The 115,343-nt window shown below is 65.2% G+C and carries 100 protein-coding genes and 1 tRNA gene (1 of these 101 running past the window's edge); 64 read left to right on the forward strand and 37 right to left on the reverse strand.

Translation table 11 applies throughout. The features are described 5' to 3' along the window. The 15 genes from AC099J_RS03525 to AC099J_RS03595 form a co-directional block, all read left to right on the forward strand. Positions 1-1,479, forward strand: a 1,479-nt coding sequence (locus AC099J_RS03525) for a bacteriophage T4 gp5 trimerisation domain-containing protein (RefSeq protein WP_479613829.1), incomplete at its 5' end; no start/stop codon positions are given. 16 nt (positions 1,480-1,495) lie between these two features. Then, on the forward strand, positions 1,496-3,751 hold the full coding sequence (locus tag AC099J_RS03530; protein ID WP_479613830.1) for a DUF2169 family type VI secretion system accessory protein: 2,256 nt from the start codon (positions 1,496-1,498) through the stop codon (positions 3,749-3,751). After that, positions 3,748-4,875: a pentapeptide repeat-containing protein gene (locus tag AC099J_RS03535; protein ID WP_479613831.1), complete on the forward strand. Its 1,128-nt coding sequence runs from the start codon at positions 3,748-3,750 to the stop codon at positions 4,873-4,875. Before AC099J_RS03530 ends, AC099J_RS03535 begins: the two co-directional genes overlap by 4 nt. Then, positions 4,850-5,473: a DUF3540 domain-containing protein gene (locus tag AC099J_RS03540; protein WP_479613832.1), complete on the forward strand. Its 624-nt coding sequence runs from the start codon at positions 4,850-4,852 to the stop codon at positions 5,471-5,473. Before AC099J_RS03535 ends, AC099J_RS03540 begins: the two co-directional genes overlap by 26 nt. Before the next feature lie 22 nt (positions 5,474-5,495). Next, positions 5,496-5,882, forward strand: a complete 387-nt coding sequence (locus AC099J_RS03545; RefSeq protein ID WP_479613833.1) for a DUF4150 domain-containing protein — start codon at positions 5,496-5,498, stop codon at positions 5,880-5,882. 13 nt (positions 5,883-5,895) lie between these two features. Further along, positions 5,896-6,510: a hypothetical protein gene (locus AC099J_RS03550; RefSeq protein ID WP_479613834.1), complete on the forward strand. Its 615-nt coding sequence runs from the start codon at positions 5,896-5,898 to the stop codon at positions 6,508-6,510. Between the two features lie 63 nt (positions 6,511-6,573). After that, a complete protein-coding gene (gene tssK, locus AC099J_RS03555; protein WP_479613835.1) occupies positions 6,574-7,935 on the forward strand; it encodes a type VI secretion system baseplate subunit TssK in 1,362 nt (453 codons plus the stop codon). Further along, on the forward strand, positions 7,932-9,419 hold the full coding sequence (icmH, locus tag AC099J_RS03560; RefSeq protein WP_479613836.1) for a type IVB secretion system protein IcmH/DotU: 1,488 nt from the start codon (positions 7,932-7,934) through the stop codon (positions 9,417-9,419). Before tssK ends, icmH begins: the two co-directional genes overlap by 4 nt. Then, entirely contained in the window at positions 9,416-12,931 is a 3,516-nt protein-coding gene (gene tssM, locus AC099J_RS03565; protein ID WP_479613837.1) for a type VI secretion system membrane subunit TssM, read from the forward strand. Before icmH ends, tssM begins: the two co-directional genes overlap by 4 nt. A 127-nt stretch (positions 12,932-13,058) precedes the next feature. Further along, positions 13,059-13,412: a DUF6277 family protein gene (locus AC099J_RS03570; RefSeq protein WP_479613838.1), complete on the forward strand. Its 354-nt coding sequence runs from the start codon at positions 13,059-13,061 to the stop codon at positions 13,410-13,412. A 90-nt stretch (positions 13,413-13,502) separates the two neighbouring features. Beyond that, the gene (locus tag AC099J_RS03575; protein ID WP_479613839.1) at positions 13,503-14,258 is read left to right on the forward strand and encodes a SapC family protein; all 756 of its coding nucleotides are present in this window, start codon (positions 13,503-13,505) and stop codon (positions 14,256-14,258) included. Continuing rightward, positions 14,255-15,112, forward strand: a complete 858-nt coding sequence (locus AC099J_RS03580) for a Crp/Fnr family transcriptional regulator (protein WP_479613840.1) — start codon at positions 14,255-14,257, stop codon at positions 15,110-15,112. The genes AC099J_RS03575 and AC099J_RS03580 overlap by 4 nt, the downstream gene beginning before the upstream one ends. Positions 15,113-15,217: 105 nt before the next feature. Beyond that, positions 15,218-16,339 carry an ABC transporter substrate-binding protein gene (locus AC099J_RS03585; RefSeq protein ID WP_479613841.1) on the forward strand — a complete coding sequence of 374 codons (1,122 nt, stop codon included), beginning with the start codon at positions 15,218-15,220 and terminating at the stop codon, positions 16,337-16,339. A gap of 576 nt (positions 16,340-16,915) precedes the next feature. Next, a complete protein-coding gene (locus AC099J_RS03590) occupies positions 16,916-17,308 on the forward strand; it encodes a hypothetical protein (RefSeq protein ID WP_479613842.1) in 393 nt (130 codons plus the stop codon). An 85-nt stretch (positions 17,309-17,393) separates the two neighbouring features. Further along, a complete protein-coding gene (locus tag AC099J_RS03595; RefSeq protein WP_479613843.1) occupies positions 17,394-18,143 on the forward strand; it encodes a Crp/Fnr family transcriptional regulator in 750 nt (249 codons plus the stop codon). Positions 18,144-18,439: 296 nt separating this feature from the next. Here AC099J_RS03595 and AC099J_RS03600 read toward each other — a convergent pair whose 3' ends face one another. After that, positions 18,440-20,005, reverse strand: a complete 1,566-nt coding sequence (locus AC099J_RS03600; protein WP_479613844.1) for a protein adenylyltransferase SelO — start codon at positions 20,003-20,005, stop codon at positions 18,440-18,442. A gap of 34 nt (positions 20,006-20,039) precedes the next feature. Continuing rightward, positions 20,040-20,549 (reverse strand): peptide-methionine (S)-S-oxide reductase MsrA, encoded by a 510-nt coding sequence (msrA, locus tag AC099J_RS03605; RefSeq protein WP_479613845.1) that lies wholly within the window; start codon positions 20,547-20,549, stop codon positions 20,040-20,042. A gap of 152 nt (positions 20,550-20,701) precedes the next feature. Here msrA and AC099J_RS03610 point away from each other — a divergent pair, with 152 nt between their 5' ends. Next, positions 20,702-21,391 (forward strand): substrate-binding domain-containing protein, encoded by a 690-nt coding sequence (locus AC099J_RS03610; RefSeq protein WP_479613846.1) that lies wholly within the window; start codon positions 20,702-20,704, stop codon positions 21,389-21,391. A 317-nt stretch (positions 21,392-21,708) separates the two neighbouring features. Here the strand turns inward: AC099J_RS03610 and AC099J_RS03615 are convergent, their stop codons facing one another. Both AC099J_RS03615 and AC099J_RS03620 read right to left on the reverse strand, forming a co-directional pair. Then, on the reverse strand, positions 21,709-22,767 hold the full coding sequence (locus tag AC099J_RS03615) for a Bug family tripartite tricarboxylate transporter substrate binding protein (RefSeq protein ID WP_479613847.1): 1,059 nt from the start codon (positions 22,765-22,767) through the stop codon (positions 21,709-21,711). After that, positions 22,764-23,810 (reverse strand): LysR family transcriptional regulator, encoded by a 1,047-nt coding sequence (locus AC099J_RS03620; protein ID WP_479613848.1) that lies wholly within the window; start codon positions 23,808-23,810, stop codon positions 22,764-22,766. Before AC099J_RS03620 ends, AC099J_RS03615 begins: the two co-directional genes overlap by 4 nt. A gap of 100 nt (positions 23,811-23,910) precedes the next feature. Between AC099J_RS03620 and AC099J_RS03625 the strand changes: the two genes are divergently transcribed. Beyond that, entirely contained in the window at positions 23,911-25,263 is a 1,353-nt protein-coding gene (locus AC099J_RS03625) for a hypothetical protein (protein ID WP_479613849.1), read from the forward strand. Between the two features lie 143 nt (positions 25,264-25,406). Here AC099J_RS03625 and AC099J_RS03630 read toward each other — a convergent pair whose 3' ends face one another. Then, entirely contained in the window at positions 25,407-26,162 is a 756-nt protein-coding gene (locus AC099J_RS03630; protein ID WP_479613850.1) for a response regulator, read from the reverse strand. 98 nt (positions 26,163-26,260) lie between these two features. On the opposite strand from AC099J_RS03630, the gene AC099J_RS03635 reads away from it, so the two are divergent. From AC099J_RS03635 to AC099J_RS03645, 3 genes are read left to right on the forward strand one after another with little or no spacing between them, the layout of a single operon-like run. Further along, positions 26,261-29,650 (forward strand): PAS domain S-box protein, encoded by a 3,390-nt coding sequence (locus AC099J_RS03635; protein ID WP_479613851.1) that lies wholly within the window; start codon positions 26,261-26,263, stop codon positions 29,648-29,650. Next, the gene (locus tag AC099J_RS03640) at positions 29,651-30,061 is read left to right on the forward strand and encodes a response regulator transcription factor (protein ID WP_479613852.1); all 411 of its coding nucleotides are present in this window, start codon (positions 29,651-29,653) and stop codon (positions 30,059-30,061) included. It begins immediately after the preceding gene. Then, positions 30,061-32,223: a CHASE2 domain-containing protein gene (locus AC099J_RS03645; protein WP_479613853.1), complete on the forward strand. Its 2,163-nt coding sequence runs from the start codon at positions 30,061-30,063 to the stop codon at positions 32,221-32,223. The genes AC099J_RS03640 and AC099J_RS03645 overlap by 1 nt, the downstream gene beginning before the upstream one ends. A gap of 20 nt (positions 32,224-32,243) precedes the next feature. On the opposite strand, the gene AC099J_RS03650 is transcribed toward AC099J_RS03645, so the two are convergent. The 3 genes from AC099J_RS03650 to AC099J_RS03660 all read right to left on the reverse strand — a co-directional run bounded on the left by AC099J_RS03650 (position 32,244) and on the right by AC099J_RS03660 (position 34,211). Then, positions 32,244-32,897, reverse strand: coding sequence for an OmpA family protein (locus AC099J_RS03650; protein WP_479613854.1), 654 nt, complete (start codon positions 32,895-32,897; stop codon positions 32,244-32,246). Then, positions 32,894-33,340, reverse strand: a complete 447-nt coding sequence (locus AC099J_RS03655) for a FecR family protein (protein WP_479613855.1) — start codon at positions 33,338-33,340, stop codon at positions 32,894-32,896. The genes AC099J_RS03650 and AC099J_RS03655 overlap by 4 nt, the downstream gene beginning before the upstream one ends. Positions 33,341-33,467: 127 nt before the next feature. After that, positions 33,468-34,211 (reverse strand): Crp/Fnr family transcriptional regulator, encoded by a 744-nt coding sequence (locus AC099J_RS03660; protein ID WP_479613856.1) that lies wholly within the window; start codon positions 34,209-34,211, stop codon positions 33,468-33,470. 87 nt (positions 34,212-34,298) lie between these two features. On the opposite strand from AC099J_RS03660, the gene AC099J_RS03665 reads away from it, so the two are divergent. From AC099J_RS03665 to AC099J_RS03700, 8 genes are all read left to right on the forward strand, one after another. Further along, a complete protein-coding gene (locus AC099J_RS03665) occupies positions 34,299-36,245 on the forward strand; it encodes an AMP-dependent synthetase/ligase (protein WP_479613857.1) in 1,947 nt (648 codons plus the stop codon). Next, positions 36,245-37,069, forward strand: coding sequence for an ABC transporter ATP-binding protein (locus tag AC099J_RS03670; RefSeq protein WP_479613858.1), 825 nt, complete (start codon positions 36,245-36,247; stop codon positions 37,067-37,069). The genes AC099J_RS03665 and AC099J_RS03670 overlap by 1 nt, the downstream gene beginning before the upstream one ends. A gap of 9 nt (positions 37,070-37,078) precedes the next feature. Next, the gene (locus AC099J_RS03675) at positions 37,079-38,008 is read left to right on the forward strand and encodes a branched-chain amino acid ABC transporter permease (RefSeq protein ID WP_479613859.1); all 930 of its coding nucleotides are present in this window, start codon (positions 37,079-37,081) and stop codon (positions 38,006-38,008) included. Positions 38,009-38,019: 11 nt separating this feature from the next. Next, positions 38,020-39,084 carry a branched-chain amino acid ABC transporter permease gene (locus tag AC099J_RS03680; protein WP_479613860.1) on the forward strand — a complete coding sequence of 355 codons (1,065 nt, stop codon included), beginning with the start codon at positions 38,020-38,022 and terminating at the stop codon, positions 39,082-39,084. Between the two features lie 84 nt (positions 39,085-39,168). Continuing rightward, complete coding sequence (locus AC099J_RS03685) at positions 39,169-40,476, forward strand: ABC transporter substrate-binding protein (protein ID WP_479613861.1); 1,308 nt, start codon at positions 39,169-39,171, stop codon at positions 40,474-40,476. A gap of 12 nt (positions 40,477-40,488) precedes the next feature. Next, positions 40,489-41,316, forward strand: a complete 828-nt coding sequence (locus tag AC099J_RS03690) for an ABC transporter ATP-binding protein (RefSeq protein ID WP_479613862.1) — start codon at positions 40,489-40,491, stop codon at positions 41,314-41,316. Positions 41,317-41,376: 60 nt separating this feature from the next. Next, a complete protein-coding gene (locus AC099J_RS03695) occupies positions 41,377-42,636 on the forward strand; it encodes a phenylacetate--CoA ligase family protein (RefSeq protein WP_479613863.1) in 1,260 nt (419 codons plus the stop codon). A gap of 84 nt (positions 42,637-42,720) precedes the next feature. Further along, positions 42,721-43,698, forward strand: a complete 978-nt coding sequence (locus AC099J_RS03700; RefSeq protein ID WP_479613864.1) for a tripartite tricarboxylate transporter substrate-binding protein — start codon at positions 42,721-42,723, stop codon at positions 43,696-43,698. Positions 43,699-43,761: 63 nt separating this feature from the next. Here AC099J_RS03700 and AC099J_RS03705 read toward each other — a convergent pair whose 3' ends face one another. After that, on the reverse strand, positions 43,762-45,867 hold the full coding sequence (locus tag AC099J_RS03705) for a PQQ-dependent dehydrogenase, methanol/ethanol family (protein WP_479613865.1): 2,106 nt from the start codon (positions 45,865-45,867) through the stop codon (positions 43,762-43,764). Between the two features lie 167 nt (positions 45,868-46,034). Between AC099J_RS03705 and AC099J_RS03710 the strand changes: the two genes are divergently transcribed. The 3 genes from AC099J_RS03710 (at position 46,035) to AC099J_RS03720 (ending at position 49,146) form a co-directional block, all read left to right on the forward strand. Further along, positions 46,035-47,054, forward strand: coding sequence for a thiamine pyrophosphate-dependent dehydrogenase E1 component subunit alpha (locus AC099J_RS03710; RefSeq protein ID WP_479613866.1), 1,020 nt, complete (start codon positions 46,035-46,037; stop codon positions 47,052-47,054). 74 nt (positions 47,055-47,128) lie between these two features. Continuing rightward, entirely contained in the window at positions 47,129-48,094 is a 966-nt protein-coding gene (locus tag AC099J_RS03715) for an alpha-ketoacid dehydrogenase subunit beta (protein WP_479613867.1), read from the forward strand. Positions 48,095-48,120: 26 nt separating this feature from the next. Next, entirely contained in the window at positions 48,121-49,146 is a 1,026-nt protein-coding gene (locus tag AC099J_RS03720; protein ID WP_479613868.1) for a tripartite tricarboxylate transporter substrate binding protein, read from the forward strand. A 65-nt stretch (positions 49,147-49,211) separates the two neighbouring features. Here AC099J_RS03720 and AC099J_RS03725 read toward each other — a convergent pair whose 3' ends face one another. The 6 genes from AC099J_RS03725 to AC099J_RS03750 form a co-directional block, all read right to left on the reverse strand. Then, a complete protein-coding gene (locus AC099J_RS03725; RefSeq protein ID WP_479613869.1) occupies positions 49,212-50,405 on the reverse strand; it encodes a response regulator in 1,194 nt (397 codons plus the stop codon). Then, positions 50,402-51,637, reverse strand: coding sequence for an EAL domain-containing response regulator (locus AC099J_RS03730; RefSeq protein ID WP_479613870.1), 1,236 nt, complete (start codon positions 51,635-51,637; stop codon positions 50,402-50,404). Before AC099J_RS03730 ends, AC099J_RS03725 begins: the two co-directional genes overlap by 4 nt. Before the next feature lie 58 nt (positions 51,638-51,695). Beyond that, positions 51,696-55,820, reverse strand: a complete 4,125-nt coding sequence (locus AC099J_RS03735; protein ID WP_479613871.1) for a response regulator — start codon at positions 55,818-55,820, stop codon at positions 51,696-51,698. After that, on the reverse strand, positions 55,817-56,194 hold the full coding sequence (locus tag AC099J_RS03740; protein WP_479613872.1) for a response regulator: 378 nt from the start codon (positions 56,192-56,194) through the stop codon (positions 55,817-55,819). The genes AC099J_RS03735 and AC099J_RS03740 overlap by 4 nt, the downstream gene beginning before the upstream one ends. Before the next feature lie 4 nt (positions 56,195-56,198). Then, a complete protein-coding gene (locus tag AC099J_RS03745; RefSeq protein WP_479613873.1) occupies positions 56,199-58,619 on the reverse strand; it encodes an ATP-binding protein in 2,421 nt (806 codons plus the stop codon). 85 nt (positions 58,620-58,704) lie between these two features. Then, entirely contained in the window at positions 58,705-60,957 is a 2,253-nt protein-coding gene (locus AC099J_RS03750; protein ID WP_479613874.1) for an ATP-binding protein, read from the reverse strand. A gap of 337 nt (positions 60,958-61,294) precedes the next feature. Between AC099J_RS03750 and AC099J_RS03755 the strand changes: the two genes are divergently transcribed. Continuing rightward, positions 61,295-61,636, forward strand: coding sequence for an Hpt domain-containing protein (locus AC099J_RS03755; protein WP_479613875.1), 342 nt, complete (start codon positions 61,295-61,297; stop codon positions 61,634-61,636). A 107-nt stretch (positions 61,637-61,743) separates the two neighbouring features. Here AC099J_RS03755 and AC099J_RS03760 read toward each other — a convergent pair whose 3' ends face one another. Beyond that, entirely contained in the window at positions 61,744-62,868 is a 1,125-nt protein-coding gene (locus tag AC099J_RS03760; RefSeq protein ID WP_479613876.1) for a sensor histidine kinase, read from the reverse strand. 178 nt (positions 62,869-63,046) lie between these two features. Continuing rightward, a complete protein-coding gene (locus tag AC099J_RS03765) occupies positions 63,047-63,373 on the reverse strand; it encodes a DUF1840 domain-containing protein (RefSeq protein WP_479613877.1) in 327 nt (108 codons plus the stop codon). A 311-nt stretch (positions 63,374-63,684) separates the two neighbouring features. Here AC099J_RS03765 and AC099J_RS03770 point away from each other — a divergent pair, with 311 nt between their 5' ends. From AC099J_RS03770 to AC099J_RS03795, 6 genes are read left to right on the forward strand one after another with little or no spacing between them, the layout of a single operon-like run. Continuing rightward, a complete protein-coding gene (locus AC099J_RS03770) occupies positions 63,685-66,069 on the forward strand; it encodes a bifunctional salicylyl-CoA 5-hydroxylase/oxidoreductase (protein WP_479613878.1) in 2,385 nt (794 codons plus the stop codon). 1 nt (position 66,070) lies between these two features. Further along, on the forward strand, positions 66,071-66,547 hold the full coding sequence (locus AC099J_RS03775) for a MarR family winged helix-turn-helix transcriptional regulator (RefSeq protein WP_479613879.1): 477 nt from the start codon (positions 66,071-66,073) through the stop codon (positions 66,545-66,547). Continuing rightward, entirely contained in the window at positions 66,544-67,398 is an 855-nt protein-coding gene (locus tag AC099J_RS03780; protein ID WP_479613880.1) for an enoyl-CoA hydratase family protein, read from the forward strand. Before AC099J_RS03775 ends, AC099J_RS03780 begins: the two co-directional genes overlap by 4 nt. A gap of 1 nt (position 67,399) precedes the next feature. Continuing rightward, positions 67,400-68,575 (forward strand): acyl-CoA dehydrogenase family protein, encoded by a 1,176-nt coding sequence (locus AC099J_RS03785; protein ID WP_479613881.1) that lies wholly within the window; start codon positions 67,400-67,402, stop codon positions 68,573-68,575. A 5-nt stretch (positions 68,576-68,580) separates the two neighbouring features. Continuing rightward, on the forward strand, positions 68,581-70,221 hold the full coding sequence (locus AC099J_RS03790; protein WP_479613882.1) for an AMP-binding protein: 1,641 nt from the start codon (positions 68,581-68,583) through the stop codon (positions 70,219-70,221). Then, positions 70,218-70,610, forward strand: coding sequence for a RidA family protein (locus AC099J_RS03795; RefSeq protein ID WP_479613883.1), 393 nt, complete (start codon positions 70,218-70,220; stop codon positions 70,608-70,610). The genes AC099J_RS03790 and AC099J_RS03795 overlap by 4 nt, the downstream gene beginning before the upstream one ends. Before the next feature lie 56 nt (positions 70,611-70,666). On the opposite strand, the gene AC099J_RS03800 is transcribed toward AC099J_RS03795, so the two are convergent. After that, positions 70,667-72,130 carry a gamma-glutamyltransferase family protein gene (locus AC099J_RS03800; protein ID WP_479613884.1) on the reverse strand — a complete coding sequence of 488 codons (1,464 nt, stop codon included), beginning with the start codon at positions 72,128-72,130 and terminating at the stop codon, positions 70,667-70,669. Positions 72,131-72,332: 202 nt separating this feature from the next. Here AC099J_RS03800 and AC099J_RS03805 point away from each other — a divergent pair, with 202 nt between their 5' ends. Both AC099J_RS03805 and AC099J_RS03810 read left to right on the forward strand, forming a co-directional pair. Then, a complete protein-coding gene (locus AC099J_RS03805; RefSeq protein ID WP_479613885.1) occupies positions 72,333-73,448 on the forward strand; it encodes an aminopeptidase in 1,116 nt (371 codons plus the stop codon). Beyond that, positions 73,441-73,755 (forward strand): polyhydroxyalkanoic acid system family protein, encoded by a 315-nt coding sequence (locus AC099J_RS03810; protein WP_479613886.1) that lies wholly within the window; start codon positions 73,441-73,443, stop codon positions 73,753-73,755. Before AC099J_RS03805 ends, AC099J_RS03810 begins: the two co-directional genes overlap by 8 nt. Positions 73,756-73,758: 3 nt before the next feature. Here AC099J_RS03810 and AC099J_RS03815 read toward each other — a convergent pair whose 3' ends face one another. The 5 genes from AC099J_RS03815 to AC099J_RS03835 form a co-directional block, all read right to left on the reverse strand. Further along, positions 73,759-74,202 (reverse strand): hemerythrin domain-containing protein, encoded by a 444-nt coding sequence (locus AC099J_RS03815; protein WP_479613887.1) that lies wholly within the window; start codon positions 74,200-74,202, stop codon positions 73,759-73,761. A gap of 117 nt (positions 74,203-74,319) precedes the next feature. Next, entirely contained in the window at positions 74,320-75,096 is a 777-nt protein-coding gene (locus AC099J_RS03820; protein WP_479613888.1) for a tetratricopeptide repeat protein, read from the reverse strand. A gap of 31 nt (positions 75,097-75,127) precedes the next feature. Beyond that, the gene (locus AC099J_RS03825; RefSeq protein WP_479613889.1) at positions 75,128-75,802 is read right to left on the reverse strand and encodes a TetR/AcrR family transcriptional regulator; all 675 of its coding nucleotides are present in this window, start codon (positions 75,800-75,802) and stop codon (positions 75,128-75,130) included. 83 nt (positions 75,803-75,885) lie between these two features. Then, positions 75,886-76,302, reverse strand: a complete 417-nt coding sequence (locus tag AC099J_RS03830; protein ID WP_479613890.1) for a hypothetical protein — start codon at positions 76,300-76,302, stop codon at positions 75,886-75,888. A 15-nt stretch (positions 76,303-76,317) separates the two neighbouring features. Beyond that, positions 76,318-76,848 carry a phasin family protein gene (locus AC099J_RS03835; protein ID WP_479613891.1) on the reverse strand — a complete coding sequence of 177 codons (531 nt, stop codon included), beginning with the start codon at positions 76,846-76,848 and terminating at the stop codon, positions 76,318-76,320. A 139-nt stretch (positions 76,849-76,987) separates the two neighbouring features. Between AC099J_RS03835 and rfbB the strand changes: the two genes are divergently transcribed. From rfbB to rfbC, 13 genes are all read left to right on the forward strand, one after another. Further along, positions 76,988-78,058, forward strand: a complete 1,071-nt coding sequence (gene rfbB / locus AC099J_RS03840) for a dTDP-glucose 4,6-dehydratase (RefSeq protein WP_479613892.1) — start codon at positions 76,988-76,990, stop codon at positions 78,056-78,058. Beyond that, positions 78,055-78,945 (forward strand): dTDP-4-dehydrorhamnose reductase, encoded by an 891-nt coding sequence (gene rfbD / locus AC099J_RS03845; RefSeq protein WP_479613893.1) that lies wholly within the window; start codon positions 78,055-78,057, stop codon positions 78,943-78,945. The genes rfbB and rfbD overlap by 4 nt, the downstream gene beginning before the upstream one ends. Positions 78,946-78,979: 34 nt before the next feature. Continuing rightward, a complete protein-coding gene (locus AC099J_RS03850; RefSeq protein ID WP_479613894.1) occupies positions 78,980-79,210 on the forward strand; it encodes a CopG family transcriptional regulator in 231 nt (76 codons plus the stop codon). A gap of 15 nt (positions 79,211-79,225) precedes the next feature. Then, a complete protein-coding gene (locus AC099J_RS03855; protein ID WP_479613895.1) occupies positions 79,226-79,660 on the forward strand; it encodes a TA system VapC family ribonuclease toxin in 435 nt (144 codons plus the stop codon). Then, positions 79,657-80,541, forward strand: coding sequence for a glucose-1-phosphate thymidylyltransferase RfbA (rfbA, locus tag AC099J_RS03860; protein WP_479613896.1), 885 nt, complete (start codon positions 79,657-79,659; stop codon positions 80,539-80,541). Before AC099J_RS03855 ends, rfbA begins: the two co-directional genes overlap by 4 nt. A 111-nt stretch (positions 80,542-80,652) precedes the next feature. Next, entirely contained in the window at positions 80,653-81,480 is an 828-nt protein-coding gene (locus AC099J_RS03865) for an ABC transporter permease (protein WP_479613897.1), read from the forward strand. Next, positions 81,470-82,798 (forward strand): ABC transporter ATP-binding protein, encoded by a 1,329-nt coding sequence (locus tag AC099J_RS03870; protein WP_479613898.1) that lies wholly within the window; start codon positions 81,470-81,472, stop codon positions 82,796-82,798. Before AC099J_RS03865 ends, AC099J_RS03870 begins: the two co-directional genes overlap by 11 nt. Then, complete coding sequence (locus AC099J_RS03875) at positions 82,786-84,261, forward strand: class I SAM-dependent methyltransferase (protein WP_479613899.1); 1,476 nt, start codon at positions 82,786-82,788, stop codon at positions 84,259-84,261. Before AC099J_RS03870 ends, AC099J_RS03875 begins: the two co-directional genes overlap by 13 nt. Before the next feature lie 5 nt (positions 84,262-84,266). Further along, positions 84,267-86,309 carry a glycosyltransferase gene (locus AC099J_RS03880; RefSeq protein ID WP_479613900.1) on the forward strand — a complete coding sequence of 681 codons (2,043 nt, stop codon included), beginning with the start codon at positions 84,267-84,269 and terminating at the stop codon, positions 86,307-86,309. Positions 86,310-86,319: 10 nt separating this feature from the next. Continuing rightward, entirely contained in the window at positions 86,320-87,606 is a 1,287-nt protein-coding gene (locus AC099J_RS03885) for a hypothetical protein (RefSeq protein ID WP_479613901.1), read from the forward strand. Then, positions 87,599-88,837: a glycosyltransferase gene (locus tag AC099J_RS03890; RefSeq protein ID WP_479613902.1), complete on the forward strand. Its 1,239-nt coding sequence runs from the start codon at positions 87,599-87,601 to the stop codon at positions 88,835-88,837. Before AC099J_RS03885 ends, AC099J_RS03890 begins: the two co-directional genes overlap by 8 nt. Beyond that, positions 88,837-90,876 (forward strand): HAD family hydrolase, encoded by a 2,040-nt coding sequence (locus tag AC099J_RS03895; RefSeq protein WP_479613903.1) that lies wholly within the window; start codon positions 88,837-88,839, stop codon positions 90,874-90,876. Before AC099J_RS03890 ends, AC099J_RS03895 begins: the two co-directional genes overlap by 1 nt. Before the next feature lie 34 nt (positions 90,877-90,910). Continuing rightward, positions 90,911-91,450, forward strand: coding sequence for a dTDP-4-dehydrorhamnose 3,5-epimerase (gene rfbC / locus AC099J_RS03900; RefSeq protein ID WP_479613904.1), 540 nt, complete (start codon positions 90,911-90,913; stop codon positions 91,448-91,450). Between the two features lie 867 nt (positions 91,451-92,317). Here the strand turns inward: rfbC and AC099J_RS03905 are convergent. From AC099J_RS03905 to AC099J_RS03940, 8 genes are all read right to left on the reverse strand, one after another. Beyond that, complete coding sequence (locus tag AC099J_RS03905; protein WP_479613905.1) at positions 92,318-93,658, reverse strand: hypothetical protein; 1,341 nt, start codon at positions 93,656-93,658, stop codon at positions 92,318-92,320. Then, positions 93,655-94,470 (reverse strand): glycosyltransferase family 2 protein, encoded by an 816-nt coding sequence (locus AC099J_RS03910; protein WP_479613906.1) that lies wholly within the window; start codon positions 94,468-94,470, stop codon positions 93,655-93,657. The genes AC099J_RS03905 and AC099J_RS03910 overlap by 4 nt, the downstream gene beginning before the upstream one ends. 4 nt (positions 94,471-94,474) lie before the next feature. Then, entirely contained in the window at positions 94,475-94,831 is a 357-nt protein-coding gene (locus AC099J_RS03915; protein ID WP_479613907.1) for a DMT family transporter, read from the reverse strand. Further along, positions 94,828-95,661: a sugar phosphate isomerase/epimerase family protein gene (locus AC099J_RS03920; RefSeq protein WP_479613908.1), complete on the reverse strand. Its 834-nt coding sequence runs from the start codon at positions 95,659-95,661 to the stop codon at positions 94,828-94,830. Before AC099J_RS03920 ends, AC099J_RS03915 begins: the two co-directional genes overlap by 4 nt. Beyond that, complete coding sequence (locus tag AC099J_RS03925) at positions 95,658-96,461, reverse strand: NAD-dependent epimerase/dehydratase family protein (protein WP_479613909.1); 804 nt, start codon at positions 96,459-96,461, stop codon at positions 95,658-95,660. The genes AC099J_RS03920 and AC099J_RS03925 overlap by 4 nt, the downstream gene beginning before the upstream one ends. A 3-nt stretch (positions 96,462-96,464) precedes the next feature. Then, a complete protein-coding gene (locus AC099J_RS03930; RefSeq protein ID WP_479613910.1) occupies positions 96,465-97,583 on the reverse strand; it encodes an NAD(P)/FAD-dependent oxidoreductase in 1,119 nt (372 codons plus the stop codon). A 14-nt stretch (positions 97,584-97,597) separates the two neighbouring features. After that, positions 97,598-98,626, reverse strand: coding sequence for a glycosyltransferase (locus AC099J_RS03935; RefSeq protein ID WP_479613911.1), 1,029 nt, complete (start codon positions 98,624-98,626; stop codon positions 97,598-97,600). A gap of 63 nt (positions 98,627-98,689) precedes the next feature. Continuing rightward, the gene (locus AC099J_RS03940; protein ID WP_479613912.1) at positions 98,690-99,448 is read right to left on the reverse strand and encodes a glycosyltransferase family 2 protein; all 759 of its coding nucleotides are present in this window, start codon (positions 99,446-99,448) and stop codon (positions 98,690-98,692) included. 41 nt (positions 99,449-99,489) lie between these two features. On the opposite strand from AC099J_RS03940, the gene AC099J_RS03945 reads away from it, so the two are divergent. Genes AC099J_RS03945 through pdeM form a run of 4 tightly spaced genes read left to right on the forward strand, consistent with a single transcriptional unit; the run spans position 99,490 to position 102,976 of the window. Then, positions 99,490-100,593, forward strand: a complete 1,104-nt coding sequence (locus AC099J_RS03945; RefSeq protein ID WP_479613913.1) for a glycosyltransferase family 4 protein — start codon at positions 99,490-99,492, stop codon at positions 100,591-100,593. 53 nt (positions 100,594-100,646) lie between these two features. Then, positions 100,647-101,552: an acetylglutamate kinase gene (gene argB, locus AC099J_RS03950; RefSeq protein WP_479613914.1), complete on the forward strand. Its 906-nt coding sequence runs from the start codon at positions 100,647-100,649 to the stop codon at positions 101,550-101,552. A 15-nt stretch (positions 101,553-101,567) separates the two neighbouring features. Further along, positions 101,568-102,242, forward strand: a complete 675-nt coding sequence (slmA, locus tag AC099J_RS03955) for a nucleoid occlusion factor SlmA (RefSeq protein WP_479613915.1) — start codon at positions 101,568-101,570, stop codon at positions 102,240-102,242. After that, a complete protein-coding gene (gene pdeM / locus AC099J_RS03960) occupies positions 102,239-102,976 on the forward strand; it encodes a ligase-associated DNA damage response endonuclease PdeM (RefSeq protein WP_479613916.1) in 738 nt (245 codons plus the stop codon). The genes slmA and pdeM overlap by 4 nt, the downstream gene beginning before the upstream one ends. On the opposite strand, the gene AC099J_RS03965 is transcribed toward pdeM, so the two are convergent. Together AC099J_RS03965 and AC099J_RS03970 are read right to left on the reverse strand one after the other, a co-directional pair. Next, positions 102,977-104,128, reverse strand: a complete 1,152-nt coding sequence (locus AC099J_RS03965; RefSeq protein ID WP_479613917.1) for an alpha-hydroxy acid oxidase — start codon at positions 104,126-104,128, stop codon at positions 102,977-102,979. It abuts the gene before it with no gap. 191 nt (positions 104,129-104,319) lie between these two features. Next, positions 104,320-104,505: a hypothetical protein gene (locus AC099J_RS03970; RefSeq protein ID WP_479613918.1), complete on the reverse strand. Its 186-nt coding sequence runs from the start codon at positions 104,503-104,505 to the stop codon at positions 104,320-104,322. Between AC099J_RS03970 and AC099J_RS03975 the strand changes: the two genes are divergently transcribed. The 6 genes from AC099J_RS03975 to AC099J_RS04000 all read left to right on the forward strand — a co-directional run bounded on the left by AC099J_RS03975 (position 104,504) and on the right by AC099J_RS04000 (position 109,982). Then, the gene (locus AC099J_RS03975; RefSeq protein ID WP_479613919.1) at positions 104,504-105,805 is read left to right on the forward strand and encodes an ABC transporter substrate-binding protein; all 1,302 of its coding nucleotides are present in this window, start codon (positions 104,504-104,506) and stop codon (positions 105,803-105,805) included. The two genes, AC099J_RS03970 and AC099J_RS03975, sit on opposite strands and share 2 nt — an antisense overlap. A 63-nt stretch (positions 105,806-105,868) precedes the next feature. After that, positions 105,869-106,774 (forward strand): branched-chain amino acid ABC transporter permease, encoded by a 906-nt coding sequence (locus AC099J_RS03980; RefSeq protein WP_479613920.1) that lies wholly within the window; start codon positions 105,869-105,871, stop codon positions 106,772-106,774. A 1-nt stretch (position 106,775) separates the two neighbouring features. Further along, positions 106,776-107,720, forward strand: coding sequence for a branched-chain amino acid ABC transporter permease (locus AC099J_RS03985; protein ID WP_479613921.1), 945 nt, complete (start codon positions 106,776-106,778; stop codon positions 107,718-107,720). Next, a complete protein-coding gene (locus tag AC099J_RS03990; RefSeq protein ID WP_479613922.1) occupies positions 107,717-108,466 on the forward strand; it encodes an ABC transporter ATP-binding protein in 750 nt (249 codons plus the stop codon). Before AC099J_RS03985 ends, AC099J_RS03990 begins: the two co-directional genes overlap by 4 nt. A gap of 1 nt (position 108,467) precedes the next feature. Next, positions 108,468-109,211, forward strand: coding sequence for an ATP-binding cassette domain-containing protein (locus AC099J_RS03995; protein WP_479613923.1), 744 nt, complete (start codon positions 108,468-108,470; stop codon positions 109,209-109,211). A 21-nt stretch (positions 109,212-109,232) separates the two neighbouring features. Continuing rightward, positions 109,233-109,982, forward strand: a complete 750-nt coding sequence (locus AC099J_RS04000; protein WP_479613924.1) for an SDR family oxidoreductase — start codon at positions 109,233-109,235, stop codon at positions 109,980-109,982. A gap of 778 nt (positions 109,983-110,760) precedes the next feature. Here the strand turns inward: AC099J_RS04000 and AC099J_RS04005 are convergent. Both AC099J_RS04005 and AC099J_RS04010 read right to left on the reverse strand, forming a co-directional pair. Further along, complete coding sequence (locus AC099J_RS04005) at positions 110,761-111,423, reverse strand: DUF1007 family protein (RefSeq protein WP_479613925.1); 663 nt, start codon at positions 111,421-111,423, stop codon at positions 110,761-110,763. Continuing rightward, positions 111,423-112,379: a cyclase family protein gene (locus tag AC099J_RS04010; RefSeq protein ID WP_479613926.1), complete on the reverse strand. Its 957-nt coding sequence runs from the start codon at positions 112,377-112,379 to the stop codon at positions 111,423-111,425. The genes AC099J_RS04005 and AC099J_RS04010 overlap by 1 nt, the downstream gene beginning before the upstream one ends. 375 nt (positions 112,380-112,754) lie before the next feature. On the opposite strand from AC099J_RS04010, the gene AC099J_RS04015 reads away from it, so the two are divergent. Further along, positions 112,755-112,831, forward strand: a tRNA-Met gene (locus tag AC099J_RS04015). A gap of 175 nt (positions 112,832-113,006) precedes the next feature. Here the strand turns inward: AC099J_RS04015 and AC099J_RS04020 are convergent. Both AC099J_RS04020 and AC099J_RS04025 read right to left on the reverse strand, forming a co-directional pair. Then, complete coding sequence (locus AC099J_RS04020; RefSeq protein WP_479613927.1) at positions 113,007-113,786, reverse strand: enoyl-CoA hydratase; 780 nt, start codon at positions 113,784-113,786, stop codon at positions 113,007-113,009. Positions 113,787-113,886: 100 nt separating this feature from the next. Continuing rightward, positions 113,887-115,343, reverse strand: the 3' portion of a protein-coding gene (locus AC099J_RS04025; RefSeq protein WP_479613928.1) for an AMP-binding protein. The gene runs 229 nt beyond the window's last position; only the last 1,457 of its 1,686 coding nucleotides appear in the window; its start codon lies off the right edge, out of view — the gene reads right to left on this strand; the stop codon is at positions 113,887-113,889.

Below are 115,343 nucleotides of genomic sequence, written 5' to 3' on the forward strand. Positions count from 1 at the left end.
TTCCTGGCGATGCCCCGTGTGGGCCAGGAGGTGCTGATCAGCTACATCGACGGCGACCTGGACAGGCCGCTGGCGGTGGGCATCGTCTACAACGGCGAGAACCCGGTGCCGTACGACTTGCCCAAGGACATCCGGTACTCGGGGCTGGTGTCGCGTTCGCTCAAGCACGGACAGGTGCAGCACGCGAGCCAGATCACATTCGATGACGATCGCGGCGCCGAGCGCGTGATGTTGCATTCTGAACGGGACATGCAGGACACGGTCGAGCGCAACGCCTCGATCGCGGTTGGCAATCACCACAACATCAGCGTCGGGGGCATCCTGACGATGACGACCGGTTCGCCATCGAGCGGGGGCATGGGTTCATCGGCCACTGGCGAAGCGCCGGCAAGCGCCGCTTCCCCTTCGAACGTCAGCAATTCCAGCACCGGTATCAGCAACTCCACGACAGGTGTCAGCAACTCCGCGACTGGTGTCCGGAACTCTGCAACGGGTGTCCAGAACTCTGCAACGGGTGTCCAGAATTCTGCAACCGGTGTCCGGAACTCTGCAACGGGTGTCCAGAACTCCGCAACCGGAGTCCGGAACTCCGCAACCGGTGTCAGCAATTCCATCACCGGCATCAGCAATTCGGCAACCGGCATCCGAAATTCCGCGACGGGCATCAGCAATTCCGCGACCGGCATACGCAATTCGATCACCGGTGTCAGCACCTCGGCCACCGGGATCAATGCATCGCTGACGGGCATGATCATCAGCCTCACCGGCGTGAGGATTTCCTTTACCGGGATGGCGATCGGCTTCACGGGTATCAGGACTTCCTTCACGGGCGTCAATGCCAGTTTCACCGGCATGAATACGTCGTTCACAGGTGTCAGCACCTCCTTCTCCGGACTAAGCACGTCGTTCACGGGCATGTCGACATCGTTTATCGGCATGCGGACATCGCTGACCGGGACGTCAACGAGCATGACGGGCGTGTCGTCTTCGATGACGGGCACATCCTCTAGCGTCACCGGCACGAGAACGTCGATGACAGGGATGTCTGAATCCATGACCGGCGTGAGCGTCACCATGACCGGCATGTCACGCTCCATGGTCGGCATCTCGTACGCGACCACCGGTCAGCGCACCACCGAAACCGGGATGTCGATCAGTTCCACTGGAATCTCCGACAGCACCACGGGCACTGAGACCAAGACCACGGGCACTGAGACCAAGACCACCGGGACATCGACGCGCACTACGGGAACGGAAACCAAGACCACGGGAACTGAGACCACGACTACGGGCACCTCCACCAAGACCACGGGCAGTGAGACCAAGACCACGGGCAGTGAGACCACGACGACGGGCACCTCCTCGAAGACCATTGGCACCGAGTCCGCTACGACGGGGCGCAAGAACACCAACACCGGCACGAGCATTTCGTACACGGGGGTCAAGCAGTCCCGTGTCGGCCTGGAGATCAAGCAATGAGCGGGCGCGTACTCCAATGAGGTCCCTCAAGCCTCAGCATGCGCTGGTTCAGACGGCGCCAACCCAGTTCGGCCCCGTCGCCATGATGGGCGTGTCGATCGGTTGCGGCTTTCGGCTCAGTGACACCCGGGTGCTGCTGCACGAAGCCAGCGTCTGGCAAGCTTTCACGTCTGCGCCGCTGGTCACGCCCGTTATGGAAATGGCGTTGCCAAAGCACAGCGCCGAATGGCTGCTCGGCGGTCACGCCGTCTGCATGGGTGGAGACAGGGAAGCTAACCGCCTCATCGACTGGGAAGCCAGCGTTGCTCTGGACGGCGTGAAGAAGACCATCCACTGCACCGCGCGCGTGATGCCTTGGGAGGTCGCGCAAGACGGAACCACACAACACCGGGCAATGCTGGCCGTCGACTATCCCCATGCCATGAAGGACATTCGGGGGCGGCAGAACCCTGTCGGGACGAGCGTTCCGGGCGCGTTGCAGCTCATGGGAGGCCTGGGTCCGACCGGGCATCCCTTGGCCGCGATGGGTCCTGTCAGGGCCCAATGGGCGTCGCGTGCTGAACTCGCGCCAAGCCGCTCCAGCATGCTCGATCCCTTCGGTCGCGATGGTTCACACATGGGGTGGCCAGCGCAGATGGATTTGCGATATTTCCAGTTGGCGCCGCATGACCAACACCGACATGGCAAAGGGTGGACCCAGGGGGCCCCTTTCGAGCTGTGTGGGTTCGGACCGCTTGGCCTGGGCTATCGTGGCGATCTGCCTGCCATTCAGGCTCAGGCCATGGTTCGACGGCGCAAGCAGGAGGCGCTCGAGCCTGTGTCGTTGACGCAGCAAACCGTCTGGTTCTTGCCTGACCACGACACAGGCGTGATGTGGTGGCACGGTCTGGTGCCCATCGATGGCGTGCTGTCCGATGACATTGAGCTGGGCGTAGTCGCCTTTCGTGAGCCGGGGCGACTGCTGTCGGCCACCCGACTTGCAGAAATCGTCGCGGCGCGCTCGTCGCTCGACCTGGGCAGTGCCGCATCGCTGAGAGACAGCGACCTGATGCCAGAGCGCTCGCGTGGCTGGACATGGGATCTCATCCTCGGCGCGGAGGACTACCCGAACCTGCGCACCTCGCCTCTTGCTTACGCAGCCTTGCAATTGCGTGTGGACGAGTTCGAAAAAACTCTGGCGGAAATGGATCGGAATCGCGAGAAGGCTAGAGCACTCAGCGTCGAAGTCGCGAGCGCACCTTGGGCACAGGTGCAGGCGCTCCAGGCCATCGCAGCGCCGTCGGATGCCGAGATAGGGGAGGCATTGAGGGCGCCCAAAGATGGCAATTTTTCTCACCGTCGAATCGAGACCGCCACGCTGCGAGGTCTGCACGTCGACAACGTGCGACTGACGCACGTGCAGCTTGTGCGCTGCGATCTCGAAGGCGCCGTGTGGACGAACTGCCATTTTGAGGACGTCGCATTCGAAGACTGCAATCTGATCCGGAGCCGATGGGAAGGCTGCAGCTTCACGCGGTGCAGATTCACAAGAAGCGAGCTGAGCTATTCAACGTTCTCGCATTGCAATCAACGGCATGGGAGCCTGGATTTGTGCAGCGTGCACCACGTCAGCTTCGTCCGTGGGCAATGGACTCAGATGAGTTTGCAACGGTTGAATGGCGGGCAGACGCGGATGGAGGGGATCCATGCAGAGTGTGTCAGCTGGCTCGAATGTCAGCTGCCGAACGCGCGCTGGAGCGATCTCGTCCTTCTCAATTCCAGCCTCGTCGACTGCGCAATGGCTGCGTCGATGATGAGCCAGTGTGTCTTTGAAAGAGTTGGCTTCGTCGGCGCCGACTTGTGCTTCAGCGCCTGGGACACATGCAGCGGCATCTCCCTGAATTTCGCTCAAGGCGCGAATCTCGGAAACGCGCAGTTCAGCGGATGCTCGTTTGAAAACACCAGCTGGATTGCCGTGAAGGCAGAGGGCATTCGCGTGACCGACTGCACGCTCAAGCCGTTGGCTGCACCCAGGCTGCATGCGCCCAAGAGCACTTGGCTGAACTGCGTGCTGACCGATGCCAACCTGATGCATGCCGATCTCTCAGCCTCCACGGTTCGGGCCACGTCACTGAAAGACGCGAATCTCTACGGCGCCGATCTGCGCGAGTCGACGGTCAAGAACTGCAATCTGATTCGTCTGCAGTCGGCCTGGATACACGGAGTCGCGGCACTGAACGGCAGTGGCAATCTGGCGGCCCGCATTCAATCGGTGCCTAGGAGGCCGCGGTGAGCTCATTGCAACACTCGATCGTGGGGATGGAGCAATTGCTTGCGCACGTTCCACGCGCACCTGCCGTGTTCGAAGGACTGTCCTTCACGAATGCCTTGCCGCCGCCCAAGGTTCTCGAGGAAACGGAATTCAGGGGCTGCAGGTTCCAGGCGTTCACATGGCAAGGCGCCATGAGCAAGGTCCGCTTCATCAATTGCATGTTCGAGCGAATCGAATGGCAGGGCGTGACGCTCGCAGATGTGAAATGGGAAGATTGCGAGCTTGCAGAAACGACGTGGACACGCTGCCGGCTGAGCCGCGTTCTGCTCAGTGGCGGCAGGGCTGAACGCGTCAGGTTCGACGAGTGTGAAGTGCATTTCGGCACCATCGCGGGCACTGCCTTGCGCGACGTCCAATTTGCGTCGACTCGTGTGGTGCAGACCGTGGCGTCCAACGCGCAGATCAATGGGCTGCACATCGACAAAGGGGCACTGCAAGACGTTACCTTGGCCGATTGCCAGCTCAATGACGTGCACGCTGAGAGCGTGGACCTGCAGCGGTTCATCTGCGCGCAGAGCACCTGCACCAAGGTCGAGTTTCTCAATTGCGCAGGTCAAAGCATTCGATGGGTTGCCTGCACCCTCCATGACCTTAGCTTCAAGTCCACAGAACTCGTGCAATGCGCATGGTCCCTGAGCCAATGGACCGAGGGCAGATTCGAAGACTGCAACTTGCACCTCCCGGCGTTCGACGGTGCGGTGCTCGAAGAGATTGAATGGGTCCGCTCGTCGGCCACGCGTCCGCTTTTCGACGGCGCAAAGCTGACGAGGTGCAGCTTGTTCCAGCAACGCATGCCTGCGCTGTCGCTTCGAAGTGCAACTCTGGAGTCGGTCGACCTGCGGGAACTGCATGCCCCCGAACTCGACGCGCGTGGCGCCCGGTTGAGTCACGTTGACATGTCCAAAGCGAACTTCACCCACGCGAACCTGATTGGCCAGGGAAGGGCCGCCTGGCTTACGGCCAACGTGGACCGCGCCGTTTTCGAAGAAGCGGTCGATCTTCGCGATGAGCACTGGTGGGCAAAACATTCGCCAGGACCCAAGAACAGAGGACAGGAAGATGAGCCATTCAAATTCGGTCAGTAACCCCGTGCCTCGGGTGAGGCAAAAGTCGCTCGATGAGCATGGCAGCGAGTTGCCGCGGTTGATGCGGCAGCAGGCCAGTGAAAGCGGTGTGCGCGATCGGTGCGCCCCAGCTGAAGTCTTCGTCGCTCGGTTGGGTGATGAAGTCGATAGCCAGTCCTGGCGCCTGGTGGACGCTCGCGGTAGTGCGCTCGTGGCAAGAAAGGCGGCGAGTTGCTTGCTGGTGCCCTCACGCGGAGACCTCGTCCAGGTTCTGGTGGGCGGTTCTTCTTCGTGGGTTGTCGCAGTACTGGAACGCGATGCGGTGGCCGCCTGCACCGCCATTGATCTAGGCGATGCAGACGTGGAGGTGCGCGCAGGAAGCCTCGCATTTCATGCACATCGCGACATCACACATCAGGCGGTCCAACTGTGCAGTACTTCTTCGATGGTCAGGGAAGTCACCGAAGAGAAGAGCTCCCTCGTTCGACAGTGTTCAGTCGTGCAGGTTGGCAGCATGGCGATCAACGTTGACCGGCACCTTGGCGTTCACGCAAAGCTTGCGACGATTTCTGCAGATGCCTTGCTCAAGCTGGATGGCGCTCAGATCCACATGGGCTGATTTAAGAAAGAAAGACCAATCTATGTTTGCTAATTGTCAGGCCGGGGGGAACGACATGGCGCCTGCAGATGTTTGCAGGACGCCTCCTCTCGGGATTCCCATTCCCTATACAAACATCGCCTACGGCAACGAGGCCATACCTAACAACCCGATGATCATCTGGATTGGCGGGCCTGTTCACAACATGAACACGGTGATTCCGATCACCCATGACGATGAGCCGGGGACCATGTTGGGCGTGGTGTCCGGAACTGTGGCCTCGCGTTCAAGGCACATCACGGGCGTCTACCGGATTCTGATCAATGGCTCACCTGTGACGCGGCTGACCAGCGTCAACTCGCCCAACAGTGACAACACGACCGGAACGCGCGTGAATCCGAGCCAAACGAAGATTCTGGTGTTGGGCTGAAGCGTTGTATGGCATGAAAGGCGTGAACCCTGTGCGCTCGCTTGTTGTTCTCCTCTGCATACTGGTGCTGCAGGGATGCGGAGTTCTCAGAAATCCCGTGGATCTCCCCGCCGACGGACTGCGCGCCATTCGCCGCGAGCGAGTGGTCAACGTCACGATCGTGGGCGGCGCGCAACTCAACCCTGGTCGCAACGGCGTGCCGCGCCCGGTGCAGCTCTGTGTCTATCTTGTGGCCGACGAGACGTGGGTGCCGGGATCTTGGCTGGACGACAGCAAGTGCCGCGGCACCAGCCTCGATACGCACGTCATGGCCAGCGAGCGCCGCATCCTTTCTGCCGAGCAGGCACTGCAGGTGACGCTCAAGATGCCTTCGGACAAGGATGGCTGGGTACTGGTCGATCCGGACTTCGGAGCGCAAACCCCAGGGAACGCGACGCCGTTGAGGCTCAGGACGAACTCGGGCGAATTCAGTTTTCATTTCGTTGCCGTCAATGGCACACGTGTATCTGATGGTATGCGCATGAGGAGCCCTCCGCCGCCGCCGCCGCCGCCGCAGGCAGAGGGCGATAGAGCCAGCGTTCCGGCGCCGGAGAAGCGTTTGGGTAGAAAGGGTCGACGTCATGACTGAACAGTGGAATGACCATCGTCAGATGGCCAGCTTTGCGCCGAAGCAAAGCGCTAGGGGGGCATCGTGAGCCAGATCAGCTGCAATCGCGTGGCCTGGACCGAGGGCATGATGATCGAGGTCCAGCACTTCCAACAGATGGAGCGTTCGCTGGAGCATCAGACCGTAATGCGCTCCGCACTCTCCAGCAACCATGAGTGGGGATTTTCCAGAATTGAACTGGACGAGGAATCCCTGGGGCAGCGGCGGCTTGGCGTGCGCGTTGCAAAGGGGATCTTTCCGGATGGAACCGCTTTTTCCATCCCCGATTCCGATGCCTTCCCGGCCTACCTGGATATCGATGGCGCCAGAGCCGGCGAGGTCTTCTGCCTGGCAGTGCCGCGAGCGCATTTGGGAATCGGCCAGGTGGGCTTTGGGCAACATACCCAGGGCACGCGCTACGTCGCGGAGTCTCTGGAGGTTGGCGATGCCAACGTGGGGCTCGACGATGCAGGCGCTCCGCCGCGCATCAGCATGACGAGCTGCAGGCTCAACATGCGCCTGTGCAGTGAATCGCAGCTGCGCTCGGACGAGACCTTCCTGCGCGTTGCTCGACTGAAGGGGCGGCATCATGCCCAGGCGGTCGAACTTGACGCGCGGTTCATCCCGCCGCTTCTGGATGCGCGCGCGCATCCGGCACTGCAGGCCCTGTGCGACGAGTTGCAGAGCGTCCTGCAACTTCGGCTGAACACGCGGGCTGGTCCGCGTTTCCTGTCGGCAGGTTCTGGCGTGGCCGAGTTGCTCGAAATCCTGGTGGTGCAGGGACTGTCGGAGTACAGGCTGCGGCTTAGGCACCTCGACGCCTTCTCCCCCCTGCCGCCCTCGTTGCTCTATATCGAAATGATCGGCTTGCTGGGTCGTCTTTCGATCGTGCCGAGCGTAGAGACCGAGATCGAGCAGGCGAACTGGGGCTACGACCACAACGATCTGCAGGCAAGTTTCGAGGGGGTTTCCCGGGCGCTGCGACGCGCGCTGGCATTGGTCATCGAAACGCCATTGGTGGTGCTGCCGTTTGAGGCGCAGGGAGACGGCTTCTACCGTTGCGTGGTCGACCCGCAGTGGAAGCTGCAGAAGTTGGTCTTTGCATTTACGGCCGACGTGCCCGCAGAAGTCTTGCGGGTCAAGCTGCCGCAGCAGCTCAAGCTGGGGCCCGTCGAAAAGATTCAGAGCCTGGTGGACTTGCAGCTGCCTGGTGCGCGCCTGCAGTCGGTTCCCGTGACGCCTCGGCACGTGCCGTATTACGCGCAAAGCGTGTACTTCGAGGTCGAGTCGGGGGACCCGTATTGGCAACAGACCATGAGTAGCGCTGCCGTCGCGCTGCGCGTGGTCGGAGACTTTCCAAACCTCCGGTTCGAGGCTTGGGGCTTGCGGGAAGGCAAAGTGGCATGAACATACTCAACGATGTTGCAGATGCACTGCGTCGGGTGACCGGCGTCAGCTCGGTTTCGCCTCATGCCGCGCTGCATCGGGTTCCGGGCATATCCACGGCGGTCACCAATGTGGACACCGTGCTCGGAGCGATGGGCATGCAAGGCAATAGCGCCTATGCCGGCCGGTCGATTCCGGACGAGGCCGAGCCGCCTGGCGATGAGTGGGGCAGGGACACGTCGGTGGGCAACGCGCGCCGGGTGGTCGCGATTTCTGATCGGCCCGCGAGGGCCGCAGTGATGCGGCCTGGTCGCAGCGAAGCTCGATGGGAGAACCCCATCGTCGACGCCGTCATGCCGATCCTGCTGCGCCTGGATCATCTGGTGCGTGCAGGAGAACCACACGGCGAGGTGCTGCGTTCGCACCTCGCACTGGAGGTGCGGCTGTTCCGCGACCGCGTGAGCAAAGCCGGCTTTGCGGAAGATGCGGTGGGCGACGCGTCCTATCTTCTGTGCACGTATGTCGATGAACTGGTCAATGACCAGGCGCGCATCACGGGTGCGGCCCCTTACAACGGCGAGCCGTCGCTGCTGGTCCAATTCCATGGAGACGCCTGGGGGGGCGAAGACGCTTTTGCCGATCTGGAGCGCTGGATGGCACGCACGCCGATCGAGCCCGACGTCCTCACGTTCTACGAGTTCATTTTGTCGCTCGGCTGGGAGGGGCGCTACAGAGTCATGGAGCGGGGCAGCGTACTGTTGGGTGACCTGCGCGCCGAGTTGCACTCGCTGATCTGGAACGAGCGCAAGCCTGGCTTGCTGGCGGCTCCGGTGCATGTCGTTGTTCCGGTCGAGCGCAAGCGTTGGCTGACGGCCAGTCGTGCGCTGGGCATCGGCATGTTCGTGATGGCGGCGCTGTACGGTTTTTGGGTCTTCGATCTCGACCGGAAGGGCCGCCCGATCAGAGAGGCCATTGCCGCCTGGGATCCTCCCATGCGAACCATCAATCTGGCTGAGACCCTGCCACCCCCGCTGCCTCGCCTTCTCTCCGAAGGGTGGGTAAGTGCGCGCAAGGGGCCGCACGGGTGGCTGCTGGCCTTCAAGTCGGATAAGGCCTTCGATGTCGGGCAAGCCAATTTTCGCCCCGAGTTCCGTCAGCAGCTCGACCGACTCGGCGCTGCGTTCGCGCCCTGGCCTGGCGATATGGAAGTCGTAGGCCACTCCGACAGCCAGCCCATCAAGACGAAGCAGTTCCCCGACAACCTGGCGCTGTCGCAAGAGCGAGCGCGTGTCGTGACCCAGGAGCTGCTTCAAACGGCTGTCGCCGGAGGGGCTCGCGCACCAGCGGCCGCTCTGCCGAGGGAGATCAATTGGTCAGGCAGGGGCGATACCGATCCTCTCGATCCTGCGAAGACCGCGCTCGCGTACGAGCGAAATCGGCGCGTGGAAATCCTGTGGAAGGTTGCAAACCTCGGTCCGCAAAGTCCTAGGGCGGTAGAAAGATGATCAGGCTCACTGTTCGTATCGTCATTGGCTGCCTGCTTGCAGCGGCCATATGGTGGGTCGGTCCCTTGCTGATGATCGGCGTCTACAGGCCGGTGGGATCGACCCTGCTGCGCCAGACGCTCGTCGCTCTGGTCATGCTGTGGGCGTTGTGGCCTGTGCTGGTTCGCATCTGGGCGCGGCTGTCGATGAGTACCTGGCGAGCCCGGCCCAAGCCGCGCGCTCCGGTCGCTGACAAGCTCGACCCGCTGTCGCGTCGACTCAAGGACCTCGATGCCTATCTGGCGCAGGCCTGGCTCAAGAACAAGTCCGGCTGGAGGAGCCGTTGGAAGCTGCGCAAAATTGCACCCCATCGCTACGTCAATCCATGGTTCCTCGTGATTGGCGCCTCAGGCAGCGGCAAGACCACCATGATCCGGCGCGGTGGCTTGGCGCTCAGGGGCAGCGCAGACCTGCTGGGTCGAAGCGGCGTCGAAGAGGGTCACACGGTCGACTGCAATTTCTGGCGTGCAGGCGATGCGATCTGGTTCGACACGAATGGCCATTGGGTCGAGCCCGGGGGAGGCGGCGCGTCACCAGACCTCACTGAATGGACTGCGTTGCTGTCGGGTCTCAAGCGGACGAAGCGAACGCCAGCCCTTGACGGCGTGGTGCTGTGCGTCGACTGTGACTGGCTCATCCGCGCTTCAGCGGCCAACCGCAAGCGGGCCGCCGATGCCATGCGTGCACGCCTGGCTGAAATGTCCGAGTTGCTAGCACTTCGCTTACCCATCTACTTGGCTGCGACCAATCTGGACAAGGTGCCTGGCGCAGTTTCGTTTATCGGCGGCCTGGATGATGCAACGCTTGCCCATGGGATCGGCTTCGGATTTCCTGCCACCGCCGGCAAAGCTGCGGAAGCGGCACCCGATGCAGCGTTTGTGGCCGCCATGCTCGAACTGGAAAAGCGGATCCAGGAGCAGGTCCTGTACATGGCCCCCAGTGCGACAGATGCGAAGTCCAACGTTGAAAGACTGCACTTTGTCGAGAGCCTGTCGCGCCTTCGCCTCTATCTTGCCGATTTCCTGCAGCGCAGCGTCGTCGACGCGTCGATGTCTTCCGCGTGTCACTTGCGCGGCATTTGGATGGGCTCGTCGGTCGACCTGATCGATGGTGTCGCACCCACCATCCTGGAGATGGACGACGCCGAACTCGCGGAGCATGGCGCGCGTCCGCTCTCCGTGCTGTGGGGCGCGGTGCTGCGTCAGACCATCGGGGAGCGCGGACTTGCGGCGGTGTCCAACCCTGTCACGGCGCGCAACCGTGCCTGGCGGATAGCGCGCTGGACCCTGGGCATTGGCGTGGTCGGTGTCGCCACATCGGCGCTGCTGTTCGGCTACATGTTGGAGCGCAACCACCTTGAGCGGGTATGGGCGCGCTTTACCGAAGGCAAGCGCCTTGCTGAGCGCCAATCCGCAGACTCCAAGCCTGCCGCGGCACTCATCGATGTGATGACGCAAATGCGCTACATCGACGACAACATGCAGAGCGCCAACGAGATCGTCGTGGCGCCGTACTGGGAGCACACCCGGGTGGCCAGTGTGACGCAGGAGACCTACCGCAAGCACCTGCGCAAGACGCTCATGCCCGAGCTCTACAACTACGTGAGCAGCTCGCTGACGGCTCAGTTGAGTGGCGCACCGGGAGACATCTACGAAACGCTCAAGATCTACCTGATGCTGGCGCGGCCCGAGCATCGGGATCCCGAGAAGCTCGTGCTGTGGATGAGCACCGAGTGGCCCAAGCTGGCGTCCGAGGGGCATTCGGACGAAGACCGGCAGGAGTACGAGGCACACCTGCGCGCGGTGTTCACCGTGAAGGGCGTGCCCCACACACCCGAGGACAAAGCGCTGGTGCAGGAAGCCCGGGCCAAGGCGGCTTCGCTGCCGAGCATCGTGCGCGTCATCACACGCATCAAGAGTCAGGGGCTGCCTGCGCGCATCGAAGATGTCTCGCTCGCCACGGCGGGCGGCTACATGGCCGCCACCACGCTGCGGATGCGGGGCGACCTCGCGCCGACGGATGCCGCCATTCCTGGCTGGTACACGCGGGCGGGCTATCAGGACGTTTTCAAGCCTAAGCTTCGCGATGCCGCCAGGGCCGTGCTGACCGAAGAGAGCTGGGTGCTGCGTGACGAACGCCTGACCGGCAACAGCTTCGAGATCGATAAGGCCGTCGAAAAGCTCGCGGACGCTACCCGTTCCCAGTTCCTGCAGGAATACATCAAGCGCTGGCAGACATTCTTGAACGATGTGACGGTGCGTCAGTACTCGGGCATGAGCGATGCCGCGCAGATCGCCTCGTCGTTCATCGATCCACAGTCGCCGCTAGCGCAGCTCATCCGTTTTGCCGGCCGGGAGACAACGCTGGTCGGAAACTACGAAGGCGACGTCGACAGCTGGATCGACAAGCAGAAATACAACATCGAGAAGAGTCGCAGGGCGATCGTCGGGGAGATCAGTGGCGAGCGAGCGCGCTTCAAGCTGCTCCCCGAGCATGTCGTGGAGGATCACTTCGAGGCTATCCGCCGGCTCGGCGTACAGCTCGCCCAGGCTTCATCGACGGGCAATGGCAGCAGTCCTCTTACACGGCTGTTCGAACCGGTTTATCGGCAGCTCAGTCTCGTCAACGGGGCCATGATGGCGGGACAGATTCTTCCGGAGTACGACGCCTTCGCGCGACTGCGTGCCGAAGCAGGGCGTCAGCCCGAGCCCATGCGCGGCATCGTGCTCGATCTCGTGAACAGCGGCAGCAGCGCCGGCGTGAGCGGTTCGCGCGCCATCATCAGCCAGAACGCAGCCGGTGCGTCGCGGGTGTTCTGCAATCAAGGTCTCAGCGCGCGTTACCCGCTCAAGCGCGCGGCCAGCGCCGACGTCGGTGTGCAGGACTACGAGGGCCTTTTTGGTCCACAAGGAAGTCTCGCAACGCACTTCAAGGAGCAGCTGGCTGCCTATGTCGATACCTCCGCTTCGCCCTGGCGTGCCAAGCGGGCGGACGGAGACCAAACCCTGGTGAATCCTGATGTCCTGAGGGCTTACGAGTCGGCCAGCCTGATTCGTGCCGGTACGTTGGATGAGCAGGGACATCTGCGCGTGAGCACCATGTTGAGGGTCGTGGACATGGACCCGCAGATTGGTGAGGTCTTCATCGATCTGGCGGGCACGACCGTGCGCTACGCGCACGGCAGCGTTGCGAACAAGCGGGTGGACTGGACTGCCAAGCCCTCGGCTGGCGGGCAGCTTTCTGTTCGCATCACGACCAAGACCATCGATTCCCGGACGGACACCAAGCAGTTTGACGGGCCGTGGGCGTTGTTCAGGTTTTTCGACTCTGGGCGCCAAGAAGGTTCGGCCCCAGACCGTCGGGAAACGGTCCATCAGACCGCTCTGGGAACTGTCCGCCTCGAGTGGCAGGCACTGACGACGCCGGCGCCACTTTGGTCGAATGTTCTGCAGTCGTTTGCCTGCCCAAGGTAAAAAACGTGCCACTTAATCAAGGAGAGGGAACCGACCAATTAAAACACCTGCGCCACTCCGCTCCATTCTTTTGCAGTCGTGTGCCTGCTCAAGATGAAAACTGTCAGCAAACTGAAAGGGAATCTCAATGATTGATCCGTCCAAGATATTTGAGGCAATTCAAAGTTCACACAGCCTTGGTGTCGATGCCCAAGCCAGCATGTCCAAGCCATTCATGGAGAGAGTCACCACCCGTGATATCTATTCCGGCGAGAACGCGAGTCAAATCACTGACGGCGTCAACAAGGCTTGTGAGCAGATGATGGGCAAAATGGGCTCTGCCAAGGACTCGGTTCTGACGCAACTTTCCGCGATTCAAGACCAACAACGAAGAGAAAAATCCTACGACTTCAAGCCGGCCATGGATGACCTCCGCCCCACGAGTGCACAAGGATGGCCGCGTGAACTCGGCGACGAATTCTTCAAACCATTTTTTGGCTGACAAGAACCTTTCGGATAAATGTAATCAAGCGCAGGAATGACGGCTGCGCTGATTACTCACCCTGTCACCTGCAATCAAATTTAGAATCAGATGCTCAACCCCACTTTGTACAAGGCCCCCGCGCTGTTGGATCGGGAGCGCCACCGGTCGCTTCGATTGCGGCCAGACGTGCCGTCCATACGGAGTGCTGAAGGCATCAATGTTGTTTTTATTACGCTGGCCGAGTTTGAACACGCCTGCAAGTACTACCCGATTCTGTTTGTCCGCGCAGGTGTGGATTTTATTGGACGGCCGCAAGTCGCGCCTGTGGCGGTCATGGGATTTGAAGAGGGAGAGAATCTTTACCTCAAGACAACGAAAACCGGAAAAGCGACATGGTCATGTCGCTATATTCCTGCTTTTTTGCGATATTACCCATTCACCCTAACGCAAGTCGACCAAGGCAGTTGGGGAGTATGTATCGATGAATCGTGGAAGGGCTGGTCGACAAAAAAAGGCGAGGCACTGTTTGACGAGGGCGGGCAGCCTTCTGCACTATCGTCAAAGATGCATGATGCGCTGAAGGTACTGGAGTGGGAGATCGAACAGACCCGCGTCATGGGCGAGCGTCTGATGCATGCAGGCGTCCTTCATGAACGACGGATCACAGCGAAATTGCCTGACGGCAGCAACTTCGCTGTGGAGGGGTTTTTCTCCCTGAATGCGCAGGCAGTTGAAGAGCTTTCAAAAATGCAGCTCAGCGATTTGCATCGTCGTGGCTTTCTTCACTGTCTGAGTCTTCACAAGGCGTCACTAGGAAACCTGGATGAGCTTGTCGAACGTCGTTGGCAAGTGATGTCGAAATGATGGCGCTCGACTTACCTGGCCCGAGTCTGGAGGAAGCCTCCGACTTGCGCGCGCCCTCGACGGATTCAAGATCGCCATCCAACCACGCATCGGAAACTGAGCCGTTACTCATGATGCGCGCCTTTCGATTTAATCCGGCATTCGTGGATTGGCCGGTCGCGGCCCTTGAAAGGTTGGTATCAATTGCTACGATCAAAAGCTACAAAAGAAATACATGGATCTCCCATGAGGAAAATGAGCAATCTAACATATTGATGATTGTCTCGGGATTTATTTTGGTGAGCAGACGTACGCCCGACGGTGATCTTCACTCAGTGGGGCTTGTTGGACCAGGTCGCATCGTGGCGGGGCTGTGCAATCTCATGTGTACTCCTCATGTTGATCTGAAGTATGTGGCTCACGACCACGCCAAGGTGATTCATTTAAATCGAGACCAGTTCTTCTCTCAGTTGAATGCAGCTCCGGTGCTATGGAAGGCTGTGCTCGCGGAAATCTTGCATCAACGTAGTGAACTCGTAGCCACGTTGCTCGAACAGACGGTAGGGAATGTGCCGCAGCGGTTGGCTCGATTGATTTTGCGGTACGCGAAACTCTATGGAATCAAAACGCGCCAGTCGAACAGCACACATGTGCCCATACGCCTTTCGCAAAGTGACCTTGCGGCATTGCTTCAAGTCTCAAGGCAGACGATTGGCGAGGCAGTCAGGTTGTTTCGAGAGGCTGGATGGATCCGACAGGATAAAGCCACGTTCACAGTGCTGGACGAATCTGCGCTGCGGGATTGTGTCCGACGCGCCGGTTCTCGCGCAGATCCAGTCGGATGTCAGTTTGAAGATGAGATGAAAGTTACGTAGCCGTCCCTTAGTCGACCCGATCTGCGGAAAATACCTTTGAAGGTGTTTCCGTTGCTTGGAAATCCGATGCATCGTCATGCATTGCATTGATTCCGCTGATTATCTATGAATCTCCCAAGAATCCAGACTTTGGTCATCAGGATGCTTGCTGCTGTCGTATTTGTTGGTGCCGATGCATTGGCTCAGATCCGCATCGGTCAGACGGTCGATATGAGTGGCCCTACATCGGCCAGCGTTCTCGAATCGCTGGTCGGCGTCAATTTGGTCCTCGACCAAGTAAATGCGGAGGGGGGAATCGGCGGAAAGAGCATAGAGATAATTCGCTTGGACGATGCATTCGATCCTGACCGAACCGTGGAAAATGCCAGCGCCCTCTTGAGAGATCAGAATGTCGTTGCTCTGTTCATGACCCGTGGAACTCCGAACACACTGGCGTTGCTTCCTTTGTTAGAAGAACACCGCACGCCTCTGATCGCGCCTTCAACCGGAGCAATGACTCTGCACAGTCCCATTAGAAAGTACGTTTTTAACGTACGGACGCCGTATCAGCACGAGGTGGGAGCTGTCATAGATCATTTGCATGCAATTGGCATCAATCGAGTGGCTGTGGTACACGCCGATGATTCTTTTGGCGAGGATGTGTTGCGTGGAGTGCAGGCCGGACTGCGGAAGAACGGGATCAAGCCTGTGATCGTTGTTTCAGCTGACCGTATGCCCTCTGAAAATTCAGCCATCGCGGTAAAGATTTCTGCTGCAGCCCCGCAAGCCGTGCTTTGGGCTGGCGCGGCTGCCACGGTTGCGGCCGGCGTCAATGCGCTGCGTGCCACCGGTTCGGCGGCGCAGGTCATTACGTTGTCCAACAATGCTTCGCAAGGATTCATCAAGATGCTTGGAGGCGCCGCGGGCGGTGTGATCGTCACCCAAGTATTCCCTGCCGAATATACGCCGGATATGCCGATTGTCAAAGAGGCAAAATTGCTGGCCACGAAAATCGGAATACCAGTGTTGTCGCCAGCAATGCTGGAAGGGTATGCCTCAGCCAAGGTCTTGGTGGAGGCCATACGCCGCGCTTCTCCCAATCCGACGCGAGAAAAAGTTCGGACTGCACTTGAGTCGATTCGGACTTTCGACTTGGGCGGTTTGTGGTTGAGTTATAGCCCGACCGATCACTCAGGCGTCGAGTACACCGATCTCACGATGGTGGTTGATGGTCAATTCAGACGCTGAGCAATTCGATAAGGGGGTAAACGACCGCATTCAACGAGGGAATTTTGGGGACTGTTGTGTATGGAGAGGCGATGGGATGGCTCATATTTTCCATCTGTGTGCCTTGTTGCGCGAAACGAGCCCGCCGCCTCTGCGGTCCTCCAGAGGCAGGGCTCAATTTAGTGAGATATATCCATGAATCGCTCAGTATTTTCCAGGGGTGTGCTGCTCATCGCGCCACTCCTCTTCGCAGCATGTCAGTCCACGGACATGTCAATAGGCGCAGACGGTACTCGACTATTGCCGCGGGATAGCTCGGTCGCGTCTGCTGACTCGCCCGGTGACGGCATACAACGATGCGCATCGCCAATTGGGACTGTGCGGCTTGACGAAAGTGTTTCCCCAGGAGGCTTGAATAGTGATCTGAAACTCCCGCCTCCGTCGGTATTGCTGCGAACGATCGTAGAACAGTCAAACTGCTTCGTGGTAATTGAACGGCCTGTGGCAGCTTTGGACAGGCTTTCAGATGGGCGGGCGCGTGCGGTCAGTGAGTACGACCGGGGTCGTTTGCCACGATCAGCAGGACGTTCGAACACCATGACGGGTAATTTGCCGGAAGAAAACGCCGATTATGAGTTGATTTCTGAATTCGCCTACAAGAACGAGGGTGATCGGTCTGGTGGCGTTAGAAGCGCGCTCGGTGGTCTTATAAATGGACGCGTTGCTTCCGCGTTAAGCAGTGTAAGCGGGGGGGTGCAGACACGAGAAGCGCAAGTTCAGATGACACTTGTGGACGGCCACACGCGCAGACTGGTGGCGGTCTCCGACAGCAGTTCGTCCAAGACAGGTATTGGAAAGTTTGGCGGAAGTCTCGGCGGGTATGCGGAATCGCCCCATGGGGCCGTGATCTCCACCGCTGCAATCGATGCGTTCAACAAGCTTGTGATTTCTTTGCGTAGCAAGAAGGCAAAGGCGAGCCTCGTCAGGTAGATCTACCAGGGGTGTTCTCAAAGCTTGCGTTTTTATCGTGAGAGTTCAGACAACGGGATTTCTTCCCATTGGGGGCACCACTGCTATGAACGCATTGTTTAAACCGACTGACGATCAGAAGATGATGGAAGCGGCGCTACGGCACAATCTTGCGTTCAAGGATTGGCCTTCTGCGTCATTGGCTGAGTTAATCGCAGCGTCTCGACTTGTCCGATACCGACGCGGGACGCGCATTGTCAGTTCGAAGTCTGAATGTCCCGAAACGTGTTTCATCGTTTCCGGACGGTTGTTGCTCGTCAGGTCCTTCGATGGCCCGCGTGAAGCGATTGTCGGGCTATTGGGCGCGAATATGGTTTTTGGCGGATTGATGCATGGCATTGGCGCTGCGCATTCACTCGATTGTGTTGCCTATGACAAGGCCGTTGTTATTCATATGGAGTGGAGCAAGCTATGTCACATGCTAGACAAAGAGAATCAACGATGGGTAGCCTTTTCGCGGATGTTGCTGGCAGGGGAAACGACATTGCTGCACACCTTGATTGGTCAGTCGACTGGCCGTACTTGCCAACGGGTGGCGCATACTCTTCAGCAGTACACCGCACTTTACGGCGTGCGTGACACCGAGGATCGGCAGGCTAAATTACGAATATCGCAAGATGATATTGGAGCTCTACTGCGCCTCTCAAGGAAAAGTATCTGGAAGGCGCTCAGGCAGCTGGAGGAGCTCAAGCTAATTATGTGTGGTTACAACTCGATTATTGTGCGGGACGTAAATGCACTGAGCATCTTCACTGGTGCTAAGTTTGCGAACTCGCCATCCGCCATTCCGAATTGAAGCAGCGGCCTCAAGTTGAAGTGCGACACGGCGCAACTTGTAAGATGCCCGCAAAATGAGAGCTCACTACTCGCACATCACATCGGCCGAGTGGATGTAGATCCAAGCCTTGCTGCAAGCCAAGCTCAGCGGCGATCGTGGTCGTTGTAAACAATGACTTAGAAGCGCCGACCCAGATTTACTGTAGTGGCAATGTCTATTGTTATGGTGTGGGAAACGGTCAAGTCGTTCGCTCCACTTTCGCCTGACAAACAACCTGTTCAAGGCGTTGCGGTTCTGAGCGGCACTCAGAACTCTCAGGTCCCGCAGAAGGTCCGGTAGCCTGCGGTGAACTGGTCCGGTGCTGGTGCGGCCAGCGCCGCGTCCTGCGCACCGTCGAACGGCCGGCGCACGGCCTGCAGCAAGTGTTCGAAGGGCAGCAGATCCTGCGCGTCGGTGGCCGCTGACAGGGCCGCCTCGACCTGGTGGTTGCGCGGGATCAGCGCGGGGTTGGCGCCGCGCAGCGCAGCGGCATCGGCGCCTGGTGCGCGGCCTTCGGCGGCCAGGCGGCGCTGCCAGCGCTGCAGCCACTCGCCAGCCGCTGCACTGGCGTCGCCGAAGCGGGCCAGCCGGCCCTCGGCCTGCGCCGCCTCGGTGGGCAACAGGCGCCAGCCCAGCGTCCAGTCGACGCGCGCGCGCTCCATCAGGTCCAGCAGTTCTTCGGCCAGCGCGCGGTCGGCGTCATCGTCACCATGCACGCTGCTCAGACCCAGCTTGGCGCGCATGACCCGCAACCACTGGCCGGCGTAGGCGGGCGCGAATGCCTGCAGAGCCCCGGTCGCCAGCGCCACCGAGCGCTCGGCATCTGCGTCGACCAGCGGCAGCAGCGCCTCGGCCAGCCGCGCCAGGTTCCACTGCGCAATGCCGGGCTGGTTGCCATAGGCATAGCGGCCTTGCGTGTCGATGGAGCTGAACACCGTCTGCGGATCGTAGTGCTCCATGAAGGCGCAAGGGCCATAGTCGATGGTCTCGCCCGAGATGGTCATGTTGTCGGTGTTCATGACGCCGTGGATGAAGCCCACGCCCATCCACTGCGCGACCAGCGCCGCCTGTCGCTGCACCACCGATTCCAGCAGCGCCAGCGCGGCGTCGGCCCGGCCCTGCTGGGCCGGCGGCGCGTGCCGTGCCAGTGCATAGGCCACCAGGCGTTCGAGCATGGCGTGGTCCTCGCGCGCGGCGAAGTACTGGAACGTGCCCACGCGCAGGTGGCTGGCGGCCACGCGCACCAGCACCGCGCCGGGCAGCGCCTGCTCGCGCTGCACCATCTCGCCGGTGGCCACGGCCGCCAGCGCGCGCGTGGTGGGAATGCCCAGCGCATGCATGGCCTCGCCCATCAGGAACTCGCGCAGCACCGGCCCCAGCGCGGCGCGGCCATCGCCCCCGCGCGAGAACGGCGTGCGGCCAGAGCCCTTGAGCGCGATGTCGCGCCGCTGACCATGGCGGTCGATCACCTCGCCCAGCAACAGCGCGCGGCCGTCGCCAAGCTGCGGCGAGAAGCCGCCGAACTGGTGGCCGGCGTAGGCCTGGGCCAGCGGCGTGGCCGACGCGGGCAGCGCGTTGCCTGAGAGGAAGGCCAGCCCCGCGGCGCTGCGCAGGCGCTGCGGCGCAAGGTTCAGCTCATCGGCCAGGCCGTCGTTCAACTGCAGCAGGCTGGGTGCCGGCCAGGCGCGCGGTTGGCACGGGGCATAGGCGCCCTGCAGGTCGCGTGCGTAGCTGTTGTCGAAAGCGATCTCGTCCAGCGTCGCGCTCGCGAGTCCAGTGGTGTCGCCCTCGGTGGCCAGCGCAGCGTCGTTGGCTGGAAGGCCTTCTGCGCCGCGTGTCATGCGCGAGCCTCTGCGGCCGGCCGGGCGACGCGCATCACGCAGCGGCCCGGCGCGGCAGCGTCCAGCCCGGGCGCACGTAGTGGCAGGTGTAGCCGTTGGGGTAGTTCTCCAGGTAGTCCTGGTGCTCGGGCTCGGCCTGCCAGAACGGGCCGGCGGGCTCGACCTCGGTCACCACCTTGCCCGGCCACAGACCGCTGGCGTCCACATCGGCGATCGTCTCCAGCGCCGTCTCGCGCTGCGCCGGCGAGGTGAAGTAGAGCGCCGAGCGATACGACATGCCGCGGTCGTTGCCCTGGCGGTTCTTGGTGCTCGGATCGTGGATCTGGAAGAAGAACTCCAGCAGCGTGCGGTAGGAGATGCGGGCCGGGTCGAACACCACCTCGATCGCCTCGGCATGCGTGCCGTGGTTGCGGTAGGTGGCGTTCGGCACGTCGCCGCCGCTGTAGCCCACGCGCGTGCTGACAACGCCGGGCAGCTTGCGGATCAGGTCCTGCATGCCCCAGAAACATCCGCCGGCAAGGATGGCGGTCTCGGTCGAACTCATGGTGTGCTCCTGTCGAATCCGGGCACGATACCGGAAGCCCGACCACCGTGTCGGCCGCAGGGATTCGCACCCCGGCAAGATGAATAATCATCCTCGACTTTCCAGGCCACGGCAGCCCCCGTGGCGCCCATTCACCGCATTTCGGAGACCCCATGGCACAGCCGCTCTCAATCATTTCCTCCATGGCCACGCGCGAGCTGCTGGCCGATCTGGTCGAGGCCTGGCGCGCGTCCACCGGCACCGAGGTGCGGGTCGAATCCGTCGGCGGGGTCGATGCCGCCAGGCGTGTGCAGGCCGGCGAGGCGTTCGATCTCGTGGTGCTGGCCAGCGACGCCATCGACAAGCTGCAGGCTTCGGGCGCAGTGGCGGCCGGCAGCCGGGTGGACATCGTGCATTCCGGTGTCGCCGTGGCGGTGCGCGCCGGCAGCCCGCACCCTGACATCGGCAGCGAAGAGGCGCTGAAGGCGGCCGTGCTGGCCGCGCCCACCATCGGCTACTCCACCGGCCCCAGCGGCGTGCAGCTGATGGCGTTGTTCCAGCGCTGGGGCATTGCCGAACAGCTCGGCGATCGCGTCGTGCAGGCCAAGCCCGGTGTTCCGGTCGGCAGCCTGGTGGCGCAGGGCGAAGCCGCGCTGGGCTTCCAGCAGCTGGCCGAGCTGATCCACGTGCAGGGCATCGACCTGCTCGGCCCCATGCCGGCTGCGGTGCAGATCGACACCATCTTCGCCGGCGGCGTCGCGGCCGCCGCGCCGCAGCCCGAGGCGGCGCGCGCGCTGCTCGACTTCTTGGCCTCGCCGGCCACGGCCGAGGCCAAGCGCCGGCAAGGCATGGAGCCGGCTTGACGCGGGCTCTGCCGGGCGCGCTGCGTGCGCGGACCGGCGGCGGCGCTCTCGTGCGCGATGGGCTGGGCCGATACCGCATGGCCGGCCGCGCCCAGTTCCAGGTGTGCGAAGAAGATGGTCGATTGATCGTGCGGCTGGCCCGGGCAGCCGGCGTTCCCGGTGTTCGTGCGCCCCGGCCTGCGCGACCGCTATGCGTACGAGGTGGTCGAGGCCGAGCTGCTGTCGAGCGTGACGCCAGCGGCAAGGTGGCGGCCCTGGTGCTGCACCAGAACGGCGAGCTCCGCGCCCCGCGCCTCTGATGCTGGCCGCGCTGGCGATCAGCGTGCCGGCGCCTGGGCCTGCAGACGTCGGTGAGAGTCCGCCTCCGACGCGATGCGCTGCGCAAATGCGTCGGTGCTCTCCTGCAGCGGCAGGTTGTTCACCGCCAGCAGCCGCGCGCGCACCTCGGGCCGGGACAGCACGTCATTCACCTCGGTATTGATGCGCACCAGCAGTTCGCGCGGTGTCGCCCCGGGCGCGAACAGGCCGAACAGCGACGACCAGTTGGCCAGCGGATAGCCGGCCTCGGCCAGCGTGGGCACCTGCGGCAGCAGCGGCAGGCGCGCCGGCGCGCCCACGGCCAGGGCGTGCAGCCGGTCGTCCTGCACATGGCGCAGCTGCTGCGCGCCGACGTTGGTCGACAGCAGTTCGAACTGGCCACCCAAGGCATCGTGCAGTTGCTGGCCACCGCCTTTGTAGGGCACGTGCGTGATGGCGGCGCCGCTGTCGCGCCGTACCTGCTCCATCACCAGGTGGCCGGTGGTGCCCACGCCCGAGCTGGCCCAACGCAGCGGGCCGCGCCGGGCCAGCGCCTGCGCCAGGCTGCGCGCGCCCAGGGCTGGCGTGCCCACCACCAGCACCGGCGTGGACATGACCGCAGCCACGGGTGCGATGCCGTGCACCGGGTCGTAGCCGACGCGGCCGAGCAGGGGCAGCAGCGTCAGCGGCGTGACGGCCGAGAAGCACAAGGTGTGGCCGTCCGCCGGGGCGCGCGCCAGCAGCCCCATGGCCAGGCTGCCGCCAGCGCCGGCGCGGTTGTCCACGATGACCGGCACGCCCAACCGTTCACCCAGGTGGCGCGCTAGCAGCCGTGTGATCTCGTCGCTGACGCCGCCCGGCGCGTAGGCCACGATCAGCCGCAGCGTGCGCGCTGGCCATGGCGGCGCGGCGCGGGCACCCAGCAGGGCTGGCGCTGCGCAGCAGCCGAGCAGCCAGGTGCGCCTGCGCCAGGCGGGTGGCGCAACGCCTGCGGCAGCAGGGTGAGCACCTGGGGTGGCTGGCCAGCCGCCTGCGGCAGCAGGGCGAGCACCTGGGGTGGTGGGCCGCCGGTCGCTCACCGGCGGGCCCTCGTGGGGGGCTTCTGATGGGGCGTCTTCGGGCCGGGCGGCTCCGGAACGGATGCGTTCGGGGTGGATGTCTTTGGGGTGGACGTCTTTGAGGTAGACGTCTTCGGGCCGGCCACGCGCGCGGTGGCCTGGCGCTGGTGCGCCTGCGCCAGTGTGCGCACCAGCGCGACGAAGCTGGCCGTCGGCCCGGTGCAATCGGCGGCGCGCCAGGCCAGCGTGAGCGGTGCGTCCAGCGGCACCGACGGGTCGAGCGCGCGGTAGACGATGGCGTGCGCATGGGCGCCGCACATGGAGGCCGGCACGATCGAGATGCCGGCGCCGGCTGCCACCAGGTTCAGGTTGGTCATCATGCGGTCGACCTCGGCCGCCACCTTCACGCGCACCTTGCGCTGCGCGCACAGCGCCAGCAGGTCGGCATACAGGCCCGGCGCGCCGGGGCGCCGCACCAAAATCAGCCGCTCGCCCTGCAACTGCTCCAGCATCAGCCCGGCCGTATCGCCTGCCAGCGCGTGGTCGCGCGGCAGGGCCAGCATGGCCGGCTCGGTCAGCAGCGTCAGCAGTTCGACGCCCGCAGGCCGTGACACCGGCACGCGCAGGAAGCCGCAGTCCAGCCGCGAGGCGGCGATCGCCTCCGTGATGCCGGCCGCGTTGTTCTCGCTCACCGTCAGCGCGATGCCCGGGTAGCGGCTGCGGCATGCGCGCAGCGTCTCGGGCGTGAAGCCGTGCGCTGCGGCCGAGCTGGTGAAGCCGACCGACAGCAGGCCGCGCTTGCCCTCGGCCAGTGACAGCATGCGTTCGCGCATGGCGGCGTAGTCGCCCAGCAGCCGCGCGGCCTCGGCCTGGAACAGGCGGCCTGCGTCCGTCAGGCTGACGCCCTTGGCATGGCGCTGGAACAGCGCAAAGCCCAGGTCGGCCTCCAGTGCCTTGATCTGCTGCGACAGCGGCGGCTGCTGCATGCCCAGCTGCTCGGCCGCGCGCGTGATGTGGCCGGCGCTGGCCACCGCCAGGAAGTAGCGCAGTTGTCGCAAGTCCATACGCAAATCATATCGATCTAAGACTTTGAGCGTGTTTGCCATCTGCAGAGACCGCCCCTAGCATGCGCGCCGGCCCTTTCATTCGCAACGGAGACAACCCATGCCCACGAACCTGATACTGCGCCTGACAGCGCCCGCGCTGGCCGCTTTCGCCCTGGCCGCCTGTGGCGGTGACGGCGACGATTTCAACGAAGCCGCGCCCCTGGCGGCCACCTGCCCGGCCGACGTGCCCACCACGGCCCGCTGCCTGCAGGGCCAGGACTCCAAAGGCGCCTTCTACCTGATCGCCATGCCGCAGAGCTGGAACGGCCACCTGGTGCTGCACGCCCACGGCGGCCCCAGCCTGGGGGCGCCGACGACCGAGCGTGCCGAGGAAGACCTCACGCGCTGGGCGATCGCCGTCAAGGCCGGCTATGCCTGGGCCGGCTCTACCTTCCGCCAGGGCGGCGTCGAGGTGCGTGCTGCGGCCGAAGACACCGAGCGCCTGCGCAAGATCTTCCGCGCCCACGTGGCCCAGCCGCGCCGCACCATCCTGCACGGCCAGTCTTGGGGCGCCGGCGTCGCAGCCAAGGCGGCCGAGATGTTCACGGCGCAGACCGTGGGCACGCAGCCGTACGACGCGGTGCTGCTGACCAGTGGCGTGCTGGGCGGCGGCTCGCGCTCCTACGATTTCCGGCTGGACTTGCGCGCCCTCTACCAGTACCTGTGCAACAACCACCCGCGCCCGACAGAGCCGCAGTACGCGCTGAACATCGGCCTGCCGGCCGACTCGACCATGACGCAGGCCGACCTCAGCAGCCGCACGGCCGAGTGCCTGGGCCTGAACGTGGCGGCCGCGCAGCGCACGCCCGAGCAGCAGGCCCGGGTGCAGACCATCGCCAACGTCATCCGCATTCCGGCCAGTTCGATCCAGGCGCACCTGAACTGGGGCACCTTCCACTTCCAGGACGTGGTGCACAAGCGCACCGGCGGCGCCAGCCCCTTCGGCAACATGGGCGCGGTCTACAGCGGCTCGGCCGACGACGCCGCGCTGAATGCCGGCGTTCAGCGCTACCGCGCCGACCCGGCGGCCGTGCAGCGTTTCGCCGCCGACACCGACCCGGCCGGCCGCATCCCCGTGCCGGTGCTCACCACCAAGTGGATCAGCGACCCCACCGCCTTCGTCGAACTGGATGCGTACTTCAAGACCGTGATGGACAGCGGTGGCAGCGGCGAGCGGCTGGTGCAGACCTTCACGCGCAACGGCACACACAGCTACATCAGCGACCCGACCTACCCCACGCTGCTGGCAGCGCTGCTGCGCTGGGTGGACGCGGGCGTGAAGCCGACGCCCACCACGATCGCACAGGAGTGCACGGGCTTCGAAGCCACCTTTGGCACCGGCTGCAGCTTCGAGCCCGGCTACGTGCCCGCCGCGCTGGACATGCGCGTGGTGCCGCGCGACCGGCTCTGAGAGCTTGAGAGGCAATCGCTTGAGCTCACGCAAGACCCCGGCATGCCCGATTTCGTCAACCAACGGCGGTCGGTGGGGTCTTGCCCGGCGCCTTCGGGCACCGCGTCGCGAGCCCAATCAATGGCCTCTCAAGCTCTGAGTCTTCAATCCCCCGGCACGTACATGTAGCCCACGCCGCGCACCGTCTTCAAGACGGCCGGCGTCTCGGGCTTGGCCTCCAGTTTGCGGCGCAGGCGCATCACGCGCAGGTCGATGGAGCGGTCCAGCACATCCCAGGCGCGGTTGTGGCCATAGGCCATGATCTGGTCGCGGTTCAGCGGCCGGTTGGGATGGCGGGCGAACAGCGCCAGCAGATCGAACTCGGCGGTGGAGACCGGCACCTCGCCGCCGTCGGCGATGCGCATCAGCCGCCGGCCGTCGACGTCGAGTTCGCACAGGCCGAAGCGCGCGCGCTTCACACCGTCGGGCCTGTCCGTGGCTGCCGCGGCGGTGGCCGGCTCGTCATGCACCGGCGCCAGCCGGCGCTGCAGGTTGCGCAGGCGCGCCAGCAACTCGCGCGTCTCGAAGGGCTTGGTCACGTAGTCGTCGGCGCCGACCTCCAGGCCGACGATGCGGTCCACCGAATCGGAGGCGCCGGTCAGCATCACCAAACCGATGCGCGGGTGCGTCTCGCGCAGCCAGCGTGCCAGCGAGAGCCCGCTCTCGCCAGGCATGTTGACGTCGACCAGTACCAGGTCGGGCACGGCGGCGGCGATGAGCGCGCGCGCCTGCACCGCATCGGACGCGGTACGCACGTCGAAATGGTTAAAGCCGAAATACCGGGCCAGGACCTCACGCAGGTCGGCCTCGTCGTCCACCACCAGCAGCCGGGGCCGCGCGGCGGGTTCAAGGGGGTCCATCAACTCACTCCTTGGCGTGGGAAGCGGAGCGCCAAATTGTAGGCCGGGGTCGCCTTGCGCTATGCTGCGCCCGCACTTGCCCGAGGCGCCGCCGCACCATGACCGCCGACACCCCACAGTTCGAGGGACCGATCGGCCGGCCTTCGCCCTGCGTGGACGCCGCCCAACTGCTGGCGCATGCGCGCGACGGGCTGGTCGCCACCGATTCCCAGGGCCTGGTGGTCGCCTGGAACCCGAGTGCCGAGCGCATGCTCGGCTGGTCGCACGCCGAGGCCGTGGGCCAGCCGCTGGCCACGCTGATCGTGCCGGCCGATGTCGATGCGCTGCACGAGAGCGGGCTGGAGCCCTACCTGCGCACCGGCGCCGCGCGCGGGCTGGACGGCCTGGTGGAGATCGAGGTGCTGCGCCGTGACGGCCGGCCCATCACGCTGGAACTGTCGCTGTTCACGCTGCCCGGCCCGGAGGGCGGCGTGGCCGGCATGCTGCTGCGCGATGTCTCCGAGCGCCAATCCACGCAGCGCGCGCTACGTCAGTCCGAGGCGCGCTACCGCTCGCTGGTCGAGCACCTGGGCGAGGGCATGGCGGTGATCCAGGATGGCCGCGTGGCGTTCTGGAATGCGCGTGCGGTTGAGATCGTGCGCGTCGACCCCGCCACCGTGGCCGGGGCCGACTACCTGCAGTGGCTGCATCCGGACGACCGTCCGCTGGCCGCCCGGCGTCAGCGCGAGCGCCAGCGCGGCAGTGAGGTGCCGCGCCGCTACGAGCTGCGGCGCCAGGACGACGACGGCACCGTGCGCTGGCTGGACGTGCACGCCACCGCCGTGCCCTGGGAAGGGCGCCCTGCCACCATGGTGTTCTTCGCCGACATCACGGCGGGCAAGGCCATGACGGAGGCGCTGCGCGTGTCCGAGGAGCGCTACCGCTCGGTCGTCGAGCACCTGTCCGAAGGCATGGTCGTGATCCAGGACGAGAAGGTGGTCTTCGCCAACCCGCGTGCCGCCGAGATCGTGGACATGCCGCTGGTGCAGATGCAGCAGATCGGTTTTTTGACGCGCGTGCACCCCGACGACCAGGCCCTGGTGCTGGAGCGCCAGCGCCGCCGGCTGGCCGGTGGGCACCCACCCTCGCACTACGAGTTGCGCCTGCTGTTGCCGGGCGGCGTGGTGCGCTGGATCGCCATCGGCGTGGCCGTCGTGCCCTGGGGCGGCAAACCGGCGGCGCTGACATTTTTCTCGGACGTCACCGAGCGCAAGAAGATGCTGGAGGAGGTGCGCGTGTCGGAGGAGCGTCTGCGCGCCGTGGTCGAGCACGCGGGCGAGGGCACGCTGGTGGTGATCGAGCTGAACAAGCCGGTGTTCGTGAATGCGCGCGGGCTGGAGATCCTGCGCCTGTCGCGCGAAGAGCTCGACCGGCTCGGCTACCTGCACCTGGTGCACCCGGACGACCTGCAGATGATGCTGGAGCGCCGCCGCCGCCGCCTGGCCGGCGACAAGGTCGTGGGGCGCTACGAGCTGCGGCTGGTGGACCGTGATGGCGGCGTGCGTTGGATCGAGATGGGCACCACCATCGTGCCCTGGTCGGGCCAGCGCGCCACGCTGACGTTCTTCAACGACATCACCGACCGCAAGATCATGCTGGAGGCGATGCACCGCTCCGAGGAACGCTACCGCGCCGTGGTCGAGCACGTCGGCGAGGGCATGGTCGTGGTGCAGAACGGCGTCCTCGTGTTCGTCAACCAGCGTGCGTTGCAGATCGCCCGGCGCAGCCGCGAGCAGACGATCGGCCACAGCTTCCTGGAGCGCGTGCACCCCGACGACCAGGCCATGGTGGCCGAGATGCAGCGCCGCCGGCTGGCCGGCGCGCCGGCCCCCGGCCGCTACGAGACGCGCCTGGTGCACGACGACGGCAGCACCACCTGGATCGAGATCGGCGTGACGCTGGTGCCGTGGGATGGCGGCACTGCCTCGCTCGCCTTCTTCTCCGATGTGAGCCAACGCAAGCTGCTGGAGGCGCGGCTGCAGGGCACGCTGGCCGAGCGCGAAACCATCCTGGAGAACTCGCTGGTCGGCATTGCCTTCCTGACGCAGGAGCGCAGCCTGCGCTGGGCCAATCGCGCGATGGCCCGCCTTTTCGGTGGCGAGGGCGCCAGCGTGGCGCCGACCGACTGGCCGGCCGTGCGGCTGCAGGAGGTTTTCCCCTCGGCCACCGCGTTTCGCGCTGCGAATGCTCAGATCGAGGCCAGCATGCGCACACAGCGCAGTTTCGAGGGTGAGCTGCGCATGCGTCGGCGCGACGGCACGCTGTTCTGGGCCTCGATCACGGGCAAGGCCGTGAACGCGCACGACCCCGCCGAGGGCACCGTGTGGACGGTGATGGATGTCACCGAGCGCAAGGAACTCGAGGTCGCGCTGCAGCGCACCTCGTCCGAGCGAGAGGCCATCTTCGGCAGCGTGCTGGTGGGCATCGCCTTCAACGTGAACCGCCAGATCCGCTGGGTCAACGACAAGTTCGTCGAGATGATGGGCTACAGCCGCGAGGAGCTGACCGGGCAGTCGTCGCGCCAGTTGTACCCCGACGACGACAGCTACGCGCGCGAAGGCGCGGAGACGGCCGAGCACCTGCGGCGCGACGGCCACTTCACCACCGAGCGCCAGATGGTGCGCAAGGACGGCACGCGGATCTGGGTGCAGCTGGCCGGGCGCTGCGTGTTCGGCAGCGACCCCGAGGCCGGCGCGATCTGGACGTTTCTGGACATCACCGACCGCAAGCGGGCCGAGGACGACTTGCGCGCCGCGCTGGCGCGCCAGCAGGAGCTGAACGTGCTGCGTTCACGCTTCGTGTCCATGACCAGCCATGAGTTCCGCACGCCGCTGGCCACCATCCTGTCGTCCGCCGAGCTGCTCGATCACTACGGCGAACGCATGCCCGAGGCCGAGCGGCGCGAGGTGCTGAACGGCATCGTCGCCGGCGTGCAGCGCATGACCGGCATGCTCGACCGCGTGCTGCTGATCGGCCAGGCCGATGCGCAGATGCTGGAATGCCGACCGCAGCCGCTGGACCTGCACGCGCTGTGCCAGCGCTGCATCCACGAGCTGCGCGCCCAGCATCCGCAACGCGCCGCCCACATCGTGCTGGACTACCAGTGCGCTGGCCCCACCGGCAGCTTCGACGAAAAGCTGCTGCGCCACGTGCTGGACAACCTGCTGTCCAACGCTGTGAAGTACTCGCCGGCCGGCGGCGACGTGCGGCTGCGCGTCACCGATGACGGCGGGCGCCGGCGCTTCGAGGTGTCCGACCAGGGCATCGGCATCCCTGCGCATGAGCAGCGCCACCTGTTCGAATCCTTTCACCGCGCCAGCAACGTCGGCAGCATCCCGGGCACGGGGTTGGGCCTGGCCATCGTCAAAAAGGCGGTGGAAGTGCACGGCGGCAGCATTGCGCTGCAGGATGCGCCGGGCGGCGGCTGCTGTTTCACCATCGTGCTGTAAATGACGCTGCTACCCGCCCACATCCTGGTGGCCGAAGACGAGGCCGGCATCCGCGCCAACCTGGGCCGGTTGTTGCGTTTCGAGGGCTTTCGCGTGAGTCTGACCGCCAGCGGTGACGAGGCCCTGGCGCTGATCCACGCCGGCCTGCCGCAGCTGCCCGACCTGGTCCTCAGCGACCTGATGATGCCCGGCCTGGACGGCCACGCGCTGCTGCGCGGCCTGCGGGCCGACCCGCGCACGGCCGCGCTGCCGGTGGTGTTGCTCACCGCGCGGGCCGATGCCGGCGACGTGCAGGCCGGGCTGTCTGCTGGCGCCATGGCCTACGTGGCCAAGCCCTTTCGCCGTGCGGCGCTGCTGGCCTGCATTCGCAGCCTGCTGGCGCCGGGCGCACCGGTGTCGCCGGAGTCCTGATGCGTTGGCGCGATGCACTTTCGTGGCGTGCCGTCGGGCACGGCGCCACCCTGCTGGTGGTGTTGCTGGCGGCCGGGGCGGTGCTGCTGTCGGACCCGCGCTGGTTGCATGCGTTGCGGCACCAGGTTTTCGACCAGTACCAGCGCTGGCAGCCGCGTGAATGGAAGGACACAGCGGTGCGCATCATCGACGTGGACGAGGAGAGCCTGGCGCGCATCGGCCAGTGGCCCTGGCCGCGCACGCGCATGGCCGAACTGGTCGATCTGGCGCGGGCCGGACAGGCGGCGGCCATCGGCTTTGACGTTGCCTTCTCCGAGCCGGACCGCACCTCACCCGGCGCCATGGCGCAGACCTGGCGCCTGCCGCCCATCGAGCGCGCCGCCTTGGAGCACCTGCCGGACCACGACACCGTCTTCGCGCAGGCCCTGGGCACGGGCCGGGCAGTGCTGGGCTTCACGCTGCTTTCGGCCGGGCCTGGTGTGGCCGATGCCGGGGCGCCGGCATTGCCCGGGCGCGCGCGCTTCGTGCTGCAGGGCACGGCGCCTGCCGGCGAGGTGCCGGTGTACGACGACGTGGGGCCGGTGCTGCCGGTGCTGGCCGAAGCCGCAGCCGGCCACGGTGCGATGGCCTTCGTGCCCGACGGCGACGGCGTGATCCGCCGGCTGCCGCTGGTGGCGCGCGTGGCCGACCGGTTGTTGCCCGCCATGGCCGTCGAGATGCTGCGCGTGGGGCAGGGCCAGACCAACGTCTTGCTGCGCGCGCGCGCAGCCGGTGGTGGCCTGGCGGAGGTGCGGGTGGGCCGCGTGGCGCTGCCGGTCACGGCCAGCGGCGAGCTATGGATCCACTACGCCGAGCCGGTGCCGTCGCGCGCCATCCCTGCCTGGAAGTTGCTGGCGGGGCAGGTGCCGCCGGAGGCGCTGCAGGGCCGGTTGCTGTTGGTCGGCAGTTCGGCCCCTGGCTTGATGGACCTGCGGTTCAACCCGCTGGGCGTGATCCCCGGCGTGGAAGTGCATGCGCAGGCGCTGGAGCAGGCGCTGACGCTGGATTTCCTGGTGCGCCCGTCCTGGGCCGTGGCGACGGAGGCGCTGGCGCTGCTGCTCGGCGGCCTGCTGGCCGGCGTGCTGGCGCTGAACGCCGGGCCGGTCTTGTCCGCGCTGGCCGCGCTCGGCCTGGTCACCGGCTACGGGGCGGCCGGCTGGTGGGCGTTCAGCAGTGGGCGCCTGCTGCTCGACCCGCTGACGCCGGCCCTGGGCGTGCTGGTGACCTACGGGTTGCTGAGCCTGCTGCGCCACCACCTGAGCGAACAGCGCCGGCGCTGGGTCTCGCAGGCCTTCTCGCGCTATGTGTCGCCCAATCTGGTCTCGCACATCGTGCGGCACCCCGAGCAGCTGGCGCTGTCGGGCGAGCGGCGCACGTGCAGCTTTATCTTCACCGACCTGGTGGGCTTCACCACACTGATGGAACGCATCGATCCGGCCGAGGCCGTGGGCCTGCTGAACCGTTACCTGGACGGCATGATCGCCATCGTCTTTCGCCACGAGGGCACGCTGGACCGCATCATCGGCGACGCGCTGGCGATCATGTTCTCGGCCCCGATTCCGCAGGCCGACCACCGCCAGCGTGCACTGGACTGCGCGCTGGAAATGCAGCGCTTCGCCCAGGCCTTCACACGGGTGCGCCAGTCACGCGGCGTGGCGCTGGGCCACACACGCATCGGCGTGCACTGCGGCGAAGTGATCATCGGCAACTTTGGCGGCAGCACCATGTTCGACTACCGTGCGCTGGGCGATGCGGTCAACACCGCGTCACGCCTGGAGGGGGCCAACAAGTACCTGGGAACGCGCGTGTGCGTGTCCGAAGATCTGCTCGCCGGCTGCAGCGGCGCGCGCGTGCGCTGCATGGGCCGGCTGGTGCTCAAAGGCAAGTCGCGCGCGCTGCGCGTGTTCCAGCCCTTGCGCGATGGGCTCGACCTGCCGGTCGACGAAGCCGCCGCTGCGGCCTACAACGCCGCCTATGCGCTGATGGAGCAGCAGCGGCCCGAGGCGCTGGCCGCCTTCGAGGCGCTGGCGCTCACCGATCCGGATGACGGGCTGGTGGCCGTGCACCTGCAGCGGCTGCGCAATGGCGAGACCGGTGACTTGATCGTGCTCGACCGCAAGTAGCGCGGTGGCGCGCCGCCGGTTCAGCGCACCGTGATCTCGACGCGGCGGTTGCGCGGCTCGTTGGTCTCGTCCGGCGTCATCACCAGCAGGTTGCGTTCGCCATGCGAGCTGATTTCGGTGGACGCCGCAGAGTCGCGGGCCTCTTTGAGCAACTCGGCCACCTGTTCGGCACGGCGCACCGAAAGCGCTGCGTTTTGCGTCTCATTGGCCTGCGTGTCCGTGTGGCCGATGATGGCCAGGTCGGCACCCGGGCGGCTGCGCACTTCTTCCAGAACCTGGGGCAGCAGCGCCAGCGATTCTGGCGTGATCTGCGTGTCGCCGGGCTCGAAATACACGACGAAGACACGGGGTGGGCGCGGCTGTGCGGAGATCGCCGCCCCGGCGTCGCGCTGCAGCTGCTGCTCGGACACCGTGAACGTCCGCGGCTGGCCCTGCAGCGCTGCGGCCTGGAGCGGCTGGTTCAGTTCCGCGCTGCCCTGGAGGCCGGCGTACACCACCTTGCCGGTGCTGCCGTCCTGGTTGGCCAGGAGCGCCACATACGAGCGCGGCGGTGCCGCGCAGCCGACCAACGCCAGCGCCACCAGCAGGCCGCCGGCATGCGAGGCGAACCTGCGTGGTGAACCAGCCCCGTCGGTTGCGCTGCCGGCCTGTGCGAGAGGGTGGCCGAGGCTCATTGCTCGACCACGACCACGAAGCGCGTGCCACGCACGCCGATGACACCGGTCGGCGTCTTGACTTTGACCGCATCGGGTTTCAGTTTCGCAATGGCGCCCGATACGTAGTGCAGGCTGCCGGCCGTGATGGCGCCACCCAGCAGCAGTTCGCCCTCGGCCGGCGCGAACAGAAATTCCTCCAGTGTGAACGTGGTCGAGGGGCCGAACGACAGCAGCGTGTTGTCGCGCAGCGTCAGGCCCACGCTGCCATTGGCGCCGGTGCGCACCACGTCACCAATGGACAGGGGGCTGCCGGGCAGCGCTGCAGTGGTTGTGCCGCCGCTGGCGATGCTGGCCTCGCCAGACACCGATTTGACGAAGCCCGCGGGTGGTCCGGCCCATGCCTGGGCAATCGTCAAGATTGCAAAGCTGACAAGGCCGCACATGCGGAGAAGTTGTTTCATGACCGTGTGCGTTCGCAGACGCAAAAGTGAGGCGGGTCAGAACCATACACGCTCAAGCCCGCCGCGGCCACCCGCTAGATCACACAACCGCCAGACAGTGCGCTGGCCGGAGGCGGCGTCAGCAGCATCAGCCGGGAAGCGCGGTCTCTGCGGGTGCCAGGCCGCGCAGCGCCGCCAAGTCCAGCACGCGCAGGCCGCCGTACTCGATGCGGATCTGCCCGGTCGATTGCAGCGTGGCCAGCGCCTCGTTCACGCGCTGGCGCGACAGGCCCACCAGATACGCCAGTTCCTGCTGCGTGATGCGCAGCACCTCGCCCACGCCCGGGTACAGCACAGGGTTGAACAACGCCGCCAGGTTGCGCGCCACGCGCACATCGGGGTCGGCCATGCGGTCGATTTCGCGCGCCGCGATGAACTGCGCCAGCCGCTCGTTCAGCTGGTTCATGATGAAGCGGTTGAAGCCGATCGAGTGGTCCAGCAGCCAGTGGAAGCTGTCCACCGGCAGGCCCGCCACCACGCTCTTGCGCAAGGCCTGGATGTTGTAGCGGTAGGGTTCGCGCTTGAGCACCGTGCCCTCGCCGAACCAGCCGCCCGAGGGCAGGCCGGCGAACGTCGTGGTCTGGCCCTGCGCGGTCTCCGAACTCATCTTCAGCAAGCCCTCGATCACGCCGAACCAGTAGGTCACGGGCCGGCCCATGCGGCAGACATGGTCGCCGGGCAGCGCATCGCCGGCCGTGATCTCGGGCAGCACACGCGCGCGCTCGGCCGGCGTCAACGGCGCCAGCCAGGGGATGCCGCCGAGTTCGCGCACCGTTGGCGCACGGCGCCGGTGGTGCAGCAACGATTGGGGTAAGTCCGGGGGAGGGGTCACCCTAGGATTGTCGTCGAGCCGACATCGCGGCGTCAAAGTGGCGCCTAGTATTCGCGCCACGCCACCGCCGGCCATTCGAGGAGTCTTATGGACACGACCTTTCCGAAACTGCTGCTCCAGCATGCAAGCGAGCGCCCCGATGCGCCTGCCATGCGCGAGAAGGAGTTCGGCATCTGGCAGACGCTGACCTGGCGCGCGCTGGCGACGATGGTCGAAGCGACCGCCTGCGGCCTGCATGCGGCCGGCCTGCAGCGTGGCGAGCACCTGGCCGTGGTGGGCTCGAACCGGCCGCGGCTGTACGCCACCATGCTGGCCGCACAGGCGCTGGGCGCGATTCCGGTGCCACTGTACCAGGATGCGGCGGCTGCCGAGTGCGTGTTCCCCCTCGGCAATGCCGAGGTGCGCATGTGCGTGGTCGAAGACCAGGAGCAGGTCGACAAGATGATCGAAGTGCGGGTGCAGCACGCCGCGTTGACCCACATCTGGTATGACGACCCGCGCGGCCTGCGCCACTACACGGACGCGGGCCTGGCCAGCCTCTCGGATCTGCTGGACGACGGCCGCGCGCGCGCTGCGCAGTCGCCGGGCCTTTTCGCGTCGTGGGTTGCCGAAACCCAGCCCACCGATGTGGCCGCGATGTTCTTCACCTCCGGCACCACCGGCAACCCCAAGGGCGTGGTCCACACCCATGCCAGCCTGCTGGACCGCGCACGCGCCGGTGCCGACTTCGACAAGCTCACCTCGGCAGAAGACGTGCTGGCCTACCTGCCACCGGCCTGGATCGGGCAGAACATCTTCAGCTACGCGCAGTGGCTGGCGTGCGGCTACGTCGTCAACTGCCCCGAGTCGGCCGCCACCGTCACCATCGACCTGAAAGAGATCGGCCCGACCTACTACTTCGCGCCGCCGCGCATCTTCGAGGGCCTGCTGACCAGCGTCATGATCCGCATGGAGGACGCGGGCAGCATCAAGCGCGCGATGTTCCACCGCTGCATGGACGTGGCGCGGCGTGTCGGCCCCGCGCGCATGGACGGCCAGACGCTGGGCTTCATGGACCGGCTGAAGTACGCGCTCGGCGACCTGCTGGTCTATGGCCCGCTGCGCAACACGCTGGGGTTCTCGCGCGTGCGCGTTGCCTACACCGCCGGCGAGGCCATCGGCCCCGATCTGTTCGCCTTCTACCGCGCCATCGGCATCAACCTCAAGCAGCTTTACGGCTCGACCGAGACCGCCGTGTTCGTCTGCCTGCAGCCCGACCACGAAGTGCGCGCCGACACCGTGGGCGTGCCGATCCAGGGCGTGGAGATCAAGGTGGCCGACAACGGCGAGATCCTGGTGCGCTCGTCCGGTCTGCTCAAGGGCTACTACAAGAATCAGAAGGCCACCGACGAAGTGCTGACGCCCGACGGCTGGTACCACACCAGCGACGCCGGCTTCATCGATGCGCATGGCCACCTGAAGATCATCGACCGCGTGAAGGACGTCGGCAGGCTGGCTGGCGGCGCCAACGACGGCGCCATGTTCGCGCCCAAGTATGTGGAGAACAAGCTCAAGTTCTTCCCCCACATCAAGGAGGCCGTGGCCTATGGCGACGGGCGGGCTACGGTCAGCGTGATGCTGAACATCGATTTCGATGCCGTGGGCAACTGGGCCGAGCGCCGCAACCTGCCGTATGCCGGCTACACCGACCTGGCGCAAAAGCCCGAGGTCTACGAGCTGATGCGCGAGTGCGTGGAGAAGGTCAACGCCGACCTCGCGCAAGACACCATGCTGGCCGGCAGCCAGGTCAGCCGCTTCCTGGTGCTGCACAAGGAACTGGACGCCGACGACAACGAGCTCACGCGCACCAACAAAGTCCGCCGCGGCTTCATCGCCGAGAAGTACGCCGTGCTGGTCGACGCGCTGTATGGCGGCAAGACCGAACAGTTCATTGAAACCCAGGTCAAGTTCGAGGACGGCCGCACCGGCAGCGTCAGCGCCACGCTGCGCATCGGCGACGCCAAGACCTTCGCCCCCGTGAAGAAGGCCGCGTGATGAATGCCTCGACCATGACTGAAGCCACTGCCCTTACCACCACCGGCCGCCGCATCGGCGAGGTGATCCTGGAAGTGAAGAACATCAGCCTGCGCTTTGGCGGCGTCAAGGCGCTGACCGACATCAGCTTCGACGTGCGCGAGCACGAGGTGCGCGCCATCATCGGCCCCAATGGCGCGGGCAAGAGTTCGATGCTGAACTGCATCAACGGCGTGTACCAGCCGCAGGAGGGCGCCATCACCTTCCGCGGCGAGACCTTCAAGCACATGAACTCGCGCCAGGTGGCCGAGATGGGCGTGGCGCGCACGTTCCAGAACCTGGCGCTGTTCAAGGGCATGAGCGTGTTGGACAACATCATGACCGGCCGCAACCTGCGCATGCACAGCAACATCCTGCTGCAGGCGTTGCGCTGGGGGCCGGCCGAGCGCGAGGAGATCGCCAACCGCGAGAAGGTCGAACGCATCATCGATTTCCTGGAGATCCAGCCCTTTCGCAAGACGCCGGTGGGGCGCCTGCCCTACGGCCTGCAAAAGCGCGTCGACCTGGGCCGGGCGCTGGCCATGGAGCCGCAGGTGCTGCTGCTCGACGAACCCATGGCCGGCATGAACGTCGAAGAGAAGCAGGACATGTGCCGCTTCATCCTCGACGTGAACGACGAGTTCGGCACCACGGTCGTGCTGATCGAGCACGACATGGGCGTGGTGATGGACATCTCGGACCGCGTGGTCGTGCTCGACTACGGCAAGAAGATCGGCGACGGCACGCCCGAGGAAGTGCGCGCCAACGACGACGTGATCTCCGCCTATCTCGGCACGAACCACTGAAAGCGCGCCATGGGATTCTTCCTCGAAACACTGTTCGGCGGCCTCATGGCCGGCATGCTCTACGCGTTGGTGGCGCTCGGCTTCGTGCTGATCTTCAAGGCCTCGGGCGTCTTCAACTTCGCGCAGGGTGCGATGGTGCTGTTCGCCGCGCTGGCCATGGCGCGCTTCTCGGAGTGGTTCCCCAAGTGGTTCGGCTTTGAGAGCCTGGTGCTGGCCAACGTGCTGGCGCTGATCGCGGCCATCGTGGTCATGGCCGTGCTGGCCTGGCTGATCGAGCGGCTGGCCCTGCGCCAGCTGGTCGGGCAGGAACCCATCGCGCTGCTGATGGCCACGCTGGGCATCGCCTATTTCATCGACGGCGCAGGCCAGCTGCTTTTCGGCAGCGCCACCTACAAGATCGACGTCGGCATGCCCAAGGACCCGATGATGGTGCTGGAGGGCACCTTCGAGGGTGGCTTGCTGCTCAGCAAGGAAGACCTGTACGCCGCGCTGATCTCGGCGCTGCTGGTGATCGGCCTCACGCTGTTCTTCCAAAAGACGCCGACCGGCCGCGCGCTGCGTGCCGTGGCCGATGACCACCAGGCCGCGCAGTCCATCGGCATCCCGCTGTCGCGCATCTGGGTCATCGTCTGGACCATCGGCGGCATCGTCGCGCTGGTGGCCGGCATCATCTGGGGCTCCAAGCTCGGCGTGCAGTTTTCCATCTCGCTGGTGGCGCTGAAGGCGCTGCCGGTGGTGATCCTGGGCGGGCTCACCTCTGTGCCCGGCGCCATCGTCGGCGGGCTGATCATCGGCGCCGGCGAGAAGCTGTCGGAGATCTACATCGGCCCCATGCTGGGCGGCGGCATCGAGAACTGGTTCGCCTACGTGCTGGCACTCGGCTTCCTGCTGTTCCGTCCCCAGGGATTGTTCGGCGACAAAATCATTGATCGCGTGTAAGGACCACTGACATGCTTTACCGCGAAAACGGCCAGTTCAAGCAGACCTACCGCGCCGACCTGCAGATCTTCCCGGTGCTGCAGGACCGCATCGCCTTGTACGTGCTGCTGGCGGTGGCCTTTGTCGCCGTGCCGCTGTTGGCCAGCGACTACTTCTTCCGCGCCGTGCTGATCCCGTTCCTGATCCTGTCGCTGGCAGCGCTCGGGCTGAACATCCTGGTCGGCTACTGCGGCCAGATCTCGCTGGGCACGGGCGCTTTCATGGCCATCGGTGCCTATGCGGCCTTCAACCTGCAGGTGCGCTTTGACGGCATGCCGCTGGCCGTCTCGCTGATCGGCGGTGGCCTGGCGGCCACGGTGTTCGGCGTGCTGTTCGGCATCCCCAGTCTGCGCATCCGAGGGCTGTACCTGGCGGTGGCCACGCTGGCGGCGCAGTTCTTCACGGACTGGTTCACCAACCGCGTCAAGTGGGTGACCAACGATTCACCGTCGGGCTCGGTCAGCATCGGGGCGCTGTCGTTCTTCGGCATGCCCATCGAAACGCCGGTGCAGAAGTACCTGCTGTGCCTGGGCATCGTCTGCCTGTTCGCGCTGATGGCCAAGAACCTGGTGCGCGGCGCCATCGGCCGCCAGTGGATGGCGATCCGCGACATGGACGTGGCGGCCGCCGTGATCGGCATCCGCCCGGTGTACGCCAAGCTGTCGGCCTTTGCGGTCAGCTCCTTCATCGTCGGCGTGGCTGGCGCGCTGTGGGGCTTCATCCACCTGGGCTCGTGGGAGCCGGCGGCCTTCAGCATCGACCGCTCGTTCCAGCTGTTGTTCATGGTCATCATCGGCGGGCTGGGTTCGATCTCGGGCGCGCTCTTCGGCGCGGCCTTCATGGTGCTGCTGCCGCTGCTGCTCAACTACGTTCCGCACTGGCTGGGCCTGCCGCTGTCCACGGCCACGGCTTCGCACCTGGAGCACATGATTTTCGGCGCGCTGATCGTGTTCTTCCTGATCGTCGAGCCGCATGGCCTGGCCCGCCTGTGGCTGACCGCGCGCGAGAAGCTGCGGCTGTGGCCCTTCCCACACTGACGCACTGATACCGCCTTGATTGCCCACCGACCCACCTTGATTTCCACCCTGCACACCACCGTGCCTTTTTCCAGGAGACATCCGATGAAGCTGAGATCCCTCGCTGCCCTTGCCGCCGCCAGCCTGTCCTTGATGGCCACGCCGCAGGCCCAGGCCCAGGCCGAACAGTTCGTGCCGCTCCTGGTGTACCGCACCGGCCAGTTCGCGCCGCTGGGCATTCCATGGGCCGATGGCAAGCAGGACTATCTGAAGCTCGTGAACGCGCGCGACGGCGGCGTCAACGGCGTCAAGCTGACGTTCGAGGAATGTGAGACCTCGTACGACGCGGCCAAGGGCGTGGAGTGCTATGAGCGGCTCAAGAACAAAGGCGGCGGCGCCTCCGGCTTCGACACGCAGTCGACCGGCATCACCTTCGCGGTGACCGACAAGGCCTTTGCCGACAAGCGCTCCGTGGTCACCATGGGCTATGGCTTGTCGCAGTCGGTCGATGGCACGGTGTTCGAGTGGAACTTCCCGCTGCTCGGCACCTACTGGACGGCGGCCGACGTGATGGTGCAGGACATCCTCAAGAAGGAGAAGGGCAGCCTCAAGGGCAAGAAGATCGCGCTGGTCTACCACGATTCGCCCTATGGCAAGGAGCCGATCCCGCTGCTGCAAAAGCGCGCTGCCAAAGACGGCTTCGAGCTCTCGCTGTTCCCGGTCACGCCTCCCGGCGTCGAGCAGAAATCCGTGTGGCTGCAGATTCGCCAGCAGCGGCCCGACTACGTGCTGCTGTGGTCCGCTGGCGTGATGACGCCAGCCGCCGTGCGCGAGGCGCAGGCCACCGGCTTTGCCCGCGAGAAGATCTACGCCATCTGGTGGGCTGGCTCGGACCATGACGTGAAAGACATCGGCACCGGCGCCAAGGGCTACAACGCCATCACCATCCACAACAGCGCGGCCAAGGACAAGGTCCACACCGACTTGAAGACCCATGTCTACGACAAGGGCCAGGGCACGGCCGGCAGCGTGGCCGACGCGAGCTCGATGGCGCACACGCGCGGCATGATGATCTCCATGCTGCAGGTCGAGGCGATCCGCGCCGCGCAGGAGAAGTACGGCAAGGGCAAGGTCATGACGCCCGAGCAGGTCAAGTGGGGCATGGAGAACCTGGACCTCACGGCCGACAAGCTCAAGGCGCTGGGCTTCGGCGAGATCATGCGGCCGGTCAAGACCACCTGCGCCGACCACATGGGCACCGACTGGGCGCGCATCGTGCAGTGGGATGGCGGCAAGTGGAACGTTACGTCCGACTGGTACCAATCCGACAAGAGCCTGATCGACCCCATGGTCAAGGAGCTGTCGGCCAAGTACGCCAAGGACAAGAGCATCACCCCGCGTTCGTGCTCCTGAGAGCCTGACGCCATGTCTGCTGCCGCCCCGGCCGAGCGCCGCGAGTTCCTCGATGTCAACGGCATCGAGGTCATCTACAACCATGTGATTCTGGTGTTGAAGGGTGTCTCGCTGCGCGTGGACGAAGGCAGCATCGTGGCCCTGCTGGGCGCCAACGGGGCGGGCAAGACCACCACGCTCAGGGCGGTGTCCAACCTGCTGCACGCCGAGCGTGGGGCGGTGACCAAGGGCTCGGTCTCGCTGCGTGGCGAGCGCATCGAGAACCTGACGCCGGCCCAGCTCGTCGATCGCGGTGTGATCCAGGTCATGGAGGGCCGGCACTGCTTTGCCCACCTGAGCATCGAGGACAACCTGATGACTGGCGCCTACACGCGCAAGGACGGCAAGGCCGCGGTCGAGCAGACGTTGGAGAAGGTCTACAACTACTTTCCGCGCCTCAAGACCCGGCGCACCAGCCAGGCGGCCTACACCTCCGGCGGCGAGCAGCAGATGTGCGCCATCGGCCGTGCGTTGATGGCCAACCCGAAGATGGTGCTGCTGGACGAGCCCTCCATGGGCCTGGCGCCGCAGATCGTCGAGGAGGTGTTCGAGATCGTGAAAGACCTGAACACCAAGGAGGGCGTGACCTTCCTTTTGGCCGAGCAGAACACCAACATGGCGCTGCGCTACGCCGACACGGGCTACATCCTGGAGAGCGGCCGCGTCGTCATGGACGGCGCCGCCAGCGCACTGCGCGAGAACGAGGATGTCAAGGAGTTCTACCTGGGCACCGGCGGCGAAGGCCGCAAGAGCTTTCGCGACGTCAAGAGCTACAAGCGCCGCAAGCGCTGGTTGGCTTGAGTCAACACCTCTCACCCGCTGTTCATCCACCCACCAAGCCGCCTGCGGGCGCAACGCTGCATGCAAGCTGCCACCCTCGATGCGCGCGAAACGCGCGACCCCGCTGAGCGCGAAGCCGCGCTGATGGCGGCCTTGCCGGCGCTCGTGGCACAGGCCAAGGCCGGCAGCCCGGCCCAGGCCGTGCGGCTGGCGCAGGTGGACGCGGCCGCCATCGGCAACCGCGCCGCGCTGGCGCAACTGCCGGTGCTGCGCAAACACGATCTGCTCGCGCAGCAGCAGGCCGCGCGCGCTGCCGGCGGCGACCCGTTCGGCGGCTTTGCGGCGGCCGGCTGGAACGGGCTGAAGTTGCCGCGCGCAGCACGCCGCGTGTTCCAGTCGCCTGGCCCGCTGTATGAGCCGCAGGGGCAGGAAGCAGACGCTTGGCGCATGTCGCGCGCGCTGTACGCGGCCGGCTTTCGGCGCGGCGACCTGGTGCACAACTGCTTCAGCTACCACCTGACGCCTGCGGGCGCCATGATGGAAGAGGGCGCGCTGGCGCTGGGTTGCACGGTGTTCCCCGGTGGTGTGGGCAACACCGAGATGCAGTTGCAGGCCATGGCCGATCTGCGCCCGCACGGTTACTGCGGCACCCCCAGCTTCTTGAAGATTGCGCTGGAGAAGGCGGCCGGGCAGTCGCTGTCGCTGTCCAAGGCGCTGGTCAGCGGCGAGGCTTGCCCACCCTCGCTGCGCGACTGGTTCGCCGCACGCGGGGTGGCCGCCTACCAGTGCTACGCCACGGCAGACATCGGTCTCATCGCCTACGAAACGCAAGCGCGCGAGGGCCTGGTGCTGGACGAGCAGGTCATCGTCGAGATCGTCGGCCCCGATGGCCTGCCGGTGGACGAAGGCGAGGTCGGCGAGGTGGTCGTGACCAGCTTCGACGCGGACTATCCGCTGGTGCGCTTCGGCACCGGTGACCTGTCAGCCGTGCTGCCGGGCCACTGCCCCACCGGTCGCACCCACACGCGCATACGCGGCTGGATGGGCCGGGCCGACCAGACCACCAAGGTGCGCGGCATGTTCGTGCACCCCAGCCAGGTGCAGGAGATCGTGCGGCGCTTTCCCGAACTCGGCCGCGTGCGGCTGGTTGTCAGCGGCGCGATGGCCAGCGATCAGATGGCGCTGCAAGCCGAATGCGCGGCGCCGGACGAAGCCCTGGCCGCGCGCGTGGCCGAGGCCATCCGCGAAGTGACCAAGCTGCGCGGCGAGGTGCAGTGGTGCGCGCCCGGCAGCCTGGCCGACGACGGCAAACTGATCGACGATCAACGCAGTTACGAATAGTCCCACACTGGTATTTGTCATCATTCTCCTGGGGCGTGCTTGGGCTACCATGCGCGCCTCGTTACTTTGGCTTCAGGAGATGGAATGAACAAGCTTTGCACCGTAGCTGTACTGTCGTTGGCTGCGCTGGGCGCCCAGGCACAGGATTTCCCGGGCGGCAAGCCCATCACCATGATCGTGCCCTTCGCCGCCGGCGGCCCGACCGACCGTGTGGCCCGTGACCTGGCTGAAGCGATGCAGCGTCAGATGGGCAACAACCCCGTCATCATCGAGAACCTGGGCGGCGCCGGCAGCACCATCGGCACCACCAAGGCCGCGCGCGCCAAGAACGACGGCTTCACGCTGCTCGTCACGCACGTCGGCATGGCCACCACGCCGTTGCTGTACCGCAAGCTGTCGTACAACTACGAGACCGACTTTGAGTACTTGGGCATCGTCAACGACGTGCCCATGACGTTGATCGGCAAGCCTGGCCTGGAGGCCAAGAACTTCGCCGAACTGCGCACCTGGATCGCCGCCAACGCTGGCAAGGTGAACCTGGGCAACGCCGGGCTGGGCTCGGCCTCGCACCTGTGCGGCCTCATGTTCCAAAGTGAGTTGAAGGCCGACATGGTCACCGTGCCGTACAAGGGCACGGCGCCTGCCATTGCCGATCTGCTGGGCGGCCAGATCGACTTGCTGTGCGACCAGACCACCAACACCACGGCGCAGATCGAATCCAAAAAGGTCAAGGCCTTTGCAGTGACCACCGGCAAGCGCTTGACGACGCCGGCGCTGAAGGATTTGCCTACGCTGGACGAAGCCGGGATGAAGGGCTTCCAGGTCACGATCTGGCACGGCCTGTATGCCCCCAAGGGCACGCCCGCACCGGTGCTGGCCAAGCTGAACACGGCGCTGAAGGGCGCGCTGAAGGACCCGGAATTCATCAAGAAGCAAGAGGGCCTGGGCGCCGTGGTCGCCAATGACAAGCGCACCGACCCGGCCGAGCACAAGAAGTTCGTGCAAGCCGAGGTGACCCGCTTCGGCCCCGTCATCAAGGCCGCTGGCGCATACGCCGACTGATCGCAGCCTGATCCCTCACACAAAGCCGCCGGGCACACACCCGGCGGTTTTTTTATGGGCTGCTCACTTCGGCCGCACCGCGTCGGCCGTGCCCTGGATGAACGCCTTGATCGCTTCCACATCGGCCATGCTCAGCTTGCCGGTGAAGTCCGGCATGCCACGCGCCATGGCCGGGCCCTTGAACAAAAATTTGTCCAGGTTCTCGATGAAGGCCGCATCCATGTAGCCCAGGTTGGGGATGTTGCCGCCCCGGTCCACGCCCGGCACGCCGTGGCAAAAGACACAGTTGCTCACATACAGCCCGGTGCCGGCCTCGACCTTGGCCGGGTCGTACTTCACGCCCTGCAGCAGCTTGGACATGCGGTACTGCACGAAGTCCGGCATCTTCGCCGTGCCGCCTACGGCAAAGGTGTAGACCGTGCCCGGCCCCTGGCGCTCGGTTGCGCGCGCGGCCAGGCCGTAGACGCCACCCCAGCCCACAGCGACGGACACGTATTGCTTGCCATCCACCAGGTAGGTGGCGGGGGCCGCCACCACGCCGGTGCCGGTGGGCGTCTCCCACAGCTTGGCGCCGGTCTTGGCGTTGTAGGCCACCATGCGCCCGTCGGCCGTGCCCTGGAACACCAAGTTTCCGGCCGTGGTCAGCGTGCCGCCGTTCCAGGGCGATGCGTGCTCCACGCCCCAGGCCTCTTTCTGCGCCACCGGGTCCCAGGCCACCAGCCGCCCCATGGGCTTGCTCTGCGGCGGCTCGGCGTTGATGTACATGCCGGTGTTCCAGCCTTGCGCGGCGTGTGGGCGCAGAGGCGCGGCCTCGTTGAACTTCCAGTCCTTGTCTTCCATCAACGTCAGCGGAATGTGCTGGGCCGGCAGGTAGACCAGGCCGGTCGAAGGGTTGAACGACATCGGGTGCCAGTTGTGCGCGCCGAACGGGCCGGGGATGCTCTCGCCCGGCTTCTCGTTCTGGCGCGCGGCGGCGATCTCGATCGGCCGGCCCTTGGCGTCATAGCCGCTGGCCCAGTTCACGTCCACGAAGTTCCTGGCCGAGATGAATTGGCCGTTGGTGCGGTCGATCACGAAGAAGAAGCCGTTCTTGGGCGCGTGCAGGATCACCTTGCGCTTCTTGCCCTGGATCGCCAGGTCCGCCAGGATCATCGGCTGCGTCGAGGTGTAGTCCCAGTTGTCGCCCGGCGTCTCCTGGTAGTGCCACTTGTAAGCGCCGGTGTCCGGGTCCAGCGCGACGATGGAGGCCAGGTACAGGTTGTCGCCCCCCTTGGGGCTGCGCTTGCTCTGCGCCCAGGGTGAGCCGTTGCCGGTGCCGATGTACATCAGGTTCAGCGCCGGGTCGAAGGCCATGGTGTCCCAAACGGTGCCGCCGCCGCCAGCCTCCCAGTACTTGGCCGACGGGTCCCAGGTCTTGGCAGCGCGCGCCATCGAGGCGTCTTCGAATGGCTTGGCCGGGTCGCCCGGCACTGTGAACCAGCGCCATTTCTGCTCACCGGTGGTGGCGTCGTAAGCCGTGATGTAGCCGCGCACGCCGTACTCGGCGCCGCCGTTGCCGATGATCACCTTGCCCTTGAACACGCGCGGCGCGCCGGTGATGGTGTAGGAGCGCGCATGGTCGATCAGCGTGTCCTTCTCCCACAGCACGCGGCCGCTGCCGGCGTCCAGCGCGATCAGGCGGCCGTCGTAGGCCGCCACGTAGACCTTGCCCTGCCACAGCGCCACGCCGCGGTTGACGACGTCGCAGCAGCCGCGAAAGCCGCGTGCGCGGTCGACCTGGGGGTCGTAGCTCCAGATGCGCTGGCCGGTGCGCACGTCGACCGCGTGCACCACGCTCCACGAGGCGGTGACGTACATCACGCCGTCGACCACCAGCGGCGTCGCCTCGACCCCGCGCGTGCTCTGCAGGTCGTAGGACCAGACCAGGCCCAGCTGCTGCACGTTCGTGGCGTTGATCTGGTCGAGGCGGCTGTAGCGCGTCTCTGCGTAGTCCAGTCCGTAGCTCGGCCAGTCGGGCGTCTTGGCGGCGTTGGCCTGGATGAAGGCGCCATCGACCTTCTTCACGGCCGCCGCCGCGCGCGCGGCCGGGTCGGGGGATTGCGCCTGCGCCGCAGCGCCAAGCACCACGAGGGCGCCGAGCGCAAGCCCGGCCAGCGTGCGAAAGTTCATGGAAATACCTCCTATTTTTGTCTTGGGCGAATCGCATCCTGCGGCGGGCGCTGTTCCGGCGGTACGGGGTTTCCCCAGGGTTGCCTGCCGGGTTAGCCCGCTCACTTTGATCAGCGCACGCTGCCACCATTCGCGCGTCGTGCGGACATCTCCGCGCCGGAGAGCCGATGCCTTTGCCTGTTCCCCTGTCTACACAGGAAGCGCTGTACCGCACGATGCTGCGCATCCGCGCCTTCGAGAACGCCGCCGAGATCGCCAGCCAGGGCGGTGTCAGCGCCTATGGACAGCAGGCCGCCGGCAGCGTCCATGTACGCGGCCCGCTGCACCTGTCCACCGGGCAGGAGGCCGTGCCCGCCGGCGTCTGTGCCCATCTACGCGCAGACGATTACCTCACCTCCACCCACCGCGGCCACGGCCACACGCTGGCCAAGGGCGCTGATCTGGCCCGCACCATGGCCGAGCTGTTCGGCAAGGCCACGGGCTTCAACGGCGGCAAGGGGGGCTCCATGCACATCGCCGATTTTTCGGTCGGCATGCTGGGCGCCAACGGCGTGGTCGCTGCCGGCCTGCCGATCGCCGTGGGCGCCGCCCACGCGCAGAAGCTGCAGCGCCGGGGCGGCATCACCGTGTGCTTCTTCGGCGACGGCGCCATCAACCGCGGCCCCTTCCTCGAAGCGCTGAACTGGGCCCGCGTGTACGGCCTGCCGGTGCTGTTCGTGTGCGAGGACAACCGCTGGAGCGCCACCACGCCCAGTGCCCCGATGACGGCCGGCGAAGGCGCCTCGGCGCGCGCGTTGAGCATGGACATCCCAGCCACGCCGGTCGACGGCAACGACGTGACCGCCGTCTATGCCGCAGCCCAGACGCTGGTGGCCCAGGTGCGCGCGGGCGCCGGCCCCTGCCTGCTGCACGCGCTGACGTACCGTGTGAAGGGCCATGTGTCCGTCGACCTGGCGGCCTACCGCGACCCGCACGAGCTGGCGGCCGCGTTGCAGACCGACCCGATCGCCCGCGCCCGCGGCGGCTACCTGGCGCAAGGTGGCCGGCCCTCGGTGCTGGATTGCATCGAGGAAGAGGCGCGGCAGGAAGTCGACCAGGCCCTGGCCGCCGCCGACGCTGCGCCCTGGCCGCAGGCCAGCGCCGCCTTCACCGACGTACAGACCACCGGAGCCGGCCAATGGACGTGACCCCCAGGCCTCGGCCAGCCGAGGCCGCCCCCCGGGGGGACGCGGAAAGCCTTGGGGCGGCCCGGCGGCTTTCCTTGAGTTACGCCCAGGCCGGCATGCTGGCCCTGCAGCAGGAGATGGAATCCGATGCGCGCGTGGTCGTGCTCGGCGAAGACGTCGGCCGTGGCGGCATCTTCGGCCAGTACAAGGGCCTGCAAGAGCAGTTCGGCATCGACCGCGTGATCGACACGCCGATCAGCGAGGCCGCCATCCTGGGCGCCGGTGTCGGCATGGCGTTGGCCGGCCTGCGCCCCGTGGTCGAGATGCGCGTGGTCGACTTCGCGCTGTGCGCCATGGACGAGATCGTCAACCAGGCCGCCAAGAACCGCTTCATGTTCGGTGGCCAGGGCCGCGTGCCGCTGGTCGTGCGCATGCCCGGCGGCATCTGGGACGCCTCGGCCGCACAGCATTCGCAATCGCTGGAAGCCTGGTTCGCGCACGTGCCGGGGCTGGTCGTGGTCTGCCCGTCCACGCCGCAAGACAACTACAGCCTGCTGCGCGCCGCGCTCGCCTGCGGCGACCCGGTGGTCTACATCGAGCACAAGACGCTGTGGGGCGCGCAGGGCGAGGTCGACCCGGCGCTGGCCGTCCCCCTCGGCCAAGCCGCGCTGCGCCGCCGCGGCAACGACCTCACGCTGGTCAGCTGGAGCCGCCAGGCCAGCCTGTGCGAGCAGGCGGCCGACGCGCTGGCGCAGCAAGGCATCGGCGTGGACTGCATCGACCTGCGCAGCATCTGGCCCTGGGACCGCGAGGCCGTGCTGGCCTCCTGCGGCCGCACCGGCCGCCTGCTGGTCGTGCACGAGGCCGTGCAGGTGGCCGGCTTCGGCGCTGAGATCGCTGCCACAGCCGCCGAGGCCACCGGCTGCCGAGTCGCCCGGCTGGGCGCGCCGCGCATTCCGGTCGGCTACGCGCCGGTGCTGGAGGCGCAGTCGCGCATCGGCGTGGATGCCATCGTCGCCAAAGGGCTTCGCCTGCTGGCCGACTCCGCGCCACTACAGTAGCCGCCTTGAACATTCACGGAGACAGCATGTCCTTTTCGCGTCCCTTCACCTCCACTGGCCGTCGTCGACTGGTGCTGGCCGCCACGCTGCTTGCCGCTGGCGCCGCCCTGCCGGCGGCCGCCCAACAGGCCGCCTGGCCCACCAAGCCCGTGCGCCTGGTGGTCCCGTTCGCCCCCGGCGGCACCACCGACATCCTGGCCCGCGCCATGTCCGTCGAGTTGACCAAGGCCCTGGGCCAGCCCTTCGTGGTGGACAACCGGGCCGGTGCCGGCGGCAACATCGGGGCCGACATCGTGGCCAAGTCCGCACCGGACGGCTACACCATCCTGATGGGCACCGTCGGCACGCACGCCATCAACAAATGGCTGTACGACAAGATGCCCTTCGACCCGGTCAAGGACTTCGCGCCCATCAGCCTGGTGGCCGGCGTGCCCAACATCATGGTGGTCAATGCAGAGAAGGCGCGCGCGCTGAAGATCGCCACCGTGCAGGACTTCATCCGTTACGCCAAGGCCAACCCCGGCAAGCTGAACATGGCCTCCAGTGGCAACGGCACCTCCATCCACATGGCGGGCGAGCTGTTCAAGACCATGACCGGCGCCTACATGGTGCACTTCCCCTACCGCGGTTCCGGCCCGGCGCTGATGGACATGGTGGCCGGCACCATGGACGTGATGTTCGACAACCTGCCGTCCGCCATGCAGCAGATCAAGGGCGGCAAGCTGACGGCACTGGCCGTCACCAGTGCCCAGCGCTCGGCCGCACTGCCCGACGTGCCCACGGTCGAGCAGGCCGGCGGCCCGGCGCTCAAGGGCTTCGAGGCCAGCTCGTGGTTCGGCTTGCTCGCGCCGGCCGGCACGCCGCCAGAGATCGTCAACCGCATCCAGCAGGAAGTCGCCAAGGCCATCAAGACGGCCGATGTCAGCGAGAAGCTGCTGGCGCAGGGCGCCATCCCCAGCGGCAACACGCCGCAGCAGTTTGCGGCGCTGATCGATGCCGAGCTGAAGAAGTGGGCGCCCGTCGTGAAGGCCTCCGGCGCAAAGGTGGACTGACGGCCTTGCGGTGCGGGTGGGCCGCTCAGACTTGAGGGCCCGACCGCACCGCCCCCGTCACAGCGTCAGAGCGTCGCAGCGCCAGGACGCTTGCGCAGCGCCTTCGTGATCTTGCCGATCAGCGCGAGCCGATCGACCGGCTTGACGACGAACGCCGCTGCTCCGGCGTTCAGGCTGTTGATCACGACATTGCCCTCGCTGTGGCCGGTGATCATGATCACCGGCACCTGGAGAAGGCCTGGCACGGCTTTCAGCCGGCGCGTGGTTTCCAGGCCGTCCAGGCCAGGCATGCCGATGTCCATCAGGATCACATCGGGGCGCACCTTGCGCAGCAGGGCCAGCGCGTCCATGCCGCCGACGGCGAAGAGCAGGTTGAGGTTCTCGCCTTTCAGCATGGTGGCGATCAACTTGCGCTGGACGTCGTCGTCATCGACGATCAACAAGGTCGGCTGCACGCGATCGGCCATCGCCGACATGGACCTGGCGGTCTCCAGATGCGGTTCGAGGTCTGTGCGCAGCTGCTGAACCCACTGGCCCAGGGGCGCCATGGCCTCGCCTGCGGCGCGCAAGGGTTGCGTAATCTCCTCACGCTTGAGGCGGTCGATCTCGCGCTTCAGCGCAGGCATCCCAGGGACTGCCGCGCCATCGGGCAGCACCTGTTCATCCAGACGCCTGGAAAAGTCGTCCAGCGCCGCCTCCACCTTTTCTTCCGCCTGCGACACCACGCGCAGCGTGTTGTGGATGCGCGCGTCGCCCTGCGCCAGGTGCTGTTGCAACGTGGCCTCCATTGCCGCCATGTGCCTCGCCTGGACTGCGAACTCGGCAGCCGTCGGCCCTGCGTCCTGCATGGCTGCCAACTCGCGCAGGGCCAGATGGACAGACATCAGCAGCCTGGGGCTGTCGTGGGTCATCGGCCAGAACTGCATGTAGTCGTCGAACAGGTCGCGGCGACACAGGTCGTAGGCCCGCCGGACCTCTTCCTTGCTGCACAGAATGACGGTGCGGTGGGGCTTCAGATGGATCTTCTGGCTCTGCCGGTACAGGGCGAGATAGAAATGCTCGGACTTGTCCAGTTCATTGAAGGCGAGGATCAGCACCTCGGGATTACGCTTTTCGAAGGCCGCGACGTGTTGGTCCGCCACAGCGGAAACCGCAACATTGTGGAACTCGGTTTCCAGCAGCTTCTTCACCAGATTGGCGTCCCCCGTGTTGTCGGAGACCACCAGAAGCTCGGCGCCGAGGCGAGAGGCTTTGATCATGGTTCCAAGGGCCCGGTCACGGACCTGAGTTCCTCACGCGCGCGGGCATCCCAGGCCGCCAGCAATGCCGGCAGCTGTTCGGCTGGCACGGGGCGGCCGATGAAGTAACCCTGGGCAAGATTGCAGCCGGTCTGGTAGATGAAATCCCAATCGTCCTGGTCTTCCACGCCCTCTGCGACCGCCTCGAACCCCAGTTGCTTGGCCAGGCCCAGGCTGGCGTCGTAGATGGCGCGCACGGTCTTGTCGGCCCATGCCCCATGCACGAACCCTCGGTCGATCTTGATCTGGTCGAACGGGATGTCGCGCAACTGCGCAAGCGAGGAGTGGCCAGTGCCGAAGTCGTCGATCGACAAGTGAAACCCTTTGAGTCGAAGCCGAACCAGCACATCCAGCACACTGCGCATGTCCTTGAGCAGTTGGGTCTCCGTCACCTCCAGCTTGACGCGCCTGGGTACGACATTGGCGGCGCGCGCGCAGGCTGCCAGGGTGTCGGGGAACGACAGCGTCGTCAGGCTCATCATGGACACATTGATGGCCACGCGCAGATGGTTGCCGGCGCGTTCCCATTCGCCCATCTGGGAAAAAACGTCGCGCACGACCGACGTGGTCAGGTCGTCGATCAAGCCGTTTTCTTCCGCCAGCGCGATGAACCGGTCGGGCATGATCAATCCGTCTTCAGGATGGCGCCAGCGCACCAGTGCCTCCACGCCGATGCACTGGCGCGACGCGACGTTCACCACCGGCTGGTAGTAGCTGACCAGCTGCCCCTGGGCGATGGCGCTGCGCAGCTCATCGGCGCCATACGTCTTGGCGGCTTCTCTGGGCACGCGCACGGCCGATGGCAGCCAGCTGTCCAGCAGCGCGCGCAGTCCCGCTGGCGAGACGGGCTTGACCAGCTGGCCCAGCATCGTGAGCCGGTGCTCCTGTGCCAATTTCGAAGCTGTGTACAGCACGCGCTCGTCCTCGCCGCTCATGAGGATCACACTGCCACCGTATTCGTGCGCCACCAACGCGCGCACGAACTCGACGCCATCCATGGTGGGCATGTTGAGGTCGCACAGGATCAAGTCCGGTGGCGGCTGGGTGCTGCGCAGATTCGCGAGGGCTTCACTGCCACTGATGCAGGTGGTCACGTCCTGCACCCCCAGCTTGCGCAACATCTTGTGCAACAGCTTCAGTGTGAAGGCCTCGTCGTCGAGCACCAGGACACGAATTGCATAACTTTCAACCACGGTTCACCTCCGCATTTCGCCTTTGAGTCGTGCCGTGCACGCCTCGCGGCGTGTGGCGCTACCTCGACGCCAAAAAGTGGTCCACTGCCGCGAGTTCCGTCTCGAACTGCCCCAGCAGTTCCGCGAGCCTTGCGGCGTTGCCGCTGTCCGCTGCCCTTTCCATTGCTGCACACATATCACCGAGCGCCAGCGCCCCCACGGCGCGGGCCGACGACTTGAGCCGGTGCGCCAGGTTGCCCAGGTCTCCCAGCCGCCTGCCGGCATAGGCATCGCGCATTTCCATGGCGGTCTTGCGGGCGTTCACCCGGAAGTCCGCGAGCAGCTCTTCGATGTCCTGAGGGTCATCGTTCACCAGCGCCGCCAGGATGCGCACGTCCACAGGCACGGCCGCCGGCATCGCCGCAGTCGGGCCATTGTCCACGCCCGGGATCTGGCTTTGGCCGACAGGGACCCACTTCTCCAGCACCTCGCGCAAGCGCGCCAGTGGCGTGGGCTTGGTGACATAGTCGTCCATGCCCAGGGCGAGGCAGCGCTCCGCCTCGCTTTTCAGCGCATTGGCGGTCGATGCGACGATCGGAATGCGCCGGTGCCCACCTTCCTCCAGGCGGATCGCCGCCGTCAGGTCGAAGCCATCCATCTCCGGCATGCGCAGATCGGTCAGCACCATCACGTAGGTCGCATTGCGCCAGCACTCCAGTGCCTGCGCGCCGGTGCCCACGACATCGGATTCGTACCCCAGCAAGCGCAGCTGCTTGAGGATCACGAACTGGTTCGTCGGGTTGTCTTCCGCCACGAGGATGCGGCCTTCGCCCAGGCGCATGGCCATCTGGGGCTCCGCGGGCGCAGCTTCCTTCACGGCGGCCGGCTGCGCCGGGGCGCTCAATGCGCGGCCGGCCGCCAGCGCGACGGCGTCGATCAGCACGCGGGGATGCAGGACATTGCTGTCCACCCGCACGAGGCGTTCGGACTCCAGGCGCGGGCGCCGCCGGCTGCCGCGCTCGACGGCCACCAGCCGCAGATCGAGCCCAGCGACCTGCGGCAGCGCCTGCAGCGATTGCTCGACCCGGGCGGCCTCCACTTCCGGCGCCAGCACCCAGACCCACGGGCCTGAAGGCAGGGCTTCGATCCGCTTGACGGCGCGCTCGACGTCCTCAACGCGCTCGACCTGGGCGCCGCCGGCCTCCAGGTAGACCGCAAAATCCGCGGCGACGCCATGCGGGTCGCCAACCACCAGGCATGGCAGGCCTGCCACCGGCGACGCGGGCTCCGCAGTCTCGGGTGGCGGCTCGCCCCTGATGAACGGCACGCGGACGATGAACGTCGAACCCTCTCCGGGCGCGCTCTGGACGGTGATTTCGCCCCCCATCAGGTTGACCAGCAGGCGCGAGATGACCAGGCCCAGCCCGGTGCCCCCGAAGCGCCGCGTCGTAGATGCATCGCCCTGGCTGAACGGTCGAAACAGGCGCGTCAAGGTGTCCGCTGCGATGCCGATGCCGTTGTCGGAAACGCGGAACTCGACCACCACGCCTTCGGCGGTTTCTTCGATCAGCGATGCGCGCACCTTCACGCAGCCTTGCCTGCGCAGGTTGGCCGAGAACTTCACGGCGTTGCTCACGAGATTGATGAGCACCTGGCGCAGCCGCATGGTGTCGCCCAGCACCGTGCGGGGCAACGCTGTGTCGATGAAGAACGTCAGGTCGACCTTGTCCCGCTGCGCCATCTGGTCCGAGATGGCGCACACCTTGGTCACCACGTCGTCGATGTGCATCGGCGCATGCTCGAGTTCGAGCTTGCCCGCTTCGATCTTGGAGAAATCGAGGATGTCTTCGATGATCGTCAGCAGCGACATCGCAGAGTCGTGGATCAGGTCGACCATCTCCATCTGCTCGCCATCCATCTGCGTCTTGTGCAGCACCTCCAGCATGCCGATGACGCCGTTCATCGGCGTGCGGATCTCATGGCTCATCGCCGCCAGGAACGACGATTTGGCCTGGTTGGCCGAGTCGGCTTCACTGCGTGCCAGCTCCAGTTCCGCAGTGCGGGCCTCCACCCGCCTTTCCAGATCGATGCTGAGCAGCAGAAGCGCCTCGTCGGCGCGCTTCTTCTCCGTGATATCCAGCTGGTAACCCTGCACTTCGACGACGCTGCCGCTTTCGTCCAGGACGCCCACCAGGTGCTCCAGGACCACCCGCACCTGCCCGTCCTGTCGCATCACATGGCGCTCGTGGTGGTTGTCCGAATAGGGTGACGCCAGGGTGCGGAAAAGCTCGAGCCGCTCGTCCTCGTTCGGAAACAACTGCCGCACAGCACCCAGCGCTTCGTCGGTGGAGCGGTAGCCGTAGGCCATTGCAAAGCCGGCGTTGCACAGCACGATGTTGCCATTGGAGTCGCACACGAAATTGGCCGTCAGGCCCTGGTCGAAGATGCGGCGGTAACGTGCCTCGCTCTGGTGCAGGGCCTCCGCTGCGAGCCTTCGCTCGGTGATGTCCTGCAACGCGCCCTGCACACAGCGCACGACGCCCTTGTCATCGCGCTCCGCCTCGCCGATGGCCCGCACCCAGGCATGCGCGCCGGTCGCCGTGGCGAGTTCCAGCATGAGGTCGAACGGCGTGCCGTCCCGCACGCACGCATCGACGGCTTCACTGATCGCGACCCGGTCTTTCGGCACATAGAAGGCGACCGCTTCGGCCAGCGAGGGCGCATAGTCGTCTGGCTTGCCGTGGATGGCGCACACCTGTTCGGACCAGTTCACGTTCGGGGTGCCCAATTCCACGGACCAGGCGCCGATGCGGGCCAGGCGGCCCGCCATGCGCTGGAGTGCCTCGGTCCTTCGCATCTGTTCTTCGACCTGCTTGCGCTCCGTGATGTCCTGGCAGCTGCCGATGGCACGCGCGGCTCGGCCCTGGTCGTCCAGGAAGATCTGCCACCGCTCATCGACCACCTTGAGCCGGCCGCCGGGCAGCACGATGCGGTGTTCGATGGCGCCGGGCGCGGCGGTCTGCTGCGATAGCTGAAACGCCTCGTCCACGGCCTGGCGCTCATCGGCGTGCACCAGCTCCAGGAACAGATCGTGGGTTGGCTTGAAGGTCGTCGGGTCCGTCTCGAAGATGCGATGCGTCTCCTCCGACCAGACGACGACCCCAGTGTCCATGTCGGTCTCCCAGCTGCCGATGTGCGCAACCGATTGGGCTTGCGCCAGGCGCAGGCGCTCCACTTCGATGCGGTCCACCAGTTGACGCTGTTCGGCCTCGCTTCGGAGCAGGGACTCCTGCGCCAGCATCCGTTCGCTGACGTCCAGATGCATGACCACGGCACCGGCGCGCGCGTCGATGTGCATCGGCGTAACCGTCAGCCGGTACCAGCGCCGCTGGTCGGGCGAGTGGCACGGGTACTCCATCGTGTAGTGCGGCAACGCGCCCGAGAGGACGCCGCGGATGCCGTCGCTGGCGCAATGGGCCTCGTCCACCCCGTCGCCCCGGGCCTTGTCACAGACCTCCAGGTAGTTCTGCCCGATGGAGGACACCTCGCCGTTCAGGACGTTCGCGGCGCTGAACTGCTGCCATGACTTGTTGACGGCCAGGATCCGCCCGTCCGCGTCCAGCAGTGCGATGTGCGCCGGCAATGCGTCCAGGATCGCGATCTGCATTTGCGCCATGTGCTCGCGCGCGACGAGGTCGTTCTGTAGCGATCGGTTCAGGTTCTCCAGCTGCAGTGTCCGCGTTTCGAGCTTGCGTACCAACGCGGCGTTGTATTGCGCAAGGACCGTGTCCTCATCGTCCGCCTGCGCGTTCGCGTGCGCAGCGTGATCACTTGCCTTGTGCGCCAGTGCCTCGTGCACGCACGCCATGATCGTGTCCGGCTCCGCCGGCTTCAACAGGAATGCGCTCGCGCCCAGACGCAAGGCCAGTTGCTCGTCCGCCGGATCGGTGTAGGTCGCGGTGTAGACGATGAATGGAACGGCCCGCAGCTGGGGGTCCGCACGCCATCGGCGCAGCAGTGTGTAGCCGTCCATGACCGGCATGAGCAGGTCCGACACCACAAACTCCGGTGGCATCTGCCGTGCCCTGGTCAGCGCTTCGGCGCCATTGGCGGCGATGTCGACCACGTAGCCGTGCGCCGACAGCAGAGCCTTCAAATACTCCAGGTTCTGCCCGTTGTCGTCCACGATCAGGGCGCGTGTCATGGTGACTCCGGGGGGAGAAACGCCTGGATCTCCGCGATGAACGTGTCGGGGTTGATGGGCTTTTCGATGTAGCCGTTGCACCCCGATGCCAGCGCCTTCTCGCGATCGCCCACCATGGCGTACGAGGTCACGGCGACGATGGGCACGTGGTCCAGCGCGCGGTTGGTCCGCAGCGCCCGGGCCACGTCGTAGCCGTTCATGAGGGGCAGCTGGATGTCCAGCAGAACCATGCAAGCTTGCACGGTTGCGGCCAGCGCGATGCCCTGTGCGCCATCTCTGGCCGACACCACGTTGAACCCGTGCTTTTCCAGCATGAACGTGGCCAGATAGCGGTTCTGTTCGTTGTCCTCGATCAGCAGGATGGTGCGCGCCATCGCGTCAGCCTCGGCGTGCCAGCGGCAAGACCATGGCAAACGTGCTCCCACGTCCCCACACACTGTGCGCATCGATCCGCCCACCGAGCAGTGCCGCCAGCCGCGCGCAGATGGCAAGCCCGAGACCGGTCCCTTCGTACTGCCGCGCAAGGCCCGTGTCGACCTGGCGGAAGGGATGGAACAGGGTTGCAAGGTCGGCTTCGTGGATGCCGATTCCAGTGTCCGATACACGCACGAACACCGCCCCTGCGCCCGGGCGCGTTTGGGTCGGGGTAATGTCTTCCATGATCTGAACCGAAATGGTCACGGTGCCTCGCTCAGTGAATTTGATCGCATTGTTCACAAGGTTCAGCGCGATCTGCTCGAATCGCCGTTGGTCAGTGCACAGAAGGTCCAGCCCGTCGGACAACTGGATGTCCATGGCCAGGCCTTTGGCGTCCGCCATGGGTTGGACGGACGCGACGACCCGCTGGATCGACGCGTCGACCCTGAACGGCTGCACGCGCACTTCCAGCTGCCCGGCCTCGATCTTGGAGATGTCCAGCACATCGTTGATCAACGCCAGCAGATGCCGTGCGCTCGTGCGCACCATCCCGAGCTGCCTGGCTTGCTCGGCGTTCAGCGCGCCGGCCAGGCCCTGCAGCAAGATGCCGGTGAAGCCCAAGATGGAGTTGAGCGGCGTGCGCAGTTCGTGCGACATGGCAGCAAGGAATGCCGTCTTGATGCGGTCGGCCGACTCCGCACGCACCAGTGCCGTCTGCAGTTCGTTGGTGCGCTCGCCCACCTTGCGTTCCAGCGAGTCGTTCAGGTCGCGCAGAGCCATTTCGGTTCGATGGCGAGCGGTGACGTCGACGACAGTTCCGACCAGCCGCAGCGGCCTTCCGTCCGCATCGAGCACCAGCTCACCCGTATCGCGAACCACCTTCTCCGAGCCATCGGGCAGCACGATGGCGTGCTCGATATCCAGTCCTGCCTTTCCCTCGAGCGCCGCCTTCTGCGCCTGTTCGAACCGCTCCCGGTCTGCGGGATGGATGCGCTCCAGGAAGGAGGTGTACAGGGTGCCGAGCTCGCCGGGCGCGATGCCGAAAATCTCGTAGATCTGCGCTGACCATTGCAGGTCCTGGGTGGCAAGGTCCAATGCCCAACTGCCCATCTTGCCGATGCGCTGCGCATCGTTCAGGTTGGCCTCGCTGCTGCGCAGCAGTTCCTCTGCGTGCTTGCGCTCGGTGATGTCGATGCCTACGCCCAGCAGGCAGTCTTCTCCATTGAACCGGATGCGCCGGCCGGTGGCCAGGTAGGGCGTGAGCCGTCCATCCTTGGACTTGAACAGCGCTTCGACCGACGCGGCGCCGCTCTCGAAGACTTCCGCGATCTTGCTGGCCACCATCGACTGGTCGTTCCCGGCAAAGAAATCCAGCGGATGCATGGCAGCGATCTCTGCGCCGGCATAGCCCGAGACGCGCTCAAAATCGCTGTTCCGGCGAATGAACCCGCCGGCTTCGCTGTAGAAGTAGACGATGCCGGGCATGCTCTCGATCATGGTGGCGGAAAAGCTCTGCTCCACGCGCGCCACGTCTTTCATGCGCTCGGCCTCTGCGTCGCGCTCGTACCGCTCCATGGCCAACGAGATGTCTTTGGCCGCCTCCGTCAGCAGCCCGATTTCCTTGGCCTGGAAGAACCCTGGCTCGTGCGCATAGACGTTCATCAAGGCGCACACGCGGCCGTGCAGCAGGACCGGGAACGCCGCCAGCGCTCGCAGGCCTTGTGCACCTGCGGCGTCCAGCCGCGACGTCATGCTGGGCTCGTCCAGGATGTCGTTGCAGACGTACGGACTGCGCTGACGCAGTGCCCTGCCGCTTGGCCCGTTGCCGCCGGGTCGTTCGTCAGCGAACACGCGGACGTCGCGCAGGTAGCCGGTGTCGTCACCGCATTGCGCGACCGGCGTGATGGCCTGTGTCTGTGGATCGGGCCAGCCGATCCAGGCCATGCGGAACCCACCGTGCCGCACCAGCGTCTCGCAGACGAGGGGGAAGAGCTCCTCGCGCGTGGGCGATGCCGCGATGGCCTGGTTGATGTGGCTCAGCGCGGCATACAGCCGGTTGAGCCGCTCGATCTCCGCCTCATGGCGCTTGCGCAGGCTGGCGTCGGATTGCAAGCGCCGCGCCAGCACCACCACCAGGCCCACGGCAGTCGCGAACATGGCGGAGGCCAGGAGCGACTCGACGTCGAGCGTGAAGCGCCACTGCGGGGCGAAGAAGAAGAAGTCCACCGCCAGAATGGACAGCACGCCCGCCAAAGCACCTGCCTTGAGGTTGCCGTAGAGCGCAGCCAGCAACACCGCGATGTAGAAGAGCGAAAAAGGGGCGAGGCGGCTCCAGGGCCACATCAGCCCCGTCAAGGCGGTGGCGATCGCAACCGCCAGCACGGCACCGGCAAGCGCGTTGCGCAAGGCACGCCAGCGGCCCGCGCCGGACACACCAAGGTTCGTTTGCGCACGGGGGGGCAAGACGTCAAGCACGTGTGTCGTCCCATGTCTGGCGAGGTCCCAGCGCTTCCCGGATCTTGGCGGCCAGCTCGATCCGCCGGTAAGGCTTGTTGAGCAGCAGCACGCCCTGGTCCAGGCGGCCGTGGTGGACGATGGTGTTTTCCGTGTACCCCGACGTGTACAGCACACTGAGCCTTGGCCTCAGCTGGCGGGCCAGTTCGGCCAGTGCGTGCCCGCTCATCCCGCCCGGCATGACGATGTCGGTGAACAGCAGGTCGATCTTTGCAGGCGAGCGGATGATCTCCAGCGCCATGGGGCCGTCCGATGCCTCGAGCACCGTGTAGCCAAGCTTGATCAACTGTCCATGGGCGTAGCGCCGCACCATGGGGTCGTCCTCCACCAGCAAGATGGTCTCGCCCTGGCTGTCCACAACCGGCGCGGCGGCCGCCATGACGGGTTCTGCCACGGCATTGGCGCGCGGAAGGTAGATCCGCACGACGGTGCCGTGGCCGACCTCCGAGTACACGCTGACGTGCCCGTCGGACTGCTTGGCGAACCCATACACCATCGACAGTCCCAGCCCTGTGCCACGGCCTTTCTCCTTGGTCGTGAAGAACGGCTCGAACACGCGGTCGAGGTGTTCGCTGGCGATGCCGGTGCCGGTGTCCGCCACGGCCAGCACCACATAGGCGCCGGGCCGGACGTCGACGTGCAGATCCGCGTAGTCCGTGTCGATGACCTTGTTGGCCACCTCGATGGTCAGCCGCCCGCCGCGGGGCATGGCATCGCGGGCATTGAGGCACAGGTTGAGCAGCGCATTTTCGAGCTGAGCCGGGTCCACGAGCGCTGACCACAGCCCTGGCTTGTGGTCCAGCCCCAGTTCGATGTGCTCGCCCAGGGTGCGGCGCAGCAGGCTGTCCATCTTGGCCACCAGGCGGCCCACATCCACCGACCGGGGCACCAGGGGTTGGCGTCGGGCAAACGCCAGCAGGTGCTGGGTGAGATCGGCACCCCGCTGCGCTGCCTGCTGCACCATCTCGGCCAGCGCGGCGAGCTTGGGATCTCCGGCCAGCTGCCCCGTCAGCTGTTCGGCGGTCCCCAGAATTACGGTGAGCAGATTGTTGAAGTCGTGCGCGACGCCGCCGGTGAGCTGACCGAGCGATTCCAGCCGCTGCGATGCCAGCAGCTTGGCGTTCAGAGCGTCGATGCTGGTGCGTTGCTCCTCCAGTGATTCGGCAGTCTGGTTCAGCATGCTCATGAGGGCGCCGAGTTCGCCTCGCGGGTGCGGGGCGGCAATGCGAACCCCCTGGGTGCCCCGGCCCAAGCTTTTCACCATCTCGGCAATCTTGCCGATGTGGCGGCGGATGCCCCATTCAGCCAGGAGCCCTGTGACGATGAACAGCACGACGCCGATCGCCGCGATCAGCACCATGTCTTCACGCAGTCGGCGGTTGGCAGTGCTGGCCAGCGTGCTCTGCGCGCGGCCGACGAACAGGTGCAGGCCTGCGCTGCGCATCGCTGGTGTGTCGGCCATGGCCCAGACTCTGGGCTGCCCATCGAGGTCCACCGCGTGGCCAACGCCGCCCTCGGCAAGCGACGTGGCAAGACCGAACAATGCGCTGCCGGCGATGGATTCGCCGTCCTTGGTGCCACGGCCGCCCACGCCGGACCGCGCCAGTGCAATGCCCTCGTGGCTGGTCAGCACCACCTGGAGATCCTCGGTGGGGATGTCCGTGCGATTGGTCTGCAGCAGCCGCTGCAGGTTGAGCGATGCCAGCAGCACATAGCGCAGCTCATCGGCCGCGTTGCGTGCCGGGTAGGCGATCTGCAGGACGGCGATGCCGGTGAGGCGCCCGAAAGCCGGCTCCAGTGAAAACCCGCCGTCGAGAACCAGCGCCCGCTGGAAGTAGGGCCGGTCCCGCAGATCGAGAGTGCGGTCGGTTTTCAAGGAGTCGCAGAACAACTGGCCGTCGGGATGAATGGTCAGGATGCCGGTGTACTGCGGGTACTGGTTGCGAACGCGGGACAGGAAGTCCGAACAGGCGGCGCGGTCGGTCGTGTCCAGGTCTTCAGCGCGGGCCAAGCCGTACAACAGTTGCTGCGTGCCGGCGATCTTCTCTGCGATGTCGTCAGCGATCGTCGCGGCGGCCGCGGGCAGTTGGCCCGTCGCGATCGCGATCCCGCGGTCGCGCTCCTGCACGAAACGCCAGGTGACGAGCAATGCGGGCAGCAGTGTCGCCAGCAGCGCAATGCACAGCAGCCGTGTGCGGATGCTCACAGCAGGAGCCGCTCGTGCGAAAACAGTGCGCGAGATGTGAATGTCGACCTCGCGTGCGCGAGGGGGTGCTCAACGGTGGCGTTGCGCGTCAGTGGCATGGCAATACCCCTTGCATGCGCCATGAATTGCGCACGGCAGATCAGAACGTTCCCGGCGGCAGATCATCTTGCCCTGTTGGAAAGTGAAAGCCAGTCCAGGGCGCAATCCCCTGGTTCTCCCACGGTCTCTTGGACTGGGTTGGCAGCTGCCGCCGACAGCCAGCGCGGTCTGGCGGGCACGGCGGCGCTGCTACCATCACCGCCCGTTTGCACCAGTGAACGGCAGGACAAAGATGGACATGACAGACCAACCCGCGCCCGTGAACCTGTGCATCCTTGCAGACATGTTGGATGGCGATCTGGCCGAGATGGAAGAGATGCTGGCAGCGTTCAGGGTCAATGTCCGCACCACGGCTGCAGAGCTTCGGACGGCCTGCAGTGCGGGGCCGGCATCCGAGACCGCAGCCCTGGCGCACCGGCTCAAGTCTTCCGCACGCTGGGTCGGCGCGATGGAGCTGGGTGACATCTGCGCCTCGATGGAGCAGGCCGGGCATGCGGGCCACACCAGCCTCATCGTGGAACTGATGGCGCGCTTCGAGACAGAACTGTCGAACGTCGAGCGCTTTCTGGATGCACGCTGACGCGCCGGACCGCCCGTCAATGGGCGTTGCTGCCCGGCAGGCTGGCGTGCACCTTGCGATGTCCAACGGGCGTGGCGCATCGGGCTAACCGTTGCGGGCCCCGCATGTCAAGTGTGCGGGTGCCGCGGCAGGCGGATGGTGAAGACGCATCCTGAACCAGGAACATCCCGCACCGTCAATGTTCCCTCATCGGCTTCCACGCTCTGACGCGCAATGGACAGACCGAGCCCCAAGCCGGCACGGCGGTCGTGATTGGGCTTGAACGGCACGAACATCTTGGCGATGCCTCCGGGCGGCAGGCCGCCGCAGTGGTCCTCGACATCGATGTGCACATGCGCGTCGCAACCGTACACCCGCAGCGTCACGAGAGAGTTCTTCCGGGTGAACTTGAAAGCGTTCTGCAGCAGGTTCGCCAGCGCGGCGTGCAGCAGTCCCCGGTTGCCGCGAACGGCCAGCGTGGGCTCCACGGGGGGCACCTCCAAGACTGTGCCTTGCAGCGCGGGATCGAGACGGGCCTCGAGTTCGACATCGGCGATGAAGGTGGCGACCGAAAAACTCTGGCGCTGAGGACCGTCCTCACCCCGCACCTCAGCCGTGGTCCTGGCGATCAAAACGCCAAGACCTGAGAGGCTGCGTTTCAGCACTGCGCCGGTCGCACCGCTGATTGCCATGTTGCCGAGTTCGAGTGCGCGCACGGCGAGATTGGCCGTCGCCAGCAGGTTGCGCAGCTCATGCACGAGAAAGCCCAGCCGTTGCTTCTCGTCGGCCGTTTGCTGTTCCGACAACATCGCGTCACGCTGAAAACTGAACTCGGTGACGGCGTCGGCGATCGCGTTGTCCAGGCAGCGGTTCAAGGTACGGAACTGGTCGACGGAGAACGGCGCGTCGCGCTCGAACGCCAGGTCCGTGATGGCCTGGCAGAGATCGCCATAGTCATGCACCACCTGGTCGACCGTGTAGCCCAGATGCAGCAGCTCTTTGCCGTGCGCCGTGGCACTGACGCCGATCTCAGACAGCGCGAGCGCGTCGCCTCCCGAAGGGCCGGAGATGGCAATGCTCTCCCGCTCGTCGTCGTCTTCCTCGGCCATGAGCGTGCGCGTCAGCTGGTCCAGGAACATCGGTATGCCATGGGCCAGCTGCTTTTCCGTCGCCGCACGCGTCTGGCGCTGGGCAACCTTCGCTGTGCACCTTGCGACCAGCGCGTCACGGTTGTCGGAAAGGAAGCGGTGCATACATCAGTCGCCCGTTGGGCGTCGCTCGGTTGAACGTCAGGAACAGGGCCGATGGTTTTGCCACCGGTGGGGCCATATCGGACATTTCAGTGTGAACACCAACGGACCTGCTGTCTGTGCGCTCCCGCACGGATGGGGCGGGCATCCACCCGGCACAAGGGAGGCGCTGCGCGGCAGCTCAAACGCCCCAAACCACGTCGTGGCCGGCCGCCGCCGAACGCCGCAGCATGTCGATGAACGGCACGGCGCGCTGGCGCAGGGAGACGGTGTCGGCCCTGGGTGGCAGCTTTTCGCCACTGGCCTCGGCCTCTTGTTCGGCGGCCTTGCGCTCGGCGTCTTCCTGGGCTACGGCGGCCTCCAGCGCCAAGATGGCGGCAGCCATCTGCTCGGGCAGGATGATGCCGGTCGGCGTCGGGTCTTTGCCGATCAGCTGCAGCATGCGGCGGCCGTTGGGCTCCAACATGATCAGATCGCCGGCAGACTTGGATTTGAATTTGTAGAGCATGTGGTGAGGGGTTGTTGGGGCGTGACCGTCATCGGTACATGTAGTCGCGCCTGAAGGGGTAGGGTGATTGTGCGCCGGTGATCGCGGAACGACAGCGTGACGGCGGCGCCAGCGGCGCCCACGCGTTGGCCCGCAGGCAGCTACAGCGCCGCCGGCACGGGCAGCCCTTGCAATTGCGCTCGATTTTCGGAATCAACGCGGTGCGCATGGTGCAAATTTTTGTCAATGGGGAAAGCCTTGGTCAAGCCCCTGGGTGTAGGACAAGCGCGCGTGCATTGACTTGAATTGGTTTAGGTCTAAACTATTCCGTCATGAATATCCTGTGCATCGGCGGCGGTCCCGCAGGCCTGTACTTCGGCCTTCTCATGAAGTTGCAGAACCCGGCCCATGTGGTCACCGTGCTGGAGCGCAACCGGCCGTACGACACCTTCGGCTGGGGCGTGGTGCTCTCGGACCAGACACTGGACAACCTGCGTGTGGCCGACCCGGTGACGGCCCAGCGCATCGGCGAGCACTTCCACCACTGGGACGACATCGAGGTGTTCTTCAAGGGCGGCAGCGTGCGCTCGGGCGGCCACGGCTTTTGCGGCATCGGCCGCAAGCGGCTGTTGAACATCCTGCAGGACCGCTGTGTGGAGGTCGGCGTCGATCTGGTGTTCGAAGCGGATGTGACCGACGACCAGAGCGCCGCGCAGCAGTACCAGGCCGATCTGGTGATTGCCTGCGACGGCCTGAACAGCCGCGTGCGCCAGCGCTATGCCGACGTGTACCGGCCCGACGTCGACCTGCGCGCCTGCCGCTTCGTCTGGCTGGGCACCAAGAAGCGCTTCGACGCGTTCACCTTCGCGTTCGAGCAGACCGAACACGGCTGGTTCCAGGCCCACGCCTACCAGTTCAACGAAGACACCTCCACCTTCATCGTCGAGACGCCCGAGGCGGTGTGGAAGGCGCACGGCCTGGACGAGATGTCGCAGGAGGAAGGCGTCGCGTTCTGCGAGCGCCTGTTCGCCCGCTATCTCGACGGCGAGCCGCTCATCAGCAACGCCGCCCACCTGCGCGGCTCGGCCATCTGGATCCGCTTCCCGCGTGTGGTCTGCGGCACCTGGGTGCACCGTGTGGACGTGGATGGCCGCTCTGTTCCCGTGGTGCTGATGGGCGACGCCGCGCACACCGCGCATTTCTCGATCGGCAGCGGCACCAAGCTGGCGCTGGAAGATGCGATCGACCTGGCCAACGCCTTTGCCGCGACGCCGCAGACCGATGAGGCCCTCACTGCCTACGAGGCGCGCCGCAGCGTCGAGGTGCTGAAGATCCAGAACGCGGCGCGCAACTCCACCGAGTGGTTCGAGAACGTGGCGCGCTACAGCGGCATGGAGGTCGAGCAGTTCGCCTATTCGCTGTTGACGCGCTCGCAGCGCATCAGTCATGAGAACCTGCGCCTGCGCGACGCACGCTGGCTGCGCGGCTACGAATCGTGGCTGGCCACGCGCCTGCCGGGGCCGCGCGCCGACGCCGCGCCCGCCGCTCTCGACACCGCCGCGCGCCTGCCCATGCTGCTGCCGTTGACGCTGCGCGGGCTGACGTTGAAGAACCGCGTCGTCGTCTCGCCCATGGCCACCTACAGCGCGGTCGATGGCGTACCGCAAGACTTTCACCTGGTGCACCTGGGCGCCCGCGCGCTGGGCGGCGCCGCCATGGTGTTCGTGGAGATGACCAGCCCCACGCCCGAGGGCCGCATCACGCCCGGCTGCCCCGGGCTGTGGAACGCCGCGCAGCAGGCCGCGTTCACGCGCCTGGTCGACTTCGTGCACGGCAGCAGCAGCGCCGCCATCGGCCTGCAGCTGGGCCACAGCGGTCCCAAGGGCTCGACCCAGGTCGGCTGGGAGGCGATGGACGAGCCGCTGCCGCAAGGCAACTGGCCGGTGCTGGCCGCCAGTGCTGTTGCCTACGGCCCGCAGAACCAGGTGCCGCGCGCCATGACGCGCGCCGACATGGATGCGCTGCGCGAGCAGTTCGTCGAATCCACGCGCCGCGCTGCTGCGGCCGGCTTTGACTGGCTGGAGCTGCACTGCGCCCACGGCTATTTGCTGTCCAGCTTCATCACGCCGCTGACCAACCAGCGCACGGATGACTACGGCGGCAGCCTGGAGAATCGCCTGCGCTTCCCGCTGGAAGTGTTCAGCGCCATGCGCGCTGCCTGGCCGGCCGAGCGGCCGATGAGCGTGCGTATCTCCGCCCACGACTGGGCCGAAGGTGGGCATACCGGCGACGACGCCGTGGCCGTGGCCCAGCTGTTCCACGCGGCCGGCTGCGACATGATCGACGTCTCCTCCGGCCAGACCACGCGCGCGGCCAAGCCGGTCTACGGCCGCATGTACCAGACGCCGTTCGCCGACCGCATCCGCAACGAGGTCGGCATCCGCACCATCGCGGTGGGCGCCATCAGCGAGGGCGACCAGGCCAACGGCATCATCGCCGCCGGCCGTGCCGACCTGTGCGCCGTGGCCCGCCCGCACCTGGCCGACCCGGCCTGGACGCTGCACGAGGTCGCCAAACTGCAGGCCGCCGACCCGCGCGCCAACTACAGCGGTGCCGAGTGGCCGCGCCAGTACACGAGCGGGCGCGACCAGATGCTGCGCGAGATCGCGCGGCTGCAGCAGATGGCGGCGCCGGTCCCGGTGGAGAGAGAAAACTGACATGGACCTCGAAGCCCGCGCCCACAGCGAGCACCCGGACGAGCTGCGCCTGTGGCTGCGCCTGTTGACGTGCACGCAGCAGATCGAGCGCCAGGTGCGCGCCGGCCTGCGTGACCAGTTCGACACCACGCTGCCGCGCTTCGATCTGATGGCCCAGCTCGAACGCGCGCCCGAGGGCATGAAGATGAACGAGCTGTCGCGCCGCATGATGGTGACGGGCGGCAACGTGACCGGCATCACGGACCAGCTGGTGAACGAAGGCCTGGTCGAACGCACGGAGGTCGAAGGCGACCGCCGCGCCTACAACGTGCGGCTGACCACCAAGGGCCGCGCCCACTTTCGTGCCATGGCCGAGCGCCACGAGCAGTGGATCGTCGACGCTTTTTCGGCCCTGGGCGTGCGCGACATCGCAACGCTGCACCGCCTGCTCGGCAAGGTCAAGCAGCACACGCTCAGCAACTTTCTGGAGACTTCATGAAGCACTACATCGGCGCGGGCAACCCCATGCGCGCACAGTTCGACGCCAAGGCCGGCTACACGGCATCGCACTTCGCCTGGCATTGCGAGGCCGGCGTCGGCACCGTCACGCTGAACCGTCCCGAGCGCAAGAACCCGCTGACCTTCCAGTCCTACGCCGAGCTGCGCGACCTGTTCCACGCGCTGCGCTTTGCCACCGACGTGAAGGCCATCGTGGTGACGGGCGAGGGCGGCAACTTCTGCTCTGGCGGCGATGTGCACGACATCATCGGCCCGCTGACCAGGATGACCATGCCCGAGCTGCTGGAGTTCACGCGCATGACGGGCGAGCTGATCAAGAACATGCGCAACTGCCCGCAGCCCATCGTCGGTGCCATCGACGGCATCTGCGCCGGTGCCGGCGCGATGATGGCCCTGGCCTGCGACCTGCGCTATGGCACGGAGGCGACCAAGACAGCCTTTTTATTCACCCGCGTGGGCCTGGCCGGCGCCGACATGGGCGCCTGCGCGCTGCTGCCGCGCGTGATCGGCCAGGGCCGGGCGTCCGAGCTGCTGTTCACGGGCCGCGCGATGACGGGGCCAGAAGGCCTGGCCTGGGGCTTTTTCAACGCGCTGCACGGCCGCGAGGAGTTGCTGGTCAAGGCCACGGCCATGGCGCAGGAACTGGCGGCCGGTCCCACGTTTGCGCACGGCATGACCAAGACCATGCTGTCGCAGGAATGGTCCATGACCATCGAGCAGGCGATCGAGGCCGAAGCCCAGGCCCAGGCCATCTGCATGCAGACGGAAGACTTCAAGCGCGCGTACGAGGCGTTCGCGGCCAAGCAGAAGCCGGTCTTCGCGGGGGATTGAGATGAACCCGTCCACCGACCACCTGGCCCAACCTCTCTTCGACGCGCCGCACCGCGCGCTGGCCGAGGCGCTGTTGCCCTGGGCCGCCGCGCAAGAGGTTGACGAGACCGACGACCGCGCCGCCTGCCGCGACTGGGTGGCGCGCCTGGGGCAGGGCGGCTTCTTGCGTTACTGCGTTCCAGCCGCCTTTGGTGGCGCGCTGGAGCAACTCGATTCGCGCGCGCTGGTCATCCTGCGCGAGACGCTGGCCTTCCACTCGCCGCTGGCCGATTTCGCGTTCGCCATGCAGGGCCTGGGCAGCGGGGCAATCACGCTGGCCGGCACGCCCGCGCAGCAGTCCAGCTACCTGGGCGCCGTCGCGCGCGGCGAAAAGATCGCGGCGTTCGCGCTGAGCGAAGCCGATGCCGGCTCCGACGTCGCCGCCATGGCCACGCGCGCCGTGCCCCACGGCGACGGCTGGCAGCTGGACGGCAGCAAGACCTGGATCAGCAATGGCGGCATCGCCGACTTCTATTGCGTGTTCGCCAAGACCGAGCCGCAAGCCGGTACCCGCGGCATCACGGCCTTCATCGTCGACGCTGATGCGCCCGGGCTGGACGCGTCCGAGCACATCGCGGTGATGGCCCCGCACCCGCTGGCCACCTTGCGCTTCGATGCCTGCCGCGTGCCGGCCGGCGCGCAGCTGGGCGCGCTTGAAGGCGGCTTCAAGCTGGCCATGCGCACGCTGGATATCTTTCGTGCGTCTGTCGCTGCTGCTGCACTGGGCTTTGCGCGCCGCGCGCTGGCCGAGGCCGTAGCGCACGCCAAGGGCCGCAAGATGTTCGGCCAGACGCTGGCGGATTTTCAGCTGACGCAGGCCAAGCTGGGCGAGATGGCGGCGCTGGTCGAAGCCGCCGCACAGCTGACCTACCGCGCCGCCTGGATGCGCGACGTGGTGGGCCTGGGCACACCTGCCCTGGCCCGCGCCTACACGGCTGCCGCCGCCATGGCCAAGATGACGGCCACCGAAAACGCACAGCGCGTGATCGACATGGCGCTGCAGATGCACGGCGGCCTGGGCGTGAAGGTCGGCACCAAGGTCGAAAGCCTGTACCGCGACATCCGCTCGTTGCGCATCTACGAAGGCGCGACGGAGGTGCAGCAGCTCATCATCGGCAAGTCGGTACTGCAAGGGTGAAGACGATGGCACCTGTTCCCTCGCGCGGCACCAGCGCCCAGATCGACCGCTACGTCCACGATCGCCTGCCTGCGCCCGCGCAGTGGCCCGAGATGCGCTATGACCGGCCCGAACTGCAGTTGCCCGACCAGCTGAACCTGGTCGAAGAGCTGCTGGACAAGGCGGCCGACAAGTCTTGGGCCGACCGCCCGATGCTGCGCTCGCCAAGCCGCACGCTGACCTACCGCGAGGCGCGCGCCGAGGTCGACCGCATCGCCCAGGTGCTGGTCGAGGACTTGCACCTGGTGCCTGGCAACCGCGTGCTGCTGCGCGGCGGCAACTCGGTGGCGCTGGCGCTGGCCTGGCTGGCCGTGGTCAAGGCCGGCCTGATCGCGGTGGCCACCATGCCGCTGCTGCGCGCCAAGGAGCTGGGCGACATCATCGAAAAATCGCGCCCGGTGGCCGCGCTGTGTGAGGCCCGGCTGCTGGACGACCTCCGCGCCGCGCAGGCCCAGCACCCGGTGCTGGCCAGCGTGCTGGTGTTCCACGCGCCGGGCGAAGCCGACGGCCTGGAGGCCCGCGCCGCCCGCAAGAGCGGCAGCTTCGCGGCCTGCCCCACAGCCGCCGACGACATCGCGCTGCTGGCCTTCACCTCGGGCACGACCGGCAAGCCCAAGGCGCCGGTCACCAGCCACCGCGAGGTGATGGCGATGTGCAACTGCTGGCCTCGCCACGTGCTGAAGGCCGTGCCCGAAGACATCGTCATGGGCTCGCCGCCACTGGCGTTCACCTTCGGCCTGGGCGGCATGCTGGTGTTCCCGATGTGGGCGGGGGCCAGCGTCTACTTTCCCGACATCCCCTACACGCCGGAAGCCATGGTGCGGCTGATCAACGAGGTGGGCGCCACCATCGTCTACACCGCGCCGACCTTCTACCGCCAGATGGCGCCGTTCGCCAAGGCGCTGGGCGTGCCGAGCCTGCGCATCACCGTGAGCGCCGGCGAGGCCCTGCCGGACGCCACGCGCCAACTGTGGAAGGACGCCACCGGCATCGAGATGCTGGACGGCATCGGCGGCACCGAGGTCTTCCATATCTACATCTCGTCGCCGCCCGAGCACGTGCGGCGTGGCGCCGTCGGCCAGGTGGTGCCCGGCTTCACGGCCAAGATCGTCGACGACGAGGGCCACGAGCTGCCGCGCGGCGAGGTCGGCAAGCTGGCGCTGATTGGCCCGGTCGGCTGCCGCTACCTGGACGACGCACGCCAGACGCAGTACGTGCAGCACGGCTGGAACCTGCCCGGCGACGCCTTCGTGCAGGACGCGGACGGCTACTTCTTCTACCAGTCGCGGGCCGACGACATGATCATCACGGCCGGCTACAACGTCGGCGGCCCCGAGGTTGAAGATGCGCTGCTGCAGCACCCGGCGGTGGCCGAGTGCGGCGTGATCGGCTTGCCCGACGAGGCGCGCGGCATGGTGGTCAAGGCCTTCTGCGTGCTGCGGCCCGGCCACGTAGGTGACGCGGCCATGACGCGTGCATTGCAGGACCATGTCAAATCCACCATCGCGCCGTACAAGTACCCGCGCGAGATCGAATTCGTCCCCTCGCTGCCGCGCACCGAGACTGGCAAGCTACAGCGCTTCAAACTACGGCACTCCACACCATGAAATTCCTGCAACCTCCCGGCTGGGCGCCCGCCAAGGGTTATGCCAATGGCGTCGCGGCGCGCGGTACGCTGGTCTGCGTGGGCGGCCAGATCGGCTGGAACGCGCAGCAGCAGTTCGAGACCGACGACTTCATCGCCCAGACCGCACAGGCGCTGGCCAACGTCGTGGCCGTGCTGCGGGAGGCCGGCGCCGGCCCCGAGCACATGGTGCGCATGACCTGGTACGTGGTCGATCGCGTGGAATACAACAGCCGGCTGCGCGAGCTGGGCGCCGTCTACCGCGAAGCGATGGGCCGTAACTTCCCGGCCATGACCTGTGTGGAAGTCAGCGGCCTGATGGAGGCGCGGGCCAAGGTCGAGATCGAGGTCACGGCGGTTGTGCCGGACTGAGGCGACAACACCCGCGCGCGTCAGGCGCAGGTGACAAAAACGTCGCGTCTGTCCGCCTACCAGGCCACGGCGTGCGCCTGCTGGCGCTGGTCGGCCACCGCCTCCAGCCCGCCCAGCGGGTTGGCACGCACGGCTTCTACAGAGCCGAAAGGCAAGGCCTCTTCCGTGTTCTCGTGCACCTGCAGGCCGTGCGCGCGCAGCGCCGGGGCCACGGTATCGTCCACGCCTCGTTCGAGCAGCACGCTGCCGTCGGCGCCCAGCGCCCAGCGCGGCCGGCCAGCCAGCTCGCCCAGCGTGTCGGTGGTCTCCAGCGCACCGCTGGCGAACTGCAGGCCGGTGGTGGTCTGGTGCATGCCGCCCGGCGTGATGGCAGCCAGTTCGACGCGGTTGCCGTTCAGCACCAGCCAGGGGTTCAGCGCATGGGCCGGCCGGGCGCCCGGGCGCACGCTGTTGGCCAGCCCCGGCAGCGGCGCGAAATCGGCCATGCGGTTGTTCAGCAGCACGCCGGTGCCCGGGTCGACGCAGCCGCTGCCCAGCGGTTGCGACAGGCTTTGCAGCAACGCGACGGCGTTGCCTTCCACGTCCATGGCCACGAAGCCGGTGGCATCGTGCGGGCCGCAGACCCCCAGGCTGGCCGACCACGGTGCGGCGGCAGCGCGGATGTGCCGCTCCCCCAGATCGAAATCGGCCGGCATCAGCCGCTTGCGCACCGGGTCGGCGAGGCGGCCCTGGTAACGCTGCAGCACGGCCAGGCCGCGCATCACGTCCGCATCGACCCCTTCGCCGGCGGCGGCCGTGCGCGTGGCACCGCGCAGGTTCAGCTGGCGCAGCATCAGCACGCCGGCCGCGTTGGGCGGCATCACGTGCACGTCGCGCCCTGCGTAGTGGGTGTGCCAGCTGTGCCACCAGTCGGCCTGGGCCCGGGCCAGGTCGTCCTGCCCCAGCCAGCCGCCATGCTCGGCGCAGAAGGCCGCCAGGCTGCGCGCGACCCAGCCGCCGTAAAACCCTTCTTCGCCTTTGCGGGCCACGTCTTGCAGCACCTCGGCCAGGCGCGGCTGGCGCATGGGCTGGCCGGCGGCAAGCCACTGGCCGTCGCGGCAGAAACGATCGGCAAAGCCGGGCTGTGCACGCTGTGTCTCGTCGGCATCGGCCAGGCTGCGGGCCAGCACCTCGGGCGTGCCGATGCCGCCCTCAGCGGCGGCGGCGGCCGGCGCCAGCAGCTGGCTCCAGTGCAGCCGGCCGAAGCGCTCGTGCGCCCGCGCCCACAGCCGCACCAGCGTGGGCGTGACAGCCGCGCGCACGCCATGGCGGGGCAGCGCGCCGTCCTGCGCGAGTGCGTCGGCGTCCGTGGCGGCCGGCGCGCGCCCGCTGCCGTTCAGCGCGTGCACGGTGTGCGTGGCGGCATCGAACACCAACAACATGCCGCAGCCACCCAGGCCGCAAGCGTGCGGCAAGGCCACTGTCAACATTGCCGACGCCGCCACCATGGCATCGACGAGGGAGCCACCTTGCTCGATCACGCGCTGCGCCGTCTGTGTGGCCAGGTGATGGCCGCTGGCAAGCGCAGTTAAGCGTCCATATTGACTTTTTGGGCGACCGAAAGAGTTCATGGCATGTTGGACGCTGGCGGGGCGCCGAGGTTCACGGCCAGAAATGTCGAATGCAGGTCACACAGCAACCGGCGTGCCAAGACACAACGCGCGCGCTCGTAAACTCGTCGGCGTGCGCACTATTTCCATCGATCTCCGTCGCCCAGCGCGCGTGCTGGCGGCGACGCTCGCGCTGCTGTGCCTGGCAGGTTGCGCCGACCTGGCCTACTACATGCAGTCGGCGCGGGGCCACCTGCAATTGATGCATGACGCCCGGCCGGTCGACGACTGGCTGGCCGACCCCCAGGCCACGCCGGCGCTCAAGCGCAAGCTGGCACTGGCGCGCCGCATGCGCGCCTTTGCCGTCACCGAACTGAAGCTGCCCGACAACGCCAGCTACCGCCGCTACGTCGATCTGCAGCGCCGCGCCGTGGTATGGAACGCGGTGGCCGCGCCGCCGTACTCGCTGACGCTGAAGACCTGGTGCTTTCCGTTCACCGGCTGCATCGGGTACCGCGGCTATTTCGATGAAGCCCAGGCGCGCGCGCTGGCCGATCAACTGCGGGCCGAGGGGCTGGAATCCAGCGTCTACGGCGTGCCCGCCTATTCCACGCTGGGCTGGATGAACTGGCTGGGCGGCGACCCGCTGCTGAGCACCTTCATCCACTATCCCGAGGGGGAACTGGCGCGCATGCTGTTCCACGAGCTGGCCCACCAGGTGCTCTACGTGCAGGACGACACCACCTTCAACGAATCGTTCGCCACCGCCGTCGAGCGGCTGGGCGGTGCGCAGTGGCTGGCCAGCCAATCCAGCGAGGCGGCGCGCAGCGAATACGCACTGTTCGATGCCCGGCGCCGCGAATTCCGCGCGCTGATGCTGGTCACGCGCCAGCAATTGGAGGTGGTGTATGCCGACACCGGCAAGGGCGGCGACGTGGCCGAACGCAAGGCGCAGGTGATGGCGCGCTTTCGCGCCGAGTACGAGCAGATGAAGCAGCAGCGCTGGCAGGGCTTTGACGGCTACGACGCGCTGGTGGCGCGCGCCAACAACGCGGTGTTCGGCGTGCAGGCAGCTTACGACGCCATGGTGCCGGCATTCGAGGCATTGTTCGAGCGTGAAGGGCGTGACTGGTCGCGCTTTCTGCATGCAGCGCAGCGGCTGGCTGAGCTGCCGCAGGCCGAGCGCAAGGCTACGATGGAGCAACTCGCGCCCCGTGCGCACACCACCCAAGGAGCACACAGTGGCTGATATACACGTCGAACGCACCCACACGCTGGGCCTGGCCCCGGCGCGCCAGATGGCGCAGCGCTGGGCTGAACGGGCCGAAGAGAAATTGGGCGTGACCTGCACGTACGAAGAGCCTGCCGACGGCGGCCTGGTACTGTTCGAGCGACCGGGCATCGAAGGGCGCATGCGGGTCGATGCCACCAGTGTCGTGGTGGACGTGGAACTGGGCTTTCTGTTCAGCGCGTTCCAGGGGCGCATCGAGGGTGACATTGTCGAGAAGCTCGATACGCTGATTGCGCGGGCGTCGGCAGCGGGTGCCACGCCCTGAGCCTCAGGCCTTGATCCGCTGGGTGGTGAACTCGGCTTCGTAGTCCTTGGCCAGCGCCGTCTTCTGCGTCTCTGTCAGCACCTTGCCCGCGATCTGGAAGAACTTCTGCTCTTCCTCGTCCAGATGGTGGTGCACCTTGTCGCGCAGCGCGCGGGCTGCGGTCAGCCAGCCGGGCGAAGACATGTCCATCTCCTGCAGCTCTTCCACCATCTCGTCCATCTCATGGTGTTCGGCGATGCCGTGGCGCGAGGTGTCGACCGCGCCGTCATGTTCGAGCAACGGCACGTAGAAGCAGCGCTCTTCCGCCGTCTCGTGTGCGGCCAGTTCCTTGGTCAGGTCGGAGAACAGCTGGCGGCGCTCGGCGCTGGCACCGCTGGTCTGGATCAAAGCGTCAGACAGCGCGCGCTGCGTGACGTGGCTGGTGCGGAGAGCTTCGAAAATGTTCATGCCGCCATGGTGCGCCTGCACGCGGGCGATTGCATGCCGCGATCACCGGGCTGGTGTGTAGGACGCGGCCCCCGGACGTTGCGCGGCTTTGGCCCGGGTGCCGGCGTCAGTCCACCATCACTCTGCCAGCTCAGCCTCGGCCAGCGCAATGTCCAGGCATTCGGTGGCGTCGGCCGGTGGCGTGGCCACCGCCTGCTCGTACAGGCGCGTCGCCTCCGCGAGGCGGCTGGGGCCCTCCAGCATCAGCAACGCGTGCGCGTACTCGATCATCGCGATCGGCGAGCCAGGGTGCAGGCGCAGCGCCTCTTCGAACATGCGCAGGCCCACATCCTTCTTGGCGCCATAGGTCATGCCGCCGATCAACAGGCCCACCTTGTCGATCACCTCCGCGTGGAAGGTGCCCAGCGCGATGTGCGCATCGGCATGGCGAGGCGACAGTTCGATCACCCGCTCCAGTGATTCGCGCACCTTGGTGCCCAGGCCCTGGGCCAGTGCCTTGGCCACGCTGATGCCCTGGCCGTAGCGGCCCAGCGCATAGGCACGCCAGTACCAGGCGTTGGCGTTGCCGGGCTCCTCGCGGATCTGCCGTTCCGCACGCTCGGCCACATCCAGAAACAGCTCGAGCCGAGCCTTCTCCCGCGATTCAAGGTAGTTGGCGTAGATGGCGCAGGCCTTGTTGGCCGCAGTGATGCCGGCACCACCCGCTTCCAGGCCGGCCTTGACGGCCTCGCGGAAGTCGCCGTTGTGGAACAGCACCCAGGCGTTGAGCACGGCCGGGTCCGTTGGCATCGGCTCGGCGTCGCCCGCATGCAGTTGGGCCCACTCCTTCTGCACACGCGCGGCGTCGAAGTTGAATGTGCCAATCTGCGGGAACGTGGTCCAGGAATTGGCCATGTCTTGTCTCCTGATGAGCGTCTGGTTCAGTCTAGTTTCTTTGCGTGTCATCTGCATCCCGGTAGGCAGCAACCAGTGTCAGCAAATGCGAACGCGAGCTGTCGGCCAGGTAGGGTGCCAGCAGGTTGAGCACATGGTGGGCGCCGCGCAGCACGGCCTGCTGGCCAGCCTCGGGTTCCAGCGCGTGGCGCGGGTCACGCACATATTCGTAACTGAGCCAGTAGGTCAGCAGCACCACCATGCCGGTGGCGGTGGTCTCGGCCTCTGGCTCGGCGATGCACAGCACGCCCGCATCGGCCATGCCGGCCAGCAGCCCACGCACCGCGCGGTTCTTGTCGGCCAGGATGGTTTTGAAATGCGTCTCCAGCCGCAGGTTGTTGCTGAGCAGGTCGTTCAGGTCGCGGTAGAAGAATCGGTATTGCCAGATCAGCTCGAACACCGAGTGCAGGAAGAACCAGGCATCCTCGACATCGCGCACGTCGGGGCCGGCCTCCAGCAGCGTGTCCATGGCCAGCCGGTAGCGCTCGAACAGCGCGTTGACCAGCTCTTCCTTGGCGGGGTAGTGGTAGTACAGGTTGCCCGGGCTGATGCCCAGTTCGGCAGAGATCTGCGCGGTGGTGACATTGGGGGCGCCAAAGCGATTGAACAGCGCAAGCGTCGTCTCCAGGATCCGTTCGGCCGTCCTGCGCGGCGCCTTCTTCGCCATGCGTGCCTCTCTGGCTGGGCTGGGAGCCTGGCAAGTGCCGACCCCGTTTGTTGCAGCATGCACCACGCCCATCGGCGCAGGCGCTAGGTCTTTCCCGGTGTTGGTGCGTCCAGCGCTACCAGCGCGGGCACCACGCGGCGCACGCGCTCTTCCTCAAAATAACCGCCGTGTTCCACATAGCGCAGCAACACGCTCGCACAGCTGCGGCAGCGCCACACGCCGCAGCGGTTCGCGGGGAACCAGGCCGGCGCGATCGGCGCATCGGCCGACCAGTAGCGCGTGCCGGCCGGGTGGTATTCGTCCAGCGTCAACTCGGGCTGGTCCGTCATGACCGGAGGTGCCAGCGTGCCTACCTGCTCCAGAAGCGCCCGGTCCAGCGAAGAGGGCATGGCCTCCCATCCGGTGAACGGCAAGGTCTTGCAAGAGTCGCACAGCGGCGCCCGGGTTAACTGCGCCAGCGCAGCCAGGCCCGCCGCGTCCATGGGCGTGCACGCTGTCATGGGGTGGGGCGCAGGCTAGTCCGCCTTCTTCGCCGGGCGGGCGCGGGTGCTGCGCCGCGCGGTCGCGGGCGTGGCGGCGGGGCCTGTCTTGGCGGCGGGCCGGCGCGTGGGGGTGGGGCGTTTGGCCCTGGCCTCCAGCAGGTCGACGCTGCGGGTCAACGCATCGACCTGCGCGCGCAGGGCAGCCACTTCATCGGCCGAGGGCATCCCCAGGTTGTGCAAGGCTTTGGCGACGCGCGTCTCGAAGATGCCTTCGAGCTTGTCCCACTGGCCGGCCGCGCGCGAACCCAGTTCGCCGGCCATGCTGCTCACCTTGGTGGCCGCCTCGGTGAACTTTTCTTCGGCCGTGCTCTGGGCCTTGCGCTGCATGCCCACGCCTTCCTTGACCAGCGTGTCGAAGGCCTTGCTGCCTTCTTCCTGCGCCTTGGCGAAGGCGCCCAGGCCGGCCTGCCAGATCTGCTGGGCCGAAGCGCGCACGTTCTCACCGAGCTGCTGGGCGTTGACATCGTCACCGAAGGGGTTGAAGGGGTTGGGCTTTTTGGCCATGGCAGTTCCACAAAAGTGATGCGCGCACTTTAAGCCCACAGGCCGTGCGCGGCACGCTTAACCGATCGGCGCAAGTGCTGCTACCAGTTGTTACAAACGTCAAGGTGATAATCCCGGGTTCGTTTTGCGAGGAATGTTCATGATCTTGGTTACGGGCGGCGCCGGCTTCATTGGCACGAACTTCGTGCTGGCTTGGGTGGCCGACACGGGCGAATCCGTGGTCAATCTCGACAAACTGACCTACGCGGGCAACCTGGAAAGCTTGGCTACTCTGCAGGGCGACCCGCGCCACATCTTCGTGCAGGGCGACATCGGCGACACAGCGCTGGTGGCCCGCCTGCTGGCCCAGCACAAGGTGCGCGCGGTCGTCAATTTCGCCGCCGAATCGCATGTGGACCGCTCCATCCACGGCCCCGCGGCCTTCGTCGAAACCAACGTGGTCGGCACCTTCGGCCTGCTGGAAGCTGCGCGCCAATACTGGGGCGCGCTGCCGGCCGACGAGAAGGCCGCCTTCCGCTTTCTGCATGTGTCGACCGATGAGGTCTACGGCTCGCTCGCCCCCAGCGACCCGGCCTTCACCGAAGAGCACAAGTACGAGCCCAACAGCCCGTATTCAGCGAGCAAGGCCGCCAGCGACTATTTGGTGCGCGCCTACCACCACACCTACGGCCTGCCGGTGCTGACGACCAACTGCAGCAACAACTACGGCCCGTTCCATTTCCCCGAGAAGCTCATCCCGCTGATGATCGTCAATGCCCTGGCCGGCAAGGATCTGCCCGTGTACGGCGACGGCCAGCAAGTGCGTGACTGGCTGTACGTGGGCGACCACTGCAGCGCCATCCGCCGCGTGCTGGAGGCGGGGCGTCTGGGCGAGACCTACAACGTGGGCGGCTGGAACGAAAAGCCCAACCTGGAGATCGTGCGCACCGTCTGCGCGCTGCTCGACGAGAAGCGCCCACGCGCCGACGGTCAGTCGTACGCCACGCAGATCGCCTACGTGACCGACCGCCCCGGCCACGACCGCCGCTACGCCATCGACGCCCGCAAGATCGAACGCGAGCTGGGCTGGAGGCCGGCCGAGACCTTCGACTCCGGCATCCGCAAGACGGTGGATTGGTATCTGGCGCACCCTGAGTGGGTGGCGCGCGTGCAGAGCGGTGCGTACCGCGACTGGGTTGCGACCAACTACAGCGAGCGCGTGGCAGCATGAAGGTGTTGTTGTTCGGCAAGGGCGGCCAGGTGGGCTGGGAGCTGCAGCGCAGCCTGGCGCCGCTGGGCGAACTGGTGGCGCTGGATTTCGACAGTGCAGATTTCCACGCCGACTTCAGCCGCCCCGAGCAGCTGGCCGAGACCGTGCGCCAGCTGCGGCCCGACGTCATCGTCAATGCGGCAGCGCACACGGCAGTCGACAAGGCCGAGAGCGAGCCCGACTTCGCCCGCACGCTGAACGCCACGGCGCCCGGCGTGGTGGCGCAGGCTGCGCACGAGGTTGGTGCGCTGATGGTCCACTATTCCACCGATTACGTGTTCGACGGCAGCGGCAGCCGGCCCTGGCAAGAAGGCGACGCCACCGGCCCGCTGAGCGTGTACGGCCGCACCAAGCTCGAAGGCGAGCAACTGGTGGCCGCGCACTGCGCGCGCCACCTGATCTTTCGCACTAGCTGGGTGTATGCGGCCCGCGGCGGCAACTTCGCCAAGACCATGCTGCGCCTGGCCAAGGAGCGCGACCGGCTGACCGTCATCGACGACCAGTTTGGCGCGCCGACCGGCGCCGAGTTGCTGGCCGATGTCACGGCCCACGCCATTCGCGAGACCTTGCGAGACACCGCCAAAGCCGGGCTCTACCACCTGGTTGCCGGTGGCGAAACCACATGGCACGGCTACGCGCGCTTCGTGGTCGAGCAGGCGCGGCTGAGCGGTGTGGCGTTGAAGGTGACGCCGGACGCCATTGATGCGGTGCCGACGAGCGACTTTCCGACGCCCGCCGTGCGGCCGCACAACTCGCGTCTGGACACCAGCAAGCTGCAGTCGACGTTTGGCGTTGTGCTGCCGCATTGGCAGGCTGGCGTGGGGCGGATGCTCCGTGAGATTCTTTGATTCAATCAGTGCATCAACTCATCAAAGGCCTGTGATGCGCACCACTCTAGATGTCGCGGACGACGTACTGGCAGCAGTGAGGGAGCGCGCCCGCCTTGAGAACACCACCGCGGGCGCTGTGCTGTCGCAACTAGCGCGAGAAGCCTTGGCCGGACAAGGTGGCCCGACCTCACGGTCTGTCGCCGGCTTCCGCACCATCCCCAAGCGCGGGCATGTCGTCAACAACGACCACGTCAACGCTATTCGGGATCTAGAGGGAATTTGATGCGCGCTGTTGGACGTGAGCGTATTGCTCGCTCTTTTCAACTCGGAACACATCCACCACGCGATGGCTTCAGAGTGGCTCGCTGGGCAGGGCGCGCATGGCTGGGCCAGCTGTCCTTTGACGCAGAACGGGTGCATTCGCATCTTGTCGCTGCCCAGGTACATCAACCAAACTTCGGCGACCTCGGTCGTGCAGACTTTGTCGGATGCCACGACAGCCCCGGGCCACGAGGTTTGGCCCGATTCGTACAGCGTGCTGGCAGACGACGCAGTCAACTGGGACAAGCTGCTCACAAGCCGCCATCTGACGGACATCTACCTGCTGGGCCTGGCTGCACGCAACAACGGGCGCCTGGTGACGCTGGACCAATCCATCCCCCTGGCCGCTGTGCCGCAAGCCGGCCCTGCGCACCTTACCGTGCTCGCCGCACCAACTTCGAAGACTAAATGACGCAACGCAAAGGCATCATCTTGGCCGGTGGATCGGGCACGCGCCTGCACCCGGCCACGCTGGCCATCAGCAAGCAACTGCTGCCGGTCTACGACAAACCCATGATCTATTACCCGCTCAGCACACTGATGCTGGCGGGCATCCGCGAGATCCTGATCATCAGCACGCCGCAGGACACGCCGCGGTTTCAGCAACTGCTGGGCGATGGGAGCCAGTGGGGGTTGAATTTGCAGTACGCGGTGCAGGCGAGCCCGGATGGGTTGGCACAGGCGTTTTTGATCGGGGAAGAGTTTCTGGCGGGGGCGCCGAGTGCGTTGGTGTTGGGGGACAACATTTTTTATGGGCATGACCTAGCGCAGATGCTCCAGAGTGCCGGTTCTCAGGTCAGCGGCTCCACCGTGTTCGGCTACCACGTTCACGATCCAGAGCGCTATGGAGTGGTGGCCTTTGACGCTAACGGGCATGCGTCAAGCATCGAGGAAAAGCCCGCCGCGCCCAGAAGCAACTACGCCGTGACGGGGCTGTATTTCTACGATTCTCAGGTTGTGGATATTGCCAAGTCCATCAAGCCGAGTGCTCGGGGCGAACTCGAAATTACCGCGGTGAATCAGATCTACTTGGACCGGGGCCAACTTAATGTCAAGATCATGCAGCGTGGTTATGCATGGCTCGATACGGGTACGCATGAAAGTCTGCTTGAGGCCAGCCAGTTCATCGCGACCCTTGAGCACAGACAGGGGCTCAAGATCGCCTGTCCCGAAGAGATTGCTTGGCGTGCCGGCTTCATCGATGATGAGCAGCTAGCGCAACTGGCGGAGTCGTTGAGAAAGAGTGGCTATGGTCGCTATCTCTCCCAACTTCTTAAGAGCGACGCGCCTTGACTGTAAGGCAGAACCTCTGTTCTTTCGTTCAGACGAAGGCAATTAGGCACTGCAACGTCATTTGATCAGACGTTCAGTCTATCCAATTTTCTTAGGCTCGCGAGTCAACGCATGAATCCCCATGCCTTAAGGTCGGCATCGATCCTGGTGCTTTTCCAAACGATTTTCTCTTATCGCCGCCTTTTGTTGAGCCTGGCCCAACGTGAGGTGGCAGGTCGCTACCGTGGATCGGTCCTGGGTTTGATGTGGGCTTTCTTCAACCCGGTTCTGCTGTTGGCTGTTTATACCTTCGTTTTCAGCGTGGTATTCAAAACTCGCTGGGCGGGCGGAACTGGCTCGAAGACCGAGTTCGCATTGGTGTTGTTTGCAGGTCTTATTTTGTTTAATCTTTTTGCGGAATGTATCAACAGAGCGCCCGGCCTGATCGTCGGTAATCCTAACTATGTAAAAAAAGTTGTTTTCCCCCTGGAGCTACTGCCAGTGGTTTCACTGTTGTCGGGGATTTTTCATGCGACAGTGAGTGCTTTGGTCTGGCTCTTATTCTACTTCGTTTTTTTTGGCATCCCGCCCGTAACCATTTTTCTCATGCCCCTGGTAGTAGTTCCACTTGTCTTTTATATACTGGGCCTTTCGTGGTTTTTGTCAGCGTTGGGAGTGTATGTTCGTGACGTTGTGCAGATGGTCGGTCTATTGACGACCGTTTTGATGTTTATGTCGCCCATTTTCTATACGATCGGTACATTGCCGCCGGAGTACCAAGTATTCATGCACGTGAACCCGCTTACGTTCGTCGTGGAGCAGGCGCGGGATCTCATGATATTTGACCGACCAATGCGGTGGGCAGGGCTCGGGGTGCAGGTATTGGCTTCCGGGATTGTGGCTTGCCTCGGCTATGCATGGTTTCAGCGGACTCGTAAGGGGTTTTCCGATGTCCTCTGATGTCGCGATCGCAGTCCGGAATGTTTCCAAGGTCTATCATATTTATGAGCGTCCTCTCGATCGCCTCAAGCAGATGCTCTGGCACAACCACGGCAAGCTCCATGATGAATTCTGGGCGCTGAAGAACATCGACTTCGAGGTAAAAAGAGGAGAGACGGTCGGTATCGTGGGGCGTAACGGTTCTGGTAAATCGACGCTGCTGCAAATTATTTGTGGAACGCTGACCCCTTCCACAGGCGTTGTAGAGCGGGTTGGCCGGTTGTCCGCGTTGCTCGAGCTTGGGTCGGGTTTCAACCCAGAATTTTCAGGTCGGGAAAATGTCTTTCTGAACGGCGAAATTATCGGCATGGATCGCCGTGAAATGGAGAATCGGTTCGACGACATCGCCGCCTTCGCCGACATCGGTGAGTTCATCGACTCTCCGGTCAAACACTATTCCAGCGGGATGTTTGCACGACTGGCATTTTCAGTGGCCATCCATGTGAATCCTGAGATCTTGATCGTTGATGAGATACTTGCAGTCGGGGATTTTTCGTTCCAGCGCAAGTGTCTGAAAAAGTTCTATGAGATCCGAGAAAGTGGTTGTTCGATCATCTTTGTCTCTCACGACCAGTACCAAGTCAAGTCGATCTGCCAGCGCGCACTTTATCTGGAGCGCGGCGTTCAGAAGATGTTTGGCGTTGCCGCCCATGTGATCGATGAGTACATGATCGACATGGAAGGCAGCGGTGCCCAAGTGCAGTTGCCTGCGGCTGCGACCGTAGCCGCGGAGCCGTCCAACAAAGCGGCGGTGGTTCCGGACTCTATTGGCCCGACCATCTCGCCCGGTGATTCCCGGTCTGCGGGCGCATCCGACGTGGAACATCTGTTCCGTATCGCCCGGGTGATGTTGGTGGGCAACGATGGAGCCGAAGTGCACGTGGCCAAGACCGGGCAGGATCTGAGCTTGCTTTTCGAATTCGTTGCCTTAGTGGACCCGCCGCCGGACCGGATCAGTTTCGTGTTCAACCTGTATCGCCACGATGATCTTTATCTTTGCGGCACGACGACCTTGATGGATGGATTTGATTGCTTCGATGGCACACGCAGCGGCAGGGTGCGGATCGAATTTCCGCGGTTTCCATTGTTGAGCGGCCGTTACAAATGGCGAGTCGCGATCAATGATCATGTGGGTTTCGTCACCTACGCGGAGGCCAAGGAGCAGTGCGCGTTCAAGGTGGTCGATGAATTCAAGGCGGTCGGAATGCTGGACCTGCCGCGACGCTGGTCATTCGAATTGACACATGGCGCTTTAGGGACAAGAACGTGGAAAGACTAGACGTGGTGGTGGCTCCAGAGTACCCCAACATTGAGGCAGCGATTCATTTCGCACGCTATGCTATCTGCAAGGATTTGGTCGCCGGCAAGCGCGTTCTCGATATGGCATGTGGCGAGGGTTACGGTACCTACCTACTCAAACAGGCGGGTGCGGAAAGTGTGGTGGGCGTCGATGTCTCTGCAGAGACAGTCGAGCGGGCTGGGCGTTGCTTCGGCGGCAACGGCGTTTCCTATCGTCAGGCCGACGCACAATGCATCTGCGAGCTGTTCGATCCAGCTGAATTTGACGTGGTGATCTCCATCGAGACGATCGAGCATTTGGAGAATCCGGAGAAGTTTCTGCAGGATCTACGCAGCCTGGTCAAGCCGGGCGGTGTGATCGTGCTGAGCTGTCCCAACGACCATTGGTACTACCCGGAGGCGGACCGCTCGAATCCTTACCATTTGCGGAAATACCGGTTTGAGGAGTTCCAGCAACTGTGTATCGCCACGTTGGGTGACAACGTCCAGTGGTCTGTGGGCACGGGCGTATTCGGCTTCGGCTCGACGCCACTGTCCGGCGCTGGGGGCTACAGGGCATTGCCGCAAGGCTGGATGTCCTATGCTGACGTGGGGGGCTCGTACCTTGTCAGTGGCGAGCCCAGCATTGCAGCAACAGCGACGCAGTGCAGCTATTTCGTTGGGGTTTGGAATGCGCCGCAGTGTCTGCCGGGCATCGCGGTCTTCCCGCTCGCCATGGACGAGTACGCCCGGATGTTGGCCGGGTGGCAAACGGCACAAGCACTCGACGAACTCGCGCAGTCCGCAGCGGAGATCCAGGCGCGGGCGGACGCAGCCGAGGTGCGAGCGGACGCAGCCGAGATGCGAGCGGACGCAGCCGAGATGCGAGCGGACGCAGCCGAGGTGCGAGCGGACGCAGCCGAGATGCGAGCGGACGCAGCCGAGATGCGAGCGGACGCAGCCGAGATGCGAGCGGACGCAGCCGAGATGCGAGCGGACGCAGCCGAGATGCGAGCGGACACAGCCGAGGCGTGGCTGGACAAAGTGAGGCAAGCGTTGGGTTCTGCCGCTGACCTCGCCGGAGCGAACTTCAACGACGTGGTGGCGATGGGGGTGGCGCTGGTGGATGCCCTGAACGTGGCGCGCCGTGAGCAACGCCATCTCGGTTTGCGGTTGAACGCTGCACAGGCGGAGAACCAGCATCTTCGGGACACGGCGTTTGCGCTCCGGGCGGAAGTCACCCGATGCGAATCGGATCTGCGTGCCCTCCATGGACTGCAGGGTGCTTCTTCGCAAAGCCCGGCGGATCTGCCAAAGGGACTGGTGGCGATCGAAGCGGGGTTGTTGAAGGAGTACCGGATCGGCTACGAACGCTATATCCGGCTGCGCCAGATCCTGCCGCAGTCGCTGCGGTCCTGGGCTAGCCGGACGGCCAGGGCTGTGCGTGACCGTGGTACGAGGTGATGGACATGCAGCAACTCGATCTCGTCGAGGGATTGGTGCAGGGGGCTTACGTCACGGACCGTTTGCACGCTCTGATGGCGAGCGATGCCTGGAAAGACGGAGGCCCGAACATCGGCCACCATGGCTTCAATCTGACCATCTCTTTTCTGTCGTTGAACCGAGCCACACTGTCGGAGAAGCTGCTACTTTCTATTCGCGATCACCTGCCGTCCTTCGCGGGGGAGGTCCTCGTCGTCGACAACGGTTCGATTGCCGCGGAACTCGAGCATCTGCGCGGGGTGTGCGCCGCCATGCCTTTTCGCACACGCATCGTCGAACTGAAGCGCAACTTCGGCGTCGCTGGCGGGCGCAACCGAACCTTGCCGCACGTCACGACAGACTGGCTGATGTGCCTGGACAACGACATTTACTTCATCGACAACCCCTTGCCGCAGTTCCAGCAGGAGCTAGCGATGCTGGGGTGCCACTTCATGAGTCTTCCGCTGCTCGATGCGGACCGCACCACGGTGTTTGCCAAGGGCGGACATTTGTACGTGTCGTACGAGGACGGCGAACTGCACATTGGCGCGGGCAGCGCGTGTACCCAGCGCCAGACCGGAGCGGAGCCGACGGGCGCGTTCCTGGGCACCTTCCTGTTCGGCGGTGCGTGCATCGTGAACCGCGCATCGTTCGAGCGCCTTGGCGGCTACGACGAGGGCATGTTCGTCGGCTTCGAGGACATCGATTTTTCCGTGCGCTTGTTCCAGAGCGGCTACAAGGTGGGCGCCTCTGGACTTTGCGCGCTAGTCCACGACCACCCCAAGCCCGATTCCGATTCCGACCGCAACTATGAGAGGGAGCGGTTCTCACGCAGGTTCTTGCACGACTCGGCCTTGCACATGGAGCGCAAGCATGGCTTCAAGGTCTGGAGCGATGCGGTAGACCACTGGCTGGAAGGTCGTCACCGCGAGCTCGAACTTGGACACGGCAGTGAAGTCGCTGCGCAGGTGCAGGCCGCTGCCCCACTGGAAACCGCTGGCGGCAAGCCGCGCATCGCGCTGGTGATCGACACCGACAACTGGGCATTTGCCAATATCGCGCGGCAGTTGCAGCGGCATCTAGCGGACCGGTTCGAGTTCGTCGTCATTCCGATGGATGTGATCGACAACGTCAATCATGTGCTGCTCCTGGCAAAGGATTGCGACATCGTCCATTTTTTCTGGCGTGAGCACTTGCGGCTCATCGGAGCCCCGTACTTCCGTTCGCACGCCGAGTCGATCAGCGTCTCCTACGAGGCCTTCGAGCGCGCATACATTGCGCCACGCTTGTTCAGCACGAGCATCTACGACCACCTGCTGCTGACCGAGCAGGAATTGCAGGAGCGCCAAGAACTGTTCTCCGGCTTTCTCGCCGGTTACACCGTGGCATCCCACAAACTCCGAGACATTTACGGCGAGATTTCCGGCTACCCGTCTCCGTCTGCGGTGGTGGAGGACGGTGTCGACTTGTCGTTGTTCCAACCAGCCGACCTCGGGCGGTTTGAGGCAGTGAAGGATCGCGGGCTGGTTGTCGGCTGGGTCGGCAACAGCCAATGGGCCGCCGAACTGGAAGATTTCAAAGGGGTCCACACGGTCCTCAAGCCCGCGATCGCGAAGCTGACGGAGGAAGGTTGGCCGATCACCACCTTCTTCGCCGATCGGCAGGAGCGCTTCATCGCGCACCACCAGATGCCAAACTACTACCGGCAGATCGACGTACTGATTTGTACGTCGAAGATCGAGGGCACGCCGAACCCCGTCCTGGAGGCCATGGCCTGTGGCGTTCCGGTCATCAGCACTGATGTCGGCATCGTGCCACAGGCCTTCGGCGAGTTGCAGCGCCAGTTCATGCTGAAGGAGCGCAGCGTGGAAATGCTGCGCGACGCCGTCAAGCGGCTTGCGGGCGACCCCTCGCTGCTGCAGGCGCTGTCCGCCGAGAATCTTCTGCGCATCCAGGCGTGGGACTGGCCATTGCAGGCTAAGAAATTCGGCGATCATTTCGCCGCACTGCTCGCCGCCCGGCATGGTTGAGCCGCCCGTAATGACCTATCCCAAGGAGGCTGGAAGTGTGGCGTGGGGTCCGGAAGCTGACCTTTTCAGCGCGCTCGCCGACTCGTTGCATCTTTGGACCGCGCGGCTGTACCAGCAGTTGCTGCACGACCAGGTCCGGCAGGTCTTCTTTCTTTCTCGCGAGGGCCAGCCGCTGCGGCGGATGTTCGACGTCTATGTCGCACACGTCGGCGGCGGAATGCGCTCGCACTATCTGGAGGTGTCACGCCGGGCTACTTTGCTGCCTTCGCTGGGTCCACTGGCGAATGAACGGTTCGACACGCTGTTCCGCCAATACAGGTCGGTCTCGCTGCAAGAGTTTTTATTGAGCCTCGGCTTGGAGGATGCACTGCCTGAATTGACGCGGGCGTTGGCGCTGAGCCCAGACGATGTTCAAGTGCGTCAGACGGACTTTCCCACCAGTGCACTATTCGCGCGGCTGCTGGGTTGCGCTGCGTTTCGCACCCTTTACGAAACGTGTCGGCTGTCGCAGCGCGATGCCTTCATCGACTACCTGCGCGAACTGGCTGGTGGTGTCATACCGTCGGCGCTGGCTGTTGTTGATGTGGGCTGGAAGGGCACGATCCAAGACCATCTGCACGCGTTGCTGTGCAAACGGCACCCCACAGTGGTCAACCGTGTGCAGGGCTACTACATCGGGCTCGTCGCGCCCGGCGCAGCCAATCCAACTAACACCAAGGCCGGGCTGTTGTTCTCCTGCGTCGGGGCCCGGTCTGAGGGGTTTCAAGTTTTTAACGAAAACAAGTCCCTGTTCGAGGTCGTCCTGGCGGCAGACCACGGCTCGGTCACGCACTACGCGCGCGACGCTACAGGCCGGGCGCGCGCCGTCCACGGCGTGTTCGGCGAGAGCGAGATGCTCCGGCGTTCGGTATTTCCTGTGCTGCGTCAGATCGAGCAGCGCTTTGCGGAGCTGCTGCGCGATGCGCCTCCAGGCGCGTACGTACCGCCTGCGCGGCCGGTCATCGACTCCCATGCGCGCATGGTTTTCTGGCCTTCACGTTTGGAGTTCGAGTGGTTCGACTCGATCTTCCATGTGGAGAACTTCGGCGTGTTCGAGCGCTCCAGTTTCGCGGGCGCGCAGACGCGCGGTGCGTGGCTGCCGCGCATGACGTTCCTACTGCGCGTGCTGCGCCGTCGCAACGTCGGTGAATTGGGCTTCTGGCCCTGGGCGACGCTGCGCCGCAAGGCAGGCCCGACGGCTGCGTTCGTCTATGCGGCAGTGCGCCGCTGGCAGGCACGTGGAGGCCGCCATGCATAACACCCGCGTGTGCTTCCTGGTCGGTTCGGTGGCCATCAGCGGGGGCACCTACGTGATCGTTCAGCACGCAGCCTATTTGCGGCAAGCCGGCTATCAGGTCACGCTGGCCGTGCAGGAGCCGTTCGACAGCGGTACGCTGGCCTGGCACGACCAACTGGCCACCCTGCAGTGCCTGCCGATCGCGCAAGCGCGCGAGCAGGCTTTCGATCTGGTCATCGCCACGTGGTGGAAGACGGCCTTCGAACTGCACGGCTTCCAGGCGGAGCGCTACGCCTACTTCGTGCAATCGATCGAATCGCGCTTTTATCCGCAGGTCGAACAGCCGCTGCGCGCGCTGGTCGACGCGACCTACCGCTTCGACCTGGAGTGCGTGACCGAGGCCACGTGGATCCAGGCCCACCTGCGTCAGCAGTTCGGGCGTGAAGCCGCCCTGGTGCGCAACGGCATCCGCAAGGACGTTTATCGGCAGGGCGGACCTTGCGCCGCACCGCGCCCAAGCCCCGGTGCCGCCCCCCGGGTGCTGGTCGAGGGGCACTTCGGCGTGCCGTTCAAAAACACGGCATTGGGCTTGCGGCTTGCCAAAGAGGCGGGGCTGAGCGATCTCTGGGTATTGACCGGTTCGCCGCTACGCTGGCTGCCCGGCGTACGCCGCCTGTTCTCGCGCGTGCCAATCGCCGCCACGCCAGCCATCTACCGATCTTGCGACGTGCTGATCAAGCTGAGCACTGTCGAAGGCATGTTCGGGCCGCCGCTGGAGATGTTTCACTGCGGCGGCACGAGCTTGGTGTTCGACGTCAGCGGGCACGACGAATACATCGTCGATGGCCGCAACTCTGCCGTCGTGGCCACGGGTGACATGGACGGCGTGGTGGCCAAGCTGCGTCAACTCGCGTCCGATGCGGATCTGCTCGCGCTGCTGAAGCAAGGCGCGGCGGAGACTGCCGCGCAATGGCCGTCTTGGCGTGCTTCGTCGAGCACCTTCCGCAGCTGGATAGACACCTGCCTCGCCCGCGCGCAGCGGCAGGATCGGCAGGCGCTGGCGGCGATGACTGAGCACGCCTATGCCGAGTACGGCCGCGCCGAGCGCGAGCGTCAGGCGCGTAATCCTGCGATGGTGAGGCGTCACAAATGGAGCGGACTGGCCGCGCGCCTGCCCGCCAGCTGCGTGGGCGCCGTGAAGCAGATTGAGGCCGTAGGCGAAGTGCTGTACGGCCCGCGGCGGGTGAATTGATGGCGTACAAGCTGCGATCAATCGACGTTTGGGACACTCTTCTGCGGCGCGACTGCCATCCCGAGAGCATCAAGCTCGCCATGGCCCACCATCTTTTCCTGCGCCACCGTCAGCAGATCGCCCCGCGCTGCCAGGACGCCTGGGCGGTGTACCAGCTTCGCCTCCAGGCGGAGCGTGCAATGGCTGAGGATGGCAGGGCCGATGGCCGGGATGACGAGTACGCACTGGCAGACGTGCTGCACGCCTGGTACCGAAGCGCCCTGGGCAAGGAGCCCGATGTCGCTCAGGTCGAGCAACTCGTGCAGCTCGAGTTCGAGATGGAAGTGCGCCGTTCCAGCCTGGATCCGCAGATCATAGAGTTCCTCAAGAGCCACGCCGCCGAGCGTACGGTCTTCCTCTCTGACTTCTACATGCGCGGGGATATGCTGCAGGGACTGCTTGCCCGCAAAGGGCTTTCGGCCCTCGTCTCGTCCGGCATCGTGTCCTGCGACGTGGGCTTCAACAAGCGCTCAGGGCGGTTGTTCGAGCACCTGCACCGCTTGTATGGTGTCAGTCCGTCGGAGCACATCCACATCGGGGACAACCCATGGTCGGACGTGGAGGCCGCCCGTAAGCTTGGCATTCAGGCCGTGCACTACGCACCCCAGACCCTGCACAGCGAACGCATGGCGCGCGAGCAGCTGTTCAACCCCCGGGGCGCACTGTTCGCCGACGTGCGCGAGCAGGTCACGCGGGCGTGCCACGCGGCTGCATCAGGCTTGTCCGCCCAAGACGCTACGGCGCTGCGCGTCGGCGCGGAAGCCGCGCCGCTATTCGTCGGGCTGGCGCTGTGGGTGGCAGAGGAGTCGATCGCGCAGCAACTCGACACGCTGCATTTTTTGAGCCGCGAGGGCGAATTCATCCAACGCGTGTTCTCGGAGCTGTTCCCCCAGGGCAGCCTGCACGGGCACGCACTGGCGATCCACGGCGTACTGGAACTCAGCCGGCTTGCCACGTTTACCGCCTGCCTCCCTTCGTCGTCTATGGCAGATGTCGGCCGGATGTGGAGCCTGTTCGGTGCCCAACAGGTGCATGGCATCCTATTGACCCTGGGCCTGGCCGTCGAGCCGCTGGCGGCTGCACTTGCCGCTGCCGGGCTGACGTTGGAGGACCGGTTGGACAAGCCCGATACCGATCCAAGGCTTGCGCGCTTGTTAGGGTCGCCCGATTTCCAGGCAGCTTTGCAGAACAGCATCTCCCGCCAGCGTGCGCAGCTGAGTTCCTACCTGCGCAGCCGCAGCGTCGGTCCGGCAGGGCGCATCGGCCTAGTCGACGTGGGATGGCGAGGCACCATTCAGGACCACTTGGCCACGCTGCTGCCGGGGGTGCAGACCCATGGGCTGTATCTGGGGCTGAGGCGCTTCATCAATCCACAGTCCGCCAACGCGCACAAAGCAGCCTACGGTCCAGATGAAAACCACGAGCGCGACATTTGCCCGCTGTTCGAGTCATTCGCCGTGGTCGAGATGCTCTGCATGGCGCCGGGCGGCAGTGTTGTGGGCTTCACACCGTCCACAGACGGCTCTGTCGCGCCGTTGCGCAAGACCCTACCCGAGGAGGACGAAGTCCTTGCAGGCTTCGTCGCACGGTTCCAGAGTGGGGTGCTGTGCGCTGCATCTGTGTGGCGCGACGCCATCGAGCGCCATGCGCTGTCCGCAGCCGAACTGCGCCCTCTCGCGCTGAAGGTCTGGGGTGGCCTGCATAGCCAGCCAGACCGCAGCGTGCTGGGCGCTTTCCTGCAGGCGCCGCAGCAGGACTTCTTCGGCTTCGGCGACGTGTTCCGACGCAACCGCGTTCCCACACTGGCCACGATCGTCCTTGCGCCGATGGTGCCGGCCCGTCGCCGAGAACTGGCGGATTTTGTGCGGCGAGTGCAGTGGCCAGCTGCCATTGCTGGATTCGATCAACTCGGCTGGCTCCACCGGCAAGCATTGTTGGCCGTCTTCCGCATGGCCAACCGCTTCAGGCGGATCAGGGCGCGCGTGCGGCGCGGCCCTTGACGATCAGCGTCTACACAGCAAGGAACACACAGCCATGAACGTGGTCAGCACCGCACTACCCGAAGTTTTGATCTTGGAGCCCAGAGTATTCGGCGACGAGCGCGGCTTCTTCCTTGAAAGCTTCAATCAGAGAGAGTTCGATGCCGCCACGGGGACATCGCATTACTTTGTGCAAGACAACCACAGCCGGTCTGCGCGCGGCGTGCTGCGGGGGCTGCATTACCAAGTTCGCCAGCCTCAGGGCAAGTTGGTTCGAGTAGCCCAGGGTGTGGTGTTTGATGTGGCTGTCGATATTCGTCCCGATTCGCCGCGCTTTGGCCAATGGGTTGGTTTTGAACTGTCGCAGGACAACCAGCGCCAATTGTGGGTGCCTCCGGGCTTTGCCCATGGCTTTCTCGTCCTGAGCGAATCGGTGGATTTCCTATACAAGACGACAGATTACTACTTCCCTGAGCACGAACGATGCATAGCGTGGAACGATCCAACTCTGGCGATTGCGTGGCCTTTAGGCGAAGTCACACCGAGAGTCTCGGCAAAGGACTCACAGGGGTTGGCCTTGCAGAGCGTACGGTAGCGGTAGTCGAAGCTTATGGCCTAAATGCCTGCAGATTGCATTGGGAGAATTTTGTTTATGGTTTCGGCGAATCGCCATGCTCTAGGGATTGCGTTTCCTCCAAGGTTGAGAAATGGATTGGAACTATCCGAGCGCGGACCTGCTAATCTCTGCACCGCGCGGCGTAAAGAGGTATTTTTTGACTGCCGGGGACAAGCCCCAATCCACCGAACTTAAGCCGCCCCCTCGTCCCTTGTAGGCCACGTGCGGGTGCGGTTTGAGCCTTCGTCCCGGCCGAGGCAGAGCCCGATCCGGGACACGTCGATGCGTGTTCGCTGCAAGCATTTCGACGGCGCGGTCCAGAAACTCGACCAGACAACCCAGGCCGAGCACGAGCACGACGCGAGGCACAACGCGTGGCGCATGGGCAGAGGCAGCTTGCGCGTGCGAGGAAAGGCGTTGGGATATTGGGATGGTCGTCGTGACGCGCCGAAGCGGCGAACTCGGGCGAGTGGATGCGCTCGTTCAGTTGGGAGAACAGTGACTCAAGGGTTAACCCCGAATTTTGTTGTCATGAATCCCCTGTCAACGAAAATATTAGAAATATCCAATAAAAACAAAGACTTAACGAGAGAATTTTAACCTGGCAAGTTAAGTTCGGTGGATTGCCTCTGCAAGCCGCCTTAGCGGATTCAACAGCTGGAATGCACCGTTTGCAAAATACCCATCGAAGGTGTAAGCATAAGCTGAAACCTCCCAAAAGAGCCAAGCGAATCCGCATGCTGCGAGAAGAGCAGATAGTGCTACAGAATGTAGTCCACCCTTGAAATTACTCGTAAGGCGGCTGCGTTGCTGTTGTTCAATTTCTTCAATCATCTACGCTGCGGTTCAGGATTTCCAAGATGGCTGCTTGTGGTGATAATCGTGATCAGTTTTTAGATCGTTGATCGTTGGTAGTGCCAATAGCGACACCATTAGCATCGAGCAGAGAATCAAATAGTACAGATATCGGTAATCTGAGGAGGGGGCGATCCATAGATGTGGGGCCAAGAACGAAATTGCACTTAAGAAAACTAGAGTTGCTGGAGCGGCATCTTTTTTCAGGGCAACAAGTACGGCTAGCGCCACAAGCATTGCGAGAATGTAGAGCCACGGGAAATAAAACCACGGGAATGAAGACATCGACGCCGTCAGTGCGGTACTGATCGCCGTATGCCTACTGCTAATGCCATATTGGTTTTCGCCAATGGCTGGATCCGCAACAATGGCGGGATGCGTTTCGCCAAATCGAACCAAGGAAAGAAAGTTGAGCGTTCTATGCTGAAGGTAGAGTCTGGGATAGTCGATTATCCCTCTTGTCCATTTGTCTTGTAGTTCTGCGAGCTCATCTGGATCTGTTGTTGTGATGTTTCCGACGGAGTTGTAGTACATGAGGTTGTTTCCCCCGACGAAGTACAGCTTTCGTATTTTCTCAATGTCGGTGCCTAGTTTTTTTTGCAGGTACGAGGGGAGCAAAACTTGATCGGTCGCTGCGGATAGCGCAAGCAGGTCGTAAGTTTGTGTGTACTGAAACGGGCTCGTGCCACGAACAGGTAGGCTCCCGCTAATTATTAAGGGAACTGCGACTGTACCCGCGCATAGAAGGGATGCAAAAGACAGATGTTTGACTTTTGACGCATGTCTGTTGCCGAGTTCAACAATACTCCAGAAAAGGCAGATGAATGGTAAGACGACTATCCCATTTGGTTTGGCGCCCACGGCCAGGGTAAGTGAGATAAAAAGTGTGACGCGTTGTGACCAATTCGGTCGCGCGGCGCACCCTTTCAGTGACAGAAGAAGCGCCCAGCTGAAGAACACGGGCGCCGCGAAAAAAATGTCTTTCCATATTTGTCCTAGCGGGAAGAATGCGCCCGGCCATAGTCCGATCATAGGGAGCAGTGCTGCTCGGGTTCCGATGCTTTTTGCACTCGTGTGGGCAATCAAATACCATCCTGTCCAATAGAACAGCAGATTTTGGATGAGAATCGGCTGAGGACCATCCCAGATCTTCATTAGAATTCCCCACCACCAAGCCATCAAGACGGGATGCCAGTCGTAATAGCTTCCGGATCGCGCATCTTCATATTGGGCAAATGAATCTGGGCTCATCCATCCCGGATAGAAGGTATAGACGCTTACGGAAAAGCCGGCCAGGCAGGCGGCCGCTATCGACAGGTCGCTTCTCTTCATTTCGATTCTGAAGGGTTGTAAGCTCCCACGCAGGCTAACAGCAACGTCCTGAAGACTCTCATATTTCCCTTGAACGCACTGATCTTGGTCGGAATCTGTCCCTTGGGATAGCGGCGAGTCGTTGCCAGTTCTAAGCAGCTGAATCCGATGCGCGGGCTGCGGTGTGATAGGTAGGCCAGCAACTCATACTCCGAAAAAATGTCGCGGAATGGCTGAATGCCAGAGCTCAACAGCAGGCGCCTGCTGTATGCCCGAAACCCCTGCGTGGTGTCTGTCCAACGAAATCCAGAACTGAGCGAAAGGGCAGGCGCATGGATCAGTCGGATGGCCAAGTCGCGCAGCGCTGGTGTGTTTTCGGCTATGCCACCCACGATGAAGCGCGAAGCTTGGACGAAGTCGATGCCGTCTCGTAACGCGGCGATGAAACGCGGAATGGCCTCGGGGTCATCCTTGTCATTGCCGTCGATGGTGATGATGCCTTCGTAGCCTTGGTCGAGCGCAAAGGCATACGCGCAACGCAGCTGCGCGCTGAGCTTTCCGGGGTCGCGTTTGAGCAACAGCCCGCGCACGCCATAGGCCGTCAGGGTCGGCAGTTCCAGCGAGCCGTCAGTGCTGCCGCCGTCGACTATGACGATGTCTGCAATGTCGGCGATCCGAATCTGAGCCATGCGCGCCAGCAGGCGCTGGATGCGCTCTCCCTCGTTGATCACCGGAATGACCACGCACCAGGGGTTGAGACGGCCTGCCCACAGCAAGGTGTCGGCGGCGGGAACCTGCCAAGTCTGGCGGTCCTGAGAAGAGATGGTATTCATGGCATCAGGTTGTGCGAACGGTGATGAGCGCCACACCAGCTATGACAAGCGCGATGCCGACCGATTGCGTCCAGTAGAAGGGTTCACGAAAGACAAAGTGGGAGCACAGGGCCACCGCTGCGACGGCACCGCAGGTGAGGATGGGATGTGCCACGTTGAGCGGTAGGCGCGCAAGGGCCGCGGTGTAGAGCAGAAAGGCGCAGCCATACAGACCGAGACCGAGCCAGAAGGGCCAGTTGGCGAAAGCCTCCACCGGCGATGCCAGGGACGGCAGTCGGCGAGGCGGCAGTGTGGCCATTTTGATTAGTACGCTGGCCGTCGCATTGGTGGCAATGCCTGCCAGCAGGATGAACCACTTCATGCGGCTGCGTTGCCGGATGGGCGGTAGGCACCGCCTGCGTAGGCCAGCGCACGCTCGATGGCTTCCAAATGGGGCTCATTGCGCGTCGCCACCATTTCTATCGTGACCACATGCCCGGGAAGTAACTGCGCGATCGCGTCGTGAATGGGGCGATGGTCGGTGCCATGGTCGCCGAGCGGCACCAGATCGGGGTCGCTGGCATGCACATGGCCGATCAGGGGGTGGTAGCGGTTGAGCACATCGTGCGCGTCCTCACCGTTCAAAGTAATGGCACCGCTGTCGAACTGCATGCGGATGGCGGGGTGCGCAACGGCTTGCACCACACGCGCGGTCTCGGTGCTGTCAACCATGAAGTTCGCGCCGTAGTAGGTCGGGTTGGGCTCCAGGCAGATTGTGACGCCGTGCTCGACGGCGATGTCGCCGAGTTGACGGAAGAAACCGGTTGCAATCTCATGCACCTGGTCGTCTGGCAAGCCCGCGCGGTCGCGGTTGCGCGGTGAGCCAAACACCAGTCGGGTGGCGCCCACGCCAGCGCCGATGCGGCAGATTGACGCCAAGTGCGCAAGCAGCGCCTGCCGGCTCTCAATGTCGCCAAAGACATTTAACCCAGTGGTGCCGAACAATAGGGCTTGCATGCCGACGATCTCGAGGCCGCGCACAGCCCACCACGACTTGACGCGATGCATCGCCTGCGTGTCCGCCCGCGCGGGCTCGGGGAAGTACTTTCCAGGTGCGATGTCGATCGCGTTCACGCCGTGGCAGCGCAGCAAGGTGGCCACATCGTCGTCTTCCGCCACGTCCCAGGCGATGTTCGAGATGGACAGCCTCATGGCGTGGGCCTTGAAGCTGCTTGCGACGCGACTGGCGCCGGCTCTGACTGCGCAAAGGCACGTACGGCCTGGATGGTTTCGCGGGCGCTGTACTGGTAGTGCGCAGTGCCGCCAGTGCCCTGCGCCGTATGCCGCGTGCGCATGTCGTAGCGCACCGGCGTGCCGGCAGTGGACTGAGCCAACTGGACGCCGAAACCATGCCATGCGACGTCAGCAACGCTGATGGGTTCAGCCGTCAGGTGGAGAAGCTGGATGCCGGCGGCCAGTGCCGCCTGAATGTCAGGCCACAGGTTGACCATGGGGTAGAACTGAAAAGCGGCCCGGCTGTCGATGGCGTGCAGATTGTTGTGATGCAGAAGGTCGAAGATCACGTTTTTCTTGAGCCCGGGTCCGACGAGCCCAGGCAGGCGCACGATCAGATGCTGTTCGAAGTGCTGCTGCACAAACTTCTCCAGCATCCGTCGGTGCAGGCCGTAGGCGTGCAGGCCCTCTTCGTCCACCGGACTTTCTTCGTCAACACCGATCGGGATGCCGAACACGTCGACGGTGCTGATCAAGACGAAGCTACGGCACTGCGCGGCGCGCAGATGACTGATCAGGGCTTCGATGCTCGCTCGGTCCTGCTCCGGGTTGCGGTTGGCCAGCCACTTCTGCGCAGGTGCCCCGGCGCAGACGACCTGGTCGAAGGACTGGCCTGCGATGTCCTGGATATTCGTGGAGCGGTACAGTGCGTCGAAACGCGTTTGCCGCAGCAGGGTGGAGCCGACAAAGCCGGAGTGGCCTATGAGTGCGTTGGTCATGCTTCAAGGTTGTGGAATGTAGAAGCGCTCTGCATCGAGCTTCTCGTAGATGTCGTAGATATTGTCGATCTTGCCGCCGAGAATCGAGTAGAACCCGGGGAACTGCTCGCTGTGTTCAAAAAGGATGGGGCGGCCGTCATCGCCTTCGTTCTTGGTCAGAACGGTCTTGACCTCGAACAGAGAGTCAGCCTGCCGGCTGCCCAACAGAGTAGGTAGGTAGCGCGCGGCGTCGCGCAGCATGCGCTCGTAGCGGCTGTGCCGGGGGTACTTCGCCAGTACCTCATATGGCGCAGTCTCCGCACGATCAATCCAGCTCGCATGGGGCGTATAACGTACATGAGATAGCGTATGAAGCCCGCGGGAGGGGAAAGGCATCATCGAAAAGAAAGGCCCGTCCATCACCGTGATGCCGACATCGCGTAGCGCGCCCGGTACTTTGACCAGTGCCATCTCGCTGATCTCGTGCTTCAGTCCTGCGCGGATCCTGCTCGCGGGGCCGCGCAGTTGGTTCAGCCCGCTGTAGGTGCAGTTGAACACGTAGCGGCTGCGGTGCGTGACGCGTGCGCCCCCACGTTCGCTGGCCACGATGGAAAAGTGCCCGTCGGCCGGCTCGACCGCTTCGGCTGTCGCGCCAAGGTGCAATTTCACGCCACACGCGCGCAACTCCTCGCTGGCCCACGACGCCAGCTCGAGGGCGTCGAACGCATACTCCTGCACCATGTAGACCGCAGCGATCAACCGGGGCTCAAAGAGTTGTGCCAGATGCGTCGGCGCCGGACGCAGGTCCGCTCCGATCTCGTCGCAGAACCTTCGGAACTGCCTGGGTGTCACTTTGGAGTGGCTGCGCGCAATTGCATAGAGCTTCGTGAAGTCCTGATGCACGGCCCGCGGCCAGTCGTGGACGAACTTCGGCAAATTGATCCGGCTGCGAAATGCCGTGGTGAAACTGCGCGGATAGTGGTAGCCGTTGTGCACGCGCGCCTGATTGTTGTGCGATGCGCGCGTCAGCAGGGCCGGCTCCCTCTCTAACAGCGTGACGTGACGAAAGCCGCGCGATTGGGCAAGGTAGATGGCGATCGCAGCACCATAAAAGCCACCGCCAATGACCAGCGCGTCGTTCACGTCGCAATGCTGCGTCATGCCGTGCTATTGCCGGAGACCGGTTCCAGCCCTTCAGGCCGGGACAAGGTTGTGTCCTCGATGTTAAGTTTCTCGCGGTGCGTCATGCGAGCGCTCGTGAACTCCCGCGCCACGTGATAGGGCGCGCCCTCATTCGACAGGCTTGCCATCTGCAGGATGTATTCGCCCAGCACCAATAGCACCAGGGATATCAGAAAGAACATGCCCGACAGCTGAAGCGACAGGCTGATCCACCCGGGCGCAACATCGGGCTTGAAGGCCGCGATGCACAAGACATAGAGCGAATAAAGGACATTGGCTGCCGCGCCGAACAGCGACAAACCAGTGACCCAGCGCAGTGGGGCGCGCGTCGTTGAAACCAGAAGGCGCATGCCGCGGTCCATGCTTTCGGCGAGCTGCTCCGGGCGCTGGCCAATCGGCTCCGCGCTGTAGGCGACGGTCGTTCGAGAAAATCCCGCCGTGGCCGGTAGATGTCGATAGGCAAGGCTCGGCTGGGGATGCTGCTGGATGAAGTTGACGACCGTGCGGCTCAGCAGTCGGTCGCGCGGAGCTTCATTCCCCAAACGGACGCCGTGAAACTTGAAGTACAGCAGATCGAATACTTTGTGACCCGTCTTGTAGAGAAAGGACGGAGACGGCTGCTTCTGGTTGCTGGCAAACACTACGTCAACCCCCGACGTGGCATGCTCCAGCAACTGGGGCAAAAACCCCAGGTCTTCGACAAGTGGGTCGAGCACAGCCACATAGTCGCCCAATGCGCTCTCGATGCCGACCCAACTTGCCGCATCCTCCGACACCATTTTTGTCAGCGCATAGATCTGTAGATTCGGTAAGCCGGACGCCAACGTCAGTTGCTGCAGGACAGCGACGCTATCGTCGGTGGAGGCGTTGTCTACAACGATCAATTCATGATCGCGAGTTAGTTCCTGCAGCAGTTGCGAGGTGCGTTGAAGTGACTGTTGAAGCTGTGCGCTTTGGTTGCGTACAACGTAGACAATCGATAGGAACATCGTAAAACGGGTCATATTCGAGAGCAACGAGGAAGAGGGGCCTGCGTGAGCAGACCAGATATGACCGGTCCGAAGCATTCATTCGGCCATCGCTTGTTCGCGATATTGTGCGCGGTACCGCCAGAATGCCTGCGAGCACCACACCTTGGCCAAGCTGGCAAAGTGCCACACCAGGTGGCGGCCGGGCCGGCGGCTGGCACGCTGCGCCTCGTGTCTCACCTGTAGGTGCTCGGCTACCTGCAACTCCCAGTCCGCTAGTTGCAGTCGGGCACACAGGTCGAAGTCTTCCCCGTACATGAAGAAGCGCGGATCGAACCCACCGATCTGGCGGAACGCACCAACACGCAGCAGCATGAACATGCCCGGCACCCAAGCCGGACGCATTGGCGAGCGGTAGCCGGCACGATGTCGGCACAGGACTTCGCGCGGCGTGAGCAACGCGCGGTGCGGCTCGGGAGCGTCCTTGCCTGGCTCGAAGATGCGGGGCGTCAGCACGCCGCTGTCTACGCGGGCGCCGGATAGGAGAGGCAGCAACACATCCTGGTCCATCCGGATATCCGGGTTCAACACCAGGAACCAATCAGTCTCGCAATGCTTGAACGCCGCGTTGTGGTTCGCCCCGAACCCCTTCGGATGCGGGTTGACGATCTGTTGCACGGGAAAGCCGCAGGCGGTTCCCGCCAGCCGGTTCTCCTCCGGGATGTTGACCGTTAACACGACCTTCTCGATGTGCGCCGTGCAGTGCTGGTGCAACTGCTCCAGCAAGGGCAGCAGAAGGCCCTGTTGCCCGTGGCTGACGATGGAGACCGTGATCGGTCGGTGCGGCGTATCGGGCATGGTCTAATTTCGGCGCGCATTCTAGGTGCCTCGCTCCCCACATGATCGTTCTAGTCGTTCTCAGCTTCTTCGTCTCGGCGGTGGCGGCTCTGGTAATTGTCCGCATCGCCAGGCGCCATGCACGGCGGTACTCGCACGACGTGCCGCAGCGCTTTCACCATGGTCACATCCCCCGCATCGGCGGTGCCGGCATTTTGCTCGGCTGCGCGCTGGCCTGGTTCGTTGCCAGCCTTCCGCAGGCCGAGCCGCTCAACATCGGCTGGCGCGAGAACGGCGCTCTGCTGTGGCCCTTGCTGCTGTGCCTCCTCCCCGCCGTGCTGACAGGCATCGTCGAAGACGTGACCCAAGTGGTGCCCGCGCGCGTGCGGCTTGGCATGACGGCGCTCTCCGCCGTGCTGGCCGCGTGGCTGCTCGGCCTCTCCGTCAGCCGCATCGGCCTGCAGCCCATCGACAACCTGCTGGCCGCCATGCCCCTGGTCGCCGCCGTGTTCGCCATCATCGCCATCGCAGGCCTGCCGCACGCCTTCAACCTCATCGACGGCTACAACGGCCTTGCCGGCATGATTGCCATCCTGATCTGCCTGGCCATCATGCATGTGGCGCTGCAGGTGGGTGATCGGCAGCTGGCCGGCATGCTGGCCTGCCTGGTCGGCGCCACGGGCGGCTTCCTGCTGCTGAACTACCCCTACGGCAAGATCTTCGCCGGCGATGGCGGCGCCTACGTGTGGGGCCTGGTGATCGCGATTGCCTGCGTGCTGCTGGTGCAGCGCCACCCCACCGTGTCGCCCTGGTTCCCCATGCTGCTTCTGATCTACCCGGTAGGCGAGACGCTGTTTTCCATCTACCGCAAGCTGGCCCGCGGCCAGTCGCCCGGCACGGCCGATGCACTGCACTTTCACCAACTGATCTTCCGGCGCATCGTGCGCGTGGTGCTCGATGAAGAAGAGAGCGCCGACCTGCTGGCGCGCAACAACCGCACCTCGCCCTATCTGTGGATGTTCTCGGGCCTGTCGATCGTGCCGGCCGTGCTGTTCTGGAACAACACGCTGCTGCTGGCCCTGTTCTGCCTGTTGTTCGGCATGAGCTACGTGGGCGCCTACCTGATGATCGTGCGCTTCAAGCTGCCCCGCTGGCTGCGGAAGTGACACGCACGGCACCTACAATTCGCCCCATTTTCAGCCCCCCGGAGCGCCCCGCCATGACGACGAACACCGAGCCCGACCTGTCCGCCATCGCGCCGCGCGACAAGGCCGAAATCCTGGCGCAGGCCCTGCCGTACATCCGCAAGTTCCATGGCAAGACCATGGTCATCAAGTACGGTGGCAACGCGATGACGGACCCGGCGCTGCAGGCCGATTTCGCCGAAGACGTGGTGCTGCTCAAGCTGGTCGGCATGAACCCGGTGGTGGTGCACGGCGGCGGCCCGCAAATCGAGACGGCGCTGAACCGCCTGGGCAAGAAGGGCCACTTCATCCAGGGCATGCGCGTCACCGACGACGAGACCATGGAGGTCGTCGAATGGGTGCTGGCCGGCCAGGTGCAACAAGACATCGTGGGCCTGATCAACCAGGCAGGCGGCAAGGCCGTGGGGCTGACGGGGCGCGATGGCGGCTTGATCCGCGCGCAGAAGCTGCGCATGCCCGACAAGGACGACCCGAGCGTCGAGCATGACGTCGGCCTGGTCGGCGACATCCAGTCCATTGACCCGAGCGTGGTCAAGGCGCTGCAGGATGACCAGTTCATCCCCGTCATCAGCCCCATCGGCTTTGGCGAGCACAACGAGAGCTACAACATCAACGCCGATGTTGTCGCCGGCAAGCTGGCCATCGTGCTCAAGGCCGAGAAGCTGATGCTGTTGACCAACACGCCCGGCGTGCTCGACAAGGCGGGCAACCTGCTGACCAACCTGTCGGCCCGCGAGATCGATGAGTTGTTTGCCGACGGCACCATCTCTGGCGGCATGCTGCCCAAGATCGCCGGCGCGCTGGACGCGGCCAAGAGCGGCGTCAACGCCGTGCACATCATCGACGGGCGTGTGCCGCACGCGATGCTGCTGGAGATCCTGACCGACCAGGCCTACGGCACGATGATCCGCGCGCGTTGAGCCCTGGGCCCTGCGATGTCCGATGCCGAGCTGCCGCCCGCTGACACTGCCGACGGCGTGGCGGCCAGCCCGCCGCGCAAGCGCCCCAAGCCGGGCGAGCGGCGGCTGCAGATCCTGCAGGCGCTGGCCACCATGCTGGAGCGGCCCGATGGCGAGCGCATCACCACCGCCGCGCTGGCGGCCCGGCTCGAGGTGAGCGAGGCCGCGCTGTACCGCCATTTCGCCAGCAAGGCGCAGATGTTCGAGGGGCTGATCGAGTTCATCGAACAGAGCGTGTTCAGCCTGATCCAGCAGATCCACACCGACGACGCGCCTGCCGACGATGCGCAGCCGGCCGGGCTTGCGCAAGCCCGCCGCCAGATCGGCCGCACGCTCACGATGCTGCTGCAGTTCGCCGAGAAGAACCCGGGCATGGTCCGCGTGATGGTGGGCGACGCGCTGGTGTTCGAAAACGAACGGCTGCAGCTGCGCATGAACCAGTTCTTCGACAAGATCGAATCCAACCTGCGCCAGACGCTGCGCGAGGCGGCCAGTGCCGACGGTGCATCGGCCATGCCCACGGTCGACGCGCAGGTGCACGCCTCGCTGTTGACCTCGTTCCTGCTTGGGCGGCTGCAACGCTTTGCCCGCTCCGGCTTCAAACGCTGGCCGACCGAGCATCTGGAGGCCAGCCTGGCGCGCCTTCTGTGAGGGCCATCGTGGCCGGCCAGCCTGTGCTGCTGCACGCGAGTGGCGCGCTGTATCTGCCCGATCTGCAGACCCTGCTGGTGGCCGATCTGCACGTCGGCAAGGCCCAGGCGTTTCGCCGCCTCGGCGTGCCGGTGCCGCACGGCACCACGGCGGCATCGCTCGGGCGGTTGACAGGCGCCCTGCGCGACACGGGCGCGCAGCGGCTCGTGTTCCTGGGCGACTTTCTGCATGCGGCTACCGGCCGCTCCGCCGCCACTTTGGCCGCAGTTCATGACTGGCGCACAGCACACGCTGCGCTGGCGATGACGTTGGTGCGTGGCAACCACGATCACCATGCCGGTGACCCGCCGGCCACGCTGGGCATCGAGGTGGTGGACGAGCCCCTGCGCAGCGGCAACCTGGCGCTGTGCCACCACCCGCGCGCGGTGGCCGGGGCCTACGTGCTGGCTGGCCACTGGCACCCTTGCGTGTCGGTGGGATGGCGCGCGGTGGGCGGCCGGCTGCGGCTGCCGTGCTTCTGGTTCGGGGCCGACGGCGGCATCGGCGTCGGCAGTGGCAGCGTAGGTGTTGGTGCCGGCAGCATCGGCGGCGGTGTCAATGTCGGCAGCGCCATCGGCATCCTGCCCGCCTTCGGCAGCTTCACCGGCACGCACCCCATCGAGCGGCGCCCTGGCGACCGGGTATTCGCAATCGCCGGTGAGGCGATCCGCGAGATTCCTGCAGCAGCGGCCTGATCAGCGGGGGTACGTCCCCGCCAGCAGGATGCGCTGGTCCACGTTGCGGATGTCCGTGTGCCCGCAGAAGGCCATCGTCACGTCCAGCTCCTTGTGCAGGACCTGCAGCGCCTTCGTCACGCCGGCTTCGCCCATCGCACCCAAGCCATAGGCCATGGCGCGGCCGATCATGGTGCCGCGCGCACCCAGGGCCCAGGCCTTCAGCACGTCTTGCCCGCTGCGGATGCCGCCGTCCATCCACACCTCGGTCTTGCTGCCCACTGCATCGACGATGGCCGGTAGCGCCGCAATCGAGCTGGGCGCGCCGTCGAGCTGCCGCCCGCCATGGTTGCTGACGACGATCGCATCGGCCCCGGCGTCCACCGCCAGTTGCGCGTCCTCCGGCACCATGATGCCCTTCAGGATCAGCTTGCCACCCCATTGTTTCTTGACCCACTCGATGTCGGCCCACGACAGGCGCGGGTCGAACTGCTCGTTGGTCCAGGCCGATAGCGAACGCATGTCGCTGACGCCCTTCACGTGGCCCACCAGGTTGCGAAAGGTGTGGCGCTTGGTGCCCATCATGCCCAGGCACCAACGCGGCTTGGTCGCCAGGTTGATGATGTTGGCCAGCGTGGGCCGGGGCGGCGCGGTCAGCCCGTTCTTCAGGTCCTTGTGGCGCTGGCCGATCACCTGCAGATCCAGCGTCAGCACCAGCGCGCTGCACTTGGCGGCCTTGGTGCGCTCGATCATGCGGGCCATGGCGTCGCGGTCGCGCATCATGTAGAGTTGGAACCAGAAGGGCGCCTTGGTGTGTTCGGCGATGTCTTCGATCGAGCAGATGCTCATGGTCGACAGCGTGAACGGGATGCCGAACTTCTCGGCCGCGCGCGCTGCGTGGATCTCACCATCGGCATGCTGCATGCCCGTCAGCCCCACGGGTGCAATCGCCACCGGCATCTTGGCAGCCTGGCCGACCATGGTGGTGGCCGTGGTGCGGCCCTCCATGTTCACGGCTACGCGCTGGCGCAGCAGGATCTTGTGGAAATCCGCCTCGTTGGCTTTGTAGGTGCCCTCGGTCCACGAGCCGGAATCGGCGTAGTCGTAGAACATGCGCGGCACGCGTTTTTCAGCCAGGACGCGCAAGTCCTCGATGGTGGTGATGACGGTCATGGGGGGCAGTCTCCTCGTCGTTGTGTCAGTGTTCGGCCATTCGCGTGAATGGCCAGACATGTGCTTGCAGTGTCACATACAGCCCAGCAGGCAAGAGCGATCTCTGGCGGGTGGCTGTGTGGTCGTGGGGCACTGTAGGGGCGGGCGCCTGCGCGTGGCGTGAAATGGCATGCGGCCCGCGTGAAGGTTTTTCACGCGAGTGGGACGGCGACTGCCCGCGCCGCCACAGGCTCCGCGTAAACCCGGCTTAAGCGCACGAGAAGCCGCGCTTTCGCTTTCGCAAATTCCCAGCGCCCGGGCGCGTGCAGATACTGCGCGGGCCCGCCGCCCTGTGCCTGCTCGGTCGGGTCGCCCGTCAACGAGGAGACCACCGCCATGAAGCCCATCCTGTCGATGTTGACCACCGCCACCCTGGTGCTTGCTGCGGCCAGCGCCCTGGCGCAGGACAAGCCCGCCGAGCTGAAGATCGGCATCACCACTTTCACCTCGGGCGCGGCGTCCGTCTTCGGCGTGCCGGCCAAGGCCGCGGCCGAGATGCTGATCGAGGAGATGAATGCGGCCGGCGGCATCGGCGGCGCGAAGATCAGCGCCAGCTTCATCGACGAGGGCGTGGGCGGCGACAAGATGCTGTCCGAGTACCGCCGCCTGGTGCAGGAGCAGAACGTCAAGGTGATGTTCTCCGCCATTTCCAGCGGCAACTGCAACATCGTCGCGCCGGTGGCCGAAGACCTGAAGGTGCTCAACGTGATGTGGGACTGCGGCACCGAGAAGGTGCTGGAGGCCAAGCGCTACAAATACGTGGTGCGCACGCAGGCCAACGCCACGACCGAGATGGTGGCGGCGGTGCTCTACCTGCTCAAGACCCGGCCCAGCTTCAATTCGATCGCCGTGCTGAACCAGGACTACGCCTGGGGCCGCGACTCGTGGGAGATCTTCCTCAACACGCTGAAGGTGTTCAAGCCCGATGTGAAGGTGGTGGCCGAGCTGTTCCCCAAGCTGGGCGCGTCCGACTTTTCCACCGAGATCAGCCGGCTGCAGGCGCTGCGGCCCGACGTGGTGCTGAACACCTCCTGGGGTGGCGACCTGGACACCTTCGTGCGCCAGGCCGGCCAGCGCGGGCTGTTCACGCAGGGTGCGCTGTACGTGATGCCGCTGCTCGAAAGCTCGCTGGAGCGCCTGGGCGCGGCCGTGCCCGAGGGCATCATCGCCGGCGGCCGGGGCGACCACTACTGGGCCCACCCCGAGACGCGCGACGACCCCAAGCACAAGGACTTCGTCGCGAAGTTCCGCGCCAAGACGGGTGCCTACCCGATCTACCCCACCTACCACATGGCCCAGGCGCTGGTGGGACTGAAGACCGGCTACGAGGCAGCCATCCAGGCGGGCGGCGGCAAGTGGCCCGGGCCGGAACAGGTGGCCGAGGCCATGCGCAAGTCCACGTTCAAGGCTTATGGCCGCGAGGTGAAGATGCGCGAGGACGGGCAGGGCCTGGAAGACCAGCTGCTCGGCATCACCAAGCGCGTGCCGCAGCACCCATTCGCCGTCATGGACAAGATGATGCTGGTACCGGCCGACATGGTCACTACGCCGGTGGGGCAGCAATCGCCGGCCTGGGTCAAGACCATCAACCCGGCCATCCTGAACAGCGACCGGCTGAAGTCCTACGACTTCAAGTGACGCGTTGACAGCGCCCGCCCACCGCACGCACGCCACGCGGCGACCACGCGCCGCACGCCGCCCGTGAACGCCAGCCTGTTCGCGCTGGCAGTGATGGACGGCATCTCGTACGCGGCGCTGCTGTTTCTGGTGGCGCTGGGGCTGACGCTGATCTTCGGCGTCATGCGCATCCTCAACATCGCCCACGGCAGCCTGTACGCGTGGGGTGGCTACTTCGCGGCCACGCTGGGGCTGGCCATCACGCATTTCGCGCTGCCGGCCTGGCTGGGCTTGCCGGCGTTGTTCGTGGCGGCGCTGGTCATCGGTGGCCTGTTGGGCACGGTGCTGGAATGGGCGCTGCTGCGGCGCATCCTCGACAAGGACCCGATCCTGCAGCTGCTGGTGACGTTCGCCGCTTTCATGGTGCTGGAGGATCTGCAGCGCCTGATCTGGGGCGTGCAGCCGGTGTTCGTCTCCGACGTGGTGAACCAGCTCGGCACGATCAGCGTGGCGGGCGTCACCTACACGCGCTACCAGCTGCTGGTGCTGCCAACGGTGGCGGTGGCGGCGTTCTTCGGGCTGCGCTGGTTTCTGGGCCGCACCGCGCTGGGCCGCCAGGTCACGGCCGTCACGCACCACCGCGAAGTGGCCACGGCGATGGGCGTCAACACGCACCGCGTCACCTGGCTGACGATTGCGCTGGGCGGCGCGCTCGGCGCATTGGGAGGCGCGCTGGCCTCGCCTACCACCTCGTTCACGCCGGGCATCGGTGCGGACATGATGGTGCTGTCGTTCGCCGTGGTGGCCACGGCCGGCCTGGGCCAGATCGGCGGTGCGGCGCTGGCCGCGCTGATGATCGGCCTGGCCCGCTCGTTCGCGGTCTACCTGATGCCCGAGCTGGAGGTGTTGATGCCCTACCTGATCATGGTCGGCGTGCTGCTGCTGCGGCCCGAGGGGCTGTTCACCACCGTCGCGGCCCGCAGGATTTGAGATGGGATCGCCCCGCCTGCGCTTGCTCGTGGTGCTGCTGCTGGCCTTGGTGCTCGGCCTCACGCTGGCGCTGCCCTGGCTCAAGACGCCGGTGCTGCTCGCGCTGTCGAACGGCCTCGCGGTACTGGGTGTGATCGTGCTGATCCGCGCCGGACAGGTGTCGTTCGGCCACGCGTTGTTCGCCTGCCTGGCTGGCTACGGCGTGGCCTTTGCGGGGCGGGCCTGGCACCTGGACGCACTGCTGTTGATCGCACTCGGCACGGCCGGTGCCACGCTGGCGGGAGCGCTGATCGGCGTGTTCATGGTGCGCTACCGGGGCATCTTCTTCGGCATGCTGAACCTGGCGTTCTCCATGGTCCTGTACGCGGTGCTGGGCAAGTTCGGCGCGTTCACGGGCGGCACGGATGGGTTGCGCTTCGACCGGCCTGGGTTCGGCTTCGTGCAGATGGAGCGCGAAGGCTTCGAGACGGCGCTGCTGCTGCTGGCACTGGTGCTGGCGGTGCTGGCCGGCATGGCAGCGCAGCGCTACTTTGCCAGCGTCAACGGGCAGGCGCTGGCGGCCATCAAGACCAACGAGACGCGGCTCGAATATCTGGGTATCTCGGCCAAGCGGGTGTTCTGGGGCGGCTATGTGTTGTCTGCCGCGCTGTGCGGCCTGGGCGGCAGCCTGTTCGCGTTGACGCAGGGCCTGGTGACGCCGGACATGGGCTACTGGGTGCGCTCCGGCGAGATCGTTTTCATCGCCATCCTGGGCGGCTCGGGCCATGCAGTGGGCGCCTTCGTCGGCGCCTTCGTGTTCGAGTTCGTCAAGCTCTACGCCGCCGCGCTGCTGGTCGGCGCCTGGCAATTGGTGCTGGGGCTGGTGTTGATCGCGATGGTGTTCGTGGCGCCGACGGGCATCTACGGGCTGGTGGCCAGGCACCTGCGGCCGCGGGGCGTTCGATGACAACGCCCGGCGCCCTGCTCAGCACGCGCGGCCTGTCGCTGCGCTTCGGCGGCGTGGTCGCGGCCGACGGCATCGACTTCGACCTGATGCCGGGCGAGCGCCTGGCCGTGGTGGGCCAGAACGGCGCGGGCAAGACCACCTTCCTGAACATCTGCACCGGTTACCTGAAGGCCGACAGCGGGCAGGTGTTCTTCGACGGCCATGAGGTCACAGGCCACAGCCCGCGCAGCATCACGCGTCGCGGGATGGGCCGCTCGTTCCAGCTGCCGCAGGTGTTCACCGAACACACGGTGCGCGAATGTCTGCTGATCGCCGCCTCGGCCGTGCAGCGGCGCGCCGGCTGGTGGCGCCCGCTGGCGCAGGCGGTGGACGCCGACGAGGTCGACGCCACGCTGGCGCTGCTGCAACTGCACAGCCGCGCGCACGACCTGGCCGGTGCGCTGCCCGAGGGCCAGCGCAAGCTGCTGGACGTGGCGATGGCGCTGGTGCTGCGGCCGCGCCTGATGGTGATGGACGAGCCCACCAGCGGCGTCTCCAGCGACGAGAAGCACCCGCTGATGGAGGTGGTGATGCGCGCGCTGGACGAGCGCCAGGTCACCAGCATCTTCGTGGAGCACGACATCGACATCGTGCGCCGCTACGCCACGCGGCTGGCGGCGTGGATTGCCGGCAAGGTGGCGGCCGATGGCCCGCCCGAGGAAGTGCTGCGCGACCCGATCGTGGTGCGCAACGTGATCGGTGAATGACATGCTGGTGCTCGAGAACGTCTCCACCACCATCGCCGGCATCGCCGTGCTGCGCGGCATCAGCGCCACCTTGTCCAGCGGCAGCACGGTCGCCGTGGTGGGCCGCAACGGCGCCGGCAAGACCACGCTGCTGCGCCTGGTGATGGGCTTTCGCGAAGGGCACGAGGGCCGGGTGCTGTTCGACGGGCAGGACCTGGCGGCCATCCCCGCACGCCGGCGCGCGGGCATGGGCATCGGCTACGCGCCGGAAGACCGTGTCATGTTTCCCAGCTTCAGCGTCGAGGAGAACCTGCGGTTTCCCTGCGAAGTCACCGGCATGGCCCGGCGCGCAGTGGACGCGCGGCTGGCCGAGACGCTGGACATCGTGCCCGAGCTGCGCGCGATGTTGCCGCGCTCCGGCGCCGCGCTGTCGGGCGGGCAGGGCAAGATGGCGGCGCTGGGCCGGGCCGTGATGGCCGGCGAACGCCTGGTGCTGCTGGACGAGCCGTTCCAGGGCCTGGCGCCGGTGCTGGCGCAACAGTACGCGGCTTCGCTGCAGCGGCTGCAGCAGGCGCGCCCCGCACTGTGCGTGGTCATCACCGAATCGAACCGCAGCCTGCTCAAGGACATGCCCACGCAGACGCTGGTGCTGGAGCGCGGCGCGCTGCAGCAGGGCGGTGCGGGCCAAGCGGGCGATGGCGGTGCGGGCAGTGCGGGCGACGCGGTCGCCGCAGGCACCTCACACGCGCCGGTTGCGAGCCCCTGAACCAACACCAAGGAGAACCCCATGCAACTCAAGGACAAGGTCGCCATCGTCACCGGTGCGGCCAGCGGCTTCGGCGCCGAGATTGCGCGCCAGTACGTGGCCGAGGGCGCACGCGTCGCGATTGCCGACATCAACGCGGAGGGAGCCCGGCAAGTGGCCGCTTCGCTGGGCGACAGCGCCATCGCCGTCACCTGCGACATCACCCAGCGCGCCGACATCGACGCGCTGGTCGCAGCCACGGTCAAGGCCTATGGCCGGCTGGACATCGTGGTCAACAACGCCGGCTGGACGCACCGCAACCAGCCGCTGCTCGACGTGACCGAGGCCGAGTTCGACAAGGTCTACGCCATCAACGTGAAGAGCATCTTCCACATGACGCACGCCGTCGTGGCGCTGATGCGCGCGGCCGGCGGCGGCGTGATCCTGAATATCGGCTCCACGGCCGGCATCCGCCCACGGCCGGGTTTGACTTGGTACAACAGCTCCAAGGGGGCCGTGAACCTGATGAGCAAGTCGCTGGCCGTGGAGTTGGGGCCGGACAAGATCCGCGTCAACGTGATCTGCCCGGTGATGGGCGTGACCGGCCTGCTGGAGAGTTTCATGGGCATGCCCGACACGCCCGAGAACCGCAAGAAGTTCATCGCCACGATTCCGATGGGCCGGTTGTCCGAGCCGCACGACATTGCGCGCGCGGCGGTCTATCTGGCGAGCGACGATGCGGGGTTCATCACGGGTGTGGAGTTTCCGGTGGATGGTGGGCGGACGGTGTAAGGCCTATTCGCCACGGGACATGGTGCGGCACGAGATCCACTCGCCGAGCGCAAGGCCGAGCGCAGCGATGGCCTGACCGTCTGCGGGCTTTCCCCCTGTGGACGCGCCGAGGAGCACAGTGGACTGGGCGGCGCAGAGCATCATGCGCTTCGTTGACTGACTCATTGCACCTGTTCGAGGTGAACGAACGCAGTGAGTGGTGCGAGTTGTGCAATGCGCCCAGGCCGCGCGCACCGCAGGTTGCCCGTAGCGCAGCGGAGGGACGCGGCAACCGGGGGCCGCCTTCTTTTGCCTACTTTTCTTGGCGGAGCAAGAAAAGTAGGTCGTCCGCGGGGGCGAAACCCCGCACCGTCAGACATTCACCGCTCTCGCGGAGAGAAGACGCCGCTCTCGCGGAGAGGTGCCGGGATATGCGCCCGGCAGCGCAGTCACTTTCTTTCGCTTCGCCGAAAGAAAGTAACCAAAGAAAGGGCGACCCCGGTCCCCACGTCCCTCCGCTGCGCTCCGGGCAACCTGCGGTGCTCGTGCCATGGGTGCATTGCACAACTCGCACCACTCACTGCGTTCGTTCAGCTCAAACAAAGTGCAATGAGCATGACAACGAAGCGCGCGATGCTCCGCGCCACCCATGGCACTGTTCTCCTCGGCGTGGGCACAGGGGTGGGAGCGGGGCCGGGGACGGGGACGTGCGGGCCATCGCTGCGCTCGGCCTGGGGCAGGCTCCATCGCTGCGCTCGGCCATCGGCACGCGCCATCGCTGCGCCCGACGCAGGCCATCTCAGCAATGCACCACCGCACTGGTGCTGCGCAGCGCCGCAGACTGCAACAACCCCGCCTGCATCTGGTCGGCACCCGCGCTGCCCGCCTGCTGCGCAGCCGCGCGCAGGGCCAACGCCTGCTCGGCCAGGGCCATGGCGTGGCCCACCCGGGCGCTGCATGCGGCGCCGTGCACCTGTACCTGCGTGTCACCCACAAAGCCCGCCGCCCAGTACCACGACGGGTCGCCACACCCCAGCTGCAGTCCGTCGGCCGGCCAGTCCGCAGACGCCGGCTGCAGCCGCACCACGACCACTGCCCGACCGTCGGCACCGCGCGACCAGCTGGCCTGCTCCGGGTCTTCCAATGCCAGCGGCTCGGCACTGCCAGCAGCACGCGCCTGCAGCATCCAGCCACTCTGGCGGAAGAGGCCATCCAACACGCCACGGAACAACCGCGCCCCGCGCTGCGGCTCTGCCGCATCCAGCTGCAGCCGCTCGGCCAATGCCTGCGTGTTGGCCGCAGCCAGCGTCAGCCGCTGCTCGACCCACGCCAGCCGGCCCTGCTCGACACCGACCCGCACGGCGCAATCCAGCGCACCGTGCGGATGGGCCTGCGCGGCGGGCGTGAACGCGAATGCGAGGCAGGCGCCCACCGCCCAGGTGAGCAGTGCGGCGCGCCGCATCAGCGGATGGCCACCGGGCTGATGATGGCCTGCACCCCGCCCGTGATGCGCGAGGCGCCCAGCACGAACAGGAACTCCCACGCCTTGTCCTTCACCAGCTCGGCGGTGTCGACGTTCTCCAGGATGTAGATGCCGTTTCTGGCCAACAGGATCTGGTGCACCTCGAACACGCCCACGCCCGGCTCGAACGGGATCGCGTCCAGCCCCCAGGTGTCGGCGCCCACGGCCACCACTTCCTTGCTGGCCAGGTACTCCGCGCCGCCCTTGCCCAGGCCGGGCTCGGCGCTGATGTAGCGCTTGTCGTCCTTGCCGACCAGGCTCAGCCAGCCGGTGTAGAACAGCACCACGTCGCCCTTGCGGATCTCCACGCCCTGGCGTTGGGCCTGCTCGTCGATCTCCTTGCGGTTGAAGACCGTGCCCTCGGGCAACGGGTTCTTGCCGAAGTAGCTGGCCATGTCCAGCACCACGCCGCGCGTGGCGATGGCCGGCAGGTTCTCGATGCCCAGCTTGGTCAGCCCGCTGGCCTGCACGAACTCGCTGTTCTTGTTGCAGTTGTAGTAGACGTTGTCCACGCCGATGTGGCCCAGCCCGTCGATCTGGGTGCCGGTGCCGACATAGCCCATGTAGATGTCGTCGTTGTAGTTGGTCTTGGTCGGCCCTAGGCCCCCGCCGCCCACCTGGCCCGGCTGGTTGATGACCAGCGCCCAGCTGCGCGGGCCGAAGGCGGGCGTCTTGGCGTTGGTCTCCACGCCCAGGCGGTAAGTTTTGCCGGTCTTGACGAGCTTGGCGGCGGCCAATGCGAGCTCGGGCGTCAGCAGGTTGGCGGCGCCGATCTGGTCGTTCGGCCCCCACTTGGATTTGCACCAGTCCGGCTGCTGGGCCTGTGCCTGGGCCGGGCCGGCGAAGGCCATGAGCGATGCCGCCAGCGCGGCGGCAAGCGAGAGACGTGTCTTCATGATGTGGTGTCCTCCTGGATGAGGGCCGGCACAGGGGAATCTGTCTGGTGAACGCCCCGCGATGTCTCCTCGGATGCAATGGTGTGCCGGCGGCACGGGGCGCGTGCGGCGCATCATGGGGTGCGCGGGCGCGGGCGGGTATTCCAAATTCTGGAAGGCGGGCCTTGGGGATGACGAAGGGGGCACCTTCGGTGCAACGCGTGCTCGGGCCTACAGGGTTGAACCGGCATCCAGGTTGGCCAACGTGTCACTGAGCCAACTGCAGAACGTGAGCATCGGCAACTGTCCAACGCGAAGCTCAAGGCCTTGCTGGCTTGGCGCCAAGGCCGCCCGGAAGCCAAATAGCGTAAAAACCTGCGCTATACTGTTGGGCTTGGCGCTTTAGCTCAGTCGGTTAGAGCGATGGAATCATAATCCACAGGTCCGCGGTTCGAATCCGTGAAGCGCCACCATACATATCAAGAGCTTGGCAGCGATGCTAGGCTCTTTTTCATTGGGCGCTGTCAACAGCGTGCGAGAGCAGTTCTGGCGGTCTCGCCGCGCGATGGAGGCGGCTGCGGCCGGGCATGATCGATGCACGGGGCGTGGGCTGCACAGCCACACGCATCCACGCTCGAGCCCGCTGCGCTAAGCGTGCTTGAAGTCAGCCTTGCGTTTGGTCATGAAGGCGTCCATGCCTTCCTTCTGGTCATGGGTTGCGAACAGTCCGTGGAACAGCCTGCGCTCGAACATCACACCGTCCGACAGGCCGCCTTCGAAGGCACGGTTGACCGACTCCTTGGCGGCCATGACCGCGATCTGAGAGAAATCGCAGATCTGCAGCGCCGCGCCAAGCGCCTCATCCATCAACGTGGCCAGCGGGACGACGCGGCTCACCAGCCCCGACCGTTCTGCCTCGACGGCGTCCATCATCCGGCCGGTCAGCGCCATGTCCATGGCCTTGGCTTTGCCAACCGCACGCGGCAGGCGCTGCGTGCCGCCTGCGCCGGGGATCACGCCCAACTTGATCTCGGGCTGCCCGAACTTGGCGTTGTCTGCAGCGATGATGAAGTCGCACATCATCGCCAGCTCGCAACCGCCCCCCAGGGCGAACCCACTGACCGCGGCGATCACGGGTTTGCGCACGCTGCGGATCTGCTCCCAGTTGCGCGTGATGTAGTCGCTCTTGTAGACATCGGCGAAGCTGTACTTGGCCATGGCACTGATGTCGGCGCCGGCGGCAAACGCCTTCTCGCTACCGGTGATCACGACGCAGCCGATGGCGTCGTCCGCATCGAGTTGCTTCAACGCATGGCCTAGCTCGTTCATCAGCTGGTCGTTCAACGCGTTCAGCTGTTTGGGGCGGTTCAGCGTGATGATGCCGACTTTGCCGGCTTCCACACGCAAGGTGATGGCCTCGTACTCCATGGCGTACTCCGTAGTTCTCTGGTGACAGACCTCGGAGACTATAGCGAACGGGGTCACGGGCCGGTGTGGCCCTGTACCGGCCGCGACACGTGTCAAGCGCTCAGGCTTTTTCGCGTCGCAACTCGCGGCGCAGGATCTTGCCAACGTTGCTTTTGGGCAGTTCGTCCCGGAACTCGATGTACTTCGGCCGCTTGTAGCCGGTCAGGCTCTCTTGACAGTGCCGTGCCACGTCTTCCTCGCTCAACAGAGGATCGCTCTTGACGACGAACACCTTGATCGCCTCGCCCTGCTTTTCGTCGGGGATGCCGATGGCCGCGCACTCCACGACCCCGGGGCACAGGGAGATCACGTTCTCCAGTTCATTTGGAAACACGTTGAACCCGCTGACCAGGATCATGTCTTTCTTGCGGTCCACGATCTTGAAGTAGCCCTGCGCGTCCATCACACCGATGTCGCCGGTGCGCATGTAGCCATCGGGCGTGAAGGCGGCTGCGTTCTCCTGCGGCCGCTCGTAATAGCCGCGCATCACGTTCGGGCCCTTGATGCAGATCTCGCCGCGCTCGCCCTGGGCGACCGTGGTTCCGTCGTCGTCCTTGATGGCCAAATCGATGCCTGGCAGCGGCAGGCCGATGGTGCCGCTGAATGTGGTCGAGGTCACAGGATTGTTGGTGCCAATCGCCACCGTCTCGCTCATGCCCCAGCCCTCGACCATGGCGCAGCCGGTGGCTTCCAGCCAGTTCCGCGCCGTGCCTTCCGATGCAGCCATGCCGCCCGCCTGCGTGACGCACAGGCTGGAGAAGTCGATGGATTTGAATTGCGGGTGCTGCAGCAGCGCATTGAACAAGGTGTTCACGCCGGGCAGCATGTGGAACGGCCGCTTCTTCAACACTTCCACGAACTTGCCGATGTCGCGCGGGTTCGGGATCAACGTCATGAACGCCCCCACCCGGATGGTCAGCAGGCACAGCGTCAGCGCGAAGATGTGGTACAGCGGCAGCGCGGCAATGCTGTTGATTTTGTGCAGATCGCCCACGCGCCCCAGCGCCGGCGCAAACCAGGCCTCCGACTGCAGCACAGCGGCGATCACATTGCCGTGCGTCAGCACCGCGCCTTTGGACAGGCCGGTGGTGCCCCCCGTGTATTGCAGAAAAGCGATGGCGTCGTGGTCGGCATGGCTGGGCTTGAGAGAAAGCGTCCCGCCTTCGGCCAGCGCCGCTTTGAACGTGGTCACCGTGCGCCCGTCCAGCGGCAGACTGAACTCGGGCACCATCTTGGCCAGGTGGCGCACGGCAAACGTGATCCAGGGCCCGTAGACCACGCCCAGCATGTCGCCCATGGAGGCGACGACGACATGGCGCACGTTGGTCTGCGCGATGACGGACTCCAGCGTGTGGGCGAAGTTTTCCAGGATCACGATCGCGGTGGCACCGGAATCCTTCAGCTGGTGCGCCAGCTCGCGCGCCGTGTAAAGCGGGTTCACGTTGACACAGGTGAACCCGGCACGCAGCACGCCGGCCATGGTCACCGCGAACTGCGGCACGTTGGGCAACATGATGG

It is taken from the genome of Rhodoferax sp. RT4P68, assembly GCF_056521305.1.

What these genes read in the sequence shown, in the direction of transcription:
- rfbB (WP_479613892.1), top strand. Translation starts at nt 76,988, where the DNA reads ATGATCTTGGTTACGGGCGGCGCCGGCTTCATTGGCACGAACTTCGTG.
- AC099J_RS03695 (WP_479613863.1), top strand. Translation starts at nt 41,377, where the DNA reads ATGCAAGCTGCCACCCTCGATGCGCGCGAAACGCGCGACCCCGCTGAG.
- AC099J_RS03685 (WP_479613861.1), top strand. Translation starts at nt 39,169, where the DNA reads ATGAAGCTGAGATCCCTCGCTGCCCTTGCCGCCGCCAGCCTGTCCTTG.
- rfbD (WP_479613893.1), top strand. Translation starts at nt 78,055, where the DNA reads ATGAAGGTGTTGTTGTTCGGCAAGGGCGGCCAGGTGGGCTGGGAGCTG.
- AC099J_RS03740 (WP_479613872.1), bottom strand. Translation starts at nt 56,194, where the DNA reads ATGGCGCGCACCATCCTGCTGATCGAGGACAACGAACAGAACCGCTAT.
- AC099J_RS03935 (WP_479613911.1), bottom strand. Translation starts at nt 98,626, where the DNA reads ATGACCCGTTTTACGATGTTCCTATCGATTGTCTACGTTGTACGCAAC.
- AC099J_RS03550 (WP_479613834.1), top strand. Translation starts at nt 5,896, where the DNA reads ATGAAAGGCGTGAACCCTGTGCGCTCGCTTGTTGTTCTCCTCTGCATA.
- AC099J_RS03630 (WP_479613850.1), bottom strand. Translation starts at nt 26,162, where the DNA reads ATGGACCCCCTTGAACCCGCCGCGCGGCCCCGGCTGCTGGTGGTGGAC.
- AC099J_RS03890 (WP_479613902.1), top strand. Translation starts at nt 87,599, where the DNA reads ATGCATAACACCCGCGTGTGCTTCCTGGTCGGTTCGGTGGCCATCAGC.
- AC099J_RS03775 (WP_479613879.1), top strand. Translation starts at nt 66,071, where the DNA reads ATGGACCTCGAAGCCCGCGCCCACAGCGAGCACCCGGACGAGCTGCGC.
- rfbC (WP_479613904.1), top strand. Translation starts at nt 90,911, where the DNA reads ATGAACGTGGTCAGCACCGCACTACCCGAAGTTTTGATCTTGGAGCCC.
- msrA (WP_479613845.1), bottom strand. Translation starts at nt 20,549, where the DNA reads ATGAGTTCGACCGAGACCGCCATCCTTGCCGGCGGATGTTTCTGGGGC.
- AC099J_RS03830 (WP_479613890.1), bottom strand. Translation starts at nt 76,302, where the DNA reads ATGACAGCGTGCACGCCCATGGACGCGGCGGGCCTGGCTGCGCTGGCG.
- AC099J_RS04010 (WP_479613926.1), bottom strand. Translation starts at nt 112,379, where the DNA reads ATGAAGACACGTCTCTCGCTTGCCGCCGCGCTGGCGGCATCGCTCATG.
- AC099J_RS03625 (WP_479613849.1), top strand. Translation starts at nt 23,911, where the DNA reads ATGCCCACGAACCTGATACTGCGCCTGACAGCGCCCGCGCTGGCCGCT.
- AC099J_RS03780 (WP_479613880.1), top strand. Translation starts at nt 66,544, where the DNA reads ATGAAGCACTACATCGGCGCGGGCAACCCCATGCGCGCACAGTTCGAC.
- AC099J_RS03680 (WP_479613860.1), top strand. Translation starts at nt 38,020, where the DNA reads ATGCTTTACCGCGAAAACGGCCAGTTCAAGCAGACCTACCGCGCCGAC.
- AC099J_RS03570 (WP_479613838.1), top strand. Translation starts at nt 13,059, where the DNA reads ATGATTGATCCGTCCAAGATATTTGAGGCAATTCAAAGTTCACACAGC.
- AC099J_RS03925 (WP_479613909.1), bottom strand. Translation starts at nt 96,461, where the DNA reads ATGACCAACGCACTCATAGGCCACTCCGGCTTTGTCGGCTCCACCCTG.
- AC099J_RS03590 (WP_479613842.1), top strand. Translation starts at nt 16,916, where the DNA reads ATGACGGGTAATTTGCCGGAAGAAAACGCCGATTATGAGTTGATTTCT.
- AC099J_RS03975 (WP_479613919.1), top strand. Translation starts at nt 104,504, where the DNA reads ATGAAGCCCATCCTGTCGATGTTGACCACCGCCACCCTGGTGCTTGCT.
- AC099J_RS04000 (WP_479613924.1), top strand. Translation starts at nt 109,233, where the DNA reads ATGCAACTCAAGGACAAGGTCGCCATCGTCACCGGTGCGGCCAGCGGC.
- AC099J_RS03620 (WP_479613848.1), bottom strand. Translation starts at nt 23,810, where the DNA reads ATGGACTTGCGACAACTGCGCTACTTCCTGGCGGTGGCCAGCGCCGGC.
- AC099J_RS03710 (WP_479613866.1), top strand. Translation starts at nt 46,035, where the DNA reads ATGCCTTTGCCTGTTCCCCTGTCTACACAGGAAGCGCTGTACCGCACG.
- AC099J_RS03645 (WP_479613853.1), top strand. Translation starts at nt 30,061, where the DNA reads ATGCGTTGGCGCGATGCACTTTCGTGGCGTGCCGTCGGGCACGGCGCC.
- AC099J_RS03825 (WP_479613889.1), bottom strand. Translation starts at nt 75,802, where the DNA reads ATGGCGAAGAAGGCGCCGCGCAGGACGGCCGAACGGATCCTGGAGACG.
- AC099J_RS03655 (WP_479613855.1), bottom strand. Translation starts at nt 33,340, where the DNA reads ATGAAACAACTTCTCCGCATGTGCGGCCTTGTCAGCTTTGCAATCTTG.
- AC099J_RS03575 (WP_479613839.1), top strand. Translation starts at nt 13,503, where the DNA reads ATGCTCAACCCCACTTTGTACAAGGCCCCCGCGCTGTTGGATCGGGAG.
- AC099J_RS03600 (WP_479613844.1), bottom strand. Translation starts at nt 20,005, where the DNA reads ATGACACGCGGCGCAGAAGGCCTTCCAGCCAACGACGCTGCGCTGGCC.
- AC099J_RS03990 (WP_479613922.1), top strand. Translation starts at nt 107,717, where the DNA reads ATGACAACGCCCGGCGCCCTGCTCAGCACGCGCGGCCTGTCGCTGCGC.
- AC099J_RS03995 (WP_479613923.1), top strand. Translation starts at nt 108,468, where the DNA reads ATGCTGGTGCTCGAGAACGTCTCCACCACCATCGCCGGCATCGCCGTG.
- AC099J_RS03905 (WP_479613905.1), bottom strand. Translation starts at nt 93,658, where the DNA reads ATGAAGAGAAGCGACCTGTCGATAGCGGCCGCCTGCCTGGCCGGCTTT.
- AC099J_RS03635 (WP_479613851.1), top strand. Translation starts at nt 26,261, where the DNA reads ATGACCGCCGACACCCCACAGTTCGAGGGACCGATCGGCCGGCCTTCG.
- argB (WP_479613914.1), top strand. Translation starts at nt 100,647, where the DNA reads ATGACGACGAACACCGAGCCCGACCTGTCCGCCATCGCGCCGCGCGAC.
- AC099J_RS03915 (WP_479613907.1), bottom strand. Translation starts at nt 94,831, where the DNA reads ATGAAGTGGTTCATCCTGCTGGCAGGCATTGCCACCAATGCGACGGCC.
- AC099J_RS03815 (WP_479613887.1), bottom strand. Translation starts at nt 74,202, where the DNA reads ATGAACATTTTCGAAGCTCTCCGCACCAGCCACGTCACGCAGCGCGCG.
- AC099J_RS03835 (WP_479613891.1), bottom strand. Translation starts at nt 76,848, where the DNA reads ATGGCCAAAAAGCCCAACCCCTTCAACCCCTTCGGTGACGATGTCAAC.
- AC099J_RS03580 (WP_479613840.1), top strand. Translation starts at nt 14,255, where the DNA reads ATGATGGCGCTCGACTTACCTGGCCCGAGTCTGGAGGAAGCCTCCGAC.
- AC099J_RS03880 (WP_479613900.1), top strand. Translation starts at nt 84,267, where the DNA reads ATGCAGCAACTCGATCTCGTCGAGGGATTGGTGCAGGGGGCTTACGTC.
- AC099J_RS03910 (WP_479613906.1), bottom strand. Translation starts at nt 94,470, where the DNA reads ATGAATACCATCTCTTCTCAGGACCGCCAGACTTGGCAGGTTCCCGCC.
- AC099J_RS03595 (WP_479613843.1), top strand. Translation starts at nt 17,394, where the DNA reads ATGAACGCATTGTTTAAACCGACTGACGATCAGAAGATGATGGAAGCG.
- AC099J_RS03705 (WP_479613865.1), bottom strand. Translation starts at nt 45,867, where the DNA reads ATGAACTTTCGCACGCTGGCCGGGCTTGCGCTCGGCGCCCTCGTGGTG.
- AC099J_RS03850 (WP_479613894.1), top strand. Translation starts at nt 78,980, where the DNA reads ATGCGCACCACTCTAGATGTCGCGGACGACGTACTGGCAGCAGTGAGG.
- AC099J_RS03545 (WP_479613833.1), top strand. Translation starts at nt 5,496, where the DNA reads ATGTTTGCTAATTGTCAGGCCGGGGGGAACGACATGGCGCCTGCAGAT.
- AC099J_RS04020 (WP_479613927.1), bottom strand. Translation starts at nt 113,786, where the DNA reads ATGGAGTACGAGGCCATCACCTTGCGTGTGGAAGCCGGCAAAGTCGGC.
- AC099J_RS03735 (WP_479613871.1), bottom strand. Translation starts at nt 55,820, where the DNA reads ATGACACGCGCCCTGATCGTGGACGACAACGGGCAGAACCTGGAGTAT.
- AC099J_RS03945 (WP_479613913.1), top strand. Translation starts at nt 99,490, where the DNA reads ATGATCGTTCTAGTCGTTCTCAGCTTCTTCGTCTCGGCGGTGGCGGCT.
- AC099J_RS03770 (WP_479613878.1), top strand. Translation starts at nt 63,685, where the DNA reads ATGAATATCCTGTGCATCGGCGGCGGTCCCGCAGGCCTGTACTTCGGC.
- AC099J_RS03790 (WP_479613882.1), top strand. Translation starts at nt 68,581, where the DNA reads ATGGCACCTGTTCCCTCGCGCGGCACCAGCGCCCAGATCGACCGCTAC.
- icmH (WP_479613836.1), top strand. Translation starts at nt 7,932, where the DNA reads ATGAACATACTCAACGATGTTGCAGATGCACTGCGTCGGGTGACCGGC.
- AC099J_RS03970 (WP_479613918.1), bottom strand. Translation starts at nt 104,505, where the DNA reads ATGGCGGTGGTCTCCTCGTTGACGGGCGACCCGACCGAGCAGGCACAG.
- AC099J_RS03795 (WP_479613883.1), top strand. Translation starts at nt 70,218, where the DNA reads ATGAAATTCCTGCAACCTCCCGGCTGGGCGCCCGCCAAGGGTTATGCC.
- AC099J_RS03765 (WP_479613877.1), bottom strand. Translation starts at nt 63,373, where the DNA reads ATGCTCTACAAATTCAAATCCAAGTCTGCCGGCGATCTGATCATGTTG.
- AC099J_RS03585 (WP_479613841.1), top strand. Translation starts at nt 15,218, where the DNA reads ATGAATCTCCCAAGAATCCAGACTTTGGTCATCAGGATGCTTGCTGCT.
- AC099J_RS03965 (WP_479613917.1), bottom strand. Translation starts at nt 104,128, where the DNA reads ATGACCGTCATCACCACCATCGAGGACTTGCGCGTCCTGGCTGAAAAA.
- slmA (WP_479613915.1), top strand. Translation starts at nt 101,568, where the DNA reads ATGTCCGATGCCGAGCTGCCGCCCGCTGACACTGCCGACGGCGTGGCG.
- AC099J_RS03725 (WP_479613869.1), bottom strand. Translation starts at nt 50,405, where the DNA reads ATGATCAAAGCCTCTCGCCTCGGCGCCGAGCTTCTGGTGGTCTCCGAC.
- AC099J_RS03665 (WP_479613857.1), top strand. Translation starts at nt 34,299, where the DNA reads ATGGACACGACCTTTCCGAAACTGCTGCTCCAGCATGCAAGCGAGCGC.
- tssM (WP_479613837.1), top strand. Translation starts at nt 9,416, where the DNA reads ATGATCAGGCTCACTGTTCGTATCGTCATTGGCTGCCTGCTTGCAGCG.
- AC099J_RS03885 (WP_479613901.1), top strand. Translation starts at nt 86,320, where the DNA reads ATGACCTATCCCAAGGAGGCTGGAAGTGTGGCGTGGGGTCCGGAAGCT.
- AC099J_RS03940 (WP_479613912.1), bottom strand. Translation starts at nt 99,448, where the DNA reads ATGCCCGATACGCCGCACCGACCGATCACGGTCTCCATCGTCAGCCAC.
- AC099J_RS03870 (WP_479613898.1), top strand. Translation starts at nt 81,470, where the DNA reads ATGTCCTCTGATGTCGCGATCGCAGTCCGGAATGTTTCCAAGGTCTAT.
- AC099J_RS03690 (WP_479613862.1), top strand. Translation starts at nt 40,489, where the DNA reads ATGTCTGCTGCCGCCCCGGCCGAGCGCCGCGAGTTCCTCGATGTCAAC.
- AC099J_RS04005 (WP_479613925.1), bottom strand. Translation starts at nt 111,423, where the DNA reads ATGCGGCGCGCCGCACTGCTCACCTGGGCGGTGGGCGCCTGCCTCGCA.
- AC099J_RS03760 (WP_479613876.1), bottom strand. Translation starts at nt 62,868, where the DNA reads ATGCACCGCTTCCTTTCCGACAACCGTGACGCGCTGGTCGCAAGGTGC.
- AC099J_RS03755 (WP_479613875.1), top strand. Translation starts at nt 61,295, where the DNA reads ATGACAGACCAACCCGCGCCCGTGAACCTGTGCATCCTTGCAGACATG.
- AC099J_RS03785 (WP_479613881.1), top strand. Translation starts at nt 67,400, where the DNA reads ATGAACCCGTCCACCGACCACCTGGCCCAACCTCTCTTCGACGCGCCG.
- AC099J_RS03820 (WP_479613888.1), bottom strand. Translation starts at nt 75,096, where the DNA reads ATGGCCAATTCCTGGACCACGTTCCCGCAGATTGGCACATTCAACTTC.
- AC099J_RS03640 (WP_479613852.1), top strand. Translation starts at nt 29,651, where the DNA reads ATGACGCTGCTACCCGCCCACATCCTGGTGGCCGAAGACGAGGCCGGC.
- AC099J_RS03670 (WP_479613858.1), top strand. Translation starts at nt 36,245, where the DNA reads ATGAATGCCTCGACCATGACTGAAGCCACTGCCCTTACCACCACCGGC.
- AC099J_RS03700 (WP_479613864.1), top strand. Translation starts at nt 42,721, where the DNA reads ATGAACAAGCTTTGCACCGTAGCTGTACTGTCGTTGGCTGCGCTGGGC.
- AC099J_RS03675 (WP_479613859.1), top strand. Translation starts at nt 37,079, where the DNA reads ATGGGATTCTTCCTCGAAACACTGTTCGGCGGCCTCATGGCCGGCATG.
- AC099J_RS03530 (WP_479613830.1), top strand. Translation starts at nt 1,496, where the DNA reads ATGAGGTCCCTCAAGCCTCAGCATGCGCTGGTTCAGACGGCGCCAACC.
- AC099J_RS03720 (WP_479613868.1), top strand. Translation starts at nt 48,121, where the DNA reads ATGTCCTTTTCGCGTCCCTTCACCTCCACTGGCCGTCGTCGACTGGTG.
- AC099J_RS03540 (WP_479613832.1), top strand. Translation starts at nt 4,850, where the DNA reads ATGAGCCATTCAAATTCGGTCAGTAACCCCGTGCCTCGGGTGAGGCAA.
- AC099J_RS03895 (WP_479613903.1), top strand. Translation starts at nt 88,837, where the DNA reads ATGGCGTACAAGCTGCGATCAATCGACGTTTGGGACACTCTTCTGCGG.
- AC099J_RS03610 (WP_479613846.1), top strand. Translation starts at nt 20,702, where the DNA reads ATGGCACAGCCGCTCTCAATCATTTCCTCCATGGCCACGCGCGAGCTG.
- rfbA (WP_479613896.1), top strand. Translation starts at nt 79,657, where the DNA reads ATGACGCAACGCAAAGGCATCATCTTGGCCGGTGGATCGGGCACGCGC.
- AC099J_RS03985 (WP_479613921.1), top strand. Translation starts at nt 106,776, where the DNA reads ATGGGATCGCCCCGCCTGCGCTTGCTCGTGGTGCTGCTGCTGGCCTTG.
- AC099J_RS03920 (WP_479613908.1), bottom strand. Translation starts at nt 95,661, where the DNA reads ATGAGGCTGTCCATCTCGAACATCGCCTGGGACGTGGCGGAAGACGAC.
- AC099J_RS03650 (WP_479613854.1), bottom strand. Translation starts at nt 32,897, where the DNA reads ATGAGCCTCGGCCACCCTCTCGCACAGGCCGGCAGCGCAACCGACGGG.
- AC099J_RS03865 (WP_479613897.1), top strand. Translation starts at nt 80,653, where the DNA reads ATGAATCCCCATGCCTTAAGGTCGGCATCGATCCTGGTGCTTTTCCAA.